The 112,096-nt window shown below is 73.1% G+C and carries 100 protein-coding genes (1 of these 100 running past the window's edge); 50 read left to right on the top strand and 50 right to left on the bottom strand.

All coding sequences use genetic code 11. The features are described from left to right. On the bottom strand, positions 1-256 hold the 5' end (the start) of the coding sequence (locus ACFYXV_RS11890; RefSeq protein ID WP_385469483.1) for a PadR family transcriptional regulator. The gene continues 299 nt to the left of window position 1, outside the view; 256 of the gene's 555 nt are visible here — the first part of the coding sequence; the start codon lies at positions 254-256; its stop codon lies off the left edge, out of view. Between the two features lie 254 nt (positions 257-510). Between ACFYXV_RS11890 and ACFYXV_RS11885 the strand changes: the two genes are divergently transcribed. The 3 genes from ACFYXV_RS11885 to ACFYXV_RS11875 all read left to right on the top strand — a co-directional run bounded on the left by ACFYXV_RS11885 (position 511) and on the right by ACFYXV_RS11875 (position 6,983). Beyond that, positions 511-2,517 carry an NAD-binding lipoprotein gene (locus tag ACFYXV_RS11885; protein WP_389382770.1) on the top strand — a complete coding sequence of 669 codons (2,007 nt, stop codon included), beginning with the start codon at positions 511-513 and terminating at the stop codon, positions 2,515-2,517. 136 nt (positions 2,518-2,653) lie between these two features. Next, entirely contained in the window at positions 2,654-4,516 is a 1,863-nt protein-coding gene (locus ACFYXV_RS11880; RefSeq protein WP_385469480.1) for a M1 family aminopeptidase, read from the top strand. Between the two features lie 181 nt (positions 4,517-4,697). Continuing rightward, positions 4,698-6,983: an immune inhibitor A domain-containing protein gene (locus ACFYXV_RS11875; protein WP_389382769.1), complete on the top strand. Its 2,286-nt coding sequence runs from the start codon at positions 4,698-4,700 to the stop codon at positions 6,981-6,983. Positions 6,984-7,037: 54 nt separating this feature from the next. On the opposite strand, the gene ACFYXV_RS11870 is transcribed toward ACFYXV_RS11875, so the two are convergent. From ACFYXV_RS11870 to ACFYXV_RS11845, 6 genes are all read right to left on the bottom strand, one after another. Then, on the bottom strand, positions 7,038-8,246 hold the full coding sequence (locus ACFYXV_RS11870; protein ID WP_389382768.1) for a GDSL-type esterase/lipase family protein: 1,209 nt from the start codon (positions 8,244-8,246) through the stop codon (positions 7,038-7,040). Between the two features lie 12 nt (positions 8,247-8,258). Beyond that, a complete protein-coding gene (locus ACFYXV_RS11865) occupies positions 8,259-8,903 on the bottom strand; it encodes a phosphatase PAP2 family protein (RefSeq protein ID WP_385469475.1) in 645 nt (214 codons plus the stop codon). Beyond that, on the bottom strand, positions 8,900-9,589 hold the full coding sequence (locus tag ACFYXV_RS11860) for a DedA family protein (RefSeq protein ID WP_389382767.1): 690 nt from the start codon (positions 9,587-9,589) through the stop codon (positions 8,900-8,902). The genes ACFYXV_RS11865 and ACFYXV_RS11860 overlap by 4 nt, the downstream gene beginning before the upstream one ends. A 204-nt stretch (positions 9,590-9,793) precedes the next feature. Beyond that, positions 9,794-11,023 (bottom strand): VWA-like domain-containing protein, encoded by a 1,230-nt coding sequence (locus tag ACFYXV_RS11855; RefSeq protein ID WP_389382766.1) that lies wholly within the window; start codon positions 11,021-11,023, stop codon positions 9,794-9,796. Then, the gene (locus tag ACFYXV_RS11850; RefSeq protein WP_389382765.1) at positions 11,020-12,282 is read right to left on the bottom strand and encodes an AAA family ATPase; all 1,263 of its coding nucleotides are present in this window, start codon (positions 12,280-12,282) and stop codon (positions 11,020-11,022) included. Before ACFYXV_RS11850 ends, ACFYXV_RS11855 begins: the two co-directional genes overlap by 4 nt. Positions 12,283-12,318: 36 nt before the next feature. After that, positions 12,319-13,701, bottom strand: coding sequence for a hypothetical protein (locus tag ACFYXV_RS11845; RefSeq protein ID WP_389382764.1), 1,383 nt, complete (start codon positions 13,699-13,701; stop codon positions 12,319-12,321). A gap of 205 nt (positions 13,702-13,906) precedes the next feature. Here ACFYXV_RS11845 and ACFYXV_RS11840 point away from each other — a divergent pair, with 205 nt between their 5' ends. From ACFYXV_RS11840 to ACFYXV_RS11795, 10 genes are all read left to right on the top strand, one after another. Continuing rightward, complete coding sequence (locus tag ACFYXV_RS11840; protein ID WP_389382843.1) at positions 13,907-15,334, top strand: alpha/beta hydrolase family protein; 1,428 nt, start codon at positions 13,907-13,909, stop codon at positions 15,332-15,334. Positions 15,335-15,444: 110 nt separating this feature from the next. Beyond that, entirely contained in the window at positions 15,445-16,056 is a 612-nt protein-coding gene (locus tag ACFYXV_RS11835; protein ID WP_383344987.1) for an acyltransferase, read from the top strand. A gap of 432 nt (positions 16,057-16,488) precedes the next feature. After that, the gene (locus ACFYXV_RS11830; RefSeq protein WP_385469465.1) at positions 16,489-17,667 is read left to right on the top strand and encodes a hypothetical protein; all 1,179 of its coding nucleotides are present in this window, start codon (positions 16,489-16,491) and stop codon (positions 17,665-17,667) included. Then, complete coding sequence (locus tag ACFYXV_RS11825) at positions 17,664-18,485, top strand: WecB/TagA/CpsF family glycosyltransferase (protein ID WP_389382763.1); 822 nt, start codon at positions 17,664-17,666, stop codon at positions 18,483-18,485. The genes ACFYXV_RS11830 and ACFYXV_RS11825 overlap by 4 nt, the downstream gene beginning before the upstream one ends. Beyond that, complete coding sequence (locus tag ACFYXV_RS11820) at positions 18,485-19,741, top strand: nucleotide sugar dehydrogenase (RefSeq protein ID WP_385469461.1); 1,257 nt, start codon at positions 18,485-18,487, stop codon at positions 19,739-19,741. The genes ACFYXV_RS11825 and ACFYXV_RS11820 overlap by 1 nt, the downstream gene beginning before the upstream one ends. Positions 19,742-19,745: 4 nt before the next feature. Next, entirely contained in the window at positions 19,746-20,855 is a 1,110-nt protein-coding gene (gene wecB / locus ACFYXV_RS11815) for a non-hydrolyzing UDP-N-acetylglucosamine 2-epimerase (protein ID WP_385469459.1), read from the top strand. Between the two features lie 120 nt (positions 20,856-20,975). Continuing rightward, the gene (locus ACFYXV_RS11810) at positions 20,976-21,707 is read left to right on the top strand and encodes a chain length determinant protein (protein ID WP_383345002.1); all 732 of its coding nucleotides are present in this window, start codon (positions 20,976-20,978) and stop codon (positions 21,705-21,707) included. After that, a complete protein-coding gene (locus ACFYXV_RS11805) occupies positions 21,704-23,191 on the top strand; it encodes an oligosaccharide flippase family protein (protein WP_389382762.1) in 1,488 nt (495 codons plus the stop codon). The genes ACFYXV_RS11810 and ACFYXV_RS11805 overlap by 4 nt, the downstream gene beginning before the upstream one ends. Before the next feature lie 5 nt (positions 23,192-23,196). Continuing rightward, positions 23,197-24,315, top strand: a complete 1,119-nt coding sequence (locus ACFYXV_RS11800; protein ID WP_385469453.1) for a hypothetical protein — start codon at positions 23,197-23,199, stop codon at positions 24,313-24,315. A 21-nt stretch (positions 24,316-24,336) separates the two neighbouring features. Next, entirely contained in the window at positions 24,337-25,143 is an 807-nt protein-coding gene (locus ACFYXV_RS11795; protein ID WP_385469451.1) for a glycosyltransferase family 2 protein, read from the top strand. Between the two features lie 49 nt (positions 25,144-25,192). On the opposite strand, the gene ACFYXV_RS11790 is transcribed toward ACFYXV_RS11795, so the two are convergent. Continuing rightward, a complete protein-coding gene (locus tag ACFYXV_RS11790) occupies positions 25,193-26,155 on the bottom strand; it encodes a glycosyltransferase (RefSeq protein WP_389382761.1) in 963 nt (320 codons plus the stop codon). After that, complete coding sequence (locus ACFYXV_RS11785; protein ID WP_385469447.1) at positions 26,107-28,125, bottom strand: O-antigen ligase family protein; 2,019 nt, start codon at positions 28,123-28,125, stop codon at positions 26,107-26,109. The genes ACFYXV_RS11790 and ACFYXV_RS11785 overlap by 49 nt, the downstream gene beginning before the upstream one ends. 95 nt (positions 28,126-28,220) lie before the next feature. Here ACFYXV_RS11785 and ACFYXV_RS11780 point away from each other — a divergent pair, with 95 nt between their 5' ends. Then, positions 28,221-28,901 carry a hypothetical protein gene (locus ACFYXV_RS11780; RefSeq protein ID WP_385469445.1) on the top strand — a complete coding sequence of 227 codons (681 nt, stop codon included), beginning with the start codon at positions 28,221-28,223 and terminating at the stop codon, positions 28,899-28,901. Between the two features lie 77 nt (positions 28,902-28,978). Here the strand turns inward: ACFYXV_RS11780 and ACFYXV_RS11775 are convergent, their stop codons facing one another. The 7 genes from ACFYXV_RS11775 to ACFYXV_RS11745 all read right to left on the bottom strand — a co-directional run bounded on the left by ACFYXV_RS11775 (position 28,979) and on the right by ACFYXV_RS11745 (position 38,716). Continuing rightward, positions 28,979-30,025: a glycosyltransferase gene (locus ACFYXV_RS11775; RefSeq protein WP_385469443.1), complete on the bottom strand. Its 1,047-nt coding sequence runs from the start codon at positions 30,023-30,025 to the stop codon at positions 28,979-28,981. Continuing rightward, entirely contained in the window at positions 30,022-33,321 is a 3,300-nt protein-coding gene (locus tag ACFYXV_RS11770; protein ID WP_389382760.1) for a DUF4082 domain-containing protein, read from the bottom strand. The genes ACFYXV_RS11775 and ACFYXV_RS11770 overlap by 4 nt, the downstream gene beginning before the upstream one ends. A 38-nt stretch (positions 33,322-33,359) precedes the next feature. Then, positions 33,360-34,475 carry a DegT/DnrJ/EryC1/StrS family aminotransferase gene (locus ACFYXV_RS11765; protein WP_389382759.1) on the bottom strand — a complete coding sequence of 372 codons (1,116 nt, stop codon included), beginning with the start codon at positions 34,473-34,475 and terminating at the stop codon, positions 33,360-33,362. After that, positions 34,472-35,299: a NeuD/PglB/VioB family sugar acetyltransferase gene (locus ACFYXV_RS11760; RefSeq protein ID WP_385469437.1), complete on the bottom strand. Its 828-nt coding sequence runs from the start codon at positions 35,297-35,299 to the stop codon at positions 34,472-34,474. The genes ACFYXV_RS11765 and ACFYXV_RS11760 overlap by 4 nt, the downstream gene beginning before the upstream one ends. After that, entirely contained in the window at positions 35,296-36,471 is a 1,176-nt protein-coding gene (locus ACFYXV_RS11755; RefSeq protein ID WP_389382758.1) for a DegT/DnrJ/EryC1/StrS family aminotransferase, read from the bottom strand. The genes ACFYXV_RS11760 and ACFYXV_RS11755 overlap by 4 nt, the downstream gene beginning before the upstream one ends. Further along, complete coding sequence (locus tag ACFYXV_RS11750; RefSeq protein WP_385469433.1) at positions 36,468-37,478, bottom strand: SDR family NAD(P)-dependent oxidoreductase; 1,011 nt, start codon at positions 37,476-37,478, stop codon at positions 36,468-36,470. The genes ACFYXV_RS11755 and ACFYXV_RS11750 overlap by 4 nt, the downstream gene beginning before the upstream one ends. Positions 37,479-37,591: 113 nt before the next feature. After that, positions 37,592-38,716: a Gfo/Idh/MocA family protein gene (locus ACFYXV_RS11745; protein ID WP_389382757.1), complete on the bottom strand. Its 1,125-nt coding sequence runs from the start codon at positions 38,714-38,716 to the stop codon at positions 37,592-37,594. A gap of 415 nt (positions 38,717-39,131) precedes the next feature. Here ACFYXV_RS11745 and ACFYXV_RS11740 point away from each other — a divergent pair, with 415 nt between their 5' ends. The 4 genes from ACFYXV_RS11740 (at position 39,132) to ACFYXV_RS11725 (ending at position 43,452) form a co-directional block, all read left to right on the top strand. After that, positions 39,132-40,004 (top strand): glycosyltransferase, encoded by an 873-nt coding sequence (locus tag ACFYXV_RS11740; RefSeq protein WP_383502362.1) that lies wholly within the window; start codon positions 39,132-39,134, stop codon positions 40,002-40,004. Positions 40,005-40,121: 117 nt separating this feature from the next. Continuing rightward, positions 40,122-41,579, top strand: a complete 1,458-nt coding sequence (locus ACFYXV_RS11735; protein ID WP_389382756.1) for an MFS transporter — start codon at positions 40,122-40,124, stop codon at positions 41,577-41,579. Then, positions 41,576-42,589 carry a TolB-like translocation protein gene (locus ACFYXV_RS11730; RefSeq protein WP_385469427.1) on the top strand — a complete coding sequence of 338 codons (1,014 nt, stop codon included), beginning with the start codon at positions 41,576-41,578 and terminating at the stop codon, positions 42,587-42,589. The genes ACFYXV_RS11735 and ACFYXV_RS11730 overlap by 4 nt, the downstream gene beginning before the upstream one ends. A 74-nt stretch (positions 42,590-42,663) precedes the next feature. Next, positions 42,664-43,452 (top strand): SDR family NAD(P)-dependent oxidoreductase, encoded by a 789-nt coding sequence (locus tag ACFYXV_RS11725; protein ID WP_385469425.1) that lies wholly within the window; start codon positions 42,664-42,666, stop codon positions 43,450-43,452. Between the two features lie 412 nt (positions 43,453-43,864). Here the strand turns inward: ACFYXV_RS11725 and ACFYXV_RS11720 are convergent, their stop codons facing one another. After that, positions 43,865-44,263, bottom strand: coding sequence for an SHOCT domain-containing protein (locus ACFYXV_RS11720; protein WP_383346544.1), 399 nt, complete (start codon positions 44,261-44,263; stop codon positions 43,865-43,867). Positions 44,264-44,422: 159 nt separating this feature from the next. Here ACFYXV_RS11720 and ACFYXV_RS11715 point away from each other — a divergent pair, with 159 nt between their 5' ends. Continuing rightward, positions 44,423-45,745: a hypothetical protein gene (locus ACFYXV_RS11715; protein ID WP_385473434.1), complete on the top strand. Its 1,323-nt coding sequence runs from the start codon at positions 44,423-44,425 to the stop codon at positions 45,743-45,745. 73 nt (positions 45,746-45,818) lie between these two features. Here ACFYXV_RS11715 and ACFYXV_RS11710 read toward each other — a convergent pair whose 3' ends face one another. Beyond that, complete coding sequence (locus ACFYXV_RS11710; protein WP_385473437.1) at positions 45,819-47,240, bottom strand: DUF2252 domain-containing protein; 1,422 nt, start codon at positions 47,238-47,240, stop codon at positions 45,819-45,821. A 130-nt stretch (positions 47,241-47,370) separates the two neighbouring features. Then, on the bottom strand, positions 47,371-48,285 hold the full coding sequence (locus tag ACFYXV_RS11705; RefSeq protein ID WP_389382842.1) for a YhjD/YihY/BrkB family envelope integrity protein: 915 nt from the start codon (positions 48,283-48,285) through the stop codon (positions 47,371-47,373). 284 nt (positions 48,286-48,569) lie between these two features. On the opposite strand from ACFYXV_RS11705, the gene ACFYXV_RS11700 reads away from it, so the two are divergent. The 5 genes from ACFYXV_RS11700 to ACFYXV_RS11680 all read left to right on the top strand — a co-directional run bounded on the left by ACFYXV_RS11700 (position 48,570) and on the right by ACFYXV_RS11680 (position 52,626). Continuing rightward, positions 48,570-49,256, top strand: coding sequence for a GAP family protein (locus ACFYXV_RS11700; RefSeq protein ID WP_389382755.1), 687 nt, complete (start codon positions 48,570-48,572; stop codon positions 49,254-49,256). Positions 49,257-49,436: 180 nt separating this feature from the next. Next, positions 49,437-49,919: a DUF6325 family protein gene (locus ACFYXV_RS11695; protein WP_383346559.1), complete on the top strand. Its 483-nt coding sequence runs from the start codon at positions 49,437-49,439 to the stop codon at positions 49,917-49,919. 47 nt (positions 49,920-49,966) lie between these two features. Then, on the top strand, positions 49,967-50,254 hold the full coding sequence (locus ACFYXV_RS11690) for an SHOCT domain-containing protein (protein ID WP_385473446.1): 288 nt from the start codon (positions 49,967-49,969) through the stop codon (positions 50,252-50,254). 63 nt (positions 50,255-50,317) lie between these two features. Then, complete coding sequence (locus ACFYXV_RS11685; protein ID WP_389382754.1) at positions 50,318-51,721, top strand: chloride channel protein; 1,404 nt, start codon at positions 50,318-50,320, stop codon at positions 51,719-51,721. Positions 51,722-51,831: 110 nt separating this feature from the next. Then, entirely contained in the window at positions 51,832-52,626 is a 795-nt protein-coding gene (locus tag ACFYXV_RS11680; RefSeq protein WP_389382753.1) for an aminotransferase class IV, read from the top strand. Between the two features lie 51 nt (positions 52,627-52,677). Here ACFYXV_RS11680 and ACFYXV_RS11675 read toward each other — a convergent pair whose 3' ends face one another. The 6 genes from ACFYXV_RS11675 to ACFYXV_RS11650 all read right to left on the bottom strand — a co-directional run bounded on the left by ACFYXV_RS11675 (position 52,678) and on the right by ACFYXV_RS11650 (position 56,730). Beyond that, positions 52,678-53,028 carry a VOC family protein gene (locus tag ACFYXV_RS11675; RefSeq protein ID WP_389382752.1) on the bottom strand — a complete coding sequence of 117 codons (351 nt, stop codon included), beginning with the start codon at positions 53,026-53,028 and terminating at the stop codon, positions 52,678-52,680. Between the two features lie 9 nt (positions 53,029-53,037). Further along, on the bottom strand, positions 53,038-54,249 hold the full coding sequence (locus ACFYXV_RS11670) for a PP2C family protein-serine/threonine phosphatase (RefSeq protein WP_389382751.1): 1,212 nt from the start codon (positions 54,247-54,249) through the stop codon (positions 53,038-53,040). 165 nt (positions 54,250-54,414) lie between these two features. Further along, entirely contained in the window at positions 54,415-54,681 is a 267-nt protein-coding gene (locus tag ACFYXV_RS11665; protein WP_385473460.1) for a hypothetical protein, read from the bottom strand. 10 nt (positions 54,682-54,691) lie between these two features. Next, complete coding sequence (locus ACFYXV_RS11660; protein ID WP_389382750.1) at positions 54,692-55,126, bottom strand: ArsR/SmtB family transcription factor; 435 nt, start codon at positions 55,124-55,126, stop codon at positions 54,692-54,694. A gap of 159 nt (positions 55,127-55,285) precedes the next feature. Then, positions 55,286-55,660, bottom strand: coding sequence for a hypothetical protein (locus ACFYXV_RS11655; protein WP_383346583.1), 375 nt, complete (start codon positions 55,658-55,660; stop codon positions 55,286-55,288). 143 nt (positions 55,661-55,803) lie between these two features. Further along, complete coding sequence (locus ACFYXV_RS11650) at positions 55,804-56,730, bottom strand: virginiamycin B lyase (RefSeq protein WP_385473467.1); 927 nt, start codon at positions 56,728-56,730, stop codon at positions 55,804-55,806. A 198-nt stretch (positions 56,731-56,928) separates the two neighbouring features. On the opposite strand from ACFYXV_RS11650, the gene ACFYXV_RS11645 reads away from it, so the two are divergent. Beyond that, entirely contained in the window at positions 56,929-57,570 is a 642-nt protein-coding gene (locus tag ACFYXV_RS11645) for a TetR/AcrR family transcriptional regulator (RefSeq protein ID WP_389382749.1), read from the top strand. 48 nt (positions 57,571-57,618) lie between these two features. Here the strand turns inward: ACFYXV_RS11645 and ACFYXV_RS11640 are convergent, their stop codons facing one another. From ACFYXV_RS11640 to ACFYXV_RS11620, 5 genes are read right to left on the bottom strand one after another with little or no spacing between them, the layout of a single operon-like run. Beyond that, positions 57,619-60,147 (bottom strand): acyl-CoA reductase, encoded by a 2,529-nt coding sequence (locus ACFYXV_RS11640; RefSeq protein ID WP_389382748.1) that lies wholly within the window; start codon positions 60,145-60,147, stop codon positions 57,619-57,621. Further along, positions 60,144-61,376: an acyl-protein synthase gene (locus tag ACFYXV_RS11635; protein ID WP_389382747.1), complete on the bottom strand. Its 1,233-nt coding sequence runs from the start codon at positions 61,374-61,376 to the stop codon at positions 60,144-60,146. The genes ACFYXV_RS11640 and ACFYXV_RS11635 overlap by 4 nt, the downstream gene beginning before the upstream one ends. Continuing rightward, positions 61,373-62,509 (bottom strand): GNAT family N-acetyltransferase, encoded by a 1,137-nt coding sequence (locus ACFYXV_RS11630; protein ID WP_385473479.1) that lies wholly within the window; start codon positions 62,507-62,509, stop codon positions 61,373-61,375. The genes ACFYXV_RS11635 and ACFYXV_RS11630 overlap by 4 nt, the downstream gene beginning before the upstream one ends. Next, positions 62,506-63,957 carry an MFS transporter gene (locus ACFYXV_RS11625; RefSeq protein WP_389382746.1) on the bottom strand — a complete coding sequence of 484 codons (1,452 nt, stop codon included), beginning with the start codon at positions 63,955-63,957 and terminating at the stop codon, positions 62,506-62,508. The genes ACFYXV_RS11630 and ACFYXV_RS11625 overlap by 4 nt, the downstream gene beginning before the upstream one ends. Next, complete coding sequence (locus ACFYXV_RS11620) at positions 63,954-65,228, bottom strand: phenylacetate--CoA ligase family protein (RefSeq protein ID WP_385473489.1); 1,275 nt, start codon at positions 65,226-65,228, stop codon at positions 63,954-63,956. Before ACFYXV_RS11620 ends, ACFYXV_RS11625 begins: the two co-directional genes overlap by 4 nt. Positions 65,229-65,634: 406 nt before the next feature. Between ACFYXV_RS11620 and ACFYXV_RS11615 the strand changes: the two genes are divergently transcribed. Together ACFYXV_RS11615 and ACFYXV_RS11610 are read left to right on the top strand one after the other, a co-directional pair. Next, positions 65,635-66,213 (top strand): molybdopterin-dependent oxidoreductase, encoded by a 579-nt coding sequence (locus ACFYXV_RS11615; RefSeq protein ID WP_385473492.1) that lies wholly within the window; start codon positions 65,635-65,637, stop codon positions 66,211-66,213. A 112-nt stretch (positions 66,214-66,325) separates the two neighbouring features. Then, on the top strand, positions 66,326-66,676 hold the full coding sequence (locus ACFYXV_RS11610) for a hypothetical protein (RefSeq protein WP_389382745.1): 351 nt from the start codon (positions 66,326-66,328) through the stop codon (positions 66,674-66,676). A 23-nt stretch (positions 66,677-66,699) separates the two neighbouring features. Here the strand turns inward: ACFYXV_RS11610 and ACFYXV_RS11605 are convergent, their stop codons facing one another. Together ACFYXV_RS11605 and ACFYXV_RS11600 are read right to left on the bottom strand one after the other, a co-directional pair. Continuing rightward, on the bottom strand, positions 66,700-67,680 hold the full coding sequence (locus ACFYXV_RS11605) for an alpha/beta fold hydrolase (protein WP_389382744.1): 981 nt from the start codon (positions 67,678-67,680) through the stop codon (positions 66,700-66,702). Between the two features lie 200 nt (positions 67,681-67,880). Beyond that, positions 67,881-69,323: an MFS transporter gene (locus tag ACFYXV_RS11600; protein WP_389382743.1), complete on the bottom strand. Its 1,443-nt coding sequence runs from the start codon at positions 69,321-69,323 to the stop codon at positions 67,881-67,883. 139 nt (positions 69,324-69,462) lie between these two features. Between ACFYXV_RS11600 and ACFYXV_RS11595 the strand changes: the two genes are divergently transcribed. Continuing rightward, on the top strand, positions 69,463-70,284 hold the full coding sequence (locus ACFYXV_RS11595; protein WP_385473565.1) for a helix-turn-helix transcriptional regulator: 822 nt from the start codon (positions 69,463-69,465) through the stop codon (positions 70,282-70,284). A 77-nt stretch (positions 70,285-70,361) separates the two neighbouring features. Here ACFYXV_RS11595 and ACFYXV_RS11590 read toward each other — a convergent pair whose 3' ends face one another. Continuing rightward, positions 70,362-70,751: a hypothetical protein gene (locus ACFYXV_RS11590; RefSeq protein WP_389382742.1), complete on the bottom strand. Its 390-nt coding sequence runs from the start codon at positions 70,749-70,751 to the stop codon at positions 70,362-70,364. A 345-nt stretch (positions 70,752-71,096) separates the two neighbouring features. Here ACFYXV_RS11590 and ACFYXV_RS11585 point away from each other — a divergent pair, with 345 nt between their 5' ends. Together ACFYXV_RS11585 and ACFYXV_RS11580 are read left to right on the top strand one after the other, a co-directional pair. Continuing rightward, on the top strand, positions 71,097-72,542 hold the full coding sequence (locus tag ACFYXV_RS11585) for a glyceraldehyde-3-phosphate dehydrogenase (protein WP_030159005.1): 1,446 nt from the start codon (positions 71,097-71,099) through the stop codon (positions 72,540-72,542). 170 nt (positions 72,543-72,712) lie between these two features. Further along, positions 72,713-73,444, top strand: a complete 732-nt coding sequence (locus tag ACFYXV_RS11580) for a hypothetical protein (protein ID WP_385473504.1) — start codon at positions 72,713-72,715, stop codon at positions 73,442-73,444. 451 nt (positions 73,445-73,895) lie between these two features. Here the strand turns inward: ACFYXV_RS11580 and ACFYXV_RS11575 are convergent, their stop codons facing one another. Beyond that, on the bottom strand, positions 73,896-74,780 hold the full coding sequence (locus ACFYXV_RS11575) for a 5,10-methylenetetrahydrofolate reductase (RefSeq protein WP_389382741.1): 885 nt from the start codon (positions 74,778-74,780) through the stop codon (positions 73,896-73,898). Positions 74,781-75,018: 238 nt separating this feature from the next. Here ACFYXV_RS11575 and ACFYXV_RS11570 point away from each other — a divergent pair, with 238 nt between their 5' ends. From ACFYXV_RS11570 to ACFYXV_RS11555, 4 genes are all read left to right on the top strand, one after another. Beyond that, complete coding sequence (locus tag ACFYXV_RS11570) at positions 75,019-75,756, top strand: response regulator transcription factor (protein WP_389382740.1); 738 nt, start codon at positions 75,019-75,021, stop codon at positions 75,754-75,756. After that, positions 75,753-77,201: a sensor histidine kinase gene (locus ACFYXV_RS11565; RefSeq protein ID WP_389382739.1), complete on the top strand. Its 1,449-nt coding sequence runs from the start codon at positions 75,753-75,755 to the stop codon at positions 77,199-77,201. Before ACFYXV_RS11570 ends, ACFYXV_RS11565 begins: the two co-directional genes overlap by 4 nt. 118 nt (positions 77,202-77,319) lie before the next feature. Further along, entirely contained in the window at positions 77,320-77,736 is a 417-nt protein-coding gene (locus ACFYXV_RS11560) for a hypothetical protein (protein WP_385473516.1), read from the top strand. A gap of 59 nt (positions 77,737-77,795) precedes the next feature. Continuing rightward, positions 77,796-77,999 (top strand): hypothetical protein, encoded by a 204-nt coding sequence (locus tag ACFYXV_RS11555; RefSeq protein ID WP_389382738.1) that lies wholly within the window; start codon positions 77,796-77,798, stop codon positions 77,997-77,999. Positions 78,000-78,066: 67 nt separating this feature from the next. Here ACFYXV_RS11555 and ACFYXV_RS11550 read toward each other — a convergent pair whose 3' ends face one another. After that, complete coding sequence (locus ACFYXV_RS11550; RefSeq protein ID WP_389382737.1) at positions 78,067-78,771, bottom strand: TetR/AcrR family transcriptional regulator; 705 nt, start codon at positions 78,769-78,771, stop codon at positions 78,067-78,069. A gap of 75 nt (positions 78,772-78,846) precedes the next feature. Here ACFYXV_RS11550 and ACFYXV_RS11545 point away from each other — a divergent pair, with 75 nt between their 5' ends. Then, entirely contained in the window at positions 78,847-80,376 is a 1,530-nt protein-coding gene (locus tag ACFYXV_RS11545) for a monooxygenase (protein WP_389382736.1), read from the top strand. Between the two features lie 16 nt (positions 80,377-80,392). Here ACFYXV_RS11545 and polX read toward each other — a convergent pair whose 3' ends face one another. Continuing rightward, positions 80,393-82,117, bottom strand: coding sequence for a DNA polymerase/3'-5' exonuclease PolX (gene polX, locus ACFYXV_RS11540; protein WP_389382735.1), 1,725 nt, complete (start codon positions 82,115-82,117; stop codon positions 80,393-80,395). 171 nt (positions 82,118-82,288) lie between these two features. Between polX and ACFYXV_RS11535 the strand changes: the two genes are divergently transcribed. Further along, positions 82,289-83,662, top strand: a complete 1,374-nt coding sequence (locus ACFYXV_RS11535; RefSeq protein ID WP_385473531.1) for a GH1 family beta-glucosidase — start codon at positions 82,289-82,291, stop codon at positions 83,660-83,662. Then, positions 83,659-84,915 carry an MFS transporter gene (locus ACFYXV_RS11530; protein ID WP_389382734.1) on the top strand — a complete coding sequence of 419 codons (1,257 nt, stop codon included), beginning with the start codon at positions 83,659-83,661 and terminating at the stop codon, positions 84,913-84,915. Before ACFYXV_RS11535 ends, ACFYXV_RS11530 begins: the two co-directional genes overlap by 4 nt. Before the next feature lie 89 nt (positions 84,916-85,004). Here ACFYXV_RS11530 and ACFYXV_RS11525 read toward each other — a convergent pair whose 3' ends face one another. Further along, complete coding sequence (locus tag ACFYXV_RS11525) at positions 85,005-85,241, bottom strand: chaplin (protein WP_385473538.1); 237 nt, start codon at positions 85,239-85,241, stop codon at positions 85,005-85,007. 244 nt (positions 85,242-85,485) lie between these two features. On the opposite strand from ACFYXV_RS11525, the gene ACFYXV_RS11520 reads away from it, so the two are divergent. The 7 genes from ACFYXV_RS11520 to ACFYXV_RS11490 all read left to right on the top strand — a co-directional run bounded on the left by ACFYXV_RS11520 (position 85,486) and on the right by ACFYXV_RS11490 (position 91,338). Next, a complete protein-coding gene (locus ACFYXV_RS11520; protein ID WP_389382733.1) occupies positions 85,486-85,644 on the top strand; it encodes a hypothetical protein in 159 nt (52 codons plus the stop codon). Positions 85,645-85,649: 5 nt separating this feature from the next. Continuing rightward, positions 85,650-87,512 (top strand): ABC transporter ATP-binding protein, encoded by a 1,863-nt coding sequence (locus ACFYXV_RS11515; RefSeq protein ID WP_389382732.1) that lies wholly within the window; start codon positions 85,650-85,652, stop codon positions 87,510-87,512. After that, the gene (locus tag ACFYXV_RS11510) at positions 87,509-88,396 is read left to right on the top strand and encodes a serine/threonine-protein kinase (protein ID WP_389382731.1); all 888 of its coding nucleotides are present in this window, start codon (positions 87,509-87,511) and stop codon (positions 88,394-88,396) included. The genes ACFYXV_RS11515 and ACFYXV_RS11510 overlap by 4 nt, the downstream gene beginning before the upstream one ends. A 69-nt stretch (positions 88,397-88,465) precedes the next feature. Then, positions 88,466-89,743, top strand: coding sequence for a pyroglutamyl peptidase (locus ACFYXV_RS11505; protein WP_389382730.1), 1,278 nt, complete (start codon positions 88,466-88,468; stop codon positions 89,741-89,743). A gap of 135 nt (positions 89,744-89,878) precedes the next feature. Further along, a complete protein-coding gene (locus tag ACFYXV_RS11500) occupies positions 89,879-90,313 on the top strand; it encodes a hypothetical protein (RefSeq protein ID WP_389382729.1) in 435 nt (144 codons plus the stop codon). 94 nt (positions 90,314-90,407) lie between these two features. Next, complete coding sequence (locus ACFYXV_RS11495) at positions 90,408-91,058, top strand: hypothetical protein (RefSeq protein ID WP_389382728.1); 651 nt, start codon at positions 90,408-90,410, stop codon at positions 91,056-91,058. A gap of 73 nt (positions 91,059-91,131) precedes the next feature. Then, a complete protein-coding gene (locus tag ACFYXV_RS11490) occupies positions 91,132-91,338 on the top strand; it encodes a hypothetical protein (protein ID WP_385473559.1) in 207 nt (68 codons plus the stop codon). A 66-nt stretch (positions 91,339-91,404) separates the two neighbouring features. Here the strand turns inward: ACFYXV_RS11490 and ACFYXV_RS11485 are convergent, their stop codons facing one another. From ACFYXV_RS11485 to ACFYXV_RS11465, 5 genes are all read right to left on the bottom strand, one after another. Beyond that, positions 91,405-91,824 carry a hypothetical protein gene (locus ACFYXV_RS11485; protein WP_389382727.1) on the bottom strand — a complete coding sequence of 140 codons (420 nt, stop codon included), beginning with the start codon at positions 91,822-91,824 and terminating at the stop codon, positions 91,405-91,407. 91 nt (positions 91,825-91,915) lie between these two features. Then, complete coding sequence (locus tag ACFYXV_RS11480; RefSeq protein WP_389382726.1) at positions 91,916-93,256, bottom strand: MFS transporter; 1,341 nt, start codon at positions 93,254-93,256, stop codon at positions 91,916-91,918. Positions 93,257-93,332: 76 nt separating this feature from the next. After that, a complete protein-coding gene (locus ACFYXV_RS11475) occupies positions 93,333-95,357 on the bottom strand; it encodes a prolyl oligopeptidase family protein (RefSeq protein WP_385473325.1) in 2,025 nt (674 codons plus the stop codon). 85 nt (positions 95,358-95,442) lie between these two features. Continuing rightward, positions 95,443-97,056, bottom strand: a complete 1,614-nt coding sequence (locus ACFYXV_RS11470) for a glutamate synthase subunit beta (protein WP_389382725.1) — start codon at positions 97,054-97,056, stop codon at positions 95,443-95,445. A 172-nt stretch (positions 97,057-97,228) separates the two neighbouring features. Then, positions 97,229-97,657, bottom strand: a complete 429-nt coding sequence (locus tag ACFYXV_RS11465) for a MarR family winged helix-turn-helix transcriptional regulator (RefSeq protein WP_383346757.1) — start codon at positions 97,655-97,657, stop codon at positions 97,229-97,231. 84 nt (positions 97,658-97,741) lie between these two features. On the opposite strand from ACFYXV_RS11465, the gene ACFYXV_RS11460 reads away from it, so the two are divergent. Next, positions 97,742-98,674 carry an alpha/beta fold hydrolase gene (locus ACFYXV_RS11460; RefSeq protein WP_389382724.1) on the top strand — a complete coding sequence of 311 codons (933 nt, stop codon included), beginning with the start codon at positions 97,742-97,744 and terminating at the stop codon, positions 98,672-98,674. Here ACFYXV_RS11460 and ACFYXV_RS11455 read toward each other — a convergent pair. Both ACFYXV_RS11455 and ACFYXV_RS11450 read right to left on the bottom strand, forming a co-directional pair. After that, on the bottom strand, positions 98,653-98,934 hold the full coding sequence (locus ACFYXV_RS11455) for a DUF6225 family protein (protein WP_383346692.1): 282 nt from the start codon (positions 98,932-98,934) through the stop codon (positions 98,653-98,655). The genes ACFYXV_RS11460 and ACFYXV_RS11455 overlap by 22 nt on opposite strands. 294 nt (positions 98,935-99,228) lie before the next feature. Beyond that, on the bottom strand, positions 99,229-100,212 hold the full coding sequence (locus ACFYXV_RS11450; RefSeq protein WP_389382723.1) for an aldo/keto reductase: 984 nt from the start codon (positions 100,210-100,212) through the stop codon (positions 99,229-99,231). A 102-nt stretch (positions 100,213-100,314) separates the two neighbouring features. On the opposite strand from ACFYXV_RS11450, the gene ACFYXV_RS11445 reads away from it, so the two are divergent. Further along, positions 100,315-100,920 (top strand): TetR family transcriptional regulator, encoded by a 606-nt coding sequence (locus tag ACFYXV_RS11445; RefSeq protein WP_385473314.1) that lies wholly within the window; start codon positions 100,315-100,317, stop codon positions 100,918-100,920. A gap of 26 nt (positions 100,921-100,946) precedes the next feature. Here the strand turns inward: ACFYXV_RS11445 and ACFYXV_RS11440 are convergent, their stop codons facing one another. Next, positions 100,947-101,537, bottom strand: coding sequence for a TetR/AcrR family transcriptional regulator (locus ACFYXV_RS11440; protein ID WP_389382722.1), 591 nt, complete (start codon positions 101,535-101,537; stop codon positions 100,947-100,949). Between the two features lie 65 nt (positions 101,538-101,602). Here ACFYXV_RS11440 and ACFYXV_RS11435 point away from each other — a divergent pair, with 65 nt between their 5' ends. Next, positions 101,603-102,112 carry a DUF3995 domain-containing protein gene (locus ACFYXV_RS11435; protein WP_389382721.1) on the top strand — a complete coding sequence of 170 codons (510 nt, stop codon included), beginning with the start codon at positions 101,603-101,605 and terminating at the stop codon, positions 102,110-102,112. Between the two features lie 34 nt (positions 102,113-102,146). Here the strand turns inward: ACFYXV_RS11435 and ACFYXV_RS11430 are convergent, their stop codons facing one another. The 4 genes from ACFYXV_RS11430 to ACFYXV_RS11415 form a co-directional block, all read right to left on the bottom strand. Continuing rightward, positions 102,147-103,784 (bottom strand): isovaleryl-CoA dehydrogenase, encoded by a 1,638-nt coding sequence (locus tag ACFYXV_RS11430; protein ID WP_389382720.1) that lies wholly within the window; start codon positions 103,782-103,784, stop codon positions 102,147-102,149. Then, complete coding sequence (locus ACFYXV_RS11425; protein ID WP_385473302.1) at positions 103,768-104,382, bottom strand: TetR/AcrR family transcriptional regulator; 615 nt, start codon at positions 104,380-104,382, stop codon at positions 103,768-103,770. Before ACFYXV_RS11425 ends, ACFYXV_RS11430 begins: the two co-directional genes overlap by 17 nt. Before the next feature lie 67 nt (positions 104,383-104,449). Continuing rightward, positions 104,450-105,769 carry a cytochrome P450 gene (locus ACFYXV_RS11420; protein ID WP_389382719.1) on the bottom strand — a complete coding sequence of 440 codons (1,320 nt, stop codon included), beginning with the start codon at positions 105,767-105,769 and terminating at the stop codon, positions 104,450-104,452. Positions 105,770-105,855: 86 nt separating this feature from the next. After that, positions 105,856-107,277 carry an MFS transporter gene (locus ACFYXV_RS11415; RefSeq protein WP_389382841.1) on the bottom strand — a complete coding sequence of 474 codons (1,422 nt, stop codon included), beginning with the start codon at positions 107,275-107,277 and terminating at the stop codon, positions 105,856-105,858. 182 nt (positions 107,278-107,459) lie between these two features. Between ACFYXV_RS11415 and ACFYXV_RS11410 the strand changes: the two genes are divergently transcribed. Next, positions 107,460-108,377 (top strand): helix-turn-helix domain-containing protein, encoded by a 918-nt coding sequence (locus ACFYXV_RS11410; protein WP_389382718.1) that lies wholly within the window; start codon positions 107,460-107,462, stop codon positions 108,375-108,377. A gap of 51 nt (positions 108,378-108,428) precedes the next feature. Here ACFYXV_RS11410 and ACFYXV_RS11405 read toward each other — a convergent pair whose 3' ends face one another. Further along, positions 108,429-110,768: a HelD family protein gene (locus tag ACFYXV_RS11405; RefSeq protein WP_389382840.1), complete on the bottom strand. Its 2,340-nt coding sequence runs from the start codon at positions 110,766-110,768 to the stop codon at positions 108,429-108,431. 212 nt (positions 110,769-110,980) lie between these two features. Here ACFYXV_RS11405 and ACFYXV_RS11400 point away from each other — a divergent pair, with 212 nt between their 5' ends. Both ACFYXV_RS11400 and ACFYXV_RS11395 read left to right on the top strand, forming a co-directional pair. After that, the gene (locus tag ACFYXV_RS11400; RefSeq protein ID WP_383346715.1) at positions 110,981-111,172 is read left to right on the top strand and encodes a hypothetical protein; all 192 of its coding nucleotides are present in this window, start codon (positions 110,981-110,983) and stop codon (positions 111,170-111,172) included. A 186-nt stretch (positions 111,173-111,358) separates the two neighbouring features. Further along, positions 111,359-112,066, top strand: a complete 708-nt coding sequence (locus tag ACFYXV_RS11395; RefSeq protein WP_389382717.1) for an aspartate/glutamate racemase family protein — start codon at positions 111,359-111,361, stop codon at positions 112,064-112,066. Positions 112,067-112,096 lie beyond the last annotated feature (30 nt).

The raw sequence follows: 112,096 nt of genomic DNA, 5'->3' as shown, positions 1-112,096 counted from the left end.
GCTCGTGCAGCCACTGCGAGAGCGCGGCGCGGCCCGGGTCGGCGACGGAGTACTCCTTCTTGTCCGGCCGCCCCTGCTGCGCCACTTCGCGGACGGCGAGCAGTCCGTCGGTCTCCATGCGCTTGAGGACGCGGTAGATCTGCTGATGGGTGGCGGTCCAGAAATAGCCGATGGACCGGTCGAAGCGCCGGGCGAGCTCATAGCCTGAGCCCGGCTGCTCCAGCAGCGAGACGAGGATCGCGTGTTCGAGCGCCATGCCCCCGATCCTTCTATGCAATTCGTTGCATAGACAAGCCGCGGCGCCCGGTTGAGACGCGGCTCACCCCGGTGCCGCGGGGAACCGGACATCCGAAAGCGGGTCCGAGTTGTCACGCGATGAGCGGACTCGGGAGGTTCTGCCACCCTCCGCCCGGTCCCCGGCCCTAGCGTGGCCCGTACACCGACCCGCCGGTGCCGGGCGGGCACCGCCGCCCCCGCCGACGGGCCCGACAGCTTCCCGAGGAACCACGGTTGACAGGACGCAGGACGACGGACGGGCCGCCCGGACCCGCCCTGCCGCGCACGCGGTACTGGTTCGACAGCGTCATCGCCCGCGGGACCCCGGTGCTGATCGGATGGCTCACCCTGGTCTGTCTGGCCGTGGTCGTGCCGGCGAGCATGGCGCTGGTGTGGGCCGACCGGCGGGTGCCCCGGACCTGGTCGGGGCAGCTCGTGGCCGTCTGGGTCAGCGTCGGGCAGACCCTGAAGATCGGTGGTGCGGTCGGCAGCCCGCTGTACGTGCTGATATCCGTGGTCCTGGCCCTCGTGGCGCTGCTGTTCGTCTCCACCCTCGTCGGCCTGATCACCAACGGGCTCAACGACAGGGTCCTGGACCTGCGGCGCGGCCGGTCCACCGTGCTGGAGGAGCGGCACACCGTACTGCTGGGCTGGTCCGAGCAGGTCTTCCCGATCGTGTCCGAGCTGGTCGTCGCCAACTCCAACCGGCGCCGGGCGGTCATCGCCGTCCTCGGCCCGAAGGACAAGGCGGAGATGGAGGACGAGATCGCCCTCGCCGTCGGCCGGATGGGCCGCACCCGGCTGATCTGCCGCAGCGGAGTGACGACGGACCCGGCGGTGGTCGCGCTCGTCGGTCCCCAGACGGCGCGCGCCGTGCTGGTCCTCACCCACGGGGGCGAGGAGGGTGATGCCCACGTGGTGAAGACCCTGCTCGCCCTGGAGGCCGCGGTACGGGGACGGGGGCGGCAGCGCCCCGAGGTCGTCGCCGCGGTCCGCGACGGGCGCCACCACCGGGCGGCGCAGCTCGCGGCCGGGCCGCGGGGCCGGGTGCTGAACATCGAGGACGTCACCGCCCGCCTCGTCGCCCAGACCTCGCGCGAGCCGGGCCTCTCCCTCGTCCACCAGGAACTGCTGGACTTCGCGGGGGACGAGTTCTACACGGTCCGCGAGCCCGCCCTGACCGGGCGCGCCTTCGGCCGGCTGCTCCTCGCGTACGCCACGTCGTCCGTCGTCGGCATCGTGCCCGCGGGTGGTGGCGTCGAGCTCAACCCTGCGCAGGACCGGGTCCTGCGGGCCGACGACCGGATCCTCCTGGTGACCGAGGACGACGACACCGCCGTACTCGCGGACGGGCCGCTGCCGGTGGACGAGGAGGCCATCACGGAGCCGGGCACGTCCGCTCCGGCCGCCGAGCGCTACCTCGTACTCGGCTGGAACCGCCGCGCTCCGCTGATCATCGACCAGTTGGAGCCGTGCGTCCCGGAAGGTACGGAGCTCGTGGTCATGGCGGCCGGCGAGGAGGCGCTGCGGGACGCCGGCCGGTGCGCGCGCTCGCGCGCGGGCCGGATGCGGATCACGGTGCACGACGGGGACATCACCGATCCGCGGGACCTCGACGCCCTGGACGTGCCGTCCTTCGACCGGGCCGTCGTCCTCGGCTACGACGATGCCGACGGCGCGGACCGCGCCGCCCCCGGCGCGCTGACCGGTGACGACCGGACCCTGGTGACCCTGCTCCACCTGCGCGCGCTGGAGGAGGCAACGGGCCGGGAACTCGCCGTGGTCACCGAAATGGCGGACGACCGCAACCGGTTGCTCGCACCGGCCCGGGAGGGCAGCGATTTCGTCGTCGGCGGCCGGCTCATCAGCCTGCTGATGACGCAGATCGCGGAGAACCGGCACCTCGCCGACGTCTTCGACGCCCTGTTCTCGGCCGAGGGCGACTCGCTCCACCTCAAGCCCGCGCCCCACTACGTCCTGCCGGGACGGGAGGTCACCTTCGCCACGGTCGTGGAGTCCGGCCGCCGCCAGGGGCACTGCGTCCTCGGATACCGGCTGTACGGGGAGGCCCGCGAAGGCCCCGCGTACGGGGTGCGGATCAACCCGGACAAGCGCGTACGGGTGCGGTTCGGACCGCGGGACTCGGTGATCGTACTGACCCGGGAACCGGTGCCGCTTCCGGGCGGCCGCAAGGCGGGGCGGCAGGTGCCGAGGGAGTACGAACACTTTACCCGCCCCTGATGGCATGCCCAGGTCAAATCTGCCAGGCTCTTCCGGCACACCACACGCACAGCCCGCGGCTGCCCTCCGGCGCACCCGAGCCGGCCGGGCGGCCTCCGAGCAGGCCGGAATCCCGGCCGCCTCAAAGGAGTTCCGCGTGAGATCCACCCCCCACAAGGCCCTCGCCGCGAGCATGTCCGCCTTCGCCGCGCTGGCCGCCGCAGCACTCGCCATCACCCCGGCGGCGGCCGCGCCGCAGCAGACGCCGACCGCGGCCGCCGCCTGCACCCCGGGCCAGGTCGTCACCAACGGCGGCTTCGAGAGCGGCACTTCGCCCTGGAGCCAGTCGCAGAGCAGCATCATCACCAATCGCGCCGGCCAGGCCGCCCACGGCGGCAGCTCCTTCGCCTGGCTGAACGGCGTCGGCCGCACCCACACCGACACGCTCTCCCAGAGCGTCACGATCCCCGCCGGATGCAGCACCGCCACCCTCACGTTCTGGCTGCACATCGACACCGCCGAGACCACCACGTCGACGAAGTACGACAAGCTGACGGCGAAGATCGGCAGTACGACGCTGGCGACGTACTCGAACCTCGACAAGAACACCGGCTACGCGCAGAAGTCGTTCGACGTATCGGCCTTCGCCGGCCAGACCGTCAGCGTCGCGTTCACCGGCACCGAGGACTCCAGCCTCCAGACCAGCTTCGTCGTCGACGACGTCGCGCTCGACACCTCCGGCGGCACCACGCCGCCCGGGGACTCCACGCGCACGCCCGCGGCGCCCTCCTACACCGTCGACCTCAGCAGCAACGCGAGCGGCACGGTCTGGACCGGCCACGAGAGCGCGAGCTTCACCAACGCCTCCCCCACCCCGCTCAGCGAGGTGTACCTGAGGCTGTGGGACAACTACCACGGCACCTGCTCCGCCATGCCGATCACGGTCGGCAACGTCACCGGCGGCACGGCGGGCGCCCTCTCGGTCGCCTGCACCGCCCTCAAGATCGACCTGGCGACACCGCTGACCCAGGGCCAGACCGCCACGATCGGCTTCGACCTGGGCATCACCGTGCCCAGCGGCGCCGACCGCTTCGGCTACGACGGCGCGTTCAGCATGCTCGGCAACGCCCTGCCCGTCCTCGCGGTCAGGGACGGAGCGGGCTGGCACCTGGACCCGTACACCAACAACGGGGAGTCCTTCTACTCGCTGGCCTCCGACTTCCGCGTGGCCCTCGACCACCCCAGCAGCCTGCTCGTCCCGGCCACCGGCGCCTCGGTGGACACCCCCGGCGGCAGCGGCCGTACGGTCACCACGGCGACCGCCACCAAGGTCCGCGACTTCGCCTGGGCGGCCGGCCCGTTCAGCAAGATCTCCGGCACCTCGGCCGCGGGCACCCCGATCAACATCTACTCGGTGTCCGGCATCGGTTCGGCCGATTCGCAGTCGATGCTGACCACCGCCAAGTCGGCCGTGGACGCGCACTCGGCGCGGTTCGGCGCCTACCCGTACGGCGAGCTGGACGCCGTCATCGACAACAACTACTGGTTCGGCGGGATGGAGTACCCCGGATTCGTCCTCGACCTGGTCAGCACCACGGCGCTCACCCATGAGATCGGCCACCAGTGGTGGTACGGCATCGTCGGCGACGACGAGTACACGAGCCCGTGGCTCGACGAGGCGTTCACCGACTACGCCACCGACCTGGCCCTGAACAAGACGGGGGCGAACTGCTGGAGCAGCGTCTCGTGGGCCTCGTCCGCCGAGAAGATCACCAACTCGATGGGCTACTGGGACGCCCACTCCTCCCGCTACTCCACCGTCGTCTACGGCTACGGCAAGTGCGCGCTGCACGATCTGCGGCGCGTCCTCGGTGACACGGTGATGGCCAAGCTGCTGAAGGACTACGCCGCTTCGCACTGGTACGGGGTTTCCACGACCGCCGAGTTCAAGGCCGCGGCCCAGGCCGCCACGACCACGGACCTGACCTCCTTCTGGACCCAGCACCGCATCGACGGCTGACCCGACACCCGGGCCGGACTCCGGCCCGGCCACGCACCGCCGCGGTGGGCGCCTTCCGGTGCCTGCCGCGGCGGTTTTTCATGCGCACAACAGTCTATCCGTCACCTGTGACATGTGAAATATTACCTGCGCTCCGACCCAACTCCCCGAAAGGTCCCTCACGTTGCGCAGTTTCCCAGCGGTGGTAGCGGCGATATCCCTCGCCCTCCTCGCCACCCCCGCGCTCGCCGCACCCGCCGCCCCGCCCCCGGCGGCGGCGCAGCAGGCTCCCGAACTCTCCCCCGCCCCGCCCTCCGCGCCGCTGGAAGTCCAGCGCCAGAGCCTTCGCCGCCAGGCCCTCGAAGGCGTGGCCGCCGGCACGACCGCCGCCGAGGCGGACGGCACGCTCCCCCGCAAGGCCGCGGTCGGAAAGCGGTACGTCGAACTCGCGCAGGAACGCAAGGACAAGGTCTTCGTGATCCTGGCCGAGTTCGGCGACCAGGTGGACGACACCACCGAGTTCGAGGGCAAGCCGCGCTTCGGCGGCACGCCCGGCCCCCGTCACAACACCATCGGCAAGCCCGCGAAGACCGACAACCACACCGTGTGGCGCAAGGACTTCGACCGGGCCTACTACCAGCAGCAGTTCTTCGGCGCCGATCCCGGCGCCGTCTCCCTTCGCAACTACTACCGGCTCCAGTCCTCCGGCCGCTACGACATGGACGGCCAGGTCAGCGACTGGGTGCGGCTGCCGTGGAACGAGGCCCGGTACGGGACGGACAACTGCTCCGAACCCGGCCAGTGCCGCACCAACTGGGACCTCGTACGCGATGCCACCAACGCCTGGTACCACACCGAGCGCGCCAAGGGCCGTACGACGGAGGAGATCAAGGCCCAGCTGGCCGAGTACGACGTGTGGGACCGCTACGACGCCGACCACGACGGCAACTTCGACGAGCCGGACGGCTACCTGGACCACCTCGTCGTCGTCCACGCGGGCAAGGACCAGACCTGGGGCGGCGGTGACCAGGGCAAGGACGCCGTCTGGGCGCACCGCTGGTTCGCGTACTGGGACCAGGCCGGCAGCGCGGGGCCCGCGGGCAACAAGGCGGGCGGCGCCCCGGTCGGGGACTCCGGCATCTGGGCCGGGGACTACCTGACGGGCGGCGAGAACAGCGGAGTCGGCCTGTTCGCCCACGAGTTCGGGCACGACCTCGGACTGCCCGACCTCTACAGCTCCGACGGGGACAACAGCGTCAACTTCTGGTCGCTGATGTCCACGGCCTCCTACCTCGGCAAGGGGAAGAACACCACCGGGGACTACCCCGGCGACCTCGACCCCTGGAGCAAGCTGCAACTGGGGTGGCTGGAGTACACGGAGGCCGACGCGGGCCGCAAGACGCGCGCCGTCCTCGGGGTCTCGGGCTACAACACCGAGGATCCACAGGCGCTGCTGGTGCATCTGCCGCCGTCGGTGACGCGCACCGATCTGACCGATCCGTACGAGGGCGCCAGCCAGTGGTGGAGCGGCACCGGCGACCTCATGGACAACACCCTGACCCGAACGGTCGACCTGACCGGCGCGGCGGGGCAGGCCGCCCGGCTCGACGCCCGGGTCTGGTACGACATCGAGCAGGACTTCGACTTCCTGACGGTGGAGGCCTCGACGGACGGCGGCAGCGCCTGGTCCCCGCTGCCGGGCACGGTCGGCGGCGCGGCGATCCCGGCCAAGGGGATCTCCGGGACGTCGGGCGGCTGGACCGAACTCAGCGTGCCGCTCGACCGGTTCGCGGGCCGCTCGGTCCAGCTGCGGATGCGGGCGACCTCGGACGGCAACACCCACGGCAAGGGCGTCGCCCTCGACGACATCCGGATCACGGCGGGCGAGCGGGAGCTGCTGCGCGACGGCGCGGAGGCGGGCGCGAACGGCTGGGCCGCGCTGAAGTGGTCGCGTACGGAGGGCCGTACGGGAAGTGCCGAGCACCCGCGCGCGTACCTGGTCGAGAACCGGCGCTACACCGGCTACGGGTCCTACCTCAAGACCGGGCCGTACAACTTCGGCGCGGGGAACGACTCGGTGGAGTTCTACCCGTACCAGCAGGGCGTGCTCATCTGGCTCTGGGACACGGCGTACAGCGACAACACCACGAAGGCGCATCCGGGGGCGGGTCTGCTGCTTCCCGTCGACGCGCGGCCGGAGCCGCTGCGGAACGCCGACGGCACGCTGCTGAACGCGCGGGCGCAGACCTTCGACGCGACGTTCTCCACGCGCCCGAGCGACGAGATCGTCCTGCACAAGGGGGGCGTACCGGTGCTGATCCCGTCCCGGCCCGGAGTTCCCGTCTTCGACGACCGCCGCGGCACGTACTGGAACGCCGACCTGCCCCAGGTGGGCGTGAAGGTCCCGGACACCGGCACCCGCATCACCGTGGTCAAGGAGGCCTCGTCCGGCGCCCTGACCACCGTCCAGGTCAGCCCGTCCCCCTGACGCCGGACCGCGGGCAGTCGTCCGGGCCGGACGGCTGCCCGCGCGGGGACCGGCCTACGCGGTGAAGGGGCCGGCCGGGGCGAAGGCCCGGTCCGCGAAGCGGGCGCCCATGCGGCGGTGGGTGGCGGCGTCCGGGTGGAGCCGGTCGGGGAGCGGCAGTTCGGCGAAGTCCTGCTCCCCGTAGAGCTCGCGGCCGTCCAGGTAGTGGAGGTTCGGGTCCTGCGCCGACCGCTGCTTCACGATGCGCGCCAGCTCCTCGCGGATGACGCCCAGCGTCAGCTTTCCGGCGGCACGCTCCGCCGGATCGCCCGCGGCGCGGAACTGCAGCCTGCCCTCGGCGAGCGTGCTGAAGTCCGGGGCCGTGGGGCCGGGGGTGTCCTCGTGGATGGGGCAGAGGACGGAGGAGACGACCAGCAGGGGCGCGCTGGGATGCCCTTCGCGGATCGTGTCGAGGAAGCCGTGCACGGCCGGGGTGAAGGCGCGCAGCCGCATCAGGTCGAGGTTGACGAGGTTGATGCCGAACTTGACGCTGATCAGGTCCGCCGGGGTGTCCCGCATGGCCCGGGCGACGAACGGGTCGAGCAGGGCGCTGCCGCCGAAGCCCAGGTTGACCAGGTCCACACCGCCGAGGGAGGCGGCCAGCGCCGGCCAGGTCGTGGACGGGCTCGCCGCGTCGGAGCCGTGGCTGACCGAGCTGCCGTGGTGCAGCCACACCCGCCGACCTCCGTGCGGTACGGGCTCGACGGGGGCGTCGGTGCGCAGGGCGACGAGCTCGGTGAGCTCGTTGTACGGCAGCCAGAGCTCGACCTCCTTCGGCCGGTCGGGCAGGCCGGCGAACCGGACGGTGCCGACCGGGCCGGGCCGCGTCTCCACGGAACCGGTGGTCATGTCGACCGTACGGACGTTGCCGCCGCTCACCCCGGACTGCCCGGCGAGGCGGCCGTCGACGAGCAGGTCGTACACGCCGTCGGGGCGGGGCGGGGCGCCCGCGTAGGCCGTCTTGGTGCGCAGCGCGTCGAGCTCGACGACGGTGGCCCGGGTGCGGAACACCAGCCGTACGCCCGAGGGCTGGGCCTCCGCCATCGCCAGCTGCCCGTCGGCGTGCTGCGCGCGGGCCCACGCCGGGAGGCGGTGCGGGAGCAGGCCGTGCGCGGTGCGCTCCAGGTCGAGCGCACCGCGCAGGAGGTCCGCCGTGAGGGGCGTGGTCAGGTGTGCCGTGGTCCCGTCGGCGGGACCGGATACGGACGGGTGTTCGTCGTTCATGGCCCCAGCCTGTCAAACCGTGTGCCGGTCGCGCACGGCGGTTTCGGCGGCCGCGGCCACGAGCCCGGCCGCGGCCAGCCAGGTCAGCGCGTAGAGCCAGCCGCCGAGGACGTCCGTGGGCCAGTGCACGCCGAGGTAGATCCGGGTCAGGCCGACGGCGACGGCCCAGCAGGCCGCGAGGGCCCCGTAGAACCGGGCCGCGATCGGGGGCGCCGTGCGCCACGCGGCCCAGGCCAGCAGTCCGGCGACCAGGGCCGAGGTGGCGGCGTGGCCGGAGGGGTAGGCGAAACCCGTTGCGAGCGCGGCCCAGTCGGCCACGGGCGGACGCGGCCGGGCCACTTCGTACATGAGGAGGTAGCGCACCCCCTGGGCGAGGAGCAGGAAGGCCAGCGCGCCCGCGGCCGCCCGCAGCCGGCCGTTCCTCCCCCGTCCTGCGACGAGCCCGGCGGCGATGGCGCACCCGTACGGGACGGGCCCGCTGCCGGTCGCCGTGATGCCCCGCGCGAGGGCCACCGCCACGCAGGGGCGGTGCTGCACGGACCAGCGGTGCCAGGCCTCGTCGAAACCGAAGGGGGCGCCGTGCCGGGCCGCGACCAGGGCGGTGAGCAGACCGAACAGGGCGGCGAACAGCCCTGCGGCCAGCGCCCAACGGATCAACGCGAGCCTTCGTTCGGGGCTCGGCTGCCCCTCCTGCGGATCATTTCCACGGCCAGCGGGGTGAGGGAGACCAGGACGACGAGGGCGACGATCGGCAGCAGGTAGCGGTCGACGTCGGGTACCGAGGAGCCGAGCGCGTATCCGGCGAGGACGAGGCCCACGGTCCACACGAGGCCGCCGATGACCTGCCACAGGGCGAAGACGCGGGCGGGTACGTCGAGGGCTCCGGCGAGCGGGTTCAGTACGGTGCGCACGATGGGGACGAAGCGGGCGAGCACGATGGCCTTGGCGTGCCCGTAGCGGTCGAGGAGTTCCTCGGCCCGTTCGGCGCCCTCGTGGAGTTTGCGGCTGCGGCTGCGCGCCAGCAGGGCCCGTCCGCCGCGCCGGCCGATGAGGTAGCCGACCTGCGCCCCGAGCAGGGCTCCGGCCGACGCCGAGCCCAGGACGAGGGGCAGGGAGAGGTGTACGGGGCCGTGCGCTCCCGGTACGCAGAACAGACCGGCGGTGAACAGGAGCGAGTCGCCGGGGAGGAAGAAGCCGATGAGGAGGCCGGTCTCGGCGAACAGGACGACGGCGATGCCCAGCGTCCCGAAGGCGGCGAGGAGGGAACCGGCGTCCAGCAGGTTGACGGCCTGGGGGCCGGGCCCCTGCGCCGCCGCCGCGAGCGGGAGAGTGAAGGGGGCCATGCGGAACAACTCCCGTACGGTGAAAGGACGGGAGCCGAGGAGGACACCCGACCGGCGACCGGCCACAGGTCCGTGGACGGTGCCCGGCACTGTAGACGATCGGAGTGCCCCGTACGTTCCCCCCGGCCGCCCGGTCCACCGCCCGGTCCACCGGTCGGCCCATTGGCGGCCGCGCAGGGGTGGCACCGTACGCGGCGGCCGGGTTCAGCCGATGTCGACGACGCGGGCCCAGTCCGGCGGGGTGTCGGGGACGTAGTCGGGGTCGTCCTCGTCGTACGAGCCCTGCCGGGCGAACAGGCCGATCACGGTGCGGCACGGGGGGCGGGTGGCCGGCCAGGCCGTCTGTCCGTCGGTCAGCACCACGATGACGTCCGGCGGGGTCCCCGACCGCAGGGCCTTGGCGAAGCCCGTGCGCAGGTCCGTACCGCCGCCGCCCACCAGGGGGATGCCCTCGGCGCGGCACAGCGGGTGCGCGATCCGGGCCGCGGCGTCGCAGGGCACCACCGTGACCAGGTCCCGGCGGCCGCCCACCGCGCGGGAGACCGCGGCGACCTCCAGCAGCGCGCTGCCCAGTTCGGCGTCGCTGACCGACGCCGAGGTGTCGATGACCACGCAGACCCGGGGCGGCCTGCGGCGCAGGCTCGGCAGCACGGCGCCCGGCACCCCGGCCGATCGCCGGGACGGGCGGCCGTACGTGTAGTCCTCGCCCGCGCCGGTGCCGGTGGCCGCCGAGCGGACCGCGGTGCCCAGCAACTGCCGCCACGGCTGCGGGGGATGGAAAGCCTCCTCCGCCCACCGCTTCCACCCGTTCGGGGTGCTGCCCGGACGGCCGCGGATGCCCTGGGCCACCCTGAACCGCACCGCGTCCCGTTCCTGCTCGCTGAGCCCGTGCGCGCCGTCCTCGCCGAGGTCCCACTCCCGTTCCAGCCCGTCGGCCCCGCTGCCGCAGTCCAGCCAGGCCATGTGCCGCGTCGCCGGTCCGAGCCCGAACTGCCGCAGGTAGTCCTCCATGAGCTGCCCCTCGGGCAGTCCCGCGGAGGCCGGCTGCGCGAGGCCCTCGGGCCGGACCAGCCCGTCGCCGTACGCGTCGTCGTTGATCTCGAAGTCGGCCGCGATGTTGATGCGCAGCCGTTCCCCGGGACCGTGCAGCCCGCGCTCCCGGGCGACCCGGTCTCCGCGGCCGTGGTGATCGCGCAGCAGGTGCGAGACCTCGTGCACCCATACGGCGGCCAGTTCCTCCTCCGGCGTGCGGTCGACGAAGGACGGCGAGACGTAGCACCGCCAGTGCCGGTCGACGGCCATCGTCGGCACCCTGCGGGACTCCACCGCGTGCAGGGCGAACAGCGCCGTCGCCAGGTAGGGCCGGACCCGGGCCGCGTGCAGGCGGGCGGCGAACAGCTTGTCGCGGTCCAGGGTTCCCGCGTGCGCGCTCATCGGACGCCCTCCGTGGCCAGCGCGGCCCGCGCCGTCACGCGGTCCGCCCGCCGGGACAGGGACACCGCACCGGCGAGCCGCTCGATCGCCTCCGGTACGTCCCACTCCTCGCGGCGCAGCGCGGCCAGCCCGGTCGCCGGTACGACCACCAGGTCCGGGGCGCCCGTCTCCAGCGCCCGGACCATGAGCGTCCAGGCCGCGTCCCAGCGCGCCTTCCCGGGGCGGTTGCGGACCGCCTCCACCACGCCGTCGAGCGCGGCCTGGCGCAGATCGCCCCGTTCGGGCAGGGCGGCGGCGGCCGGATCGGCGAGCAGTTCCTCGGGGTCGGGCAGGTCCATCCGGTCCAGGCTCGCCAGCAGCTCCAGCCCGGGGCCGTCCCCCACCGTGCCCCGGACCAGGAGGGAGAGCACGTCCCGGGAGGAGCCGGCCGCGGTCGCGAAGGCGATCAGGTGCAGGGTCATCTCCCAGCTGCGCGGCGACGGCCAGGGGCCGCCCCTGCGTGCCTCCCCGCCGGGCAGGCGGTGTACGAGCGTGGGGCGGGCGGCGAGCAGTCCGCAGACGGCGCGGCGGGCGTGGTCCACGGCCCGCGGGAGCTTGGCGGGGTCGAGCCGCGGCAGCGTGGCCCGGGGCCAGGTCCCGCCGAGGCCGCGTACGACGACCTCGTGGTCGTGGGTCCACTGGAGGTGGACGAACCGGTTGGCCAGCGGCGGGCTCAGCTCCCACCCGCCGGCGGCCGAGGACCCCGGGTTCGCGGCGGCCACGATGCGTACCCCCGGCGGCAGTTGGAGGGCTCCGATGCGCCGTTCCAGGACGAGGCGGAGCAGGGCGGCCTGTACGGCCGGCGGTGCGGTGGACAGTTCGTCCAGGAACAGCAGCCCGCGGCCGGCGCGTACCAGGCGTACGGCCCAGTCGGGCGGGGCCATCGGAACCCCCTGGTGCTCGGGGTCGTCCCCGATGACGGGCAGGCCCGAGAAGTCGGAGGGCTCGTGCACGCTGGCGATCACGGTGGTCAGCGGCAGGTCGAGCGAGGCCGCGAGCTGGGTCAGCGCCGCGGTCTTGCCGATGCCGGGTTCACCCCACAGGAGTACGGGGAGGTCGGCGGCGACGGCGAGGGTGAGCGCCTCCAGTTGGGTGTCGGGGCGCGGTTCGGTGGTGGTTTCGCGCAGCAGGGACAACAGGGTTCCGGCTACGGCGAGTTGGTTGGCGGCCGCCGGGGCGGCGGGGGTTTCGGTGGCTGCGGACGGGCTGTATGAGGACATGTTCGATCACCTTGTGGGTTCGTGGTGTGCGCCGGGTCAGCGGCGGGGGTGCGAGGGGCGCCGGCGCGGCGGGCGGATGCCCGGGAGCAGATCGCCGGTGCGGGGCTTGGCGCGGGGGCCGGTCAGGTCCGCCCGGAACAGCCCGTACGCGATCCGGCGCCGCGCGGCTTCCGCCAGTTCGTCCCGCAGGGCGCCGTCGCGCAGCAGTGCGCCGGGTCCCAGGAGGCCTTCGACGACGGCCAGCGCACCGGCGGTGTCGCCGTGGAGGAGGCGTTCGCGCACACCGGCCAGGCAGTCGGGCCGGCGGTGTGCCAGGCCGATCGCCTGGAGACAGGGCAGCGGGGTCCCGGTGAGGGCGGCCAGCAGCTCCTCCCGCCGGATCTCGGCCGGGTCGTGGTCGAGCGGGGACAGGACCCCGTCCACCAGGCCGATCCGGTGCCGGGAGCCCCGGCACTCGACGAAGTGCGGCTGCCCCGCCCGGTCCGGGGTCCGGGACGGCCGGTCCGGCACGTGGCCGGGTACGAGCGCCGAGGCGACGAGCGGGTGCAGTCGCCCGGGATCGATGGACCCGGTGCGCAGCAGGTCCAGGTCCGGCAGGACCCAGGTCGCCGCGTCGGGCAGGACCGGCGGCGCGGGGACGCCGGAGGCGGCTTCCGCGATCCGCACGGCGGGGGGCCCGGTGCCGTCGCCCGCCTCCGCGAGGTGCAGCTCCAGCCGGCGCCGGGATCCGAGCCGTACGGTGACGGTGCGCGTGGTGCGCCCTTCGGCTTCGAGCAGCAACGCGGCCTCGGCCGCCCAGCGGTCGGTGGCGCAGCGATACCCCTGTGGTACGAACCCCTCCGATCCCTGCGGGTCCAGGTCGCTCGGCGGGCGGTCGGCCCCGGACCGGACGCGGAGCTCGTCGGACCGGCGGGCGTCCCAGAGGTGGCGGTGCAGGTCGAGGCGGAACCGCGGGTCGGGGCGGGGGTGCGGATGCCGGCGGGCGCCGGGCTCGTCCCGGGATCCGTCCCACAGCCCGAGGCTGATCCGCTGGCCCGCGTCCGCCCACGCCGGCGGGGTGCGGGCCACGAGGTGCAGCGGACCGGCTCCCTCGGCCGGGCCGTACCGGGCCAGGGTGAGGGTCAGGCCGGGGCGCAGCAGCCCGTCGGGGGCGATCCTCGGCATGTGCCAGCGCAGCAGCTCGGGAGCCAGGTGGCGCAGGTCCGCGCGCAGCCGGTCGGCGAGTTCGCGTCCGTGGGTGCGGACGACGGAGCGCGGTGGGAAATCGACGTCGACGCCCGCGGCGGCGCACGCCCCGGCCCAGTCCCCGGCGAGGCGGCGGGTGGTGGCGGTCTCGATCGCGGAGGGCGGCACGGCGAACTCGCGCACGCGCAGCCAGAGGGAAAGGCGGGTGGTTCCGTCTGCGGTGTGAGGGTGCATCAGCACTCACCTTGCGCGGACGGGACCCCCGATCTGTGAATGGATTGAGTGGTCATCGCGATGACCATAGTGTCTGCCGATCCGGTCTGCCAGGTGTTTTGCCCGCCGCCGCGCTCGACGGGTGCGACTCAGGTCGCAGGGTCCACCCGACCCGAGGGGGACGCCGGCCCCCCGGGCCGGCGCCGACCATGACGACGTGGATGCGATGAACGCGCACGTGTGGTTGTCCCTGTGGGAAGTCCTTCTGGTGCTGGGCGCCGTCGTCCTGGTCCTGGCGCGGTGGCTTCCGCCCCGCCCCCGGCGCCCGGTCACCCTCACCGCAGCGGCGATGGCCCTGTCGTCCGGGGCGGTGCTCGGCGTGCTCGGGCTGCGCTGGCAGATGGCGCCGGTGCTGGCGGGCGCGGCCCTCGCGCTGCCGTTCGCCGTATCGCCGCTCCTGCGGCGCGGGGCGCGCAGGGCTCCGTGGTGGCTGGCGCTGCCCGGGGCGGCGGTGTGCCTCGCGCTGGTCGCCGCCGGTCCGGCGACGGCCTGGGCCCTGCCCGTGCCGGTGTTCCCCGAGCCGTCCGGCCGCTTCGCGGTCGGGACCGGCGTGCTGGAGCTGACCGACCGGGAACGCCCCGAGACCGCCACCGCCGCGCCCGAGGACCGGCGTACGGTGGTCGTCCAGCTCTGGTACCCCGCACGGAAGTCCTCCGCGGGCGGCCGTCCCGCCCCGTACCTCGGCCGCACGGAGCACGAGGGGCGCGTGGTCTCGGACGCGCTCGCGGCCTACTCCGGGCTTCCCGGCTTCCTGCTGGACGGCCTTCCGCGTGCCCGCACCCGGGCGCTGTACGACGTTCCCGCCGCCGACGGGGGTGACCGGTTCCCCGTCGTGCTGTTCTCCCCCGGGCTGGGCGGGGTACGCGGCCAGAACACCGCCTGGGCCGAGGAGTTGGCCAGCCACGGCTACGTCGTCGCCGGTCTCGACCACCCCTACGACTCGGCCGCGGTCGTTCTCGCCGACGGCCGCACGGTCCGTACGAAGGTCTCGGCGACGGGCGACGACGCCGAGGACGAGAGGCGGGCGGCCGGGTGGACGGCGGTCCGGGCCGCCGATCTGAGCTTCGTCCGGGCCCAGTTGGGCCGCATCCACAGCGGCGCGATCGCCGGTCCGCTCACCGGGCGCCTCGACACCGCCCGGGTCGTGGCGGCCGGCCACTCCCTCGGCGGCGGCGCCGCTCTGCAAGCCGCCCGTCAGGACCCCGAGTTCGCCGCCGTCATCGACCTGGACGGGTTCCCCCACGACCCGGCACCCCAGCCCTACCGCCAGCCGGTGCTCGCGCTCACCCAGGCCATCGGTCCGGACACCGACCCGGACTACCTCCCGCAGCTCACCCGGGTCCTCGCGCTCGGCAGCGCCACGAGCTACCGCCTCACGGTCCCCGGAGCCGGCCACCTCACCTTCACCGACGCCCCGCTGTACCTGCCGCCCCTCCCCTCGCTCGTCGGCTCCCTCGGCCGGACGGAGGGCCCTCGCGTCACGGCCGCCGCGAGCCTCGCCTTCCTCGACTCGGCCCTGCGCCCCGGCGCCGGGGATCCGGCCGCCGCCCTGGCCTCGTACGGCTCCCTCGCGGTCCACCGCCCGGGCTCCTGAAGGCGACCCAAGTCCACTGCGTGAACAGTCGGTTGAACTTCGGGGCGAGCCGGCCGAGCGGTGCATATGCTCCCTCCGTACGCACCTCGAACCGTAAGGGGAACCGCTTCGTGAGCGTCCGCATCCAACCTTCCTCCCAGGTCGACGAAAGCGCCGAACTGGGGGACGGGACCACGATCTGGGATCTGGCACAGGTACGGGAGGAAGCCCGGCTCGGGCGTGACTGCATCGTCGGACGGGGGGCCTACGTCGGGCCCGGCGTACGCATCGGCGACAGTGTGAAGCTCCAGAACTACGCCCTCGTGTACGAGCCCGCCGTACTGGGCGACGGGGTGTTCATCGGCCCGGCCGCCGTGCTGACCAACGATTTCTACCCACGCGCCGTCGACCCCGACGGCAAACAGAAGCGTGGTGGGGACTGGGAGGCCGCCGGTGTCGTCGTGGCCGAAGGGGCTTCGCTGGGGGCCCGGTCGGTGTGCGTGGCCGGGGTGCGGATCGGGCGGTGGGCGCTGGTCGCGGCCGGGGCCGTCGTGTCCCGGGACGTACCGGACTTCGCACTGGTCGCAGGGGTACCGGCCCGCCGCATCGGCTGGGTGGGCCGGGCCGGGGTCCGCCTGGTGGAACGCGAGGGCGAGCCGGGCGTCTGGGAGTGCCCGCGCACCGGCGCGCTGCACGAGGAGCGGGACGGATCGCTGGTCGAAACGCCGCACAAGCGGAACTGACGGCACGTCGGCAATTTAGGTCAGTGGCATTTCCTCAAAACCGCAATCAACGAACATCCTTGGGCATACCTTGTCCCTGTACACGGGATCTGAGCAGGCAACAGGCTTTGTTCAGTGGGGGGTTGTACACGACGAGGGCATCGCGGACCAAGTGACGACGGACGGCGCGCAAAGCGCCCGCCCGGCGCTGCCGTTCGCGCCTGCTCCGGTCCGGGGCATCGCTGGGGGGATCCAGTGGGCGGCCCCGGACGGTTCGTGCCATCGGGGGGAAACACACCGCCGGCACGTGCGCCGTCATGCGCGAACCCCTCCGCCGAACGACGACCGCCGGGTCTGTTCGAGGAGCGAATCAGAGGGGGTAGGTGTGTTGGAGCCGTACAGCTCGGACATACGGAGTGCACGCAGCACACGGGGAGCCGGGGTGGGGACCCGGTGACCGAGACACGAGCAGCTCGATTAGGAGCACTGGCCCACGAGGACCCATCGCTGCACGCGCTCGCCGAGCGGCTGCTCGCGCTGGCCGAGGCGGGACTGCCCAAGATGTACCTGCCGGAGGCCGACACCTTCGTGTTCACCCGGGTCGGCACGGTCACCTCCGAAGGCGTCCGCCGCATGGAGGCGCGCGGGACCAGCACCCGGTACGCGGCCATCACCGCACTGGGGGCGCGGTTCCTGCCCGAGGACCGCCAGCGCGCCCTGTTCGGCGGCCACTGCGTCGAGGAGTACGCGGGGCTGCTGGTGGAGCGGCTGCCCGAGGTCGGCAACCTCGGCGACGCGGCGCTCATCGCGTGGCTGGCCGCCGAGACCGGCCATCCGAAGCTGGCGGACGCCCTCGCACGGGTGGCCGCACTGGACGTACCCGGACGTCCGCAGTACACGGTCGAGGCCGCGTGGGTGCTCTCCGCCCTTGCCGCGGCCCGTACCGCGGCGGACGTGGAGGAGCGGATCGCGGCCGCCCGCGACCGGCTGCTGGCGGCCAAGGCCCCCGGCAGTCCGCTGTTCCCGCACGCCACCGGTCCGGGGCTGGTCCCCGGATTCCGCTCGCACGTGGCCTGCTTCGCCGACCAGACGTATCCGCTCCAGGCGCTGGCCCGGCTGCACGCGAGCGGCCCGGACGCGGAGGCCCTCGCGGCCGCCGACGCCTGCGCCGCGCGGATCTGCGAGCTCCAGGGCGACGGCGGACAGTGGTGGTGGCACTACGACGCCCGCACGGGCGGCGTGGTGGAGGGCTACCCCGTCTACAGCGTGCACCAGCACGCCATGGCGCCGACCGCCCTGTTCGACCTCGCCGAGGCGGGCGGCACCGACTTCGGCGCGGCCATCCGCCGCGGGCTGCGCTGGATGACGGACGTGCCCGAGATCAGCGGACCCGACGGCACCCCGCGCGAGCCCATGATCCTGGAGAAGTACGGGGTCACCTGGCGCAAGGTCTACCGCGGCGACCCGGCGAAGGCCGTCCGCGCCGCCCGCGGACTCACGACCAAGGTCTCCCCGCACGCCCGGCTGGCACCGCTGGACCGGGTCTTCCGCCCCGACGTGATCGACCGCGAGTGCCGGCCGTACGAGTTCGGCTGGCTGCTCCACGCGTGGCTCGGGGGGCTGGAGAGATGACCCGACGGCAGAACCGCCACGGCCGCCCGTCCCGCCACACCCTCTTCGGAGTCACGCTCGATGCCCTGACCATGGACGAGACCGTGCAGCGCTGCCTCGACGCGGTCAAGCGCGGCGAGCAGATCGAGATCGGCATGGTCAACGCCGCCAAGCTGGTCAACATGCGCCGCGACCCCCGCCTCGCCGCGGCGGTCTCCGGCTGCGACCTCGTCCTGGCCGACGGCCAGGCCGTGGTCTGGGCCAGCCGGGTCCTCGGCGTCCGGCTGCCCGAACGGGTCGCGGGAATCGACCTGTTCATGCGGCTGCTGGCCGCGGCCGAGAGCGCGGACGTACCCGTCTACCTGCTCGGCGCCCGCCAGGACGTACTGGACCTGATGCTCGGCCGGATCACGGAGCGCTTCCCGGCGCTGCGCGTGGCCGGCAGCCGCAACGGCTACTTCGACGACGCCGAACAGCCGGAGATCGCCGACGCCGTCGCGGCCAGCGGGGCCCACCTGCTGTTCCTGGGCATGACCTCGCCCAAGAAGGAGATCTTCACCGCCGGCTACGGCAAGCGCACCGGCGCCCACGTCGTGCACGGCGTCGGCGGCTCCTTCGACATCCTGGCCGGCATCACCAAGCGGGCCCCCGTCGTCTGGCAGCGCATGGGCCTCGAATGGTTCTACCGGGCGCTCCAGGAGCCGCGCCGCCTCGGCAAGCGCTACCTCACCACCAATACCGCCTTCCTCCTCATGACGGTGCGCGAGCTCATCCGCCGTACGCCGTCCGCACTGCCGCCCGCCACATCGTCTGCCGGTTCCGCGAACAGGAGTCACTGATGCGCGTCGTCGTCGTGGGACAGGGATACGTCGGTCTCCCGCTGGCCATCAGGGCCGCCGAGGTCGGACACCAAGTGATCGGGTACGACGTGGACGCGCGGCGGGTCAAGAGCCTCGCCGCCGGCGAGTCGTACGTGGAGGACGTCTCCTCCGAACGGCTGACGCGCGCACTGGAACGGGGCTCGTACCAGGCCACCGAACTCGCGCGCGACTGCGGCGGCTTCGACGTCGCCGTCGTCACCGTCCCGACCCCGTTACAGGACGGTGCCCCCGACCTGCGCTACATCGAGGAGTCGGCGCACACGCTGGCCCGCTTCCTGCGGCCCGGAGCGACCGTGATCCTCGAATCCACCACCTACCCGGGCACCACCGAGGAGCTGTTCGGGCCGATCCTGGAGGACGGTTCGGGCCTCACCGCCGGCGCCGACTTCCACCTCGGCTACAGCCCCGAGCGCATCGACCCCGGCAACACCGTCTGGGGCTTCCAGCAGACGCCCAAGGTCGTCTCCGGCGTGGACGCCCGCTCGCTGAAGGCCGTCGAGGCCTTCTACGCGGACCTCGTCGACAAGACGGTGCCGGTGAGCTCGCCCAAGGAGGCCGAGCTCGCCAAGCTGCTGGAGAACACCTTCCGGCACGTGAACATCGCCCTGGTCAACGAGATAGCCATGTTCGCCCGCCACCTCGACATCGACGTGTGGCAGGCCATCGAGGCCGCGTCCAGCAAGCCGTTCGGCTTCATGAAGTTCACCCCGGGACCCGGGGTCGGCGGCCACTGCCTGCCGATCGACCCCTCGTACCTGTCCTGGCGGGTCCAGCGCGAGCTGGGCCAGAGCTTCCGCTTCGTCGAACTCGCCAACGACATCAACAGCCACATGCCCGAGTACGTGGCGCGGCGCGTCATGGACGCGCTCAACACCAAGCGCCGCTCCGTCAACGGCTCGAAGATCCTGCTGCTCGGGCTCGCGTACAAGAAGAACACCGGCGACGCGCGCGAGTCGCCCGCGGTGCGCGTCTCCCAGCTGCTCATCGACATGGGCGCCAGGGTGCGCGCGGCCGACCCCCACGTGGTGGAGGGACTCAAGGTCGACTCCCGGCTCGTACGGGTGGAGCCGACGCGCAAGGAGCTGGCCGCGGCCGACGTGGTCGTCCTGCTCACCGACCACGACGCCTTCGACTACGCGATGGTCACCGAGCACGCCTCGTTCGTGCTCGACTGCCGCAACCGGCTCTCCGGACCCACCGTGGAGGTGCTCTGACACCATGCCCAGGATCATCTGCGTGGCCGGAGCACGGCCCAACTACATGAAGATCAAACCGGTGATGGACGCACTGGAGCGCCTCGGCGCCGAAGTGGTCCTCGTCCACACCGGTCAGCACTACGACGAGTCCATGAACGACGTCTTCTTCCGCGACCTGGGCATCCGTCCCCCCGACCGGTACCTCGGTGCCGGATCGGGCACGCACGCCGAGCAGACGGGCCGGGTGATGGCGGCCTTCGAGCCGCTGGTCGACGAACTGGCCCCGGACGCCGTGGTGGTGGTCGGGGACATCAACTCGACGCTGGCCTGCGCCCTGGTCACCGCGAAGGCCGGCCCGCTCCTGGCCCATGTGGAGGCGGGCCTGCGCAGCCGGGACTGGAGCATGCCCGAGGAGGTCAACCGGGTCGCCACCGACCGCGTCAGCGACTATCTGCTGGCCCCCTCCCCCGACGCCGCCGCGAACCTGCGGGCGGAGGGGTACCGGGAGGACCAGATCCACGTCGTCGGCAACGTCATGATCGACACCCTGCTCGCCAACCTGGACCGTGCCAGGGCCTCGGACGTCCTGGACCGGTACGGGCTCACCCGGGGCGGGTACGGTCTCGTCACCCTGCACCGGCCGGCCAACGTGGACGACCCGGCGGCCCTGCGCGGCCTGCTGAAGGCGCTGGGCGAGATCGCGGAGCGCTGCCCGCTGCTGCTTCCCGTCCACCCGCGGGCGGCACGGCGGCTGGAGGAGGTCGGGGTTCCGGGAGGGATCCGGATGGTCCCGGCCGCCGGGTACCTGGACTTCATCGCGCTCCAGGACGCCGCGCGCGTGGTGCTGACCGACTCCGGCGGAGTCCAGGAGGAGACCACCGCCCTCGGCGTGCCCTGTGTGACGCTGCGGGAGAACACCGAGCGGCCGATCACCGTCGAGGAGGGCACCAACGTCCTGGCGGGGACCGACCCGGAGCGCATCACGGCCGTGGTGAACCGGGTGCTCGACGATCCGCCCGCCCCGCGCTGCCCCGCACTGTGGGACGGCCGGGCGAGCGAACGCATCGCGCGGGTCCTGCTGGAGGGCACGGCGACGGGGACGCGGCCGAGGCCCACCGATCTCGCCGGCTGACGCCGGGGACTCGGCACGGGCGCACCACCGCAAGAACCGAAGAAGAGCAAGAACCGTAATCCGCACATGAAGACGGCGGCGGCGCGTGGACGACGCGGCGCCGCCGCGAGGGGGAAGACCATGGATCTCGCGGAGATCTGGCGGGTCATGCGCAGGCGCTGGTACGTGCTGCTGCCCGGACTGCTGCTCACGGCCGCGCTCGTCGCGGGCGTGTACGTACTGGTCCCGGTGGAGTACCGGTCGCAGAGCACGGTGACGCTGCTGAACTCGAAGAAGGCCACGGTGGCCTTCGACGGCAACCCCTTCCTGAGCACCCAGGCCTCGCTCACCGGCATGGCCGACGGCCTGGCCCGCAACCTCAACTCCGACGACTCCCGGACCGACCTCAAGTCCCAGGGCGTCACCGGGGAGTACGAGGCGAAGATCGCCGACAACGCGCAGGGGCCCTTCATGTGGCTGAGCGTCACCGGCACCGATCCGGCGGCCGTCCTGAAGTCGGACGAGATCTTCACCAAGTACGCCGAGAAGCGGCTCCAGGAGTTCCAGGCCCAGCAGTCGGTGACGGCCGAGGCCATGATCCGCATGGCGACGATCGTCCCGCCGCAGAAACCGGAGGCGCAGACCAAGACCCGCCTCCAGTACCTGATCATGGCGGGGGCCCTGGGCTTCGTACTGAGCCTGGTGGCCACGTTCTTCGTGGAGGCCCGGCGCCGCCGGTCGGACAAGCCGGGCCGGCACCGGCCCGCGCCGGCCGAGAAGGCCGAACCGCCGGCCGCGGAGAACGGCTCCGGAGCCGGCTCCGGGACGGGTGACTCCCGTACCGCCCGGGCATCCGCCGGAGCCTCGCCGTGACGGGGACCGGGGCGGGGACCGGGACCGGGACCGGTGTGCGGGCCGCCGCCTCCGAGGCGCCGTCGCTGGGACGCAAGGTCGGCTCCGCCGCCCGGTGGAGCCTGGTCAACACCGTGGTCATGCGCCTCGGCAACTTCGTCACCGGCATCATCCTCGCCCGCTTCTTCCTCGGCCCCGAGGCCTGGGGCGTGTACGGGATCGCCCAGACGGTGCTGCTGGTGCTGCTCTCCGCGAACGAGCTCGGCGTCTCCCTGGCCATCGTGCGCTGGGAGGGCGATCCGCGCCGCTTCGCCCCGACCGTGCTCACCCTGAGCGCCGCCTCCAGCTGCCTGCTGTACGCCGTCCTGTTCGCGGCGGCTCCCGCCGTGGCCCGGGTGCTCGGCTCCCCCGAGGCCTCCGGGATCCTGCGGGTGATGTGCGTGTGCGTGGTGCTCGACGGGCTCGCCCAGGTGCCCGCCGGGTTCCTCACCCGGGAGTTCGCGCAGGGCAGGAGGATGGCCATCGACGCCGTCAACTTCGTGCTGAGCACCGCTGTGACCCTGCTGCTGGCCGTCCAGGGGTGGGGCGCGATGAGCTTCGCCTGGGGCTCCGTGGCCGGCAACGCGGCCGCCCTGCTCGGCTGCTGCCTCGCCGCGCCCGGCACCCTGAGGTTCGGCTGGGACCGGGAGCAGGCGAAGGCGCTGCTGCGCTTCGGGCTGCCGCTCGCCGGGGCCAGCATGCTCGCCCTCGGTGTCGTCAACGTGGACACCATGGTGGTGGGTTCCGCCCTGGACCAGCTGGCCCTCGGCTTCTACGTGCTCGCCTTCAACATCTCCGGCTGGCCGGTGCGGATCATCTCCGAGGCGGCCCGCCGCGTCTCCTTCGCCGGGTTCTCCCGGCTGGCGGACTCGCCGGGGGCGCTGGCCGCGGGCTTCGGCCGCGCCCTGGGCGTGGTGATGACCGGCACCGTTCCGCTGTGCGTGCTGCTGGCGGCCCTGGCGGCGCCGATCGTCGGGCTCGTCTACGGGGACCGCTGGCTGCCCGCGGCCGCCGCGCTGCCCTGGCTGATGGCGCTCGGTCTCGTACGGATCGGCTGCGAGCTGGCGTACGACTGCCTGGTGGCCATCGGCAGGCGCCGCTCGCTCATCGGCGTCCAGGGGCTCTGGCTGGTCGTCCTGATCCCGGCCCTGGTGATCGGAGCGGGCGCGGGCGGGATCGTGGGCGTGGCCCAGGGGCACGTGCTGGTCGCCTGCGTCATGGTGGTGCCCGTGTTCCTCTACGCCCTGCACCGCGGCGGGGTGGGCCTGGGCACCGTGGCCCGGGCCTGCGCCTGGCCGTTCCTCGGCGGGGCCGTGATGGCCGCCGTGGTCCTCGGCCTGGAGCGGCTCCTCGGCGGCGGCGTCCTCGCCCTCCTCGTGACGGGGGCCGCGGGCACCCTCGTGTACGTCGTGTGCGTCCTGCCGAGCCGGGACTTCCTGCGCGGCTCCGAACGGGCCGCGGGGTAGCCGCGGTGGCACGCGACCGCAGGCGCCTCGTGGCCTGGCTGCTGACCGGGCTCGTCCTGGCCGTCGTACTGGCGCTGTACGACGCCGACCGGACCGGGGTGAGCGAGCCCTCGGCCGGGCCGACGGCCGGGCCGTGCCCGGACAGCGCCCTCCGGTGCCCGGGCGGCAGCCCCGTGCCCGGGCCGATGCCCTCGCCTTCCGCGGATCCGTCCGCATCGGGCGGTCCGGACCCGTCCGCCGCTACGGCGCCCCCCTCCGCCACGCCCTCGCCGGGCACCGGCACGAGCCCGGGACCCGGCGGCCCCTGCTCCTCGCCCGGCGCGTGCGGGTTCCCCGACGCCCGGACCACCGGCCCGCGGATCGCACTGGAGCGGCACGACACGGGCGACCTGTCCGTGAAGACCGACGGCATGGTCATCAAGGGCTGGGACATCCGCGGTTCGCTGGACGTGTACGCCAACGACGTCACCGTCATCGACAGCCGGATCACCTCCGCCAACTGGTGGGGGATCAACCTGCGCCCCGGCTTCAAGGGGCTTCGCGTCCTGCACACCACCATCACCGCCGTGCCGGGCAAGGGCCCCGACAACGGCGGCGTCGACTACGCGGTCTCCAACATGGGCGGCAGCTCGATCGAGGTCGGCTGGTGTGACATCTCCGTGTTCGGCAACGCCCTCTCGATGGGCCAGGGCGAGATCCACGACAACTACGTGCACGACATCGTCCCCTTCCGCAACCAGGGCGGCGAATGGCAGCACACCGATGCCGTCATCAGCGGCGGCGGCAACAAGGGCCGCCTGACCATCCGCCACAACACCCTCCTGAACCCCGTTCCCGTGCACCAGGGCGCCAGTGCCGCCGTCGGGCTCTTCGCGGACACCGGGAACGTGTCCTCCGTGGTGGTGGACGGCAACTGGCTCGCGGGCGGGGCGTACGCGCTGTACGGCGGCGGGCCGGGAGCCACCGGCATCCAGGTCACGGACAACGTGTTCTCCGCCGAGTACCACCCGAACGCCGGCGCCTACGGGCTGGTCGCCGCCTGGAACGCGGGCGGCGCCGGGAACGTGTGGCGCGGCAACCGCACGGCCGACGGCCGGCCCGTCGTGCCCGAGCCATCCCCCTGACGATCGAACCGAGAGGACGTCATGCGCCGCATCGCGCGGGCCCCCTGGGAGCTGCTGAAGCGGACCTTCGGCTGGCTGGTGCTCTTCGAGGCCAGGAACAAGGTCCTGCTCGCCCCCTCCGCCGTACGGTTGCGGCGTTTCGAGGATGCCGAGACCGCCCGGCTCGCGGCCGTCCTGGGCAGCCCGCCGAGCGCCCTGGTCGCCACGGTGATCGCCACCCACCGGCGGCCCGAGGCGCTGCGCGCGGCGGTCCGCTCGGCCCTGGCGCAGAGCGTCGCCGACCAGGTGGTCATCGTGGTCGACGACGGTGCGGGTCTTTCCGAACTACCGCAGGATCCAAGGCTGTTCGCGGTGTCCCTGGCCCGCAACACGGCCACGGCCGGCGTCGTGCGCAACGTGGGGATACGGCTGACCCGCTCCCGGTATGTGGCTTTCCTGGACGACGACAACCTGTGGGAGCCCGACCACCTGGAGCAGGCCATCGCGGTGCTGGAGCCGCCCGGCGGGCCGGAGGCGGTGTACACCGCACTGCGCCGGGTGCTGCCCGACGGCTCCGAACGGGACGTGCTGTCCGTGCCGTTCGACCGCCGTCGGGCCGCCCACGAGGCTTTCCTCGACACCAACGCCTTCGTGGCGCGCCGCACCCGGTCCCTGTACTTCAGCCGGCTGCGGCGCACTCCCGAGGTGCTGCCGCGCGAGGACTGGGAGCTCGTACGGCGCTACGCGCGCCGCCACGAGGTCCGCCACGTGCCCCGGGCCACGGTCCGCTACCTGGTCAACCCGGAGAGCTTCTACACCGCCTGGGACGGGCCCACGCCCGGCGGGTGAACCGGCGGCCGGTCCGGCGGCCGGTCCGGCGGCCGGTTCAGGGGCCGGTTCAGGGGCCGGGTACGGCGCGCAGCGCGGAGGGGCTGGCCAGGGCCCGCGCCGCCGCGAGGCTGGCGGGCCGGCCCAGCGCCGCCCGGGAGGTCTCGCGCAGCAGCACCGCCCCGCGGAAGGCCGCGGTCGCCGCCGGTCCGTTCCTGCGTCCGTACAGCCGCACGCGGTTGAGGGTCAGCAGGGTCCACAGCCGGGGCGAGACCTGTGAGTCCCCTCCGAGGTGGACGGCCGAGGCGGCCGGTTCGAGGCGGGTGACGAAGCCGCGGTCCCCGGCGCGCAGGCAGTACTCGGTCTCCTCGGAGTACAGGAAGAAGTATTCGTCCCAGTCCCCGCAGGCGTCCAGGCAGTCCCGGGAGAGGGCCATGAGGGCGCCCGTAGCCCAGTCGGCGACGGTCGCCCGCTCGTAGGCCGACGGGTCGGTGACCAGTTCGCTCCAGCGCGGGAAGCGCCCGGCCCGGCGGTTGCCGATCACCGCCTCGCCCAGGGCCCGGGTCACGCGCGATTCGCGGCGCAGCGAGTCCTGGCGCGTGCCGTCCTCCTCGTACAGCAGCGGGACGCTGATCCCGACCCGGCGGCCGCCGGACAGGGGTGCGTCGAGCGCGTCGACGAGGAGTGCGGCGCAGCCCCGCCGCATCCGGATGTCCGGATTGCACACGAGGGCGGCGCCGAAGCCCCCCTCCCACGCGGCTGCGGCTGCCAGGGCGGCGTTCACCCCGGCCGCGTACCCGGCGTTGCGGCCGGTCTGGACGACCGTTGCGCCGGGGGCCAGCCTGCGGACGACGTCGACGGTGTCGTCGGCGGAGTCGTTGTCGGCGACGACCAGGCGCCAGTCGAGCCCGGCCATGCCCTCGGGCAGGGAGGCGAGGAACTCGGGCAGCACACGGGCGCTGTTCCAGGTGACGACGAGGACGGCTACGGGACCGGCTGCGCGAGCTCGGTCCGGGTCGTTGCGGGAGGGCATGGGGACTCCACGGTTCGGGGCTCGGCCGGCGTGCCGCGCCGGATGAAGCCGAGATAGCTGCCTCCCGCTGCGATCGTCAGGAAGAACATCCCTGCGAACATCGGGAAGCTGAGGGCGTCGAAGGTGGCGCTGCTGACGAGGGCGACGAGGGCGGAGGCGAAGAACGCCTGGCCCAGCTCCCGTTCGGACTCGTCGGCGGCGAGGCGGCGGATGGCGCCGCCCTGGTGGATCCCGGTGAGGAACAGCGCCAGGAGGGCGAGCAGGCCGAGCAGGCCCATCTCCGCCAGGGTGAGCATGTACTGGTTGTCGGTGAAGAAGTAGAGGTCCGGCGTGAAGGTCCCGAGGCCGCGCCCGAACAGCGGGTTCTCCTCCAGGTAGGGGACGATCGCGCTGTACTTGACGGTACGGGCCTGGGTGCTGCTGTCGGAGTTCGACAGGAAGGAACTGAAGAGCGTGGTGATGGTGCCGATCAGCCCGGGCACGGCCACCTTGAAGCAGGCCACCGAGCCCATCAGCAGGCCGATCGCGGTCCAGCGGCGCTGCGGCTTCCAGCGCGGCACCATGACCAGGACCACGATGAGCGCGCCGATGATGGAGGTCCGCGACACGGTCAGCGGCAGCGCTCCGCCCATCAGGGCCACCGGTCCCCAGCGGCGCCAGCGGCTGAGGTGGCCGCGGACCGGGTCGAAGGCCTGCTGGACGGCGAAGGGCAGCATCAGGGCGAGCATGCCGCCGAACTCCAGCGGCTGGGCGGTGGTGGAGCGCGGCCGGGTGAACGCCCCGCGGTCGAGCGTGGTGATCTGCGCGACGCTGGACTGGAGTCCGGGGATGCTGATGTGTTCGGCGATGTTGGTCGCGGTGAAGAAGTCGTAGTAGCCGATGGCGGCCACCACCGAACCCATCACCACGGCTCGTCGCAGCAGTACGTCGAGGCGGGCCCGGTCCTGGACGCCGGCGGAGACCAGCACCACGATCGACACCCAGACGAGCAGCCCGATCAGCCCGCGGTCCGCGCCGAGCACCTCCTTGTGGGTGCTGCCCCGGGTGGCGTCCGCGAGGTACGAGGCCAGCACGGAGACGGCGAGCAGCCACATCGCGACCCGGGGCAGCCGGGTGCCCGGGGCCGGCCGGATCCGGCCGGTCAGCCAGGTCGCCAGGTACCAGAACAGGCAGAGCAGGGCGAACACGTTGGCCGGGGTGCCCACGCCGCCCATGCCCGGCAGGGTCAGGTTCGAGGGGATGAAGAAGGCCAGCCCGAGGTAGCCGCTGAGCAGCGCGGTGGCGTCCGGCGTCCGGCCCGGCAGCCTCCTGCGGGCGCGCGCCCTGGGTGCGCCGGCCGCGGCGGCGGCCTCGCGCCTGCGACGGCGGGCCACCAGCAGGGTCTCGGTCACGAAGGAGAGGGTGAAGCCGGCGGCCACGCCCGCGATGACCACGGCCAGCACCTGCTGGTAGCGGCTCTTGAGCTGGGGCACCGGGGTCTGCGGCAGCACCACGGGGGCCGTCTGGACGAAGTACGCGGGCTGCACCTTGGCCGCCGCCTGGAGCGCGTTGAGCTGCTCGCCGGCGAAGGTGGTGAGCGTGCTGGTCTCCTTCAGCACCTTCGCCCGGTCGGTGCCCGTGACCGTCAGCGTGAGCATCGGGCCCGAGGTATTCGCGGCGAAGCCGACCGTGTACGGGTCGCTCACGCCGAGGCCTTGGAGGTCGCGCGCCGCGTCGGCCCCGGACAGGGTCCTGATCAGCACGTCGGCGGTCACCACCAGCGAACCGCCCGCGTTCGAGATGGGGTTGCCGAAGGCGGGGGCCAGTTCGGCCACCGCCGTGGAGTCGAGCAGCGCCACCGAGCTCTGCGACTGGTACGCCACGGGCACCGAGCGGTACAGGTGCAGGCCCGCGAGGAGTCCGATGACCGTGAGGGGCACCATCACGTACCAGCGGCGCCGCAGCACGGCGGCCATTTCACCGATGCTCACGAATGCCCCCTCGCGCCTGCCGGAACCGATGGCGGGCCGCCCGGCGTCCTGGAAAGATCGAACGCGACGGAAGGAATCCTGTGTCGCCTGGTGAGTTGTTCCGCGCGCTTCGCCGCCGCTGGTACGTCCTGGTCCTGGTGGCGGCGCTCGCGGCCGCCGGGGCCTTGCAGGTGCTCCGGCCCGGTCAGACCTATGTGAGCTCGGCGATCGTCGTGCTCAAGCCCCCGGTGACGGGCAGTCAGCCCAATCAGCTCGCCAATCTCCAGCCCCCGCTGGCCGCCGTGTCGTACGCGGCGGTGCAGCAGCTGGAATCGCCCGCCGGGGCGGCCGAGTTGCGCGACGCCGGGGTGGACGGCACCTACCGGCTGATGCCGCGCAACAGCGGCACCAGCGTCACCCCCCGCTATCTGATCCCCTCGCTCCAGGTGCAGGCGGAGCACGCGGATCCGGCCGCCGCCAACCTGGCCGTGCTCAAGGTCGTCGAGGCGTACACGAAGCGCATCACGGCCATGCAGGCCGAACAGCAGATCCCGGAGAAGGCGCGGATGAGCGTGACCCTGCTGGTGCCGCCGACGGCGGTGGCGCAGACGGGGACCAAGAGCCGCGGGCTGGCCGGGACGGCACTGCTGGCCGGGGTCTGCGCGGTGGCCGCGGCGCTGTGGACCGATCGGCTCGTGACGCGCCGGAACCGGCGCCGGCGCGAGGGCGCCGACACCGGTCCGGTGGACGAACACGGGGCACAGAGCCGGGTCCCCGTGGCCGCGGGGGCCCGCTGAGGCAGCGGGCCCCCGCGCCGCCCGGCCCCCGTGAGGGGGCCGGTGGTGCAGTTGGTGCTTGTGGTGCTGCTGGTTCATCAAATCCCTCGGCGTTTCCAGGACTGCCACCAGAGCCACTCGCGTCCCCGGTCGGCGACGGCCGAGAGCACCAGCGGCTGGAGGTACGGCATCGCACGGGCCCCGATCCGCCGCCGCCTGCGCAGCGCCCGGTACTCGGGGAGCCCGGTGTACCGCGGCAGGCATTCGGCGGCGAAGGCCTCCAGCTCCTCGACCGGGACCGCGCCGGTGCGCCCCCGGTCGTACGCCCGGTAGGCGCGCCGCAGCGCGTACCGGGCGAGCCGGGTCCGCGCCAGCGTCGAGAGCCGGCCGGCTTCGGGGAGCAGACCGGCGCACTTCTCCAGGACCGAGTCGAAGGCGACGAGGCGCTGGCGCAGGTCGTCCAGCTGCCCGCCGAAGTCCGTGGTGGACATGTTGTTGCCGTGGACCCGGTAGAAGGCCTGGTCGGCCCCGCGTACGTAGCCCACGTCGGCGTGCGCCGCGAGCCGCATCCACATCTCGATGTCTCCGGCGTGCGGGAGCTCGGGGTCGTAGCCGCCGACCTTGCGCTGGAGACTGGTACGGACGACCACCTCGGGCGAGGTGATGCACCCGGTGCCCTCCCGGAACCGCCGCTCCAGCCACCACCGTCCGGGGTAGACCACCGAACCGGTGCTCCGGGTGCGGGCCGCGGGCAGCGGCCCACCGTGCCGGAACCGGAGCGGCCGGCCGTAGGCGAAGCCGGCTTCGGGGTGGGCGTCGAGCAGGGCCGCGGCGCGCACCAGGGCTCCGGGGACCAGCCGGTCGTCGGCCGACAGCAGGGCGACGTAGTCCCCGTCGGCCCACTCCAGCAGACCCTCGTTGTAGGTGGCGATGTGGCCCCGGTTCTGCTCGTGGACCCGTACCTCGATGCGCGGGTCGGCAGCCGCCAGTGCCCGGGCGACGTCCGCGGAGTCGTCGGGCGAGGCGTCGTCGATGATCAGCACGCGGACGTCGACGCCCGGCTGCTCGTCCAGGACGCTCTTGACGCAGTCGGCCAGGAAGTGGCCGTACTTGTAGCAGGGGATGACCACGCTGACGGTGCTCACTGGCCGGTCACCTCCGTCGAGCCCTCGGCCGCGAGGCCGTTCGGCGCGGTGGTGGTGAAGACCGGCCCGACCCAGTAGTTCACGGAGCCGAAGGTGTTGGTGGGGAAGGTGCTCGAAGCACCGTACTTGTAGAGGCCGTTGGAGCCGCCGCTGCCGTCGGCCGGGGCGACCAGCGGGTAGGAGCGGTGCGCGGCCGTGAAGTAGCCGCCGTCCACGGAGTACTTGCCGTTCGGCGCATGGTAGGAGGCCACGTAGCTGGTGCCCGCGGTGACGGGTACCGGTGTGGCGAAGTGGAGCTGCTGCCAGCCGGACAGGGTCTCGCTGCCGAAGGTGCCGGTGGCGAGGAGGGTGCCGGTGGCCGACCACAGGCTGCCGGTGTGCGTTCCGGTGTTCCCGGGGCCCTTGTAGAAGGTGATGCCGGTGACGTATCCGCTGACCGCGGACTGGAAGCGGGTGCCCAGTTCGACGGAGTTGGTGTCGTCGTTGACGTTGGCGGTGCTGGGCTCCGCGGTGGGTCCCCACAGGGTGCAGGGACAGTTCACGTTGGGCGGGCTCGCGCTGGTGGTGAAGGTCCAGCTGACCGGTGCGGCCATGGTGTTGCCCCACAGGTCCGCGGCCTGCACCGAAGCCGTGTACGTGGTGTTCAGCCCGAGCTCGGTGGACGGGGTGAAGGTGGCGCTGTTGGCGGCCGTGAGGACCTTGCTGCCCGGGACGGTGGCGCCGCCCGGGTCCTTCAGGGAGAAGGCGAGGGTGTCGGAGTCGATGCCCTCGCTGAACGTGGCCTTGACCGCGGCGGTGATCGCGGTGCCCGTCGCCGCGGACTGCGGGGTGATCGAGGTGACGGTGGGCGGGACGGTGCTCGCGGTGGAGGTGTCCAGGACCGCGTCGACCCAGTAATTGCTGCCGGACGCGGCCGTGGACGGGAACCCGCCCGTGCCGCTGTACCGGTAGACGCCGTTGCCCCCGTCGGTACCGGTGCGCAGCGCGGTCAGCGGGGCGAGGCCCGCGTCGGCGGAGGCGAAGGTGTTGTCGAAGGAGTACCCGCCGTTCGGGGCGAAGTAGGAGGCGATGTAGGTGGTGTTGGCCTTGACCGGGACCGGCGAGGCGAAGTTCAGCTGCTGCCAGCCGGAAGCGGTCTCGTTGGTGAAGGTGCCGGTGGCCAGGCGCTGGCCCGAGCTGCTCCACAGGCTGCCGGTGTGGGTGCCGGTGTTGGCCGGGGACTTGTAGAAGCGGACGCCCGTGATCGAGCCGGGCGCCGAGGAACGGATCTTCACGCCGAGTTCGACGGCACTGCCGTCACCGGCGTTGACGGTGCCCGGTACGGCCGCGGCCGGCCAGACGGTGCAGGGGCACTGCTGGGGTCCCACGGTCAGCGGCACGGTGGTGGTGGCGCCGATGTTGACGCTGTCGTCCACCGCACGGACCTTGATCTGTACGGATCCGGGGGCGGTCGGGGTCCACTTGTAGTTCCAGGACCCGACGCCGGTGGCCGCCTTCCAGGTGGTGCCGCCGTCGGTGGAGACCTCCACCCGGGCGACCACGCCGCCACCGCTGTCGGTCGCGGTGCCGGTGACGGTCACCGGGCGCAGTGCGGGCACGGTGGCGCCCGACGCCGGGCTGGTCACCGTGATGGCCGGTCCCGTGGTGTCGGTGGAGGCGGTCGCCGCGACCAGGTTGGTCTGCAGGGACTTGGGCTGGACGCCCATGTCGGCGAACACGTTCACCGTGGCCTGCTGCATCCGCTTGTCCTCGGTGACCACGGTGTCGTCGGGGTTGCCCGTCGGCATGTTGGTCAGGCCCCAGGACCACTGCACGGTGCCCGCGCCGAAGACCAGGGCGCGCGAGGACGGGTCGCGGAAGGCCACCAGGCTGTGCGTCGCGGTGCCGTTCCCGTACGTGTTGCCGTAGTCGAGGCGGAGCTTGCCGTCGTTGATGTCGACCGTGGTGGAGGACATCGCGATCTGCCCGGGCGGGCGCGCCGCGTCCTCCACGTCGCTGTCCCACTCGTAGCCGAGCGTGCCGGCCGGGAAGGTGGCGGTCTGGGAGGCGGTCAGGTTCGCGACGGTGGTGTTCCGCCACAGCCGCATCTTGGCGTACGCGCCGGGCACGGTGATGGCGTCGCTGCGGTAGCCGTTCACGCTGAACAGCGAACCGGTCAGCTGGTTCTGCGGCTGGTACGGCCGCCCGTTCGTGGAGCTGGCCGGGTCCATGAAGGTGCCCGTCCAGATGCCGCTCGGGTCCGGGATGCCGTTGGGCTGGGGGAAGGAGAGTTTGGTCTCCTTGTAGCAGACCAGGGTCCGGTTAGCCGTGTTGGCGCCGTCGATGCTGGGCGCGAGCCGGGTCTTCCAGAAGACCTCGTTGCCGCTGAAGTACGTCTGGTGGACCCCGGCGCGGCGCGCGTTCAGCGCGTTCGTGAACTGGTCCTGGGTCCAGTACTCGTCGTGGCCCGAGGACATGAAGACCTTGTGGTTCCCGAGCTGCGCCGCACCGCGGGTCGACATGTCGATCCCGGACATGTAGCTCACGTCGTACCCGTTGCGCTCCAGCCAGGAGATCATCTGGTACTCGGACCCGTAGATCCCGTTCTCCCCGCCGATGTCCATCGGCCGGTTGTAGCTGACCTCGTACGCCCGGCCGTCCGGCGCGGGTCCCCCGCCGTCGTACAGGTCCTGGCCGCCGTAGTTGTTGTACGCCTGCCAGGTCTGGTCGCTGGTCTGCACGACGATGTCGGAGTGGCTGGAGTCGTTGCGGACGACGAACGGGTAGGGCATCACCCCGTTGCCGTCCGCCTGGTCGAGGTTGGCGATGTACAGACCGGACACGGCATCGGCCGGGACGGTCCACGTCGCCGTGACGGGCCAGTTTCCGCAGTCCACCAGGCCGGTGGCGGCCTTGGTGGTGCAGCTGCGGGGGTTCCCGCCCGGCGCGAAGTTCGCCGGGTAGGTCTGGGCCGCCTGCGCCGCGGTCGACATCAGCCGGGCCCCGTCACCCCCGTAGTGGCCCAGCCGGTAGACCGACACCCTGTACGCGGTCGGCGACTGGACCTTGAACTGCACGGTCTCGCCCGCCTGGACGCTCGTCTGGGCGCTGAAGCCCTTGATGTCGCCGTAGGCGCTGGGCGAGAACCAGTCGGACATCGGCGTGCCCGGTTTGGAGTTCTCGCACACGATCGCGTTCGTGCCGGGACCGCAGGGGTCCGCCGCGCCCGCCACCGAGGACGGCGGTAAGACCGTGGCCATCAAGGCGGCGACCACGGTGAAGAGGCCGTACCGGAGCAACCTTGTCCGTCTGTTCATCTGTACCTCTTTTTTGTGCGTCGGCGCGGCGCTGGGCGTCAGCGCAGCGCGTCGGTGAGCGCGTCCACGACCCGCTGCTGTTGGGCGGCGGTGATCTGCGGGAAGAGCGGGAGCGAGAGCATCCGATCGGCTGCCTGCTCGGCGTGCGGGAAGTCCCCGCGGCCGTGCCCGAGGTGGGCGAAGGCCGGGGTGAGGTGGACGGGGGCCGGGTAGTGCACTCCCGCGCCGATGCCCTCCGCGTTGAGCTTGCCGACGACCGCGTCACGGTCGGCGCCGCTGACCCGCACGACGTACAGGTGCCACACGTGGAGGTTGCCCTCCGCCGTGACCGGCAGGGTCAGGCGCCCGGCGGCGGCCAGATCGGCGAGCAGTGCGTCGTAGCGGGCGGCCGCGGCGCGGCGGGCCGCGTTGCCGTCGGCGAGGCGGGCCAGTTTGGCCCGCAGGACCACGGCCTGGAGGCCGTCGAGGCGGCTGTTGAACCCGGCGACGTCGTGCCGGTACTTGGCGATGCCGCCGTGGTTGGCCAGGGCCCGTACGAGGTCGGCCTTCTCCTCGTCGTCGGTCACGACCGCGCCCGCGTCCCCGTACGCGCCGAGGTTCTTGCCCGGGTAGAAGCTCGTGGCGGCGATCCCGCCACTGCCCGGGGTACGGCCCTGCCGGTCGGCGCCCTGGCTCTGCGCGGCGTCCTCGACGACCGCGGCGTGCGGGGGCAGTTGCGCGGCCAGTTCCGCCGCGGGGGCGCACTGTCCGTACAGGTGCACCGGGACCACGGCGCGCGTGGCCCGGCCGACCGCTTCCAGGGCGGCCTGCGGGTCCATCAGCAGGGTGTCGGGGACGCAGTCGACGAGGACCGGGCGGGCGCCGATCCGGGCGACGGCTCCGGCGGTGGCGATGAAGGTGTTGGCGGGCAGCACCACCTCGTCGCCGACGCCCACGCCGCTGGCGCGCAGGGCGAGTTCGAGGGCGTCCGTGCCGTTGGCCACGCCGACGCAGTGGCCGACGCCGGCGAAGGCGGCGTACTCGCGCTCGAAGGCGCGGACCTCCTCACCGCCGATGAAGGCGGTGTCGGCCAGTACCCGGTCGAATCCTGCGCGTAATTCCTGCGCGACCTCCGCGTGCGCCGCCTTCAGGTCCACGAGCGGTATCTGGTTCATCCGACTGTGCTCCCCATCCGTGTTTCCGTACTCATGGCTGTCGCGGGACCCGTGTCCGTGCCGGGCCCCGTCCGTGTCCCCGGCCCCGGGCCGGTCTCCTCGCCGTCGGCCCGCAGCTCGTCGAGCGCCGGGCCCCCGGCCGCGCGCAGGCGGCGGGCCGGGCTGCCGGCCCACACCTCTCCGGGCGGCACATCGGCCAGGACGGTGCTTCCCATGCCGGTCAGCGACCAGGCGCCGACCGTGGTGTTCTCCCGTACGAGGGCGCCGGCGCCCACGTACGCCCCGCGCCCCAGCCGGACCCCGCCGCCGAGGCGGACGCCCGAGGCGATCGTCGCGAAGTCCCCGACCGTGTCGTCGTGGGTGAGGACCGCGTGCGGCATCACCGCCACGTGCGCCCCCACCCGTACGGCCGCGGTCAGCACGCAGTGCGCGAGCAGCACCGAGCCCGGGCCGAGTTCCGAGGACTCCGAGACGGCGGCCGTGGGGTGGACCACGGTCGCGTACCGGCTCTCGGGCAGGGCCAGCCGCCGCACGAGGCGGGCCCTGACGGCGTAGTCGCGCGGACTGCCCACGCAGACCACGATCCGGGCGTCCGTTCGCCGGTGCACCAGCTCGCTGCCGCCCAGCACCGGCACCCCGTCGACGTCCCGGCCGTGCAGGGCCGGGTCGTCGTCGAGGTGGCCGGCCAGCCGCCAGCGCGGGGCGCGGCCGCGCGCCCGGTCGGCGGCGGCCGCGTCCCGTAGGGCCTGGGCGGTCTCGCGGGCGAAGCCGCCCGCCCCGACGATCACCAGGTCCCGGGTGGCCGGGATCTCGGACGCGGTCATCCGCCCGCCCGTGCGCGCAGTACCGCGACCACCCGGTCCTGCTGGTCCTGCTCCATGGTGTGGAAGAGGGGCAGGATGAGGGAGTCGCGGCTGATCCGCTCGGTCACCGGCAGCGGGGCCGCCCCGTGCCCGGCGTAGGCCGGTTCCAGGTGCGAGGCCATGATCCCGCGCCGGGCCGAGATCCCCGCCTCGGCCAGCACGGCGAGGAGTTCGTCCCGGCCGACGGGGTAGTCCTCGGTGAGCAGCACCCAGTACGACTGGAAGTTGGCCTCGCCGTGACCGGGGTCGCGGACGGGGCGCAGACCCGGGACGCCGGCGAGCAACCGCTCGTACCGGGCGGCCAGTTCGCGGCGGCGGGCCACGATCGCGTCCAGTTTGCCGAGCTGCACCAGGCCGACCGCGGCCTGGATGTCGGTCATCCGGTAGTTGTAGCCGACCTCCAGGTAGGCCTCGGCGATGGGCTTGCTGCTGGCGTGCCGCTGCGCCGCGGACACGTTCATGCCGTGCTCGCGCAGCCGGCGCAGCCGCTCGGCCCACTCGGCGTCGTCGGTGGTCACCATGCCGCCCTCGCCGGTGGTGATCACCTTGCGGGGGTGGAAGGACCAGGCGGCGAGCAGCGCCCCGTGGCCGACCGACTTGCCGCCGACGGTCGCGCCGATCCCGCAGGCCGCGTCCTCCACCAGCGGGACGCCCCAGTCGGCGCAGGCCTCGCGCAGGGCGTGCACGTCCGCCGGCACCCCGCCCTGGTGGACGGCGAGGACTGCCTTGGTGCGCGCGGTCCGTACGCGGTCCACGGTCTCGGGGGTCAGGTTCCCGGTGGCCTCCTCGACGTCGGCGAACACCGGGTGGGCGCCGACGTAGCGCACCGCGTTGGCGGTGGCGATGAAGGACAGCGAGGGGACGATCACCTCGTCGCCCGGGCCGAGGTCCAGCGCGATCAGCGCCAGGTGCAGGGCGGTGGTGCACGAGCTGACGGCGATGCCGTGCTCGGCGCCCACCCGCTCGGCGAAGGCCCGCTCGAACGCGGCGACGCGGGGGCCCTGCGCGACCCAGCCGGAGAGCACGGCGTCGGCGGCGGCCCGCGCCTCCTCCTCGCCGAGCCAAGGGATCATGACGGGGATCCGGGCGGGGGCGGCGGCCGGGGCGGGCGCGGGGGACGTTCCGGCGCTCATCGGCCTGCCTTCCCGGCCACGGCGGCCCGCGCGGCCGCGTCGGCCGCGCGCTCGGCCCGCCACCACTCCACGAGGTCCCGCAGCCCGCGGCGCATGTCGATCTCGGCGGTGAAGCCGAGGCGCCCGGAGGCCTGCGAGGTGTCCGCGAGGCGCCGGGTGACCCCGTTCACGGCACGGGCCGGTCCGTGCTCGGGTGCCATCGCCTCCGCGCCCATGGCCTCCAGCAGTCCGACGGCCAGGTCGCGCAGGCTGGTCTCGGTCCCGCTCGCGACGTTGAACACCTCGTCGGTCAGGTCCGATTCGGCGGCGAGCAGGTTGGCGCGCGCGATGTCGCGCACGTCGGCGAAGTCCATGGTCTGGGTGCCGTCGCCGAGGATCAGCGGCGGCTCGCCCGCGGTGATCCGCTCCATCCAGCGGATCAGCACCTCGGTGTAGAGCCCGTGGATGTCCATCCGGGGCCCGTAGACGTTGAAGTAGCGCAGCGCGACGTAGTCCAGCCCGTACATGGTGTGGAAGCTGCGCAGCATTCCCTCGTTGAAGGCCTTCGCGGCCCCGTAGAAGGTGTCGTTGTTGTACGGGTGGTGGCGCTCGGTGGTCGGGAAGGTCTCGGCGAGCCCGTAGACCGAGGCCGAGGACGAGGCGATCACCTTGCCCACCCCGGCGGCGACCGCCGCCTCCAGCACGTTGAACGTGCCGTCCACCAGCACCTCGTTGGCCAGGCGCGGCTCCTCCGCGCACTGGGTGATCCGGATGGCGGCGAGGTGGAAGACCAGGTCGGCGCCCTCGGTCGCCTTGCGCACGGTCTCCCGGTCGCGGATGTCGCCCTCGACGACGTTGACCGCGCCGCTCTTCAGGGCGCGGGCCAGGTTCCCGAGCCGCCCCCGGACGAAGTTGTCGAGCACGACGACCTCGTGCGCCCCGTTGTCCACCAGCTGGTCGACGACGTGCGAGCCGATCGTGCCCGCCCCGCCGGTGACCAGAATCCTCTTGCCTCGTACGCTGCTCAACGCCCTGCCCCTACTGAGTCGGTCGTGGTGTTTCGTGCTGGTGCGCCCGGCGCGGTGTGCACGCCGGGCGGGGTGGTGCGGGTGGCGCCTTCCGTTGCGGTCGGCGCCCGGTGTCAGCGGCCGGTGCGCAGTCCGACGACGGCGCCGCGGAACTCCAGGCTGCGGGAGGCGGCTTCGAGGATGTCGAGGACCTGGAGGCCCGCCCAGCCGTCGGTCAGCGCCGGCCGCCGCGTCCTGATCGCGGCGGCGAACTCCTCGACCATGCTGCGCAGGGCCTCCTTCTCGCCGATCGCGGGCGCCACCATGTCGCCGGACCGGTAGGACACGAGCATGTCGCGGCGCTCGTCCGCGCCGATCTCCTGCGGGGCCGTCATGTCCACCCCGCGGTCGTAGACCGCCACGCGCTGGGTGGGGTTGAGGTCGTCCCAGACCAGGGTGCGCTTGGAGCCGCCCACCATCGTCGTGCGGACCTTCACCGGGGACAGCCAGTTGACGTGGACGTGGGCGATGGCGCCGGTGTTGAGCGTGAGCGTCAGATAGGCCACGCAGGACTGTCCGGCGCCGATCGGGTCGGCACCGTGGGCGGCGACGGCGACGGGGTGGACGTTGTCCGGGAGGATGAAGTCGAGGACGGAGAGGTCGTGGGGGGCGAGGTCCCACAGGACGTCGATGTCCTTCTGGACGAGCCCCAGGTTGATCCGCACGGAGTCGAAGAACTGGATGTCGCCGAGTTCGCCGGAGCGGACCATGTCGCGGATGCGGGCCACGGCCGGGGTGTAGCAGTAGGTGTGGTCGCACATGAGGGTGAGGCCGCGTTCCTCGGCCTCGGTCACCAGCTTCAGGCCGTCCTCGTACGTGGCGGCGAGGGGCTTCTCCACGAGGACGTGCTTGCCGGCCCGCAGCGCGGCCAGTGCGACGTCGAGGTGGGTGCCGGCCGGGGTGGCCACGGCGACGGCGTCGACGGCCGGGTCCGCCAGGACGGCCGCGTAGTCGGAGGTCGCCTGGACCGTGGAGTAGGGGCCGAGCACCTGCCGCGCCCGGTCGACGTTCAGATCACAGAGCCAGCGGAGCCGGAACCCCGGGCTGGACTGGAAGTTGCGGACGAGATTGGGGCCCCAGTAGCCCGCTCCGACGACGGCGACGCCTAACGGCTTGGTCGGCCACACGCCCGGGGCCGTGACCTCGCGCGCCGCACCCTTCACGGCGTCCTTCTCGGTGTCCTTCTCGGATTCCTTCACAGCGTTCCACTTTCCTTCCGCGCACGCCCGCGGGCGCAATCGACAACCCATGGCCGGGACGCGTGCGAAGGAAGGGGGTGCCGCCGACGGCCGGCGCCGGGGCGCATGCGCGACCCGTGCGTGACCTGCCCAACGGTGATGGCCCCCCACGACCGATGCCCTACGTGTTGCGACGTACTTCCGCCCCCCGGCCGCCCGGCGCGCCCCTCGCACCGGTCCGGCCACGGGCAGGTGGCCTGTTCCCCCAAGCCGCCGTGCCCGCAAGTTCCCCAACTGCCTTGCTCCCACCGGATTTCAGCGTCGTCGAAGCACGTCGAATCCGGTCGGCTGCGTTCAATCTAGACCACCGGAACCAGCCCCGGGGAGAGTTGCAGGAAACGGTCGGCGCGGGTGTTCGAGCGTGCATACTTCCGGGGTGACCAGCATCGTGATCCCGGCCCACAACGAGGGCCGGGTCATCGGCCGGCTCCTCGACGCTCTCCTGGCCGACGCCCCGGCGTCCGGGCCCGACATCGTCGTGGTGTGCAACGGCTGTACGGACGACACCGCGGCGGTGGCGGGCGCGCGGGGACCCCGCGTACGGGTGGTGGAGATTCCGACTCCGTCCAAACACACGGCACTCCGGGTCGGGGACGAGCACGCCCAGGGCTTTCCACGCCTGTACGTGGACGCCGACGTGGAGGTCGGGGCGGCCGACGTACGGGCGCTGACCGGCGCCCTCGCCGCCCGTCCGGACCTGCTCGCGGCGGCCCCCGGCCGGGACATCCCCCTTTCCGGGTGCGCCTGGCCGGTCCGCGCGTACTACCGGGTCTGGCAGCGGCTGCCGGCCGTCCGCGAGGGGCTGTTCGGGCGCGGTGTCATCGCCGTGACCGAGCCGGGGCACGCGCGGATCGCCGCGCTGCCGCCGCTGATGGCCGACGACCTGGCCGCGTCGCTGGCGTTCGCTCCGCAGGAGCGCCGGGTGGTCGAGACGGCCCGGGTGGTGGTGCATCCGCCGCGCACCTGGGGGGACTTGATCAGGAGGCGGGTCAGGGCGGCGACCTCCTCAGCCGAGCTGGAGCGCTTCCAGGCTTCGCAGGCGCCCGGAAGCGCGGAGGGGGCGCACGCGCCGTCCGCGCGCACCGGTACGGATGATCTGCGCGCCCTGCTGAGGGCCCAGCCGAGCCTGCTTCCGGGGGTGGTGGTGTTCGTGGTGGCGGCGCTGGCCGCCCGACGCCGCGCCCGCAAGGCCATCCGCTCCGGGGACTTCTCGACGTGGCTGCGCGACGAGAGCAGCCGGCAGGGCTGAGCTGAGCGGCGGTGTTCCGCCGAATCGGGGCGTACGCCGCCCAGTTGGCCCGTACAAGCACTAGGGTCTCACTCGTACGTACGAGTGACCTGACCTCGGCACCGGGAGCTCCAGAGCATGTACCTCGCGGACCGCTCCGCGCCCGCCGGCGCGAAGACCGCACCGGACGGCGCCTCCGTCCGGGCCCCCGCGGTCGCCTCGACCGTCCTCGCACTGGGCACGGTCAGCCTGATCACGGACGTCTCCTCGGAGATGGTCACCGCGGTGCTGCCGCTGTACCTGGTCGCCGGGCTCGGGCTGAGCCCGCTCGGCTTCGGCGCGCTCGACGGGGTCTACAACGGGGTCAGCGCGCTGGTCCAGCTGACCGGCGGCCACCTCGCCGACCGGGTCCGCAACCACAAGCTGATCGCGGGCATCGGCTACGGCCTGTCCGCCCTGTGCAAACCGCTGCTCCTGCTCGCGCACAGCCTGGGCCCGGTGGGCGTGGTCCTCGCGCTGGAGCGCACCGGCAAGGGCCTGCGCACCGCTCCGCGCGACGCCCTCATCTCCCTCTCCACACCGGCGGAGTTACAGGGGCGGGCGTTCGGCGTGCACCGCGCCATGGACACCACCGGGGCGCTGATCGGCCCCCTCGCCGCCTTCTTCATCCTGAACATGGCGGTGGGCGGGTACGACGCCGTCTTCGGGGTGAGCGCGTGCGTCGCCGTGCTGGGTGTGGTCGTGCTGATGCTGTTCGTCCCCTCGGGGGCGGGGCTGGGCCCGGAGCCGGTGGTGGCGGCGGGACGGGGCGGCGCGACAACGGACGGAACCAAGGCGGACGGAACCAAGGCGGACGGAGCGAAAGCGGACGGCGCTGTTCAGGCCGGGACGAAGCCCGGCCGGGTGAACCTCCGCGAGGCGGCCGCCCTGCTGCGTCTGCCCCGGCTCCGCGCCCTCGCGCTCTGCGCCGCCCTGCTGGGCCTCACCACCGTCAGCGACGCGTTCCTCTACCTCCTGCTCCAGGACCGCACCGGCATCCGCGAGCAGTGGTTCCCGCTGCTCCCGCTCGGCACAGCCGCCGTGTTCCTGCTGCTGGCCGTGCCGGCCGGCGCGCTGGCCGACCGGATCGGGCGCCGTACCGTCTTCCTCGCCGGGCACGCCCTCCTGCTGGCCGGGTACGGGCTGCTGCTGTGGGCCCCGCACTGGCCTGCGCTCCCGTACCTGGTCCTCGTCCTGCACGGCCTGTTCTACGCGGCCACCGACGGGGTCCTGCCCGCCGCCGTCGGCGCGACCGTCCCGGCGAGGCTGCGGGCCACCGGCCTCGCCGTCGTCGGGACCGGCCAGGCGCTGGCCCGCTTCGGCTGCTCGCTCGCCTTCGGGGCCGCCTGGACGATGTGGGGCGCGGGCACCGCGCTCGCCGCAGCGGCGGCCGGCCTGTGCTGTTGCGCGGCCGTCGCCGGCTTCGTGCTCCGCCCGGCGGCACCGGACACCGATCCGCACTCCGGCACCGGCCCGGACTCCGCCACCGGCCCGGACTCCATCACCGATCCGGACTCCGTCACCGATCCAGCCCGACTCCACCGAGGAAACCGATGACCCGCTCCCGCCGGCTGCTCGTACTCGCGGCGGCCGTGCTGCTCCTCGGGGGCCTCGCCGCCGCGCTCGTACTGCGCTCCGCCGCCCGCGCGGAGCAGACGCACGAGGGGGACCCGACCGTCGCCCAGGGCCGGGTCGCGCTCGGGCAGCAAGACCGGCTGGCCTTCCTCAACGGCGCCAAGGGACCGCACCGCGGGGCGCTCGTCTCGGTCCCCGGGCAGGCACCGCAGGCGGAGCGCACCGCCTCGGGCCTCACCTGCCAGCGCTTCCACGCCGCCGCCGGCACCGGGGTCTGCCTGAACTCCTCGCCGGGCGCCCTGGCCCAGGACAACAAGGCCGTGATCGTCGACTCCGAGCTGCGCCCGCTGCACAGCTTCCCGCTGGCGGGCACCCCGTCGCGGGCGCGGGTCGCGCCGAGCGGCCATTTCGCCGCCTGGACGGTGTTCGTCGCCGGCGAGTCCTACGGCGCCGCGTTCTTCTCCACCCGTACGACGATCGTGGACACCCGCACCTGGGCGGTCGAACCGGACCTGGAGAAGTTCTCCATCGTGCTGGACGGCCGCCCCTACTCCTCGGGGGACGTGAACTTCTGGGGCGTCACCTTCTCGAAGGACGACGACACCTTCTACGCCACGCTCGGCACCGCCGGCCAGACGTACCTGGTGAAGGGCTCGGTCTCGCGGCGCAGCGTCACCACCCTCGCCCAGAACGTCGAATGCCCCTCGCTCTCTCCGGACGAGACCCGGGTGGTGTACAAGAAGCGCGTCATGCGCGGGGCGTCGCTGTGGCGCGAGCACGTACTGGACCTGCGGACGCTGCGGGAGCAGCCGCTCGCGGAGAAGCGCAGCGTGGACGACCAGGCGCTCTGGCTCGACGACCGCACCGTGGCCTACGCCCTGCCCGCCGAGGGCGCGCCGGACACCACCGACCTGTGGACGGTCCCGGCGGACGGCACGGGCGCCCCGCGCCTGCTCACCCCGGCGGCCTCGTCCCCGACCCGCCTGGGCTGAACAGGGGCCACCCGCCTGACAGCACGGCCATGTCAGGACCCCGGCGGCCCGGGGCTCACCCAGACTCACTCCTCGTGGACCTGCATCTCAAGGACAAGGTGGCGCTGGTCACCGGAGCGAGCAAGGGCATCGGCCTGGCGGTGACCCGCGCCCTGGCCGGTGAGGGCGCGCGCGTGGTGGCCGCCGCCCGCACGGTGGGCGGCCCCCTGACGGAGCTGGCCGCCGGGGGGCGGGTCCGGCCCGTGGCCGTCGACCTGGCCACCGCGGACGGGCCCGCGCACGCGGTGCGGGAGGCCGTCGCCGCCTTCGGGGGGCTCGACGTCCTCGTCAACAACGTCGGCGCCGTCAGGCCGCGGCTGGGCGGATTCCTGTCGCTGACCGACGAGGACTGGGCCTGGGCCCTGGAGATCAACTTCCTGACCGCCGTACGCACCACCCGGGCCGCCCTCCCGCACCTCCTCGAACGCGGCGCCGGGTCGATCGTCACCGTCAGCTCGGTCAACGCCTTCCTGCCCGACCCGGGCGTGATCGACTACGGCGCTGCGAAGGCGGCGCTCGCCAACTTCTGCAAGGCGCTGTCCAAGGAGGTCGGCCCGCGCGGCGTACGCGTCAACACCGTCAGCCCCGGCCCGGTCGAGACGGCGCTCTGGCTCGGGGACCAGGGCGTCGCCGCCACGGTGGCGGGCGGTACGGGGAGTTCGCCGGACGACGTCGTCGCGGGCGTCGCCGCCCGGTCCGTCACCGGCCGTTTCACCCGGCCGGAGGAGGTCGCCGATCTCGTCCTCCTCCTGGCCTCCGACCGCGCCGGCAACACCACGGGCTCCGACCACACCATCGACGGGGGACTCATCACCACGCTCTGATCCCCGGGGGGGGAGTCCGACCACGCTGCGAGTGTGATCACTCCGCTCGCGAAAACACCCCCCGGGCCCCCCGGAAAAGCGTCCGAGGCGCCCTTCCGGCAGTGCACGGCCGGTCCGGCGCGACGGCTTCCGCTGGACGCAGCAGCACGAGAGGGTCTCCCCCCGCCGAAGCCAGGGGGAAAGGCGACGCTCGCGTCGTCGACCGACGACAGCGCCGCGTGCGCGCGTGCCAGACCCCGCCGACCGGAAGGGACTTCGACGACACCCCCCAGGGCCGGGAGGACGAGGACGGCGGCGGCGGCCGGACCGGGCACGGTCCGGCCGCCGGCCGGGCAGGAATCCCGGTCTGCCCCCTGCAGACCGGAAGCCGAGACTGCCCCGGGTACACGCGCCGCCCCGCGCACGGGCCGGCTCAGGTGAGCAGCTTCGCTTTGGCCTGCTGGAACTCGGCCTCCGACAGCGCGCCCTTGTCCTTCAGCGCGACGAGCTTGGTGAGTTCGTCGGCGTGCGATCCGCCGGCCGAGGACGACCCGGCCGTCTCGCGGATGTAGTTCTGGAAGGCGGCCTCGCTCTCCTTGGCCTGCTTGACGTCCCGCTGGGTCATGCCCTTGCCGCGGGCGATGACGTAAACGAGCACTCCCAGGAAGGGCAGGATGATCACGAAGATCAGCCAGCCCGCCTTGCCCCAGCCGCTCATCTCATGGTCACGGAAGATGTCCGTGATGATCTTGAACAGCAGGAACAGCCACATGATCCACAGAAAGAACCAGAGCATGGACCAGAACACGGAGAGCGCGGGGTAGTCGTCCATGATTACCTCCTTGCGGCGAGCCGAATGCCCGCGATCAGCAGTATTGGTCCGCATACCGCCCTCCGCACGTCGAGCGGTTCGGCTCACCCGGTCAGCCCGCCTCCGCTTGCCCGGCCCAGCCCGCCGGGTTTGCCTGGGTGCGACCTGTAGGAGGGCCGTATGCCGGACGATGACAACCAGGGAGAACTCGCCGCGCTACGCGCTCGGGTCGCCACGCTGGAGGCGGAGGCTGCGCACCGCCTGCCGCGCTGGCACCGGCTCCGCGCGTTCCTGTCGGCGCTGCTGATCATCATCGGCTGCGTTCTGGCGCCGCTGGGCATCGTCGCCGCGTGGACGTCGAGCATCGTGGGCGACACCGACCGCTACGTGACCACCGTGGCCCCGCTGGCCTCCAACCCCGACGTACAGGCGGCCGCCGCGAACCGGGTCACCGGCGCGGTGATGGAACACATCGACCTTCCCAACCTCCTTGAGGACGTGGCGCCGGACCAGCGGCCGCTGCTGCAGAAGGCGCTGGGGAAGCTGGGCAACGGGCTGGAGGGCGCGGTCCGCAGCTTCGTGCACGAGAAGGCGCTGGACGTCGTCCAGTCGAACGCCTTCGAGACCATCTGGACCAACGCGAACCGCACGGTCCACACCTCGCTCGTGCGCGCCCTGACCGGCAGCGACGAGGGGGCCGTTCAGATCAAGAACGACTCGGTGACCGTCGACCTCGCTCCCGTGATCGACCAGGTGAAGAACAAGCTGGTGGATTCCGGGATGAGCGTGGCCGCCAAGATCCCCGAGGTCCACACCGACTTCACGGTCCTCAAATCGGACGACATCGGCCGGGTCAAGACCGGTTTCCGGCTGCTGGAGATCATGGGCTTCTGGCTGCCGGTCATCGCCGTGGTGCTCGCGGCCGTCGGCGTGCTGCTCTCCGTCCACCGGCGGCGGACCCTGGTGACGGCGGCCCTCGGCTTCGCCGTCGCGGCGCTCGTCCTGGGCATCGCACTGACGGTCTTCCGTACGGTCTACCTCAACGCGCTCCCCGACACCGTGTCCCAGCCGGCCGCCGGCGCCGTCTACGACGCGATGATCAAGCTCCTGCGCACCACGGTCCGCATGGTCGTGGCCCTCGGCGTGCTGCTCGCGCTCGCCGCCTGGCTCTCGGGTCCGGGTCGCCGCGCCACCGTGGTGCGCCAGATGTGGCACTCGGGCATCGCGGCCACCCGGGCCTCCGCCGACCGTGCGGGCCTGCGTACGGGACCGGTCGGCGCCTTCGTGGGCCGCCACCGCACGTGGATCACCTGGATCCTGGTGGCTGCGGCCGTCCTCGCCTTCGTCCTGTGGCCGTATCCGACCGGCTGGGTCATCCTCGGTCTCGCCCTCGCGCTCCTCTTCGCCCTGGCCGTGATGGACTTCATCGCCGAGGACGACGCGCAGGACGCCGGGGACGCGGGCGCGGTGCCGCCCGGTGGAAACCCGCCGCGTCCCGTGTAGGGACCGGCTCAGGGCCGCGCCGCCCCGGGCCGGGTCTCGCGGGCGCGGGCGCACGCGGGGCGCCCGGCGGCGGTCACGCCGTCCGCGCCGCCAGCCGGCCCGCGGCCACCGCGTCCACCAGGGCCCGGTGGTCGCGCTCGTTCAGGTCGGCATAGGTCTCCGCGAACCGCACCAGCGCCCGGTCGAACACGTCGCCGCCGCCCAGATAGGCGGCGATGCCGATCCGGTCGCCGGACCGGGCGTGCGCCCGGGCCAGGGTGGCGGCGCACACGTCGCCGAAGGCCTGCATGCCCCGCGGTGCCATGAGCTCCGGTTCGATGCTCCCCTTCCAGTCCCGCAACTGCCGTACGTAGAAGTCCCGCTCGCGGCCGTCGATGCCCTCCGTCCGGTGCCAGCCCAGGAAGATGTCGCTGGCCGCCTGCATCAGGCGCTGCCCCGCCACCACCCGCTCGCCCTGCATGGAGTGCTCGCCTGCGCCGACGTACGGGGCGAGGACGGACTCTCCGGCCTCCTTGGCCTGGAGGATCAACGGGTCCTCGTCGTCCCTGCCCAGGAGCAGGATGATCCAGCACCGGGTGCCCACACTGCCGACGCCCACCACTTTGCGGGCCATGTCGACGACGGTGAACTGCCGCAGCAGGTGGCGCCGGTCCGAGGGAAGGGTCTCGCCGTACCGGTCGACCATGTCGCGGATCTGCTCCTCCAGCGAGCCGCGCCGGTTGTCCGGCATGAGCTCCGTGAGCGGCGTGACCAAGGGCGGCACCGAGCGGAACCGCCGCTCCCCGGCCACGACCTCGGTGAGTTTCCCGGCGGCCTGGAGGCTGTCCCGTCCCCGTGCTTTGGCCAGTTCCTCGGCGAGCCGCTTGCGGCCGCGCGAGCGCAGTTCGGTCGCCCCCAGCGTCTGGAGCTGCTCCGCGTCGACGCGCGCGTACCAGACGTCGAGGTGGGGCATGACGGCGTAGTCGCGCATCCTCTCGCGGTACGACCTGCCCGCGGACCGGACGACCGCGGCGCGCTCGCGGTCGCTGAAGCCGTTCTCCCGCCCGGCGATGGCCAGGCTCACGGCCAGCCGCTTGACGTCCCACTCCCACGGTCCCGGCAGTGTCTCGTCGAAATCGTTGACGTCGAACAGCAGGTTCCGCTCCGGGGTGCCGAGCAGCCCGTAGTTCAACATGTGCGCATCGCCGCACACTTGGACCCGCAGACCCGAGTCCTGCGTGTGGGCGAGGTCGGCCGCCATGACGGCTGCGGCGCCCCGGTAGAAGCGGAACGGTGACTCTGACATCCGCCCGTAGCGGATCGGCACCAGCTCCGGCACCCGGCCGGCCGACTGCCCTTCGAGGATGTCCACCGGATCCTGCCGCTGCGCGGACGGCTCGAAGTCCCCCTGTCCGGAGCGGGGCGCCCTGCGCCGGGCGGCGCGCCCGCGGGCGACCCGCTCCGCGACGGACAGCCGGTGCACGCCGTTCTCCGTCTTCGCTGCACGCTTTGCCATCGCTGTGGACCTCCAGGCCGCTCGGGCCCCTGCTGCCCAGCATGGCACCGCCCGCCCCGCGCTGCCGTACGGCGCCACGCGCCGCGCGCCGCGGGAGCGCGGGAGCGCCGGAGCGCGGGAGCACCGGAGCTCAGTCCTGCTCCATCCGCTCCCGGCTGGGCGGCGGACTTCCCAGCCGCCGGGCGAAGTACGGCTCCTGCGCAAGGACGGCGCCCATGGTGACACCGCCCGCGATGGCCACGCACAGCACGATCAGCCATGACAGAAGGACGAAGACCGAGCCGGCCGAACCGTACTCGCCCAGCGCCCGGTTGAGCGCGCGCGGCATGTAGAAACCTGCGGTGACCGACAGGGCGGTCATCGCGCCGGCGGTGATCAGGGCACCCGGCAGCAGCGGCATCCAGCCGACGAGGCGGCCCAGCAGGATGTGCTGGGTCCACCACCACACCAGCGCCTGGAAGACGAACGTGACGGGGACGCCCAGCCAGAGCCCGACGCCGAACCCGCTGCGCACCGGTTCCTGCACGAGCAGCAGACCGATCCAGGCGGCGATCCACGCGAGCCAGCGCCAGACCGCGATCCGCGCCCCGGTGCGCGGGATCTCCCACGCGCGCTTGCACAGCCGCTGCATGGCGCGGCTCACGGCGGTCGCGGACAACAGCACCATCAGGGAGCCCACCACGCCCACCGCGTTCTGGAGCTCCCCGTCGGAGCTGCGGAAAATGGCGGACAGCTGGTCGCTCGCCTCGCCGTTGAGCCCGAACACCGCACGGATCGATGAGGCCATCTGCTCCCGTACGCCCTGCGGGGCGACCGACGCGACGACGAAGACCAGGGGGACGGCGGTCAGGAAGCACTGCGCGGCGAGGCGGGTCGCGGAGTCGAAGATGTTCACCGACACCATGCGCTCGGCGACGTGGGTGATCACCGGAAACCGGGTCTCGGCCCGGCGCTGGAGCCGCCGGGCCTTGGCTGCCGTCCGCTGCGAGCGGGATCGCCACCACTCGGACCGCAGGACGGCACGCCTGCCCTTGCCGGAGGCCATCAGCACACCGGCACGGGAGCGGGCACGGGAGCGGGCACGGGGGCGGGCACGGGAGGAAACGGACGGCTCGACGCCGGGGCCGGGACAGGGCCCGGGGCCGGTCGGCAAGTCGTCGTCATCGCGGTCTCCTTCGTGTGCGTCCAGGTTGAAGGACACGGCCGGGGGCGGCATCTCGAACGCCCTCGGCCGTCCGGAGGCGTTGGCCCACCCACCAACGGACGCGAAAAGGTGTAGGGGCCCGGACCCGTGCGTAGTGTCGTACCTCGTCACTCGATTGGGGCGCCATGGTCCTCGACCTCTTGCTCATCGCGCTGGCCATCACCGTCGACCCGCTGCCCATCATGGCCTTCGCGCTCGTGGTGTCCTCCGCCAGGGGAGTGTGGAAGGGCCTCGTCTTCATCCTGGCCTGGCTCGCCTGCCTCGTCGTGGTGATCGCGGTCGTACTCACCGTGACGGACGGCCAGCCGCCGCCACCGCGCTCCCCGCCCGGCATCGCGGGGCTGGCGGCCAAGATGGTCATCGGACTGGGGCTGGTGTGCTACGGGCTCCACCGCCGCCGCCTCATGAAGGCGGGCACGGCCCCGCGCGGCTCCGCCACCCCGCTCGGCCCCGAACCACGGGGCGGCCCCTCGGACGGCGCGGCCTCCCGCTCGGGCTCGCTCTGGGCGGCCGCGGGACTGGCCGTGCTCGTCCAGCCGTGGGGGCTGGTCGCGGCGGGCGTGACGACCGTGCTCGAAGCGAACACCTCGCACACGTCCACCTACGCGGCCCTGTTCGGCTTCTGTCTCCTCGCGACCGCCAGCCTGCTGGCCGCCGAGCTGTACATCGTGTTCGCACCCGAGGTCGCGCACGACCGGCTGATGCGCCTGCGCGGCTGGCTGGAGGGTCACCAGCAGCAGGCGATCGTCGTCATCTGCCTGGTGATCGGCCTGTGGCTGACCGGCAAGAGCATCTACCAGCTGACCGGCTGACCACCCGGCCGCCGGCGGACCGGCCGGCTCGCAGGTGACCTTCCGGATGTGCGGAGGTGCGTGCGCGGTGCTGGAATGGGCTTAGGCGACGTCCCTCCTGCCCATCGCGTGCCCGAGCCGGCGCCCGCGGACCGGCGGCGGGCGCGACGTCTTCCCTCCCCCAGCACGACAGGAGCAGCCATGAGCAGCGAGGTCGAGGAATCAGGCGGGCTCGGCGACATCGGCGACATCGACGACATGGGTCCGGTGGACTACGTCGTGATCGAGTTCCCGGGCAACCGGATGACCGGCAACGGACTCCCCATGCTCGTCGATCTCGTCGATCGCGGCATCATCCGCATCTTCGACCTGGTCTTCGTCCGCAAGGACCTGGACGGCTCGGTGACGGCGGTGGAGCTGACCGACTTCGGTGACGAGGTCGACCTTTCGGTCTTCGAAGGAGCCTCGTCCGGCCTGCTGGACCAGAGCGACATCGACGACGCCGGCGTCGCGCTGGAACCGGGGAACTCGGCGGGGATCATCGTGTACGAGAACACGTGGGCGGCGCCGTTCGCCCGCGAACTGCGCCGCGGCGGCGCACAGCTCGTGGCCGCCGGCCGGATTCCCGTGCAGGCGCTGCTCGCCTCGCTGGAGGCCATGGAGGTACGGCCCGACGACGCATGAGGACGTGGCCGCAGCCCTGCTTCACCGCACCCCTGGAGATGAGCACCATGCCCGGACTTCTTCGCGGAGTCGCCCGTACGGCCGTCATCGCCGGCACCGCAACCGCCGTGTCCAACCGGGTGTCCAGGCGGCAGGCGGGCCGCTGGGCGCAGCAGGAGGCACCGCAGGCCGAGGCCGCGCCGCCCCCTCCGCCGCCCCCTCCCCCTGCCGCGGCACCTGCCGCCGACGACATGACCGCCAAGATCGACCAGCTCAAGCAGCTCAGCACCCTGAAGGAACAGGGTGTCCTGACCGAGGAGGAATTCGCCGAGCAGAAGCGCCGGCTCCTCGGCTGATGGTACGGAACACCCCGTACCGGACTCTCCGGTGAGGGACGGGGGACGGGAGGGAACGGCCCCATGACGCAGCCGACTCAGCCGAGTCCGGATCCGGGAACGGGTGCGGGTGCGGGTACGGGGCCGCAGGAGCCCCCGCGGCCCGCGGAAGCCCAGAGGCTCGGCGAGCTGATCCGCACTCCCGGATACCGCAAGACGCTGGTGTTCTGCGGTCTCATCGGCATCCCCGTCTCGCTGGCCGCGTTCTGGTTCCTCGCCGGGATCCAGAAACTGGAGAGTCTGGTCTGGGTGGACCTCCCGCACGCCCTCGGCCACGACGGTCCGCCCTGGTGGTGGCCGCTGCCGCTGCTGCTCGTATCGGGTGTCTGCGTCGGTCAGATCGTCACCCGGTTCCCGGGGGCCGGCGGGCACATCCCCGCCACCGGCCTGCACGCGGGCGGTCCCGGAGCCGCGGCCCTGCCCGGAGTGATCCTCGCGGCCGTGTTCAGCCTGCCGCTCGGCGCCACGCTCGGTCCCGAGGCCCCGCTCATCGCGCTCGGCGGCGGACTCGCGATCGCGCTGCGGCACCTCACCGGAACACCGGAGACGCCGATGAGCACCGCGCTGCTGGGCGCGGCCGGTTCCGCCGCGGCGATCGCCACCATCTTCGGCAATCCGCTGATCGGCGGGGTGCTGCTCATGGAGGTCGTGGGCGTGGGCGGGCCCCAGCTGTTCGCCGTCATGCTGCCCGCGCTGCTCTCCAGCGGCATCGGCTCGCTCGTGTTCACCGGGTTCGGCCACTGGACCGGGCTGAAGACCGGCGGCCTGTCGCTGAAGTCCCCGGGCACGCACTTCCCCCGCTTGGACGTCGGTGACGTGGTCTGGTCGATCCTCATCGCCGCGGCCCTCGCGGGCGGCATCCACCTGATCCAGTTCGGCGGACGGCTGACCGCCGTCCGGGTCGCCAAACGGCCGCTGATCGTCACCGCGGTCTGCGCGCTCGCGGCGGGCGTCTGTGCCGCCGCCTATTCCCTGGGCACCGGCCGCTCCCCCGCTGACGTGGCCTCCTCCGGCCAGGCCACGATGGCCCAGCTGGCCGGTGACCCGCACGCGTGGGCCGTGGGCACGCTGATCGCCGTGCTCCTCTGCAAGGGCGCCGCCTTCTCCTTGTGCCTGGGCAGTCTGCGCGGTGGCCCCATCTTCCCGTCGCTGTTCCTCGGCGCCGCGGCAGGCGTCCTCTGCTCGCCGCTGCCCGGGTTCGGTGTCGGCGCCGGACTGGCGGCCGGCATGGCCGCCGCCACCGTGAGCGCGCTGCGGCTGCCGGTCAGCAGCGTGGTGCTCGTGGTGCTCGTGCTGGGCAGCACCGAGATGATCCCGGTGGCGATCCTCTCCGCCGTCGTGGCACTGGTGACCATCGAACTCCTGCCGCCCGGCCCCGCGATCCCTCCCGTCGGCCGCATGGCGGTCTCCGCGCCGCCGGCCCCGTAGGGCAACCGCCGTCCACGCGCCGGCCGCCACCCCGCTCTTCACGCGGTCCTGACTCTCTTCACGCGGTCCTGACGACGGCGGACCCCTCCGGCGGCGGGCAGACTGCGGGTATGGCTTCCCTGAACGGCTCCCCCGCCTCCGCCGCTGCCCTGCAGGCCCTCGCACTGACCAACTACGGGCATTTCACCACCATGAGGGTGGAGGACGGCGGGGTACGGGGGCTGGGTCTGCACCTCGCCCGGCTGGTGGCGGACTGCCGTGCGGTGTTCGGGGCGGAGCTGGACCCCGAGTGGGTGCGGGAGTGCGTACGCCGGGAGGCCGGGAGCGGGCGGGCCGGGGCGTTCATGGTGCGCGTCACGGTCTTCGACCCCGAGCTGGATCTGACGGCCCCCGACCGGCCGGGGCGGCCGGGCGTGCTGGTGACGACCCGGCCGGCGGCCGGCTCCGCGGACCGGCCGCTGCCGGGGCTGCGCGTACAGCGGCGCGCCTTCCACCGCGACGCGCCGGCGGTGAAGCACGTGGCGCTGTTCGGGCAGCTCCGACTGCGGCGGGCGGCGCGGCTCGCCGGGTTCGACGACGTGCTGTTCACCGGCGCGGACGGGTTGGTCTCCGAGGGCTGCACGTGGAATGCCGGCTTCGTCGACGAGGCCGGGACCGTCGTCTGGCCGGAGGCCGAGGTCCTGCCGGGGACGACGATGCGGCTGCTGCGGGCCGCCGGCGGCGGGCAGGTCACGGCTGCGGTGACGGACGTCCGGCTGCGCTCGATGCGGGCGGCGTTCGCGACGAGCACGGGGTTCGGCGTACGGGCCCTGTCCGCGGTCGACGACGTCGCGTTCCGCTCCGACGACCCGGTGATCGGCGCACTGCGGGAGTCCTACGCGGCCGTCCCGCTGGACCGCCTGTAGCCGAGCGGGCCTTCTCGGGGCGGGCCCGCCGCCCCGCCGCGGCCCCCGCCCTCAGGGGGAGGAGAGGACGCAGAACTCGTTGCCCTCCGGATCGGCCAGGACGACCCAGGTGACGTCCTCGCCCTGGCCGATGTCGGCCCGGCGGGCGCCGTGTTCGAGGAGACGGGCGACCTCCGCCGCCTGGTCGTCCGGGCGGAAGTCCAGGTGCAGGGGGCTCTTGGCCCGTTTCGGCTCCGCCGCCCGTACGAAGAGCAGCCCGGGCATCCGGTCGGCCGCGGGGCGGATCTCGTACTCCTCCGGCGAGTCGTCCACGACCACCCAACCGAGCGCCTGCGCCCACCAGCGGCCCAGCGCGGCCGGGTCCGCGGCCTCCACGATCGTCTGTTCCCACTCCAGCGCCATGCGGGAACCCTACGGCCTGCGGGGGCGGATGCGGGCGGCGAGTACGGCGACGTCGTCCTCGGCGTGCCGGGCGTCCAGGGCCGCCACCACCGCGTCCACCATCTCCTCCACCGTCTCCCCCACCGGCAGCCGCAGCCCGGCCAGCCGGGCCAGCGAGACGTCGATGTCCTCGCCGCGCCGCTCCACCAGCCCGTCGGTGAACATCACCAGGGTCTCCTCGGTGGTGATCCGCCGCGTCACGCCCTCGTAGCCGCCCACGCCGGTGCCCAGCGGCGGCCCCACCGGGACGTCGACCAGGACCGCCGTGCTGTCCTCCCCGAAGATCGCCGGCGGCAGGTGTCCGGCGCTGGCGAAGTCCGCGACCCCGCGCGCGGGGTCGACCCGTACGAGCAGACAGGTGGCCGGCCGCCGGGCCGGGTCCTCGGCCACGAGCGCGTCCAGCTGGCGCAGGACGCGGTGCGGGGCGAGGTCCGTGGAGGCCACGTCGCGCAGCGTGGAGCGGTAGGCGTTCATGTCGACGGCGGCGTCGAGCCCGTGGCCCATGACGTCCCCGACCACCAGCAGCGTGCGGCCGAAGTGGAGGCGGACCGTCTCGAACCAGTCCCCGCCCACCAGCGCCCGGGTGCCGACCGGCAGGTAGCGGCTGGCCATCTCCAGATTGGGGTGCGGCCGTCCCGGCTCCGACACCAGCGCCCGTTGCAGGTTCAGGGCCGTGTCCTGGGTGGCGGCCAGTTCCCGGGCGTGGCCGAGGTGCACCGCCGCCAGCCGGGCCGTGAAGTGGACCGTCGCCGCCTCGTGGTCGCTGAAGCCGCCGTCGGCCCGTACCGCGAGTACCGCGCCGTAGACCCGGTCGCGGGCCAGCAGCGGAACCGATACGAGGTGCGCCCGGGTGCCGCCGGAGACCACCGCCCATTCGGAGAGGGGGTGCCCGCCGTCGATGGCGCGCACGGACGGCGACTCGTCGGCCTGCGCGGTCAGCAATCCGATCGATCCGGCCACGGCGACCCGGTTCAGCCCGCCGTCCTCGGACCGCAGGTCCACCGCGACGGCGTCGCACAGGTTGCGGAACAGGAAGCCGGCGAGCTCCTCGCAGGTGGCGTTCTCGTCGAGCCTCGTCCCGATCTGCTCGGCCGCGGCCTCCATCGCGCGCAGCCGCGCGCGCAGCGCCTCGTACTCGTTCTCCCCCGGTGGCCCGGCGGACCTCCGGTCGTGCTCGGACAAGACACCTCCCCGGCCCGTGGCAGCCGAAGAAGCCATTCCACCAGCACCACGGGCCGCCCGCACGTGCGCCGCTCGGCGCAACACCCCCGAACATGGGTGGAAGCCATCACAACGCCGTGATCCGAAGGACGGTGACCGGTACCCGGCTGGTCCTCGGCTGCTCCTCTACTCCTCGGCGAGCTGGGCCACCCAGCCGTAGGGGAGCTCCTCGCCGTCGACCGTCACCGCCTCGACGGTGCGCGTCTCGGGGTCGATGTCGGCTTGTACTCCCTCGCCCGCGTACCGCGGATAGCCGGAGGCCCCGAATTCACCGGTGGTCTCCACCAGGGCGGTGCGCAGCACGCCCCGCCGGGCGGAATCACCCGGCTCGGCGAGGCCCGGGCGCAGGAGGACGGTGTAGTGGGCGGGGCGGGACGCGGGGGAGGAATCCATGCGTCCCAGGCTAGCCACCGACCGGGCGCCGACCCGGTATCCCGGCCTCGTGGCCCGTCCGCGCCCCCGGTTCTCCCGGCGCCCCGGCCCCGGCCCCGGCCCCGGACTGGGGACGCGGGTCCACTTGGCGCAGTTCGGCCAGGAGTTCGCTCTGACCCGCCAGGAGTTCGGTCAGGATGCGGCGGGCCGCGCGCAGGAGCTCGGCCACGTCGCCCCCGGCGAGGGCGTAGGTGACGGTCGCGCCGTCCCGCGTGGAAACGACGATGCCGGAGCGGCGCAGGACCGCCAGTTGCTGGGACAGGTTGGACGGCTCGATGTCGATCTCGGCGAGGAGATCGCGTACGGGCATCGGGCCGTCCTGGAGGAGCTCCAGAACGCGGATCCGGACGGGGTGTCCCAGCATGCGGAAGAACTCGGCTTTCGCCTGGTACAGGGGTACCTGCATGCCCACGAACGCTCCCGCCGTCACTCGGACCCGCACTTTCGGCTCCATCATTCCGCCCGATGGGCCCACGCACGCCCCTGGTTGACCAATTTCGGATGTGCCGGATTGAAGAGTTCTTCAATTCATCGGCATGCGTGGGCCCGGGCCGGCGGACGCTCCCTAGAGCTCCAGCGCGGATTCGATGCGCTTGAGCTGGTGCCGGGCCATGGCCAGGTTGGAGTTCGCCTTGTTCAGCACCACGTACAGGAACAGCCCGTCGGTTCCCCTCCCCCGCAGCAGCCGAATCAGGTGGTATTGATTCCCGAGCGTGATCAGCAGGTCCTCGATGTCGTCGTTCAGACCCAGCATTTCCATGGTGCGGACCTTGGCCCGGATCACGTCCGTGTTTCCCGCCGCGGCGACCGCGAGGTCGAGGTCCTTGCCGCCGCCGAGCGTTCCCAGCGCCATTCCACTGCCGTAGTCGACGAGGGCGACCCCCAGGGTCCCCTCGATCGAGGTCATCGTCTCCTTCAACGAGACTTCCACATTCGCCATCGGCGCCCACTCCCTCATCTACGCGTTCACGGCCGGAGTCCGCTCGCGCGGCACACCGGACCACTTGTGAGGCCGACGCTACTGAGCGTGCGCGCAAAGATGAGGGGAACGGGAGATCTGACGGAAAACCTCCCGTCCTCCGTCTAAGATCCGCCCGGTACACGCGTGATCGCGCCGTGCTCCAGCGCCACGTACAGGGCGCCGTCCGGGCCGAAGGCCAGGCCGTGGGGCTCGCTCCCGGGCGGGTCGAGCGGGTACGAACGGACCAGGCCCGCCGGGGTGATGCGGCCGATCCGGCCCGAGCCCCACTCGGTGAACCAGAGGCATCCGTCCGGGCCGGCCGTGATCGCGTGGGGGCGGCAGGCCGCGTCGGCGAGCGGGAACTCCGTGATCTCACCGAGCGGGGTGATCCGGCCGATGCGCCCGGCCCCGATCTCGGTGAACCACAGCGCCCCGTCGCCGCCCGCGCAGATCCCCACGGGGGCGGCCCGCTCGGTGGGCAGCGGATGCACGGTGACCTTTCCCGCCGTGGTGATCCGCCCCACCGCGTTCGCCTGGTTGAGGGTGAACCACAGCGCGCCGTCCGGCCCCGCCGCGATCATGCCGGGGAACGCCCCGGCCACGGGCAGCGGGAACTCCCGGATCTCGCCGTCCGTGGCGATCCGGCCGATCCGGTCGGCGTGCAGCTGTGTGAACCAGAGGGCGCCGTCCGGGCCCGCGGCGATTCCGTACGGACCGGGGCCGTCGCCGGGAAGGGCGTACGAGCGGGCCTCGCCGCCGGTCGTGATGCGGCCGATGCGGTGGTCCCGGGTGCGGGTGAACCAGAGCGCGCCGTCCGGTCCGGCGGTGATGAGCGAGGGGCCGCAGGAGGGCGAGTCCAGGGCGTACGCGGCGAGTCGCCCGTCGGGAGTCAGGCGGGCGACGGCGCCCGCGTGGACGAGGGTGCACCACAGCGCGCCGTCGGGGCCCGCGGTGAGCGCGTACGGACCCGAGGCCGGATCCGGGACGGGGAACACGGCGGGCGCGTCCGGCGCGGGTGACTGCGCGGGCGTCGGAGAAGGTACGGACACGGGTGCCTCTTTCAGCGGAGCGACGGGACGTGGACGCGGGGGTGTCATGCGGCCGCCGGGGCTCCCCGTACGTCCGGGCAGGCCCGGTCGAACAGGCCCAGGCCCAGCAGTCGTTCGGCGTGCTCTTCGGCGCTCCCCGCCCGCCACCGCCACCGGAACCACTCCTTAACGCGACATCGGTTGCGTTAAGATCCTGGCATGGACTCTCCTTCCTCCGCAAGCGATCTTCCCGAACCGGCCGTCCGCAGGCGCACCGGCGGCCGCGGCGCCCGGGTCCGCGGGCAGGTTCTCGCGGCCGTCGGCGAGCTGCTGGTCGAGGACGGCTTCGACCGCCTCACCGTGGACGCGGTCGCGGCCCGCGCGGGGGTACACCGCACGAGCGTCTACCGCAGGTGGCGGGACGTGGGCGGGCTGCTCGCCGATCTGCTCGACTCCGCGGCGGACGACTCCTGGGGCCCGCCGGACACGGGCTCGCTGGAGGAGGATCTCTCCGCGCTGAACCAGGAGGTGTTCGACGCCCTCGCCGACGGGCCGACCCTGACGACGGTCCTGATCGCGGCGTCCTTCCGGTTCGACGACGCCGCCCGGGCCCTGAGCCGCTTCTGGGACGACCGCCACGCCCGCTCGGCACCGGTCGTCACGCGGGCGGTGGCCCGGGGTGAGGTCCCCGGGGCCACCGACCCGCGCGCCGTGCTCGTCACCGCGACGGCCCCGCTCTACCACGAGCTCCTGTTGCTGCGGACCGCACCGGACCGCGGCCTTCCGCGCCGCGCCGCCCGCGCCGCGGCCGCGGCGGCGCGGGCGGGGGCCTTCGTCTCCCCCGCTCCGGCCGGCGGGTAGGGGTGTCTTGCGGACCCCTTGTGGATCTCTTGCGGACCAGGTCCGGGACTAGCGCCTGCCGTCCACCACGGCCAGCAGCTTGCCGCTGGTCGCCGTACGGTCCAGATCGGCCCCGTCCACCACCTCGACCGTGAAGTCGAGCAGCCTCTCCGCCACCGCCGACCGCACCTCCGGGTACCCGTCCAGGAAGGCCTCCCGCGCACGTTCCGGATCCGGAGCGTGCGCGCTCTCCAGCCGTACGGTGAGGCCTTCGCGGGCCGCACCGGCCGTCAGCACGGCCTGGAGCTCGCCCCCGTAGCCGAGCCGCTCCCCGGCGATGGCCACGAAGCGGCGGTAGTTGAGGAAGTACGTCGCCACCCGCATCACCTCGCCCAGCCGGCCCAGCAGTTCGAAGCGCGGGGCGTGGCTGCCGCAGGGGCAGCGGCCGGGCAGCGCGCGCCCGAGGTCGCCGATCACGTACCGGTCGAGGTGCTGGCCGCGCCGGGCCCGGGTGGTGAAGACGAGGCGGCCGGTCTCCCCCGGGGCCACGGGCCGGTCCTCGCCGACGTCGACGATCTCCAGCGCGTGCAGGTCGGCGTGGAGGTGGTGGACGCTCCCGCCGCTCTCCGTGCACTGGTAGCCGAGCGGGCCGAGGTCCGTGCTGCCGTAGGTGATCGAGTGGATGACCTCGATGCCGAACGTCTCGGCCAGCGTCCTGCGCTGCTCCTCGGTGAAGTGCTCGCCGCCGTAGTAGATCTTGCGCAGGCCCCCGTACGAGCGCAGCAGGTCCGCCTCCTCGTGCAGGAGCTGCCAGAGGTAGGAGGGCATGCCGAACAGCGTGTCCACCTCGTACGCGGCGATCATCTCCGCCGTGGCCCGGTGGTCGGCACCGGCGGCCATCGGCATCTGGACGCCGCCGAGGCGCTCCAGGATGGAGAAGAAGCTGATGAATCCGCCGTACATGCCGCCGCAGTAGAAGAGGTTGGCCGTACGGTCGCGGGCCGGGTCGTAGCCGGCGGCGAGCAGGCCGCGGGCGGCGGCGTGCATCTGCGTGTCGTAGTCCTCGTACGTGAACAGCGACAGGGCGGGCGTACCGGTACTGCCCCCGCTGCGGAAGTACAGCTCGGCGTCGCTCCGGTCCACCCCGCGGTTGAGGTCCTGGACGGCGGCCTTGTCCAGCAGCGGCCCGGTGGGCGGCGGGAAGTGCGCCGGGCGGGCGAGGTCGTCGAGGCAGGCGGTGGCGGCGAAGCGCGCGTCGGCCTGGACGGCCACACGGCGGCTGTAGCGCTGGAGGGCGTAGACCCCGTCGTGCGGCTCACCGGCGTAGCCCGCGGTCATGGCCCCGACGGGGGTGACGCGGGTGGCACCCGCGGCCAGCACGAGGGCGGAGAGCTCGGCGATGTCGGTGCGGCTGCCCGCGATCCCGGCCGTCTGGAGGTAGCGGCGCATCGGGCGCAGCGTGGTGATGAGGTCCTTGCGCGGCAGCGGCTTGACCCAGACGCTGCGGTGCAGCGGCGAGGCGGTGAGTGCCGGACGGCTGTCGGCCATCACCCGCCAGGTCCCGTCGGGGGCGGCCAGGACGCGGGTCAGGCCGAGGTGCTCCTCCAGGCGGGCGAGGTGCTCGGTGGTGGTCAGTTCGGCGTACTCGGCCGGGTCGAGGTCGCGGTCCGACGCGGCGGGCGCGGGCTGCGCGGCCAGGGCCGCGGCGAGGCGCCCGGCGAAGGCGTGGAGCGCCTCGGTGTTCCCGGGATCGGTGTCGAGGTAGACGACCTGGGGGCTGGAGCAGGCCTGCTGCTCGAAGAGGCAGACGTCACCGGCCAGGGCGCTCAGCGTCGCCTCGTCGGCCCAGGCCTCCTCGGTGACGTACGCGAAGGAGATCTTGTGCCCCCACTCCACCAGGCGGCACCCGGCCGGGACATGGGCGGCGACGCCCTCGACGGCACTCTCGCCGCCCCAGACCGCGACCGCGTCGGCGGGCGCGCACATCAGGCGCAGCCACTCCTGCCGGGAGGAGGGGAAGCGGAGCACGATGATGCGCTCGGCGAGGGCACCGGTCGGGTCCTGCGCGGCGAGTTCGGCGAGGAGGTGCTGGGCGAGGAAGGTGTCGGCGCTGCTGGTCTTGAGGACGTTGACGTTCCCTGCGAGGAGTCCCTCGATCAGGCTGAGCGGGGCGACGGTGGCGGCGTTGCCGGGGGCTATGTGGGCCACCAGGCCGACGGGCGCCCAGGCCTCGTAGACCGTCTCCTTGGCATCGGGGCGGTTCAGCCGCTGCGGCGCGGCGCCGCCCAGCTCCCGGCGGAGTTTTCGGGTGAGGGAGGGGCGGCCGAGGAACTCGGCGAGTTCGGCGAGGAGTTCCTCCCTGTCCGCGTCCGTGCCCTCGGGCAGGTGCGGGCCGAGCCGCTCCCGTACCCGGTGGCCCGGGTTGCGCAGGGCGCGGGAGAGCGCGTCGCAGGCGGCCAGGACGGTCTCGGTGTCCAGCGGCGCGGCGAGCGCGGCCTCGACGGCAGCGGGCAGGGTGGCCAGCCGGCGGGCGGCCTCCTCGTCCCCGATGAAGGTGCCCTGCCAGTAGTGGTGGTTGAGGTTGATGGTGTCGGTCACGACATTCCCTTCATCAGTTCGGCGGCGGCCACGGCACAGCTGCGGTTGCGGCTGACGCCGGCGCGGCCGTGGATCGTGAACCAGGGGGTGGTCAGCTCGCAGCCGCACTCCTCGCCCGGGTGGAGCGAGGCGAGGTCGCCCATGAGCACGCTCTGCGCCGGCACGGAGGTGATGTACGGGGACACCAGGTGCAGGTAGCCGCGTTCGCCGTACGGGAGGGGTTCGAGGGTGCGGGTCGAACGGATGAAGACGCGGGACCAGACGGGTGCGTGGAGGTTGTGGTGCGCGCACTCGATGTACGGGATGCAGTGCTCGACCGAGCCGAAGGTGTCCCGGATCCGCTCCGAGGGGATGCCCAGCTGCTCGGTGACGCGGGCGTACAGCTCGTGCTTGCCGATCTGCCGGTCGGTGTGGCCTTTCCAGCCGCCGCCGAGAATGACCAGCGAGCCTTCGGGCAGCTCCAGCGGCGGGAGGCCCATGGCCCGCATCCGCTCCAGCGTGAACCAGAGGAAGGCCGGGAAGCCGAGGATGCGTACGGGTACGTCGTCCTCTGCGAAGCGGCGCAGCGCGGCGACGCAGCCGAAGGGGTCGAACTCGTGGCCGTTGCCGGTGCCCCGCAGGGCGTACTCGACCTGCCGGGCCGGGGCGAAGTCGCACAGGTAGTTGTCGGTGAACGAGGTGCCCAGGTTGAGGTCGCGGGCGGGCTCGTAGCTGTAGAGCAGGTAGTTGACCGGCTGTTCGGGGGTGATCCAGCCGTTGTGGTCGAAGATGCGGGCGACCATGCGCTGGGCGGAGCGGATGGTCCACTCGTCGAAGAACATCTGCGACTTCTGCCCGGTGGTGCCGGAGGAGGTCAGGTGGAGGTGCACCCGGTCCTCGGGTATGGACAGGACCTCGTGGCGCTTGAAGAAGTTCGCGTGCACCAGCGGCGCCCGGTAGGGGGTGTCCGGCCGCGCGCCGTCGTCGTACAGGCTGCGGAAGAACGGGGAGCGCTCGCGGTGCCAGGCGTTGGTCTCCGCCATGGCGGCGGCGAACAGCTCCTCCTCGGCGGGGCCGCTGGTGTAGGGGTCGGTCAGGTCGCAGAGCTGCTGCACCCGGCCGAGGGCGTCGGCGTCGGGGACGTCGACGGGGCCGAGATGGGGTTTCGAGGGGGACGTGGACGGAGCGGCGGAGGGCGCCGTGGACGGGGCGGCGGAAGGGGCCGTGGAGTCGGCCGTGGAAGGGGTCATGAAGCAACCTCACGTACGGGCAGATGCGTCGACGCCCAGGCCGACACATAGGAATCGAGGAAGGGCCGGAGCGGCGGGTCGACGACGAGCCCGCGGAAATCGATGTGTTCGGCGGTCCGGGACATCACCACGTAGTCGTGGAAGCCGTCCCCGTCCCGGCGCATGGCCGGATACAGGGCCCCGGCGATGAAGCCCTGGGCGGCGAAGGCGGAGAGCGCGGCGTGGTGTTCCAGCGGTACGAGCGCCTCCACGTAGCCCGCTCCGGCGCGGGTCAGGGTCCGGGTGACCGGTTCCAGCCAGCCGGCGGCGGCCGCCGGGTCCGGGTGGGCGGTGACCAGGGCGCAGTAGCCGCCGGTGCGGTTGAGGTAGGCGTACACCTCGAAGGCGCCGTCGTCGGGGGTGAGCAGGATGTTGGGGGTGTGCAGCGGGTAGAACCAGCGGCCGGTGTCGGGGAAGTGCTCCTTGAAGCGGCGGCGGACGAAGGCCGGCGCCTCGATCATCTCCAGCCGGCACGGGGCGGGCCCGGGGGGCACCGGCAGGGGCGGGGTCGGCCGGGCGTCCGCGTAGCTGATGCCGAGGCCGGCCTCGGCGGTGCGCAGGAGCGGCAGCAGGGAGGCGGGGACCTCGGCGACGGGTACCCGGCGGTCCAGCACCCCGGGCGAGTGACGCGCGTAGAGTGCCAGGCTCTCGCGGCTGCTGAGGTCCACGGCGTTGGGCAGGATGCCGAGCGGGCGGAAGCCGTTGCGGGCCACGACGCGCTGGGGGCCGGCGCTGACGGTGCGGACGGTGGCGTACACCGAGTCCAGCTTCCCGGCGTCGAGCGTGCCGGCGCAGACGGCCTCGGTGAGCTGCCCGGCGAGCCCGGAGCCGCGCTGGTCGGGGTGGACGGCGAGGCCTTCGAGGCGGCCGACGCGGCTGCCGGGTTCGCTGTGGACCGCGGCCGATCCGGCGAGGGCGCCGGTGCGGGGGCAGCGGGCCACGAGCCAGAGGGTGTGCGGGTCCTGGATCAGCCGGGACATCTCGGCGGGGTCGGTGCCGAGGGCGGTGGGGTAGTGCGGTCCGTAGACGGCGTAGTAGAGCTGGCGGAGATCGGCGATGTCGGCCGGGGTGGCCTGCTGGATCGCGGCGGTCATCGCACGCCTCCTGCGGGAGTGGGTTCCGGGGTGGCGGCGGGACCGTGCGTGCCGACCGGGTCCGGGGCGCCGGCCCGTTCCGGTGCACCGGCCCGTTCCGGTGCACCGGCCCGTTCCGGTGCGCCGTCCGGTTCCGGTGCGCCCGCCGGGCGGGAGTGGCCGGGCAGGAGGGCCAGGGCGAGGGCGGCGGGCACGAGTCCGGCCGCCTGGATCAGGCACAGCGTCTGGGCGGAGAGGTGGTCGCCGAGGAAGCCGAAGAGCAGCGAGGCGAGCGGGAAGGTCGCGCCGAGGACGGCCTGCATGACGGCGAAGAACGCGGGCTTGTCGGCGGCCGGGACCAGCCGCTGGAACAGGGCCACGAAGCGGACCCCGATCACGCCGACGCACCAGCCGGTCAGCAGCAGGGAGCCGGCGATGGCGGGCCGTGCGGCGATCAGGCCGGGAACCGCGAGCGCAGCGGCCATCACACCCAGGCACGCGGTACCGACCACGGCGGGCCGGCCGGGCACCCGGGCGCCGGTGAAGGAGCCGACGAGCGTGCCCGCGCCGAGCGAGGCCTCCAGCAGGGCGACGGTGGCGCCGTCGGCGTGCAGGACGGAGGCGGTGTACAGCGGCATGACCACGAAGACGGCCGTGGTGAAGAGGTTGGCCGCGGTGAAGCAGAGCAGGATGCCGCGGACGTACGGCATGGAGCCGAGCAGCCGGCGCAGTGTCCGGCGCGGCGCGTCCTGCGCGTCCTCCCCTCCGGAGTCCTCCCCTCCGGCGACTTCGGCATCGGCCTCGGCGGCGGGCTGGGCGGCGGGCTTGGCGGCGGTGCCGAACCGTACGGCCGCGATGAGCAGGGCTGCCGTGCCGTAGGCGGCGGCGCAGCCCACGGCGAGGCCGGCCACCCCGGCCGCGTCCACGACCAGGGCGCCGAGCAGGGCTCCGCCGAGGCTCGCCAGGGACTGGGTGGACAGCTCGAAGCCGGTGGCGGCCTCGATGTCCGCGTCGTCGACGAGCTCGGGTACGGAGGTGGTCAGGCAGGGGTCGAAGAAGGCCTGGCAGGTCGCCAGGGCGAGGGCGGCGCCGTAGGCGGCGGCGACCGGGAGTTCGCTCGCGCCGGCCCACACGGCGAGGGCGGCGGACGCGGCTCCCGCGCCGGCGGCGGCGGTGCGCAGCAGCGAGCCGTGGGCGAAGCGGGCGATGGCGCGGGCCACGAGCGGGGCCAAGGCCACGGAGGGCAGTGTGCTGACGGCCATGAACAGCCCGGCCGCGAAGCCTCCGTCGCCGGATACGGCCTCGCTGATGAGCCACCAGGAGACGCCCACCTGGAACATGCGCACACCGGCCTGGGTCAGCACTTGGCCGAGCCATACGGTGCCGAAGGCGCGGTTGCGCAGGACGAGGGGCAGCCGGCGGCCGGGGGCCGGTGCGGGGGTCGGTGTCGGTGTCGGTGTCGTCGTCACGAGGTCGGCCTCTCGTCGAGGACGCGGACCAGCTTGCCGGTGCGGGGGTTGACCACCAGGTCCCGGTGGCGGGCCCATTCGACGCGGAGCGGGTGCACGAACCCGGCCTCGACGCTGTCGGGGTAGAGCGGCCGGGCGGTGTTCAGCCCGGTGACGACCGCCTTGGCGAGGAGCTCCAGGCCGGCCGGGTCCTGGCCGGGGGCGGTCGCCAGGCGCAGTACGAGGCCGTCGCGGCCCTCCCAGCGGCGTACGACGAGCTGAGTCCCGGTGACCGCGCCGCGGGTGTCGGCCTCGGCCACCGCGTTCGTGGCGTCCTGCCCGTACAGCGACACGGGACCGACGCGGACGCCTTCCTCGGCGCGGCCGAGGATGCGGAAGGCCCCGCCCTCGGTGTCGGTCCACTCCGCGCGGTCTCCGGCGGGATAGCGGATGACGGGCATGAGGCGGCGGTAGAGCTGGGTGACGACGACCCGGCCCGGGCGGCCGGGCTCGCGGATCGGCTCGCCGGTCGTGTCGTCGAGGATCTCGACTAGGGTGTGCGGGGCGAACGGGCGGTGCGTGCGCGTGTCTTCGTCCGTGCCGGGCACCGGCCGGCCCAACAGGCCGCCGTCGACGCTGGCGTAACCGAGCGAACGGGGCGTGGCCTGCGGGAAGGCGGCCGCGAGGAGGCGGCGCTGGTCCTCGAAGAGGGCCTCGCCGCCGAAGAACAGGAACTCCACGCCGGGCAGTCGGCGGCCGGCGGAGGTCAGGTGCTCGGCGAGGCGGCACAGCGTGGTCGGTGTTCCGGCGAGCACGTCGGCGGCGAAGTCCTCGATCGTGGTGAGCGTCGATTCGATCGGTGCGCCGCCGCCTATGGGCAGGCGGACGTTGGCGACGGGTGCGTGCGCGAGCGAGTCCAGGATGAACAGGAAACTGGCGTAGAGCTCACCGGCGTAGAAGAGGTCGGCGACCCGGTGGCCGGGCCGCAGGCCGGCGTCGACCATGCCGGAGCCGAAGGCGGTGACGAACTCGCTCCATTCCTCACGGGTGTAGCAGGAGAAGCGCGGCGTCCCGGTCGTACCGCCGGTCTTGAACGCGACGGCTTCCCCGAGGGGAGCGGTCAGGACGCGGTTGTCCCGCAGGGTGTTCGCGGCCCAGAACGCGTCCTGGTCCACGACGGGAACGTCGGTGATCCGGCTCACGTGCGGTGGCAGGTCCGCGTAGAGCTCGGCATAGAAAGGGGAACGGTCGCGGGCGAAACGCACGAGGTCTGAAAACTGCTGGACGGGCATGCTGCCTTTACCTCGAAAGATGAAAGATGAAAGTTGAAATGGGTGGGGTACGGACGGCGCGCGCGTCGGGGAGTGGTGGAACTCACACCACTCTCATCCGTTGATCAGTCAACAATGCCTATGCTGCGCACAGTTGGCGAGCGCGGGCTCAACCTGATGTCTGTTCACATCATGAGACAAGTGGAACGCACCGCCAAATCGATCGATGGCCGCACCACGGACTTCCGGCCCCCGGGGCCGAAAACGCACAGCCGCCGCCCCGACTATCCATTCACCGGGATTCGGCGGGCCGGCGGCCCCGGTAATGCGGAGTCCGATTCGGAATCGGCGGCGGGGCTGGCAAGCTCTTCCCGTGGCGGTGCGCTCACCGCCGATTTCCGCCGGCCGGCGAACGGGAGACGACCTCGTGGGAACCGCACCCCTGCCTCCGGGCCAGCGCCTCGCCAAGGGCTGGCCCGTCTCCCACTACGGGCCGGTCCCGAGGTTCCGTCCCGAGCGCTGGTCCCTCCAGGTCTTCGGCGCCACCGCCACGGGGGCCAAGTACGCCTGGTCGTTCGACGAGTTCTCGGCGCTGCCCGGCATCACCGTCGAGACCGACCTGCACTGCGCCTCGGGTACGACCTCCACGGACCACGAGTTCTTCGGGGTCGCCGCCCGGACGGTCCTGGAGCTCGCTCCCCCGGACCCTCGGGTCACGCACGTCATGGCCTGGGCCGAGTACGGGTACAGCGCCAACCTCCGCCTCGGAGACTTCACCTCCGAGCGGACCCTGCTGGCCACCCACCACGACGGCGAGCCGCTCACCGTCGAGCACGGGTTCCCCCTGCGCCTGGTCGTCCCGCACCTCTACGGGTACAAGGGGCCGAAGTGGCTGCGCGCGATCGAGTACATGACGGCCGACCGGCGCGGCTTCTGGGAAGAGCGCGGCTACCACAACATCGCCGACCCCTGGACGGAGCAGCGCCACTCCTACCAGGAGGAGTAGCGGGTAACGGGCAGCGGGTCCGGCCGGCAGGGGCATCCGGTCCGAACAGGCACTACGGCCCCGGCGCACGGCCGTCCGTGTCCCCGCCGCCGGGGAAATCGTTTGCCCGGGCATGACGACGACGCGCTCCACGCTCACCACCACGGCGCGGCACCGGGCGGCCGCCGACGACGGCGGTCGCCCCCCGTACGTCCCCGCGCCCCGGCCGCCGGCCCACGCGGCCGCGGCCGCCCCGCTGTTCGAGCAGCTCGCCCGGGAGTGGGCGGCCCGCGGGGCCACGGTGCCGGGGCGGCCGGATCCGACCTGGCGGCAGCTGATCTCCTGGGAGCACTTCGAACGGGAGACCGCGGCCACGGTCCGCGACCTGCATCTGCGCGGCCCGGAACCGGTGCCGGTGCCGGTACCCGTACCGGTGCCCGTGCCCGCCGCCCCGGTGAACCCGCCCCGGTGGACCCGGGCCTGAGGCCGTGGCGGCCGGCCCGGCCGTCATCGGCCGAAACGGATCCGGCCCGCGATCAGGCGGATGGCACTGATCGTCAGGTCCGGGTCGTGCAGCTGTACGTAGTGGTCGCTTCCGGCGGCCAGGAGGTGCGGGGTCTGCTCCCCCAGCTCCACCAGGGTCTGCTGGACCACGGGCCAGGCTCGCTCCAGCGGTGCCAGGAGGTCCTTCGTGCTCCCGGCCGGGGCCGCGAAGGGCTCCGTCTTGCTGAGGACCGCCATCGGTACCCTCGGCAGCGGTTTCGCCGCCCGAACCGCGCCGATCGCGCCGTCGACGTCGGCCTTCTCGAACGCCGGGTCGGCGTCGAAGGGCGTGCCGGGGTTGTTGAGCAGCTTCACGTAAGCGGGCCACCGCGCGCCGAAGTACGGCTCGATGCCGGTGCCGAACGCGTCGACGAAGACGAGGCCGGCCGTCTTCTCCGGATGCCGCTGCGCGTACAGCCTCGTGATCATCCCGCCATACGAGTGGCCGACGAGCAGGTACGGACCGGGCACGTGCGCCGCCGTCAGCACGCGGTCGAGGTCCTCGGCCATCGCGCCGAGGGAGCGCGTCCCGGTCTGCGGCGTACTGCGGGTGGTGAGCGCCGGCGGGTTCGAGTAGCGGATGGTGCCGGGCCGGTCGTACGTGCACACCCGTGCGAAGGCCGCGACGCCCGGGAACACCGCCGGCGCCTTCGGGACGGGCGGCCGGGTGTCGGTGAGGGTCCAGGTGTCGGAGGAGTCGTGCAGCCCGGACTCCAGGACGACCGTCGGGCCGCCGCTCCCCTTGCAGCTCAGCCAGAGCCTTCGGCCGTCGCCCACGTCGACCTGCCGGGAGAAGTCCCCCGGGTCCCGGCTCGGCCCGGTGCCTGCCGCGGCCGGGGTGCCCCGGAGCGCCGACGGGCTGCCACAGCCGGGAAGCACGGCCAGTGCGGTCGCGGTCGCGGTCGCGGTCAGCACGGCGGTCAGGAGCGGGATCCGCTGTCTCATCGGCACTCGCTTCCACGCGTCCTCGTACGCCTGCCCGGCCCGATCATCCGGTACGGGCGGCCGGCGCCGCGCGATCGCCGCGCAGGAGCCGCGCGGCCGGACGCGGACGGGGACCGGTCCGCGGAGGCTGCCCTCCGCTCCCGGTCCCCGGTCCCGAACGCAGGTGCCGGCGCAGGTGCCGGCGCCGATGCCGATGCCGGTCAGACCTTGCGCGTACGGCCGCCGCCCAGTCCGAATCCCACCAGGACCGCGGCCGCGACCACGATCGCCGCGTCGATCGCCAGGACCGTACGGACCCCGTCGAAGAGCGAGGCCTGCGTGGTGGCGAGGACGCCGAGCAGCGGGATCCCGATCGTCAGGCCGACCTGCTGCGTCGTGGTGACCAGGCCGGTCGCCAGCCCCTGCTCCTCGTCGGGCACGCCGCTGGTCACGGTCAGCCCGTAGGAGATGATCGCGCCGAGGTGGAACATGCTGGCCACCGAGACGGCGACGGTCGCCAGCAGCGCGCCCGACTCGGCACCCACGGCGAGCAGGACGGCGATGAACAGGCCCTGGCCGAGCAGCGATCCGGTCAGCGTGCGCCGGGCGCCGAAGCGGCCGATGACCTTGGGCGCGTAGGAGCCGGCGACCGCGGAGGCGACGCCCTGGACCCCGAAGACCAGACCGGTCCGGAAGGGGGACAGCTCCAGCGTCTCCTGGAGGTAGAGCGTCAGGACGAAGATGACCGTCGACATCATCGAGAAGGTCACCAGACCGGCGACGTTGCCCCAGGCGACGGTGCGCCGCTTCAGCATCGGCAGCGAGACCAGCGGGGCCGGGCTCTTCGACTCCACGACGGCGAAGGCGACGAGCAGGGCCAGTCCGGCGAGCAGCGTGCCCCATACGTCCGCTCCGCCGAAGCCGCGCTGGGCCGCCGAGGACAGGGAGTAGATCACCGCGAGCAGGCCGCCGGTGACGGTGATGGCGCCGGGTACGTCCAGGCGCGGCCGGTCGGGGGTGCGCGACTCGGGCAGCAGCCCCGGGGCGAGGGCCAGCACGATCACGGCGGTCACCCCGAGCAGCCCCATGGTGGAGCGCCAGCCGAGGGTGTCGGTCATGACACCGCCGAGGACCATGCCGATGGTGAAGCCGAGGGAGAGCAGGGTGCCCGAGATGCCGAGGGCCTTGTCGCGCAGCGGGCCCTCGGGGAACGTCGTGGTCAGCAGGGACATGCCGGTCGGCACGATGACCGCCGCACCCAGGCCCTGGAGGGCGCGCCCGGCCAGGAAGGACGCCGGGTCCCAGGCCAGGGTGGCCAGCAGTGAGGCGGCGCCGAAGAGGGCGAGGCCGGCGAGGAACAGCTTCTTCCTGCCGTACAGGTCGGCGATCCGGCCGAAGAGGAGGAGGAAGCCGCCGGAGGGCAGGGCGAAGGCGGTGACCGCCCACTGGAGGGCCGACCGGCTCAGGCCCAGGTCCTTGCCGAGCACCGGCAGGGCCACGTTCAGTACGGAGAAGTCGAGCGCCACCATGAACTGGGCGGCGCAGAGCACGAAGAGGACCAGCTTGGCGCGGCCGGTGAGCCGCTCGCTCACGGGGGCTGCCGCCGTGGTCGTTGCCTTCGTCGTTGCCGACGTTGTCGTCGTTGTCTGAGAATCGATCGCCATGGCCACACCCTCGCGGCACGGGAATGCCCGTGGAGAGTGGGAACTTATCCTGTTGGTGGCACCACCAGGCAGCCGACAGGGGGAGTGAGTGGCTACACCGATCGACAAACACCGCCGTTCCGAGCTGCGCGAGTTCCTGATGAGCAGACGGGCACGGGTCACCCCCACGGAAGCGGGACTGCCCGACGGCGGGGCCCGCCGCCGCACCCCGGGCCTGCGCCGGGAGGAGGTCGCCGTGCTCGCGGGAGTCGGGGTGTCCTGGTACCAGTGGCTGGAACAGGGACGCGACATCACGGTCTCCCCGCACGTGCTCGACGCGGTGGGCCGGGTGCTCAAACTGTCCAGTGCCGAGCGCCGGCACCTGTACGTACTGGCGGGACTCAACCCGCCCGCACTCGAAGTGGCCCCGGCCGACCGGGACATGTGCCAGGGCCTGAAGCGGCTGATCGACGCCTGGATGCCGTTCCCCGCGCACATCATGGACGCGTACTGGAACACGGTCCTCTACAACGACTCGGCCGCGCTCGTGCTCGGCATGCGCCCGGAGATCGTGCAGAACTGCCTGATCGCGTTCTTCACCGACCCCATCTACAAGGCCCGTTCGCCGCGCTGGGAGGAGATCGCCTGCCTCGTGGTCGCCCAGTACCGGGCGGCGAGCTCGGAATGGCCCGAGGACGAGGGCTTCCAGGCCGTCATCGAGGAGGCGCGGGAACTCAGCCCCGAGTTCGCCGCGCTGTGGGACCAGCGGGACGTCCGGCCCGGCGGCCAGATCCGCAAGGAGATCGAGCACCCGGTCGTCGGCACGCTGTACGTGGAGTCGACGCAGCTGCGCGTACCGGCCCGGCCCGACCTGTCGATCGTGCTGCACACCCCGCTGCCGTCCACGGACACGGCGGAGAAGCTGGAGTGGCTGACCTCCGCGGAGGGGCGCCGGGGGACCATGTACCCGATCGCGGGCTGACGCCGTACGCGCGTGCCCGGCCGGCCGTGCGGCCGGCCGGGGCACCGCGGCGGCCGACCGGGCACGGCAGCGGCCGGCTACCGCTCGCCGGACGCCACGCGCGTGAGCTCTTCCTCCACCGCGCGCAGCTCTTCTTCCCGCCGGTCCATGAGGATCAGCAGCTCCCGGTGGTGGGTGAGCGCGGTGACGAGGAGATCGCTCCAGCCGGGTTCCAGCGCGCACATGCGCCGCGCCGCGGCCACGGACTCGGCGCGCAGGGCCAGTGCGATCTCCGGCTGGTGTGCGAACTCGTAACGGCTGTACTTCCACAGTGCGGCGGACAGCAGGGGCAGGTAGGCCAGGGGGCTGACCTGGACCAGGACGCGGTAGGCCGCGACCCGCTCGCGGACGGACGGCTTCCCCGATCCGAGGAGGGCGACCCGGGCTCGGAGGACTGCGTCGTGATTGATGTTCGCCGAGTGATTCATGACGCCGATTCTCAAAGCCGCACAGGGGCCCGAACAAGGGCAAACGACTGTGCCCTCGGTCCTACGAAAACCGCCTCTGACCTGTCATGATTGGTACGTCTTCACCCCTGCGCCCCCCGGACGGCCCGTCGGCCTCCGCGACGGGATGCCGCCCCCTCGCTCCTCCCCCGCCCTCTCGTTCCGCCGTCTTGCGCGGGCCGACGAGCCACCGCGCGGACACTCAGAGGATCACCCAAGAGCAAATCCGACAGATCGCCTCAAAAGGTCGCTCCAGCGGTACCCCTTGAGTGCCCAAAGTGGCGTGGGGTTAGCATGTGAGCGCCGCCTAGCTCGAAAGATAAACCTGTGACTGTCAATGACGACTCGTTCACCAACTGGAAAAACCGCGAGGAGATCGCGGAGTCGATGATCCCGATCATCGGGAAGCTGCACCGTGAGCAGGACGTGACGATCCTGCTGCACAGCCGCTCCTTGGTGAACAAGTCGGTGGTCAGCATCCTGAAGACCCACCGATTCGCCCGTCAGATAGCCGGCGAGGAGCTCTCCGTCACGGAGACCCTGCCGTTCCTGCAGGCGCTCACCACGCTGGACCTGGGCCCCTCCCAGATCGACATCGGCATGCTCGCCGCCACCTACAAGGCCGACGACCGCGGCCTGTCCGTGGAGCGCTTCACCGCCGAGGCCGTCGCCGGCGCCACCGGTGCCAACAAGATCGAGCGCGGCGAGGGCCGCGACGTCGTCCTGTACGGCTTCGGCCGCATCGGCCGCCTCGTCGCCCGCCTCCTCATCGAGAAGGCCGGCTCCGGCAACGGGCTCCGCCTGCGCGCCGTCGTCGTCCGCGGAGGCGGCGAGGCCGACCTCGTCAAGCGCGCCTCCCTGCTGCGCCGGGACTCCATCCACGGCCAGTTCCAGGGCACGATCACGGTCGACGAGGCGAGCAGCACGATCATCGCCAACGGCAACGCGATCAAGGTGATCTACGCCAACGACCCGAGCGAGGTCGACTACACGGCGTACGGCATCAAGGACGCCATCCTCATCGACAACACCGGCAAGTGGCGCGACCGCGAGGGCCTCTCCAAGCACCTGCGCCCCGGTATCGACAAGGTCGTCCTGACCGCTCCGGGCAAGGGCGACGTCCCGAACATCGTCCACGGCGTCAACCACGACACGATCAAGCCGGACGAGCAGATCCTGTCCTGCGCCTCCTGCACCACCAACGCGATCGTCCCGCCGCTCAAGGCCATGGACGACGAGTACGGCGTGCTGCGCGGCCACGTGGAGACCGTCCACTCGTTCACCAATGACCAGAACCTGCTGGACAACTACCACAAGGCCGACCGCCGCGGCCGCTCCGCGCCGCTGAACATGGTGATCACCGAGACCGGTGCCGCCTCGGCCGTGGCCAAGGCGCTGCCGGACCTGAAGGCGCCGATCACCGGCAGCTCGATCCGCGTCCCCGTCCCGGACGTCTCGATCGCGATCCTGAGCCTGCGCCTGGGCCGCGAGACCACCCGCGAGGAGGTCCTCGACTACCTCCGCGACGTCTCGCTGAACTCCCCGCTGAAGCGCCAGATCGACTTCACCACCGCGCCCGACGCCGTGTCGATGGACTTCGTGGGCTCGCGCCACTCGTCGATCGTCGACGCCGGCGCCACCAAGGTCGACGGCGACAACGCGATCCTCTACCTCTGGTACGACAACGAGTTCGGCTACTCGTGCCAGGTCATCCGGGTCGTCCAGCACGTCTCCGGCGTCGAGTACCCGACGTACCCGTCCCCGGCGGTCTGATCCCGTAACACCGGTCCGATCCCGGGACACCCTCGTACCGCGCACGGCCCGTTCCACCGCCCACCCCGGCGGCGGAGCGGGCCGTGCGCGTTGCCGGGTGGCTCCCCGGGTAGCGCCGGAGCGCCGAAACCCAGGTGTGCGGTGGACTGTTGTGCTGTTACGTTCCTCGTGTGCCGAAGTTGAATCAGATCATCGCAGTGGAGAAGGGCGTCAAGTCCAAGTCTCTCCAGGAACTCACCCAAGCCCATCAGGACGTCCAGAAGCCCGCGTTGCTCGCCGGCATCTCGCGGACGTACCAGCCCAAGGACGAGGAGGGCGAGCAGCTGCCGCCCGAGTCCACGCGGGTGCAGGTCAAGGCGGAGGACGTGCTGCGCGCGACGGCGGGGACGCTGACGCGGCTGTTCGACGTGACGGCGACGAAGGACTGGGCGAACCGCACGGCGGCCGCGGACATCGTCGTCGACGGTACGGTCCTGCTGCCCCAAGTGCCCGTTCCGTACCTGCTGTTCCTTGAGAAGCAGCTCACCGACCTGCACACGTTCGTACGCAAGCTGCCGGTGCTGGACGCGTCGGAGGCCTGGAACCTCGACCCGTCCACGGACGCGTGGAAGACCGATCCGGTCCGTACCATCCGCACCAAGAAGGTGCCGCGCAACCACGTGAAGGCCGAGGCGACCGAGAAGCACCCGGCCCAGGTCGAGGTGTACTACGAGGACGTGCCGGTCGGTTACTGGACGACGGTGAAGTTCTCCGGCGCGCTGCCCGCCCGCCGGGTCAACGAGCTCCTCGACCGGGTCGAAAAGCTCCAGCAGGCCGTCAAGTTCGCCCGCGAGGAGGCCAACGGCACCGACGTCACCGACCAGCGCGTCGGGGACGCGGTGTTCGGCTACCTGTTCCGGTAGCCTCAAGATCGCCCCTTGTGCGAGCGAGGGGGTGCGCGCGCGAGCGCGCAAAGCTGAAACTGATGTTGAAGCTGACCGAGGGGTGTCAGTTGGGGGTTCGAATCCCTCCCCCGGCACACGTGCCGGGGTGGCCCAAGCCGGAAGAGGCGGCCCCGTGAAACTCAGATTCTCGCTCCAGTCTCAGCATTCGCCGCCGAACGCCGGATCGACCGAGCGCGGACGATCATCGATGGATGGGGGTTCAAGTCCCCTCTGCGCCTCTCTCGTGGCGCGGTAGTTCAAAGGCAGAACACGTCGATCTCAGAATGATCCGCGACTCTTAAACGCCGTCGGTGTGCCAATTGGGTGGCAAGCTGGAGCCCGGGAGCTGGATATGCTCCCGGGCTCCGTCACGTTCCCGCCCGGCCCGCCCCGGTAGCCCGCGTGCAGGACGGCGCACCGGCCACCCCCGTCAGCCGCCGAGGCGCTCCAGCATCGCGCGGCGCCAGCGCTCCGTCTCGGCGATCTGGTTGAACGTGAACAGGTGCAGACCGGCCACCGCGGACTCGGGCGCACCCAGCGCCGGGGCGCTGCGGCGCAGCAGCCGATCCGGTGAGTACCCGCCCGGGGCGGCGAAGCGCAGGAACCACGAGGGGTGCCGGGTCAGGAACTTGGCCGACTCCCCCACGCCGATCTTCGTGGCCATGGACAGCAGCTTCGTGCGTTCGACGGGACCGGCGATCCCGACGTGTACGGGCAGTACGATCTGCCGGCTCCGTACCCGCCCGAGCCACTGCCGCAGGGTCGCCGGGTCGAAGCACAGGTTGCTGACGATGTACGTCGCGTGCGGCTGCTTGTCCGCCATCGCCCGTACGGCGACCTGGTCGTCGATGAGGGGGTGGCTCTCCGGGTAGCCGGTGATGCCGACGTGCGCGAACGGGCTGCCCAGCTCGCCGAGCCGGCGCAGCACGGGCAGGGCGGCGTCGTACGCCCCCGCCGGCGGGTCGGCGTCGCCGGCCGGCACGAAGACGTCCTCGACGCCGGCGGCGACCAGCCGGTCCACGATGTCCGAGAGGTGGGCGGCATCGGTGATCTGCCGGGCCGGGACGTGCGGGACGACGCGGTAGCCGTGCCCGGCCAGACGCACGGCGAGGTCCAGGGTGGGACCGATGCCCTTGGCCGGGGAGGCGGTGACGGTGACCGGCACGTCGGCCGGGACGTGCGCCAGGACCTTGTCCTCGGTGGCCTTCGCCGGCAGGACCTCGTAGCGGACCCTGCGCAGGAGCTCCGCGAGGCCTCCCCCGGTGACCGGGGCCTGCGCGGGGCGTTCGGGATACGGCGTGGGCCGGGCGGACATGCCGCTCCTCCTGGGGGTGGGGGTGGTGCCGCGTCGGCGGCTTTTCGGCCTCCATCATGCCGGGTGCGCACATGTCGTCGTCCGCCGCCCACCGGAGGCCGCGGGCTCGGACCGTGGAACACACGGCCGCACCGACCGCGGAGCTCACCCCGCCTTCCGGGGGATCCGGCGGCCGTGAGAGGGTCGGCCCGGCCCCGCGGCGGAGCCGCGCGCGAGGAGCGCGCGAGGAGGAGGCACTGTGACCGGCACCGGCCGTACATCCGGCGGTACGTCCACCGGGCGGGTACTGGTGGCGGACGACGACGCCGCCATCCGCCGCTCCCTGGAGCGCGGGCTGCGGCTGAGCGGCTTCACCGTACTGCTCGCCGAGGACGGGCCCGGCGCACTCTCCGTGCTCGCCGGCCAGAGCCCGGACGTCCTCGTACTGGACGTCTCGATGCCCGGCCTGACCGGTACCGAGGTCTGCCGCGGACTGCGCGCCCGCGGCGACGAGACCCCCGTCCTGATGCTGTCGGCCCTCGACGAGGTGGCGGACCGGATCGCGGGGCTCCAGGCCGGGGCCGACGACTACCTGGTCAAACCGTTCGCCCTGGAGGAGCTGGTCCTGCGCCTGCACGCCCTCCTGCGGCGCCGCCCGGCCCCCGAGCCCGCCCCCGGCGCATTGCGCGCCGGCCCGCTCGTGATCGACGAGGCCCGCCGCCAGGTCCATCACGAGGGGGACGAACTCCATCTCACCCGGCGCGAGTTCGAGCTCCTGCTCCAGCTGGTGCGCAACGCTGGCATCGTCCTCACCCGCGACCAGCTGCTGGACCGGGTCTGGGGCTACGACTTCGAGGTCCGCAGCGACGCCGTCGACACCTTCGTCAGCTATCTGCGCCGCAAGCTGGAGGAGGGCGGGCGCCCGCGCCTGATCCACACCGTGCGCGGAGTCGGCTTCGTCCTGCGCGTCCCCGGGGCCCGGGAGGGCGGGAAGTGAAGCTCGCCACCCGCGTCGCCCTCTCGGTGACGGTCGTGGTGCCCCTGCTGGTGCTCGCCGCGGGGCTGCTGGTCCTCGGGCTGGTCAGCCGCGATCTGCACCAGCAGCAGGACACCCGGCTGCGGGACCGGGCCTCCGCCGTCCTCCCCGACGTCAAGACCCTGCTCACGGCCGACCGCAACGGGAAGCCGAAGGTGGAGCAGAACCAGCACCGCAAGGTGCTGGGCGATGTCCTCGACGCCGGCATCCGCGTCCGGACGGCGGACGGAGCCGTCGTCCTGGAGGGCGGACCGCAGCCCGCCGACCCGGTGCGGCTGCCCGAGGGGACGGCGGACGGGCCGGTCACCGTCCGGGCCAAGGGGCGTGCCTGGCGGGTGCTGACCGTCCCGGTGGCAGGCCCCGCGCCGGGCACGCTCTGGCTGTTCACCCCGGCCTCGGCCGCCGACCCGCAGGTCGTGGCCGTACGCCGCCGGGTCCTGCTGGTGGCCCTGCTGGCGGCGCCGGTCTCGGGGCTGCTCGCGTACGGGCTGGCCGGCCGCGCCACCGCCTCCGTGCGAAGGCTGAGCCGCCGCGCCGCCGAACTCGACCCGGGCGCGGGCCCCGCGGCCTTCGCCAGCACGCCGGTGAACATCGCCGAGGTGGACGAACTGTCGGCCGCCATCGGCCAGTTGCTCTCCCGGTACGAGGAACAGGCCGCCCGCACGGCCCAGGCGCTGGACACGGCCCGCTCGTTCTCCTCCGCCGCTTCGCACGAGCTGCGCACCCCGCTGATGAGCATGCGGACCGACCTGGACGTCCTGGCCGCCCACCCCGACCTCTCCCCCACCGAACGGGCCGAGATCGTAAGGGACTTGCAGCGGGACCACGCCCGGCTGCTGGACCTGCTCACGGCCCTGCGGATGCTGGCGCGGGGCGATCTGGTGGAGGTGTCCGCCTTCACCTCGCTCGATCTGCCCGAGCTGGTGGACACCGCGGCCGGGGAGAGCGCCCGCCGCCACCCCGGAGTGCGGCTGGACGTGGAACTCCCGTCGGAGCTGAGGGTGTTCGGGTGGGAGGCCGGGCTGACCATCCTGCTCGCCAATCTGCTGGGCAACGCGGTGGTGCACGGTCACCTGCCGGGCGAGCCCGCCCGGATCGCCGTACGGGTGCACGCGGAGGGCGGGTACGCGGTGCTCACCGTGGACGATGCGGGGCCCGGCATCGCGCCCGGTGAGCGGGAAGCCGTGTTCCGGCGGTTCCACCACCGCCCCGGCAGCCCCGGCTCGGGGCTCGGCCTGACGCTCGTCGCCCAGCAGGTCGCGCTGCACCGGGGCTCCGTCGTGATCGGCACGCCGCCCGGCGGCACCGGCACCCGCTTCGAGGTGCGCCTGCCCCTGTCGGCGGCGGACGCCCCGACCCTGAGGCTGCCGAAGCGGCGCGACTGGATCTCCTCGCGGGGCGAGTGAGGGCGCCCGGCCCGGAGGGCTCCCCCGGACTCACAAAGTTTCCACAAAGACACCCCCTACCGTCCTGACCGGTCGGCCGCCCGTGAGCCGGCCCGTTCGCACCGAAGGGGATACAGCCATGCTCCCGAACCGTAGGACCGCCGCCGCCGCGATCGGCGCCCTCGCCCTGTCCGGCGCCCTGATCTGCGCCGCCCCCGCGCAGGCCGAGTCGGCGAGCCCCGCCCCGGCCGCGTCCAAGGCGGCCAAGTCCGCGCCGAAGGGCGACGGCGCCAAGGCGATCTGCAGGCGCCTGCCCAAGACGCAGACCCGCGTCAACACGGCCGTGGACCGGCTCAAGGGCGATCCCACCGTGCTGGGTTCCGTCGCGCGGCTGGAGCAGCGCGTCGCCAACGCGCAGACCGCCGGCCACACCCAGGTCCACGACTACCTGAACGACCGCCTGACCTTCCGCAAGAGCCTGCTGCCCACCCTCCAGAAGCGGCAGGACGACCTGAAGGCCGTCAGCGCATGGTGCTCCGCGCAGGATTCCAAGTGACCCGAACGACCCGAGCGACCCGAGCGAGCCGGGTGAGCCGGGTGAGCCGGGTGAGCCGGGTGACCGGTCCCCGCCGCGCGGCCGCGGCGCTCGCCGCGCTGACCGCGGTGACGGCACTCCTGATCACCGGCTGCACGCCGGGCGCGACCGCCAAACCGAACAGCACGGCCGACGACGCCACGGTCAAGGACATGCAGCAGAAACTGGACGACGCCGAGAGCGCGGCGGCCCGGGCGGAGACCGACGCCACGCAGAACAACTGACCGACGGACCCGCCCCGCACACGCCCAGGCCCGCCCCCGAATCCGGTGGCGGGCCTGATCCGTTCCCTCAGGCGGCCGACTCCGGCCCGGGCCGGCTCAGCGCGCGCAGCCCCTGGAGCAGCAGGTCCAGGCCGAACTCGAACTGAGCCGTGAAATCGGTGTCGGTGAACACGGGAAGGGCCTCGGCGAGGTGCGGGTGGCGGGCTTCCGCCACCGCCTCCCGGAGCCGGTCGGGGTCTGCGGGCCCCTGGTCTCCGGGCTGGAGGGCGGCCTGTTCCTCCAGGGTGTGGCCGACGGTGTAGTGAATCACCGCCAGCGCGGTGCGCGCCGCCTGCGCGGGACCGAACCCGGCCTCGCGCAGGACCCCGAGGAGGGTCTCGGCGAAGCCGAGGGTGTTCGCGCCGGTCGAGTGGGTTCCGGCGTAGACCCGCGCCCCGTCGCGGTGGGCGAGGAGCGCCGTGCGCATGCCCCGGGCCAGGGTCGTCAGGCGTGCGCTCCAGGCGGAGTCCGGCGGCCGGGTGGAGCAGCCCGCCAGCATCCGTTCGGCCATCGCGGTGAGCAGGTCCTGTTTGGTGGCGAAGTGCCGGTAGAGCGCCCCGGCCTGTACGCCGACGGCATCGGCCAGCCGCCGCATGGTCAGCGCGTCCAGTCCGGCCTCGTCGAGCAGCGCCAGGGCCGCCTCGACGGTACGGGCCTGATCCAGCCGAGGGGGCCTGCCCCGGGCCGGGGGGCGCGGGGCGTCGGAGGGAGGCGGGGTTGACGGTGCGCTCATGGGCCCCACTATAGTGAACATCGTTCACGTGAACACTGTTCACTAAATAGGGCAGAGCCCGGGAAGAGGTTTCCGATGGACACCGATGTGATCGTCGTGGGCGCCGGTCCGACCGGCCTGATGCTCGCCTGCGAGCTCGCACTGGCCGGCGTACGGACCCGGATCGTGGAGCGGCGGGACGCTCCGCAGCCCGACTCGCGGGCCCTGACCCTGCACCCGCGCAGCGTCGAGCTGATGGACCAGCGCGGGCTGGCCGACCGCTTCCTCGCCCTCGGCCGGACCGTTCCCGGCTGGCACTTCGCCGGCCTCGGCACCCGCCTGGACTTCAGCGCCCTGGACAGCCGCCACGCTTACACCCTCTTCCTCGCCCAGGCACGTACGGAGGCCCTGCTGGAGGAGCGGGCGCGCGAGCTCGGCGTGGAGGTCCACCGCGGCCGCGAGAGCACCGGGGTGCGCCAGGACGCGGACGGCGTGGAGGTCGACGTGCGCGGTCCCGGCGGCCGGGTCGAGACCGTACGCGCCTCGTACGCGGTCGGCTGCGACGGCGGGCGCAGCATCGTGCGCCGGGAGGCGGGCATCGGCTTCCCCGGCACGGACGAGACGCTGACCGGCGTCCTCGGCGACTTCGCGGCGGCCGACCCGGAGCGCCTCGCGCGGGCTCGCGCCGAGGGCGTACTGGCCGTCCCGCTGGAGGGCGGCCTGACCCGTATCGTGCTCATCGACCCGGAGCGGATGCGGACGCCGGCCGCCGAGCCGGTCACCGCGGAGGAGTTCCGCCGGTCCCTGATCCGGATCTGCGGGAGCGACTGCGGGACAGGCCGGCCCCGGTGGCTGTCCCGGTTCGGCAACGCCACCCGTCTCGCCGAGCGCTACCGGTCCGGTCGCCTCCTGCTGGCGGGCGACGCCGCGCACATCCACTTCCCGGCGGCCGGCCAGGGGCTCAACACCGGGCTCCAGGACGCGATGAACCTGGGCTGGAAGCTGGCGGCCGAGGTCAACGGGTGGGCGCCCGCGGGGCTGCTCGACACCTACCACGCGGAGCGGCATCCGGTGGGCCTGGCGGTCACCGGGAACACCGAGGTCCAGACCCTGCTCGCCGAGCTGCCGCTGGTCCCCGCGTACCAGAGGCCCGCGGCGGCCCTGCGCGGGCTGCTCGACGAGCTGCTCGGCATCGAGGAGGTCAACCGGCGGCTCGCCGGGCTGGTTTCGGGGCTCGGCGTCGGCTACCCGGCCACGGGCCCCGGCGCCGACCCGCTGGTGGGCGCGCGGATGCCGGACATCCCGCTCGGCATCCCCGGTTCCGCCGCCACCCGGGTGTACGAGCTGCTCCACGAGGGCCGCTTCGTGCTGCTGAACCTCGCGCGGGAGCAGGGCTTCGGCACCGACGGGGGCTGGGCCGGCCGGGTCACGGCGGTCACCCCGGCCGGCGCCGGCCAGGACACGGCCCTCACCCCGGCCGGCGCCGGCCACGCCCGCCTCGACGGGGTGGCCGAAGTCCTCGTGCGCCCCGACGGGCACATCGCCTGGGCCACCCGTACCGCCGGCACCGCGGCCCGCCGCGCCGAGCGGTACGAGGCGCTCGCCGCCTGGGCCGGCACGCCCTGAAGGGCGCCGGGACGGTTCAGGCCCGCTTGGCCTTCAGGAACCGGTGCAGGCGGCTCCAGGGCCAGGTGTTGATGACGTCGTCCTTCGTCAGCCAGCCGCGCTGCGCCGTGCCCACCCCGTAGCGCAGGTACGGCAGGTGCGTGGTGGCGTGCGCGTCCGAGTTCACCGCGAACTTCACCCCGTACCGCTTCGCCCGCAGGATGTCCTCGTCGCCGAGGTCGAGCCGCTCCGGGTGCGCGTTGATCTCCAGGGCGGTTCCCGTGCGCGCGCAGGCCTCGAACACGGCGTCGAAGTCGGCGTCCACGCCGGGGCGGCGGCCGATCCGCCGGGTGGTGGGGTGGCCGATCACGGCGACGTTCGGGTTCTCGCAGGCCCGGATGAAACGCCGGGTCATGGCGGCCCGGCTCTGGCCGAAATGGGAGTGCACGGAGGCCACGCACAGGTCGAAGCCGGCGAGGAACTCGTCGGGCCAGTCCAGGCCGCCGTCCGGGCCGATGTTGAGTTCCGTGCCGTGCAGCAGCCGCATCCCGCGCACCGTGCGGTCCAGCGCCCGCAGCTGCCCGCGCTGCGCCAGGATCTTCTCCCGGGTCATGCGCTGCATGGCGAGGTCCGGCGCGTGGTCGGTGACCGCGTAGTACGCGTACCCGCGCGCGGCGGCCGCGGCCACCATGTCCTCCAGCGGGGCGAGCCCGTCGGTGAGGTCCGTGTGGGTGTGCAGGTCGCCCCGAATGTCGTCCTCCGCCACGAGCGCGGGGAGTTCGCCCTTCAGCCCGGCCGCGACCTCTCCGCGGTCCTCGCGCAGGGTCGGCGCGATCCAGGGCAGGCCGAGCCGGCCGTAGACCTCCTCCTCCGTCTCCGAGGCGAGGCTCTTGCCGCTCTCCGCGTCGAAGAGACCGTACTCGGAGAGCTTGAGCCCCTGGCGCACCGCGAGGGCACGGGTGCGGATGTTGTGTGCCTTGGACCCGGTGAAGTACTGGAGCCCCGCTCCCCAGGAGGCGGGCGGCAGCACGCGCAGGTCGACCTGGAGGCCGGCCGTCGTGCGGACGGAGGTCTTCTTCGCGCCGTGCGCGATGACGTCGGCCACCAGCGGGAGCTCGGTGAGGGCCGTCATGAACGGCGCGGACGTCCCGGCCGCGACCAGGATGTCGACATCGCCGATGGTCTCGCGCATGCGGCGCAGCGAGCCCGCGTACGTGCACCGTACGCACCCCGGGATCCGCTCCATCTCCGCGACGATCTGCTCGGCGACGTCCGTCGCGGCGCCGAGGAGGATCCGCCCGTCGGCGTTGCGCAGCACGGAGATGCCGTCGAGGATGTTCCGCTCGGTCTGCTCGCCGAAGCCCTTCAGGTCGCGCAGCCGCTCCTCGCGGACGGCGTCCTCCAGCTGCTCGACGGAGGAGACGCCCAGCTCCTCGTACAGGAGGAAGGCCTTGCGCGGCCCGAGGCCGGGGATCGCGGTCAGGGCGCGCACCCCGGCCGGGACGGCGGCCCTGCGCGCCTCGATGTCCGGGACCTGGCCGGTGCTCAGGTACTCGACGACCTTCTCGGCGATCGACTTGCCCACGTTCGGGATCTCCCGCAGGCCCTTGACGTCGAGCCCGGCGACATCGGCCGGGTGGCCGCCGATGGCGCGGGCGGCCTTCTCGTACGCGCGCGCCTTGAAGGCGTCGCCGCCGCTGATCGCGATGAGGTCGGCGTACTCCCGGAGCAGCGCCTCCACCTTTTCGTTGGCCCTGGCCATGCCTCCAGGGTGCCCCCTGCACCGGGGCCCGGCGCGGTGCACCGGCCCCGGCGCGGGCACGGCCCGCGAAACAGAAGTTGAGGATTGTTCACTTTCCATTGACAGGGCGGGCGCCGCGGGCCAACAGTGTGCCGTCAGCGCCCTCGCACGCCTCGACCGAAGTGAGCCCGTATGACTGCGTCCGTTCCCGCGTTCCCCGCCGATTTCCTCTGGGGCGTGTCCGCCTCCGCGTTCCAGATCGAGGGCTCGCCCACCGCCGACGGCCGGGGTCCCTCCTCATGGGACGCGTTCACGAAGGAGCCCGGACGCATCAAGGACGGCTCGCACGCGGACGTGGCCACCGACCACTACCGCCGCTACCGCGAGGACGTGGCCCTGATGGCCGGACTCGGCGTCGGCGCCTACCGGTTCTCGGTGTCCTGGTCCCGGGTCCTGCCGGACGGCCGCGGGCGGGTCAACCGCGCGGGGCTGGACTTCTACGACCGTCTGGTCGACGCGCTGTGCACGGCCGGCATCGCCCCGGTGCCGACCCTGTTCCACTGGGACACCCCGCTCGCTCTGGAGGAGGAGGGAGGCTGGCTCAGCCGCGACACCGCCGAGCGGTTCGCGGCGTACGCCTCGGTGGTCGCGGAGCGGCTCGCCGACCGCGTCCCGATGTGGATCACCATCAACGAGCCCGCCGAGGTCACCCTCCTGGGCTACGGCATCGGGGAGCACGCCCCCGGCAAGGGCCTCGTCTTCGACGCCCTGCCCGCCGCGCACCACCAGCTCCTGGCCCACGGCCTGGGCGTGCAGGCGCTGCGGGCCGCGGGCGCCCGGCAGATCGGCATCGCCGCCTCGCACAGCCCGGTCCGGGCGGCGAGCGACAGCGCGGAGGACCGGGGCGCCGCCGAGTTGTACGACCTGCTCACGAACCGGCTCTTCGCCGATCCCATCCTGACCGGCGCCTATCCGGACGAGGGCCTCGCCTCGATGCTTCCCGGCCCGGTGGCCGAGGACCTCAAGGCGATCTCCGCACCCCTGGACTGGTACGGGATCAACTACTACAACCCGATGGTGGTCGAAGCCCCCCAACCGAGCGCGACCGCGAGCGAGTTCGGCGGCATCGAGCTGCCGGCCGGCCTCCCCTTCGCCTTCCGGCCGTTCGAGGGGTGCGAACACACCGACTTCGGCTGGCCGGTGGTCCCGGAGGGCTTGCGCGAACTGCTCGTCTCCCTGCGCGAGCGCTACGGCGACCGGCTGCCGCCGCTGTACATCACCGAGAACGGCTGCTCGTACGGGGACGGGCCCGATCCCGTCACCGGACGGATCTCCGACGCGCGCCGGATCGCGTACCACGCGGGCCATCTGGACGCCCTGCACCGGGCGATGGCGCAGGGGGTCGACGTCCGCGGCTACTTCATCTGGTCGATCCTCGACAACTTCGAGTGGGCGGAGGGGTACCGACAGCGGTTCGGCCTCGTACACGTCGACTACGAGACGCTGGAGCGGACTCCGAAGGAGTCGTACGCCTGGTACCGCGACGTGATCAAGGGCGGCAGATGACCGTCGGGGGGACGGCGGCGAAGGCCGCCGGTCCGGCCGATCCGGCGGGCCCGGTCGGGGGACGGTGGGTGAGCGCGCTGTCCCTCGCCAACCTGGGGGTCTGGGTCGGCTGGTTCGGCCCGCTCCAACTGCTCCTGGCCCGCCAGGCGGAGCAGCTCACCCCGGACCACAAGGCGGCCACGCTCGCGCTGGTGACGGGGGTGGGAGCGGCCGTCTCGATGGTCGCCAACCCGGTCTTCGGGGCGCTGTCGGACCGTACGACGGCCGCGGTCGGCCGGCGGATCCCCTGGGTGGTGGCGGGGACCCTGGGCGGGGCGGCCGGGCTGCTCGTCCTCGCGCGGGCTTCGAGCGTCGCGGTGGTCATCGCGGGCTGGTGCCTGGTCCAACTGGCCCTCAACGCGGCCTTCGCCGCACTCACCGCGGCCGTGCCCGACCAGGTCCCGCCGCGCCGTCGCGGGCTGGTCGGCGGCTGGCTGGGGGTCTCCCAGGTCGGCGGGATCCTGGCCGGCACGGTGCTGGCCACGGCCGCGGGCGGCATCGCGGCCGGGTACCTCGCGTGCGCGGCCTTCTCGGTGCTGGCGGCCGTCCCGTACGTGGTGATGCGGCGCGACTCGCGCTTGTGGCCCGCCGACCGGCCCGCGTTCCGCCGGCGGGCCTTCCTCACCGGATTCTGGATCGACCCACGCCGCCATCCCGACTTCGGCTGGGCCTGGTTGACCCGCTTCCTGATGAACCTGTCGTACTCGGTCAGCACGATGTACCTGCTGTACTACCTGACCGACGCGGTGCGCTACGAGGGCGACGCGGACACCGGCGTCCTGATCCTGACGGCGCTCAACGCGCTCACCCTGCTCGCCACAGTGGTGGTCGGCGGGGTCCGTTCGGACCGTACGGGCCGCCGGAAGGTCTACGTCATCGGGGCGGGTCTGGTCATCACGGTGGCCACCCTGTTGCTCGCCGTCTGGCAGACCTGGACCGGGGCGGTCGTCGCCTCGCTGGTCCTCGGGTTCGGCTTCGGCGTGTACACGTCGGTGGACTTCGCCCTGCTGACGGACGTGCTGCCGACGGCGCAGGACCGCGGCCGCGACCTCGGCGTCATCAACATCGCCAACGCGCTGCCCCAGGTGCTGGCGCCGGTGATCGCCGCGCCGGTGGTCACGCACTTCGGCGGGTACACCGCGCTGTACGCGCTCGCGGGCGCCTTGGCGCTGGCGGGATCGGTGCTGGTCCGCCGCATCCGCGGGGTCGCGTGATCCCTGGAGGGGGCAGCGGGCCGTGCCGTGGAACCGGGCGCGCCCGCGGTGCCTGCCGGACGGGCCGGGGACACCGCGGGCGCGGCGGATCAGGAGTTGAAGCAGATGTTGCCGGCGGCCGGGTTCAGCAGACCGATGAGGTTGATGCTGTTGCCGCAGGCGTTGAGCTGGAGGTGGATCGGGATCTGGACCACGTTGCCCGAAAGGATGCCCGGCGAGCCGATGGCGTAGCCCTCGGCCCCGGCGTCGGCGGAGGCGCTGCCGATGCCGCCCAGCGTCGCACCGACGACCAGAGCGGCTCCGGCGACCAGGGTACGGATCTTCATGTGGGTCTCCCATCGCAATGAGTGATGTGCGTGGGCCATCCCATACCAGTCCGGCCCGAACCCGGCTGATTCACCCGGTCGTGGGCCCCGTCCGCACGGCGGCGCGGCCGTTCGGAAGACCTCCCCGGCGATGTGCGGAGTCTTCCGGAAAGTGAATTTTTCGGGAAAGGGCAATCTCCCGGGCCGCCTGGAGCGTATGCCCCTGTGGAAGCTCTCCAGTGAGACAGCTCATGGAGGAAAACTCATGGCCATCTTCACTCACCTGATTCCCGCGAAGCACCGCCGTCGTGGCAAGAGGGACATGACCTCGGGACGTAACGACAGCACCGGCAGGCGCCGTCACCGTCGCCGCCACTGCGACAACGACAACGGCCACCACGGCAACCACGGCAACAACTGGTAAGCACCATGGGACGGGTCGCGCGGCATGCACTGCGGCGGCTGCTGTCGGTGGCAGAAGACCCCGACGCGGTCGTCGCCGCCGCGCCGCCCGTCACTCCGCGCGAGGCGTTCCGCCGGTTCTGGCCCTATACCCGGGGCGGCCGGCGCTGGCTCGTCCCGATCCTGCTCTTCAGCATGATCGGCCCGTTGATCGACGCGGCCGAGATCTGGCTCTTCAAGGTCGTGGTGGACGAGGTCCTCGTTCCGCGCGACCTGAGCCCGTTCCTGTGGATCGCGTTGGCCTACCTGGGCCTCGTCCTCGCTTCCGGCATCCTTGAGTTCGCCGACGACGTGCTCTCCACGTGGGTCGGCGAACGCTTTCTGCTGACCCTGCGGTCGGACGTCTACCGGCACGTCCAGGGGCTCTCGCTGGGGTTCTTCGAGCGGCGGCGCCTGGGTGACGTACTGTCACGCATCACCGGCGACGTCGACGCGATCGAGACGTTCCTCCTCTCCGGCGTGGCCAACGCCCTGTACTACGTCATCCAGTTGGGCGTCTTCCTCGGTCTGCTCTTCTACCTGAGCTGGGACCTGACCCTCCTCGCACTGGTCATCGTGCCCCTCTTCTGGGGCGCTGCCCGACGCTTCTCCCGGCTCATCAAGGCCGCCTCGCGCGAGCGGCGCCGGCGCAGCGGCTCGATCAGCGCGATAGCCGAGGAGTCGCTCGGCAACATCGCGCTGGTGCAGGCGTACAACCGGCAGGACACGGAGGAGAGCCGGTTCACCCGCGAGAGCGTGGGCCGCTTCCGGGCGGCGATGGTCTCGGCGCGCATCCGCTCCGTCTACGGCCCGCTCGTCGAGGTCATCGAACTGACGGGCGCGCTGGCCGTGATGGGCCTGGGCACGTGGAAGCTGGCGCAGGGCCAGCTCACCCTGGGCGGGCTGCTGGTCTTCGTCGCCCTGCTGGGCCGGCTCTACAGTCCCATCCGCGACCTGTCGCAGCTCACCAACACCTTCTACGCGGCGTCCGCGTCGGCCGAGCGCATCATCGAACTGCTCGACCAGCACCCGCAGGTCGTCGAGGTCGAAGCCGCCCGTGCCCGGAGGATCGGACGTGCCCGGGGCAATGTCGAGTTCCGCGGCGTCTCGTTCCGCTATCCGGGCACGGCGCGATGGGCCCTGCGCGAGGTGTCCTTCCGCGTACGGCCCGGTACGACCCTGGCGCTGGTCGGGACGAGCGGCGCCGGCAAGTCCACGGTCGGCAAGCTCCAACTGCGCTTCTACGACCCGGACGAGGGGGCCGTCCTCCTCGACGGCACCGACCTGCGGGAGCTGCGGCTGTCCGAACTGCGCGAGAACGTCGCGGTGGTGCTCCAGGAGACGCTCGTCTTCCACGGCACCGTAAGGGAGAACATCGCCTACGGGCGGCCCGGCGCGAGCGAGGCCGAGATCGTCGCGGCGGCGCGCGCGGCCGACGCCGACGGGTTCATCCGGCTCCTCCCCGAGGGCTACGACACCGTCGTGGGCCAGCGGGGCCGGACGCTGTCCGGCGGGCAGGCCCAGCGCCTGGCGATCGCGCGCGCGATGGTCCGGGACGCGCCCGTCCTGCTCCTGGACGAACCGACCACCGGCCTGGACGCCGAGTCGGCCCGCCGGATCATGGAACCGCTGCGCCGGCTGATGGCCGGACGGACGACCGTCGTGATCTCCCACAACCTGCTGACCGTCCGCGACGCCACGGCCACGGTGGTGCTGGAGCGGGGCCGGGTCGTCGAGTGCGGCACCCACGAGGAGCTGCTCGTGCGGGACGGCGCCTACGCCCGCCTCCACCGGGTGAACGGCGGCGCACCCGGTCCCGGACCCGCCTCCTCGCTGAAGGTCCTGTCATGAGCCTCGCGACCGCCACCCGCCCCGTGTCCCCGCCCCTCGCTCCCGGCGCGCTCCCCGTACCCGGATACGAGGTCCTGGCCCACCTGGACCGCACCGGCTGGCTCGACCTGTACGACGTCTGGAGCGAGGATCGGGACTGCCGTTGCGTGGTGAAGGTGCTGCGGCCCGACCTCCGCGGCGAACCGCGGCTGGCCGGGCGGCTGGTCCGCGAGGGCCGCTGGCTCCAGCGCTTCACGCATCCGCACCTGGTCCGCGCGTACGAGACCTTCGAGCAGCCCGAGCCGGTCGTCGTACTCGAAACGCTGACGGGCGAGACGCTGTCCCACCTCATCGACCGCCTGCCCCGGCGGGCGTCCGCCGGGGACGTGGCCGTCCTGGGCGTGCAGTTGTGCTCCGCGCTGCACTACCTGCACGGCCAGGGCCTGCTGCACCTGGACCTGAAGCCGGCCAACGTCGTGGTGGAGCGCGGCCACGCGAAGGTCCTCGACCTCAGCGTCGCCCACCCGCCCGGCACCGCCCCGGCCGGCGCCGGCACCTTCGGCCACATGGCCCCCGAACAGGCGCGCGGCGGCGTCCTGTCGGCCGCGGCCGATGTCTGGGGCATCGGCATCACCCTGTACGAACTCGCCACCGGGGAGCTCCCGTTCGACCTGGGCGACACGGTGGACGGGACCACCGACGGCGCGGCCCCGACCTGGTATCCGCAGCTCGAAGAACCCGCTGCGCCGGTCTCCGCGCACCGGCGCCTGCCCGCTGCCCTGGCGGCGGCCGTCGACGGCTGCCTGCGCCCCGATCCGGCGGACAGGCCCTCGCTCTCCGAGCTGTCCGCCGCCCTGGACGCGACCCTGCTCCGGCGGCGGCGCGACACCCCCGGGACGGCCTGACGGGAACCGGCCAGACCCGGCCGAAGACGTCTGGTGGGGCACTGCCCAGGCTATGTAATGTCACATCGCATGATGCTCTTACGGCGTACCGCCTCGCTCGCGGTCCTTCTCGCCACCGTCCTCCCCCCGGCCGTCACCGCACCCGCACAGGCGGCCGCGGCCGACACCGCCTCCTGCCGTACGACTCCCTCCGCGCCCCTCGACGCCGAGCAGGCGCGGCTCTCGGACGTCCGGACCACCGCGCTCGTCGAGCGCGCCGGGTTCGGTGACTTCGTACGGCGCTTCCCCGCCGCGCTGTGCTCGGTCCGCACCCCCGCCGAGGCCGGGCCGCTGCTCGACAGCTGGGGCGAGGCGCTCTGGCAGGCCGCGGTACGCCGCGCCCAGGGACAGCGCCCCGGCGGCGATCTCCCGGCCGGCGACGACCGCCCCCTCTACTGGGCACGGCTCGCCATGACCGCGGCGCTCGCCCGCTGGGAGCCGGGATTCCCCGTCGACCGCCCCGCACTGCGCACCCGCTTCGAGGACGCCTCCCGCGGCCTCGCCGACAACGCCTTCCGGACACCGGCGGGCGTACGGCGCGTCTTCATCAGCGGCTTCGACCCGTTCGGGCTCGACGCCGAGCTGCGCCGCGCCAACCCCTCCGGTTCCGCGGCCCTCCGGCTCAACGGGCGCCGCATCACCCTGGCCGACGGCAGCCGCGCCGAGATCCGGGCCGTCGTCCTGCCCGTGCGCTACGCCGACTTCGACGCCGGCATCGTGGAACGGGCCTTCGCCCCGCGCCTGGCCGGCGGCCCCGGCGCGGCGGACGTCATCACCACCATCAGCCAGGGCTACCCCGGCATCTTCACCCTGGAGGCCTGGGCGGGCCGGGCCCGGTCGGCGGATCCGTACCCCGACAACACCGGCTCCCTCTCCGGCGGTACCCGCGAGCACCCGGTAACCGCCCCCGGCCTGGGCCCGGGCGCGGAGTTCATCAGGACCACGCTCCCGACCGAGGCGGCCACCGGCTCCGTCCAGAGCCCGTACCCGGTGCTGCTCAACACCGCCGTCACCGAGATCCCCGCGGGTGCCACCGGGCCGGTGGACCGCGAGGACGGGCCGACGGCGGGTTCGCGGGCGGTGGAGGGCGGCGGGGGCGGCTACCTGTCCAACGAGGTGGCGTACCGCTCCAACCGCCTGCGCGGCGAACTCGCCCCGCGGCTGCCCGGCGGCCATCTGCACACCCCCGTCCTCACCGGCCTGCCGGCGGACCCGGGCCTGCTGACGGGCCCCGAGTTCGAGCGCAACGAGACCGCGATCACCGCCGAGGTCCGCGCCGTCCTGGAACACACCGCCGCCCGCCCCTGAACCCCGCTTGCTCACGCTCTGCGACCAGCGCGAATACGCCCCGACGTGCGCCGCGCGCCACCGGTCCGCACGATGGAGGGCGGGACCCAAGTGTCAGGAAGACCCGGGTCCCGCCCCCGAGAGAGAGGCGGCGCGATGAGCAGCACGCCGAGTGGAATGACCGGAAGCGGCACGCCGACCGGCACCGGCAGCGCCTGGGCCGCGGGCGGAACGGTGTTCGCGGGCGTCTTGATGATCGTCAGCGGCATCTTCGGCATCATCGAGGGCATCGTCGCCCTCGCCAACGACGAGGTGTACACGCACCTCGGCAACTACACCTTCAAGTTCGACCTCACGGCCTGGGGCTGGATCCATCTCGTCGTCGGCATCCTGGTCCTCGGCGCGGGCGCGGCGATCCTCAAGGGCTCGGAAGCCGGCCGGATCGCCGGCATCGCCCTGACCTGCCTGTACGTGATCGTGCACTTCATGTGGCTGCCGTACCAGCCGCTCTGGTCGATCGTCGCCATCCTCGTCGGCGTGTTCGTCATCTGGGCCCTGTGCACCGACAGGTCCCGGCCGGCGCCGCACTGACCGTACGTCGGCGGCCACGGCAACGGCAGCCGGACACCGCCGGATACCCTCGTGCCGGTACGCGTACGCCACCGGCACGAGGAGCAGGGACCGCATGACCATTCACCGGCCGGGACGGCCCACGGACCTGCCCGCGGCGGAACTGCTCTGGGCCCGTTGGGCGTTCGTCGCCGTACTGGAGGCGACCACCGCGGCGGAGAGCCGCGGAGTCCACCGCACCGGCCACTGGATCGACGGAGGCGGACTCCATCTCGACGACTCCGGCTGTACGTGGTGGACCCTGGCCCGGATGGGCCAGGGCCGCTTCGTGCTCTACGGCGAGGACGAGTCGAGCGGCGTCAAGTGGCACGAGCCCGCGATCGACATGCTGGCCCAGGCCCCGGACTGGCTCCCCTACGAGAAGCTGCGCGACCTGCTCGAAGGCTGGGAGCTGGGCTGCGTCTACTGGTACGAGAACGGCGCCTGGGCGCGTGCCCCCTACCCGGAGGGCCTCGGGGACGACGGCCTGGACTGCGGGATGGACCGCTTCGCGGAGCGCCGCGAGGTCCTCGACCTGCTGGCCGGCCACGGTCCGGCCGCACCGGAGCTCCTGGAGGACGCCGAGGCGTACCGGCTGCGGCCCGGGTCCCTCGACGCGCTGGTCGCGGACGACGGCGACGAGGACCGGGACGAGGAATGGGACCTGCCCGCGATGCACCGCGCGCTGGGCCTGGCCGGCCTGACGGGCGAGCCCGTCACCACGTAGTGCATGCGTTCCCGAAGTGTTCTAGCGTCGTATGAGATGCCCGCACGGAGGTGAGGACGTGGAGGTGAGCAGGGTGGCCAGTCCGACTCCGGCCCAGTTCCGGGCCGTCCACGGCGACATGGACCGGTGGCAGGCCGTCGACTTCGAGGTGTACGAGCACCTCGTCGAGAACGAGTACGTCGTGGCCCCGCGGCCCCGGCCCGGAGCCGGCGACCGCCTGCCCCGCCGTGCTCCGGACCCGGCCGCCGGACCAGGATCGCCGGACCAGGGCGCGTCCTAGGGAGCGTTGCCGAAGCGTCGCCGACCCCGCCCGTGAGGGCGGGGTCGGCGACATTGACGACACCCCCTAGACCGAGGCCCGCCCGGGACGCGGGGCGGCGAGCCACCGGGCTCCGCGGACCAGGCCGTACGTGCCCAGTGCCGCCACCGGGACGGCCGTGACGGCGACGGCGGCCCACTCCCGCGCGTAGTGCACGGCCTGGGTGGGCGTCCGCTCGAAGGTGATCATCGGGCCGAAGGTGTAGTAGCCCCAGATCATGAGCAGCTGGGAGAGCACGGCCCGCAGGACGGCGTGCACCGCCGTCGGCGCCGTGGCCGAGACCAGCAGCACGACGGCCGCGTACGGCACGTAGCCGGAGGCGAGGCGGCTCGCCGCGGTCACGTTCAGCCCGTCGCCGTCGCCCGCGACGGCGATCCACGCGGACAGGGCCCCGGCGGCCAGGGACACCACCATGGTGACAGCCGCTCGCTGCGCACCCCTCTTCATCTCGTTCTCCTCACGTGCCGCGTGCGTATCCGGTCTCCTCCAGCCTCCGTCGCGGGTTTGCGCGGACAATGACAGGAATATGAGCGTTCCGTCACGAGGCGGGCGTGGGGAGCGGCTCCGGCTCCTTCTCGGCGCGGTCCTTCTCGGCGTCGTCCCTCGCGGCGCGGTCCTTCTCGGCGCGGCGCCGCAGCGCGTCCTCGTCCGTGTCCGCGTCGTACGTCAGCAGCTTGGGCAGCGTCACGGACAGGGCCGCCACCGCCGCCACGCACATCAGGCCGCCGCTCCAGAACGCCGACCGCGTGCCCGTCCAGCCGGCGACCGTACCCGCGCGCACCTGGCCCAGCTGCGGACCGACGCTGTACGAGAGCACCTCGATGCCCGCCAGCCGCCCGCGCAGCTCCTCGGGGATGGTCTGGTTCCAGATGGTCGCCCGGCCCAGGCCGCTCAGCATGTCACCGGCGCCGGCGACGGCCAGGCACGCCAGCACCACCCAGATGTTCGTGAACCAGCCGGTCGCGGCGATCGCCATGCCCCACACCGCGGCCCCGAACACCACGAACAGGCCGTGCCGGCGCACCCGCGAGGTCCAGCCGCTCGTCATCCCGAGGACCAGGGAGCCCACCGCGCCCGCCGAATACATCAGACCCAGCGCCCACACGGCGTCGAGCTCGTCCGCGAGGAAGGGGAAGATCGTGTTCGGGAAGGCGAAGAACATGGCCGCCAGGTCCACCGCGTACGTGCCGAGCAGCACCGGCCGGCTCCACGCGTACCGCGCGCCCTCGGCGATCCCTCGCAGCGAGGGCCGTTCCGCGTCGGGCGAGGGCGGGGCCGGGGCCAGCCGCGTGCACAGGCAGACGGACAGCAGGAAGCCGGCGAGGGTGATGCCGTAGGCGGCCGGATAACCGGCGTAGGCGACGACCAGGCCGGCGATCGCCGGTCCGCTGATCGCGCCGATCTGGTAGCGCAGCGCGTTGAGCGCGGCGGCCGCGGTCATCTGCTCGTGCGGCACGATGCGCGCCATCATCGAGTCCAGGGCCGGGCGCTGCAGACCGGCCAGCGCCGAGACGCCGGCGGCGACCACGTACAGGGGCCACAGCAGCGGGTTCGGCAGCAGGGAGTTCACGAGCAGGACCAGGGCCAGCACCCCGAGCCCGGCCTCGCTCAGCAGGATCATCCGCCGCCGGTCGATCGCATCGGCCAGGGCTCCGCCGTAGAGGCCGAAGACGACGAGCGGGACGAGTTCCACCGCGCCCATCGCGCCGACCGCGAGCGGGGAGTCCGTGAGGTGCTTGATCTGGAGCGGGAGGGCGATCATCGCCATGAAGGACGTGAAGAACGTGACGGCGCCCTGGAAGAAGAGCAGCCGGAAATCGCGGCTGGACCGCCACGGGGAGAGGTCGGGCAGCAAACTGGACAAACGGGTGGTACTCACGACGGATCATCGTGGGGGAACGGCCCGTGCCCGGGCAACGCATTTTCCGGTGCCCGGGCACGCGCGGCCGGACCGTTCAGCCCGCTTCGCCGCCCAGGTGCCGCCACAGGAACGTGTACGCGAGGGCGTGGTTGACGGCGGCCTGTTCGTTGTCGCTGGCCCCGCCGTGGCCGCCGCCGGTGTTCTCGTGGAAGAGGACCCGGTGTCCCAGTTCCCGCAGCCGGGCGGCCGCCTTGCGGGCGTGGCCGGGGTGGACGCGGTCGTCGCGGGTGGAGGTCATCAGGAGCAGCGGCGGGTACGGCCGGTCCGCGCGGAGGTTGTGGTACGGGGAGAGGTCTTCGAGGTGGGGCCGGTCGGCCTCGCTGTCGGGGTCCCCGTACTCGGCGATCCATGAGGCCCCGGCGAGCAGGCGGTGGTAGCGGAGCATGTCCAGCAGCGGCACCTTGGCCACGACCGCCCCGAACAGCTCCGGGTGGCGGACGAGCATGGCGCCCATGAGCAGGCCGCCGTTGCTGGCCCCGGTGATGCCGAGCCGGCCGGGGGTCGTGATGCCCCGGGCGGTGAGGTCGGCGGCGACCGCCGCGAAGTCCTCGAAGGCCCGTACCCGGTTCGCGCCGAGGGCCGCCTGGTGCCAGGCCGGGCCGTATTCGGAGCCGCCGCGGATGTTGGCGACGGCGTACGTACCGCCGCGAGCGAGCCAGGCGCGGCCGGTGAGCGGGCTGTAGCCGGGGGTCTGCTGGTCGCGGAAGCCCCCGTACCCGTAGAGGAGCGCGGGACCGGGGCCTTCCTGGCCGGCGGGGCCGACGACGAAGTACGGCACCCGCGTACCGTCGGCGGAGGTCGCGAAGAACTGCCGGACCGACAGACCGCGGGCGTCGAAGCGGGCGGGGGCCTGCTTGATCGGCTCGGAGTCGGCGCCGATGTGCCCGTACGCGAGCGTGGAGGGCTGGAGGAAGCCGTCGACGTTCAGGAAGTACTCGTCGCTGACGTCCGGGTCGGTGTCGGTGACGGTCACCGAGGACAGCGGCGGCACGTCCGCGAGCGGCCGGCGGCTCCAGCCCTCCGGGCCCGGGGTGAGGACCTCGATGCGGGTGGCGACGTCGGCCAGCGTCTCCAGGACCAGGTGGTGGCGGGTCCAGCTGTGCCCGGCCAGCGCGGTGCGCTCGTCGGGCGCGAACAGCACCTGCGCGGTGCGGTCCCCGGCGAGGAAGGCGTCGAAGTCGAAGGCGAGGAGCGAGCCGGCCGGGTGTCCCAGCCACGGGGACTTCGGGGTGACGATCAGCCACTGCCGGTACGCGTACTTCCCGGCGTCGTCCGGGGCCTCGATCTTCACGAGCCGGTCGCCCCCGGCGAGGAGGTGGAGCTCGTCGTGGAAGAAGTCGGTGTGGCGGGAGACGAAATCGCGCTCGTGGCCGGGGGTCGGGTCGTGCCAGCCGGAGGCCGACACGTCGCCGGTCTCCGCCTCGTAGACGACCTCGGCGTCCGTCATGGGGGTGCCCCGGCGCCAGCGCCGGACCGTACGGGGATAGCCGGAGTCGGTCAGCGAGCCCGGGCCGGAGTCGGTGCCGAGGAAGACGGTGTCCTCGTCGATCCAGCCGATGCGGGTCTTGGCCTCCGCGACCTCGAAACCGCCGGCGTCGCCGGGCACGAAGGCCAGGGCACCGAGGTCGAACTCGCGGACCACGACGGCGTCGGAGCCGTCCCGGGACAGCAGGACCAGGGCGCGCCCGTGGTCCGGGTACCGCACCCGGGCGCCCGCCCACACCCACTCCTCGCCCTCGCGCGCCGCCAGCTCGTCGATGTCGAGGAGCGCTTCCCAGGCCGGGTCGTCCTTGCGGTACTGCTCCAGGGTGGTACGACGCCACACGCCCTTCGGGCGGTCCGCGTCCCGCCAGAAATTGTAGAGGTGCGCCCCGCGGCGGGTGGTGTACGGGATTCGTTCGGCGTCGTCGAGGACCTCGCGCAGTTCGTCGCGCAGCGCCTCGAATCCCGGGTCGGCGGCGAGCGCGGCGGCGGTCTCCGCGTTCCGCTCCCCCACCCAGGCCAGCGCGGCCTCGCCCTCGACGTCTTCCAGCCACAGGAAACGATCTTCAGCAGTCACCCCATGATTGTGCAGCCCCGCAGGACGTGCCGGAGCCGCGTCGGGAGGAGCGGGGCCCGGGCCGTGTCCCTCGGCTCAGGGCGGATCAGGCCGAGAGCGGCCGGTCGTGGGCGTCGACGGGGGCGGGCAGGGCGGTCGAGCCGGTGAGGTAGCGGTCCACGGCGGCGGCCGCCGCCCGGCCTTCGGCGATGGCCCACACCACGAGGGACTGGCCGCGGCCCGCGTCCCCCGCCACGAAGACCCCGTCGGGGCGGGGGCGGGCAGGCCGGTTCCCCGGAGGGCCCCAAGACGGCGGCACGCCCGCGGTCCGTGCCGCGGCCCAGGGCGGAGGCTCGGGCGCGGCGGACGCGGCGGGCTCGCCGGACGCGGCGGGCGCGGCGGACGCGCCCAGGGCCGCGTACTGCCCGTCCCGGGCGAAGTTGCCCCGGTCGTCCCGGGTGAGGCCGAGCTGTTCGCCGAGCCGGGAAGCCCGCTCGGGGCCGGAGAAGCCGAGCGCCAGCAGGACCAGCTCCGCCTCGATGACGCGCTCGGTGCCCGGCATGGCCCTGCGTCCCACGGCCTCGACCGCCGTCAGGTGCAGGGCCCGTACCCGACCGTCCGCACCCCCCTCGAAGTGCATCGTGGCGCTGGAGAAGAGGCGGGGATCGCTGCCGTGGCGTCCGCGCGCCTCCTCGTGCGCGTGGGAGATCCGGTACACCTGCGGGTGTACCAGCGGCCACGGCTCCCCCTCGGGCCGTCCGGGTCCCGGCTCGGGGCGTATGTCGAGCTGGACCACCGACAGCGCTCCCTGCCGCAGGGCGGTGCCCAGGCAGTCCGAGCCGGTGTCCCCGCCGCCGACGATCACCACGTGCCGGCCTTCGGCGGTGAGCGCGGGAGCGGCACAATCGCCCTCGCCGACCCTGTTTGCGCAGGTCAGGTACTCCATGGCCTGGTGGATTCCGGACAGCTCGCGGCCTGGCGCGGCCAGGTCCCGGCGCTCCTCGGCCCCTACGGCGACGACCACCGCGTCGTGCCGCCGGCGCAGTTCGGCGGCGTCCACGCGGCCGCCGACGTCGGCGTCCGTACGGAAGACCGTGCCCTCGGCCCGCATCTGGGCGATCCGCCGCTCCAGGTGGACCTTCTCCATCTTGAAGGCGGGAATGCCGTAGCGGAGCAGACCACCGATGCGGTCGGAGCGCTCGTAGACGACGACGGTGTGCCCGGCGCGCGTCAGCTGCTGGGCCGTGGCGAGCCCGGCCGGGCCGGAACCGATGACGGCGACGGTCTGCCCGCTGAGCCGGCCGGGCGGGGCCGGCGCGACGTACCCGAGCTCCCAGGCCTGGTCGGCGATGGTCTGCTCGACGTTCTTGATGGTCACGGGATCGGCGTTGATCGCGAGGACGCAGGAGTCCTCGCAGGGCGCCGGACAGAGTCGGCCGGTGAACTCCGGGAAGTTGTTCGTGGCGTGCAGCCGCTCGGCCGCGGCGCGCCAGTCGCCGTGCGCGGCGTACGCGTTCCACTCGGGGATGAGGTTGCCGAGCGGGCAGCCGCCGTGGCAGAAGGGGACGCCGCAGTCCATGCAGCGGTTCGCCTGCGCGGACACGAGGGGCAGCAGCGCCTGCCCGGCGTGCACCTCGCGCCAGTCGCCGAGCCGCTGGTCCGCGGGGCGTGACGGGACGGGGTTCCGGGGGGTCCGGAGGAACCCGTACGGGTCGGTCATACGCCGCCTCCCTGGTCACAGGCGGATACAACGGTCAGACCAGGCTACGCCGGGTTCCGGACCTGCGCGGCGCCCGGGAATTCCATGGCTGCGGCGATGAACCGCTCCGGGCCGGCGGACGAGCGCCGATCCGCCCCCGCCGGGCACCCGGGCAACCGGGTTTCGAGGCTCCTCACGCCCCCCTGCCGGACACGTCCAGAGCCGCACCCAAGTAACGCCGCACGACGTCCAGTTCGGCGGGCGTGAACTCCCCCGCCACGTCGACCAGCCCGCCGATCAGGGGGCCGAAGAAGGACCGGCCCAGCTCGACGGCCTTCGGCTCCACCACCAGCAGGACCCGGCGCCGGTCGTGCGGGTCACGGCTGCGCCGGACCAGGCCCGGCCGCTCCAGCCGGTCGAGGAGCGCCGTGGTACCCGCCGAGTTGAGCCGCAGGGCCTCACCGAGCCGCCCCGGGGTGACGGCCTCGCCCGCGCGCTCCGCGTCCAGCAGCCGGATCAGGGCCCGCAGATCGGTCGGGTGCAGGCCGTTGCGTGCCGCGAACTCGGCTCCGCGCAGGTGGAGTTCCACGGTGACCGCGCGCAGGAGGTGGACCAGCCGCATGGCGGGGGTGTCGTCATCGTTCACTCGACTATTCTCTCGTCAAGCGAGATAATCGGTCAACGAGACGATATCCGGGGGCATGCCGTGACCGAGTCCGCTTCCACATCAGCATCCGCAGCCACATCCGCAGCCGCAGCCGCTTCGGAAGACTTCTTCGCCGCCTATGACGCGCTGCTCGCGCGCTGGCCGGCCGGCACGGCCGAGATCGACGTACCGACCCCCTACGGAACGACCCGGGTCCACGCGTACGGGCCCGCCGGGGCTCCTCCGGTGCTGCTCCTGCACGGCGGCGGCTCCACCGGCGCCGTCTGGTTCGCCAACGCCGCGGCCCTCGGCACGCACCACCGGGTGCTCGCCGTCGACATCCTCGGCGACGCCGGCCGCAGCGTGCGCGCGGGCCGCCCGCTGCGCGCGAGCGCCGACCTGATGGGCTGGCTGGACGCGCTGCTCGACGGGCTCGATGTCCGCCGCGCCGCGCTGCTGGGGCATTCGTACGGTGCCTGGATCGCCCTGACGTACGCACTGCACGCGCCGGATCGGGTCGACCGGCTGGTGCTCCTCGACCCGACCCAGTGCTTCGCGGGATTCCGCCCCGGATTCCTGCTCCGCTCACTGCCCGTGCTGGTGCGCCCGAGGACGGCCCGGGTGCTCGCCTACCTCGACCGCGAGACGGCGGGCACGGACACCGACCCGGACTGGAAGCGGCTCTTCGCGCTGGCGGCCTCGGACTTCGCGGACCGCAAGCCGGTCATCGGCCGCCGCCCGGACGCGAGGGCCCTGCGGGCCCCGCTCCTGGTCCTGCTCGCGGGCCGCAGCGGCGCCCACGATCCGCGGAGGGTCGCTGCACGCGCCCGCCGGGCCGTACCGCACGCCCGGATCGAGACGCTCCCGCGGCTCACCCACTACGCGCTGCCCACGGCGGCGCCCGCGGAGACGAACCGGCTGGTCCGCGGGTTCCTCAGGGCCGACCGGGCCGACCGGGCCGACCGCGAAGGTCAGTCCAGGTCGAGGTGGTAGGCGCCGGCGGCGGCGTCGGCGAACAGCGTGAACTGGACGCGGTGGCCCGGCTCGCCGTCGTGGTCGCCCTCGCCCTCGCAGTCGACGTCCACCTCGACGGGCTCGGCGTCCACGAGGACGTACTCCCCGTAGCCCTCGAAGTCCCCGGGGCCGTCCGCGACGCCGATGTGGATCGGGGTCTCGTCGGGCAGCGCTGCCAGCACCTCGCGGAGCCGGCCAGCGGTCCACACCTGCGGATTGTGATCGAACATGTCAGCCATGCGGCGACATTAGAGTGCGAAAGGTGCACGACGGCCACGGCGCGCCGGACGGTTTCCCGCATCCGCGACGACCGTCACCCGGACTGCGTCCCGAGGCGGCCCGGGTGCGCGCGGAGGAACTGCCGCGCCCCGCACGGAGCGGAACATCCGCCGCTCACGGGCCGAATTCTCTGACGGATGCCCTCTGTTGCCGGGCTCCACGACCGGCTTCGCGGGCCTACCGGCCCGTCCCCCGCGGGTGAGGCCCGGGCGGGCGAGGCCGGGGCCGGGGCCGGTGGGCGAGGCCGCGCACGGTCACCCGTTCAGGGACTCCATCAGCTCCGCGGCGTAGCGGTCGCCCGAGGCGACCCCGTGCGGGGCGACCTCGTCGATGGCGGCCAGGTCCGCGTCCGTGATCGTCACCGCGGTGGCGGCGATGTTCTCCTCCAGGTAGCGGCGGCGCTTCGTACCCGGGATCGGCACCGCGCCCTGGCGCAGGGTCCAGGCCAGGGCCAGCTGGGAAGGGGTCACCCCCCTCTCCGCCGCGAGGCGGCGGACCCGGTCGACCACGGCCAGGTTGCGGTCGAAGTTCTCGCCGAGGAAGCGGGGGTCGGTGCGGCGGAAGTCGTCGGCCGCGAAATCGTCCGGGGTGGTGATCGCACCCGACAGGAAGCCCCGGCCGAGCGGCGAGTACGCGACGAGCCCGATGCCGAGATCGCGCAGGGTGTCGAGGACGCCGTCGTACTCGATGCCGCGCTCGAAGAGGCTGTACTCGGTCTGCACGGCGGCCAGCGGGTGCACGGCGTGGGCACGGGCGATGGTGGCGGGCGCGGCCTCGCAGAGGCCGATGTGGCGGACCTTGCCGGCGGCGACCAGCTCGGCCATGGCGCCGACGCTCTCCTCGATCGGGACGTTCGGGTCGACGCGGTGCAGGTAGTAGAGGTCGATGTGATCCGTACCGAGGTGGCGCAGGGAGCGGTCGGCCGAGCGGCGGATGTACTCGGGGGTGCCGTTGTGGCCGCGGAAGCCGCCCTCGTCGGTGAACTCGACGCCCGTCTTGGTGGCGACGACGGCGGCGTCGCGGCGGCCGGCCAGCGCCTTGCCGAGGAGCTGTTCGTTCAGGAAGGGGCCGTAGCCCTCGGCGGTGTCGAGCAGGGTGACGCCGAGCTCCAGCGCGCGGTCGATGGTGGCCAGGGACTCGGCCTCGTCGGTGGCTCCGTAGTGGGCGCTCATGCCCATCAGGCCGAGTCCTTCGGCACCGACCTCAAGGCCCTGACCGCCCAGTGCGCGAATCTCCATGGTGCTGCACTCCTCCGTAAGTAACTAACTGGATAGTTCGACTATGCACCGGGCTCGCGCCGCATGTCAATAACCAGATAGTTACTTGCTAGGCTTCGCCCCATGGCACGGGATTCCAGCGCGACCAAGGCACGTCTGCTCGACGCGGCCTTCTCCGAGTTCGCCGCGTACGGCATCGCCGGCGCGCGGGTCGACCGCATCGCCGAGGCCGCGCAGGCGAACAAGCGGCTCATCTACGTCTACTACGGCAACAAGGAGCAGCTCTTCGACGCCGTGCTCCAGCGGGCGCTGGAGACGGGCTCGGAGTCCGTCCCGTTCAGCGCCGACGACCTGCCGGGGTACGCGGGGGCCGTCTTCGACCACCTCGTCGCACAGCCGTCCCTGATGCGGCTCGTGGTGTGGAAGCAGCTGGAGCGGCCCGGCGCCACGGACGCGGAGCAGGAGTCCTACCGCGGCAAAATCGCGGTGGTGGAGGAGGCCCAGCGGGCGGGGCGCGTCGACGCCGCGCTGGACCCCGCCGATGTGCTCACGCTCGTACTCGGCCTGTCCCAGGCCTGGTTCGGCGCGGTGGGCGGTCCGGCCGCGGGCGGCGCGGGCACCGGCTGGACTCCCGAGCGGCTGGCCCGGCACCGCACGGCGGTGGTCGAGGCCGTACGCCGCATCACGGCGCCGCCGCAGGCCGCCCCCCGGGAGGCGGCTGCGACGTAGCACCGCCGTCGGGACGGGGCCTGGCTCTACGGGGCCGGCGGGGACGGGGGCGTCAGGATCATGCCGATGAGGTGGTCCAGCGCCGGCTGCGCGTCCGGGTCCTCCGCCAGCACCTCGGGGGCCGTGGCGGGGGCGGTCCTGCGCAGTTCCAGCCAGCCCAGGTAGGCGGCGTACCCGGCCAGGGCGCGATGGCGGGACTCCTGCGGCCCGAAGCCCAGACCGCCGAAGATCTCCGCGAGGAAGTCCAGCCGGGTCCGGGTGACGCGGGCGACGACCTCGGCGACCGCGGGGTGGGCGGCGTGCGCGACGAGCGCCGGTTCCAGCCCGGCGATCTCCTCGGAACCCAGCGCGACGGAGAACAGCATCCGCGCCCGCGTCCACGGATCGTCCTCCTCCCGGACGGCGGCGACGACCTCCGCGGTGGCGCGCCGCTCCCACGTCTCCAGGGCGGCCACGAGCAGGGCCTCCCGGTTCTCGAAGTGCCAGTAGAAACTGCCGCGGGAGACCGCGAGTTCGCGGGCGAGCACGTCCACCGCCACCGCGGCGAGACCGCCCCGGGCCAGCGCGCGGAGCGCCGCCGCCGTCCACTCCTCCTTGGTCACTCTCCCCTTGGCCATGTTCCGTACAGTACTGTACGGAAGATCCATACAGAGGTGTATGGAACTGGGGAGAGGGGTCCGGCATGAACGGCGCGAGCGGCACGAGCGGCACGTCCAGGCGGATCGGTGCGGAGCGCACGGGAGCCGGAGTGCGGGGTGCGGCGGTGGCGGCGGCCGGAGGACTGCTCGCCGCGGGCGCCCTGCACGTGGTGTGGGTGTTCTCCCCGTGGCCGCTGGACTCGCGGGCCGAGTTCGCCGCCGTGGTGGTCGGAGTGGAGGAGGACCGGCTGCCGTCCGGACCGCTGACGCTCGCGGTGGCGGGCGCACTGGGCGCCGCAGCCGGGCTGGTGGCGACCGGGGCCCGGCCGGCGAGCCGGTTCGGGCGGTCCCGGCCGGTACGGGCCGGGCTGTGGGCGGTGACCGCAGCGATGGCGGCACGCGGGCTCGGCGGACTGGCGGGCTCCGGGCTCGGACTGTGGTCCAAGCCGGCCGGGTTCCGCCACTGGGACCTGCGGCTCTATTCGCCGCTGTGCGTCGCGCTGGGCGGGCTCACCGGGTACGTGGCCCTGCGCACCCGGCGCCGCGACGCCTGACCGGCGGGCGGCGGCGCCCGTCCGCGCGTGCGCGTCAGGCGGGCGTCGTGGTGCGCGCCCGGGTCAGGATGGCTTCCGTGTCCACGCCCGTCGGGAGCGTGCCGTACGCGCCGCCGTGCTCGCCGCCCAGCCGGGAAGCGCAGAAGGCCTCCGCCACCGCGCCCGGGGCGTGGCGCAGCAGCAGCGACGCCTGCAGGACCAGGGCCATCGTCTCGGTGAGCTGCCGGGCCCGGTACTCGGCGCCGGCCGGATCGGCCAGCTGCTTGTGGAGACCGGCCACCGCCCCGTCCAGGTGCCGGTCGGCGCCCGCGGCCCGGCCCACCTCCTCGAAGAAGGCCTCGACGGTCTCCGGCTGGCGGGCCATGGCCCGCAGCGAGTCCAGGGCGGCCACGTTCCCGGAGCCCTCCCAGATCGACGACAGCGGGGCCTCGCGGTAGAGGCGCGGCATACCGGAGTCCTCGATGTAGCCGTTGCCGCCCAGGCATTCGAGGGCTTCGGCGGCGTGTCCGGGGGCGCGCTTGCACACCCAGTACTTGGTCACGGCCAGGCCCAGCCGCCGCAGCAGCGCCTCGTCCCGGTCGCCCCGGGCCACCCGGTCCGTGGCGCCCGCGAGGCGCAGCGCGACGGCGGTGGCCGCCTCCGATTCGAGGGCGAGGTCGGCGAGGACGTTGCGCATCAGGGGCTGGTCGATGAGCGCCTTGCCGAACGCCCGCCGGTGCGTGGCGTGGTGGACGGCGCGGATGGTGCCGAGCCGCAGGCCGGACGCACCGCCGAGCACGCAGTCGAGGCGGGTCGTGTTGACCATCTCGATGATGGTCGTGACGCCGCGCCCCTCCTCCCCCACCAGCCAGCCGAAGGCCTCGTCGTACTCGATCTCGGCGGAGGCGTTGGACCGGTTGCCCAGCTTGTCCTTGAGCCGCTGGAGCAGCAGCCGGTTGCGGCTGCCGTCCGGCAGCACCCGCGGCAGCAGGAAGCAGGACAGTCCGCCCGGGGCCTGGGCCAGCGTCAGGAACACGTCGGACATGGGTGCCGAGGTGAACCACTTGTGCCCGGTCAGCCGGTAGGTGCCGTCCGCGGCCGGCACGGCGGTCGTGGTGTTGGCCCGTACGTCGGAGCCGCCCTGCTTCTCGGTCATCGACATGCCCGCGATCAGACCCTGCTTGGTGTCCGGCCGGCGCAGTCCGTAGTCGTACGTGCGGGAGGCGAGCAGCGGCTCCAGCCATCCTGCGAGTTCCGGATTGGCGCGCAGCGCGGGTACCGCCGCGTACGTCATGGACACCGGGCAGGAGTGCCCCGCCTCGACCTGGCCCCAGACGAGGAACTTCGCGGCGCGCGCCACGTGTGCCCCGGCCCGGTCCTGTACCCAGGGCGCGGCGTGCAGCCCGTGGGAGACGGCGGTGCCCATCAGTTCGTGCCAGTACGGATGGAACTCCACCTCGTCGATCCGGTGGCCGTAGCGGTCGTGCGTGCGCAGCACCGGCGGGTTCTCGTTGACCACGCGGCCCCACTCCGCCGCCTGTTCGCCGCCTGCGAGGGTGCCGAGCCGGTGGAGCTCGGGTATCGCCCACACGGCGCCCTCGCGGGCGACGGCCTCCAGCAGCGCCGGGTCGGCCGCCGCGTCGTAACCGTGGTGCGGAGGGACCTGGTTGGTGACCTCATGCGTCTGCGGCATCGTGTCCTCCAAGGGCACGCAGGGTGAAGGTGATCAGGCCGGGGATGACCTCGCCCGGGGCCGCGTCCCCGTCGGCCAGCGGTCCCACGAGCGCTTCGGCGATCGCGCCGACCAGTGCGGCAGCCGTCAATTCGGGTGACTGCGCAGGGAGTTCCCCGGAGGCCACGCCCGCAGCGATCTGTTCGGCGTAGACGTCGCGAAACGCCCGCCGGAAGACCAGGCGTTCGGTGTCCACGGCGGGGTCGGCGGGCTCCGCCAGCAGGGCGAAGGCCCGGCGCGGCGCCTGGAGCGCCCGGTACGCGAAGGTCTCGACGGCGGCCGCCACCCGCTGTGACGCTCCGCCTGGCCGCCGCGTCGCGGCGGCCACCGCGTCCAGCTCCCGGGCCACCAGGGTCCGGAAGAGCGCGGCGGCCAACTCGGACTTTCCGGAGAACGACTGGTACACGCTGCCGGTGGAGATGCCCGCTTCGGCGGCGATGGCGGCGACCGAGCAGCCGCCGTAACCCTCCCGGGAGAGCAGGCGGACGGCGGCTTCGAGCACCTGCTCCCGACGGGCGTCGAGGCGGGCCTGCACGGAGGGCGGGCGGCGGTAGGGCATGGAAGGATTGAAGCACCGATTCACTGCTTCACGCCAGACCCCCGAGGGGGTCTCACGGCAGTGCCGGTCAGCCAAGGCTCGCCGGAGTCGGGCCGTCGGGGCGGACGGTGATGCTGTACGCCGCCTTGGCCGGGACGGAGTGGAAGGCCGGGACGTGGGCCGGCAGCAGGTGTTCGAGGAGGACGGTCGACTCGCGCAGGGCGAACCGCAGGCCGAGGCAGGCGCGCGGGCCGATGCCGAAGGGGAGGTAGGCACCGGGGTGGGTGGGGCGGCCGTCCGGGGTGGTGAAGCGGCGCGGGTCGAACCACTCGGGATCCGGCCACAGTTCGGGGTCGCGGTGGGTGAGGTACGGACAGACCACCACGTCGGAGCCCGCTTCGACGGCGTGGCCGGTCAGTACGTCCGCCTCGGCGGCGTGCCGGGGCAGGATCCACGCCGACGGGTAGAGCCGCAGCGTCTCGTGGACCAGGGCCTGGATGGCGCGACCGCGTTCCGCGGAGCCGGGGGCGCCTGCGGCCAAGGCCTCCTCTCGGGCCCCGGGGTGCCGGTCGAGCAGGAGGTAGAGCCAGGTCAGGGTGGTGGCGGTGGTCTCGTGCCCGGCGACGAGCAGCGTGATCAGCTCGTCGCGGATCAGCCGGTCGGTGTATTCGGGGCGTTCGGCGGCCGCACCGAGCAGGAGGTGCAGCAGGCCCGGGCCGTCGGGCCCGGCCGCCCCGCCCCGCGCGGCCTCGATGGCGCGGTGCGCCACGGCGTCGATCCTGGCGAGGTCGGCGGCGACGGCCTCGCGGGCGTCGGCGGCGTCGGCCGGCAGGGTCGGCATCGCGGCCACCACGGAGGCGACGGCGTTCAGTTCGTGCTCGGTTCCGTCGTCGAGGGGGTGCCCGGTGAGGGAGCGCCAGATGGTGTCCAGGGCGAAGCGGCGCATCTCCCGGCCGACGTCGAACCGCTGCCCGGAGCGGGCGTACGCGGCCCAGCGCGCGGCGGTGACCCGGGCGGCCGCCGCGATGCGCTGCTCGTAGCGGCGCATCCCCGTTCCGGTGAACTGGGATTGCAGCAGCCGCCGTTGGCCCTTCCAGGCCTCGCCGGTGGCGGCGAGCACGCCGTCGCCGATCAACAGCCGGGCGCGGTGGGAGCGTTTGACGTACCGGTCGGGGTGCAGGGCGAGGACGTGCCGGACCGCCCGGGGGTCCGTGACCAGGACCGTGGGGGCAGGCCCGAGGCGGAACGCCGCCACCCCGCCGAGCCGTTCACGCACCTGGGCCAGCAGGTCGACCAGTTCGCCCCCGTCGGAACGCCACCGCTCCACGAGGGCCGGGTCCGCCTCCGGGATCGGCCGTCCCGTACGGGCGGCGGGCGGGCGGGGGTCGAAGCCGGCTTCGGTGGCCACGGATCTTCTCCTGTTCGGCCGCTGGTCCTGATACCCGGGGCGCGGGCATCACGGACTGTACGCGAGCGGACGCCTCCCGTGACAGGTCACCGTACGACCCGCGGCAGGCGCAGGCTCAGGAGCGCCGTCAGGGCGATCATGCCCAGCTGGACGAGCAGGGTGACGACGAGCGCGTCGCGCATGCCGGCCGACGGGGCCAGTGCCAGGAACAGGCTGCCCAGGGTCGCCACGCCGAGGGCGAGGGCGGACTGCTGGGTGGTGATCATGACCCCGCCGCCCACGCCCGCCCGGTCGGACGGTACGTCGGACAGCATCAGCCGCATCAGGACCGGAAGTTGGAGCCCCTGACCGAGGCCGGCGACGGCCACGCCCGGGGCGAGCGGGGCCAGTCCGATGTCGGGCCAGCCGCGCAGGACCGCGAGGACGAGCAGTGTGACGCCGACGGCCTGGAGGACTCCGCCCGCGGTCACGACACGGCTGCCGAACCGGCCGACCAGCCGCGGCCCGGCGAGCGAGGCCCCGAAGAAGGCCACCGCCATCGGCACGAGTGCCAGGCCCGCCTCCACCGGGCCCATCCGCAGGCCCTGTTGGAGGACGACCGCGATGACGAACATGAAGCCGCTGAAACCGATCGAGAACGGCACCAGCAGGACCAGGCCCCGACGCAGCGATTGCAGGCGCAGCAGGCTCGGCGGCACCAGCGGGGTGCGCCCGAGCCGGTCGGCGCGGCGCTCGGTCCGGTAGAACGCCACGGCGGCTACGGGGAAGACCGCGAGCGAGACCCACGTCCACAGCGGCCAGCCGGCGGCCCGGCCCTCGGTCAGCGGAAGCAGCAGGGAGACCAGGGACAGGGCCAGCAGCAGCGTCCCCGGTACGTCGACCGAGGCCGGCCGGTCCGAGCGGGTCTCCGGAACGGCGCGGGCGGCGAGCACCAGTCCGACGACCACCACCGGGACGTTCACCAGGAAGACCGAGCGCCAGCCGGAGCCGGCCACGTCGGCGGCGACGAGGACGCCGCCAAGGATCTGCCCGGCGACCATGGACAGCCCGGCCGTGGCCCCGTACAGGCTCATCGCCCGGGCGCGGCGCGGCCCCTGGGTGGTCGCCTGGATGGTGGCGAGCACCTGGGGCAGCATCAGCGCGGCCGCGGCGCCCTGCGCCACTCGCGCCCCGACGAGGGTCCAGGCGGTGGGCGCCAGCCCGCACAGGAGCGAGGTGACCCCGAAGGCGGTCATCCCGATCAGGAAGAGCCGGCGGCGTCCCGCCGTGTCGCCGAGGCGGCCGCCGAGGACGAGGAGCACGGCGTAGGCGACGCCGTAGCCCCCGACGATCAGCTCCAGCGTGGCGGGGCCGGCCCCGAGGTCGGCGTCGATGGCGGGCAGGGCCACGTTGACGATGAAGAAGTCGATCAGGGGCAGGGCCGCGCCGAGCAGCACGGTGAACAGCCCGAGGGGGCCGATCGCCGCCGCCGGGCGCCCCGCCGGGGTGGCCGGCGTGGCGGCCGGCACGCTCGGCGTCGGCGTCGGCGTCGGCGTCGGCGTCGGCGTCGGCGGGGAGGGACGGGTGGTACGTACGGTTGCTTCGCTCACAACGGCAACGATCGTCGCGCCCTCAGCCTGGTACCAGAGTCTTCTTATCCTGGTACGAGGAATACCTGGCAACGGGATGGGCGGTGCGGCACCCTGGTTCCATGACCACTGTGGCCCCCGACAGCGACGTACGCCGGCACGAGCTGGCCGATTTCCTGCGCAGCCGCCGGGAGCGGATCACGCCCGAGCAGGTGGGGCTGGTGCGCGGCCGCCGCCGGCGCACGCCCGGGCTGCGCCGCGAGGAGGTCGCCCAGCTGTCCGCCGTGGGCGTCACCTGGTACACGTGGCTGGAGCAGGCCCGCGAGATCCAGGTGTCCCCGCAGGTCCTGGACGCGCTCGCGCGAGCCCTGCTGCTGGACGCCAGCGAGCGCGCGCACCTGTTCGCCCTGGCCGGCGCCCCCGATCCCGCCCCGCACGCGCCGTGCCCGAGCGTGACCCCGGCGCTGCGGGCGATGCTCGACCAGCTCGGGCCGATCCCGGCCTGCGTCCAGAACAGCCGGTACGACATCCTCGCCTACAACTCCGCCTACGGACGGCTGCTGTGCGATTTGGACGCGGTGGCGCCCGAGGACCGCAACTGCCTGTGGCTGGCGTTCACCAACGCCGAGTGGCGGGCCTCGATGGCCGACGTCGCCGAGGTGAACCGCACCATCGTGGCCAAGTTCCGGGCGGCCATGGCGGAGCACCTCGCCGAGCCGGCCTGGAAGGCCCTGCTGGCCCGGCTGGAGGCGCGGTCGCCGGAGTTCCGGGAGCTGTGGGCACGGCACGAGGTGCTCGGCCTGGGCGCCAAGACGAAGTACGTCCGCAACGCGCACGTCGGTCTGCTGCACCTGGAGCACACCAACCTGTGGCTCGGTCCGGCGGCGGGCCCGCGCCTGGTGACGATGGTGCCGGTCGACGGCGAGAGCCGGGCGGGCCTGGAGCGGCTGGCGGGGATGGAGCTGCCGGGGCGCCGGGTGCTGCCGGGGCGCCGGGTGCTGCCGGAGCCGCAGCCGCTCCTCGCCCCGGCCGCGCTCTGACGCGTCCCGCCCGCCCGCGGTCCGACGCACCGCCCGGCCGCGGGACCCCGCCTACGGCTGCTCCGCAAGTCCCTCCGGCAGCCGGCCCGTGTGCACCACCCCGAGGGTCTGCGTCGCACGGGTCAGTGCGACGTACAGGTCGCTCGGCTCGTGGTCCGCGGGCTCCACGACGATCACCGAGTCGAATTCCAGCCCCTTGGCCTGGCGCGGGTCCAGCAGGACGACCGCTCGGGTGAGGTCCGGTTCCTCCCCCGCCCGTACGCCGGGCAGTGCGGCCGCCAACGCCTCGTGCAGCGGTCGCGGCGCGATCACCGCCAGCCGCCCGCCCCGCTCCCGGGCCCGCGCCGGGGCGCCTTCGCGCACGGCCTCCGCGACCGCACCGGCGAGATTGTCCGTCTCCCGCACCCAGGGCCGCCGCCCCGTGGACCGCACCGAGCTCGGCGGCTCGAATCCGGGGTGCCGGGCCCGGAGCACCGCGGCCGCCAGGTCCATGATCTCGGCGGGCGTACGGTAGTTGACGCCGAGGCGGACCAGCTCGAAGCGGTCCCCGACGTACGGGTCCAGGATCCGCTTCCAGGATCCGCAGCCCGCCTCGTCGCCGGTCTGGGCCGGATCGCCCACCAGCGTCATCGACCGGGTGGGGCAGCGCCGCATCAGCAACCGCCAGGCCATCTCGGACAGTTCCTGTGCCTCGTCGACGATGACGTGCCCGAAGGCCCACGTCCGGTCGGCGGCCGCCCGCTCGGCCGCGCTGCGGTGGTCGGCCTCCTCCTGCCGCTCCGCCATCCGCTCGGCGTCGATGATGTCGTGCGCGGCGAGGAACTCGTTCTCCATGTCCTCGAACTCGTACGAATCAGAGCCCTGGGACAGGTCCAGGACGCCCTGCGCGTACGCGATGCGCTCCTGCCGTTCGCGCTCCTCGGCGGCGCGCTGCGCGCTGTCGTCGAAGCCGAGGAGCTCGGCGGCCTCGTCGAGCAGCGGGATGTCGGCGGGTGTCCAGTCCTGCCTGGTCCGCCGGATCAACTCGGCCTCATGGTCGGGGAGATGGGTTGGGTCGGCGAGGAAGTCGGAGACGAGTTGCAGGGGGGTGAGGGCCGGCCAGAGGCTGTCGATCGCGGCGTGCACCTCGGCACTGGTCGCGATCTCCTTGCCGAGCTGCGCGATGTCGTCGGCTCCCAGCAGGTTGGGGCCGCCGTACGGGTCGGCGCCGAGGCGGTCGGCGAGCTGGTGCGTCAGGGAGTCGATGACGCGGAACGCGAAGTACGGGCGGGCCAGGTTGTGCGGCAGCCCGGTGGCGCGGGCCCGGTCGCGGGCCTCGTACGCCATGGTCCGGTCGAGCAGCAGCGTGCCGTAGTCGTCGTGGTCGATCTCCAGGGCCGGTTCGGGGAGCACGGCGCTGTCCTCGCCGCTGCCGGCGGGGACGGTCTCCGGGAGCGCCTGGCGGTCGCGTACGACCTGCCCGAGGACGTCGGCCATCTCCGCACGGCCCTTCACGGCGGCGGCGCCGGGCCGGTCGGTGCCGGTCGCCCGGATGCCGGGGAACAGCTCGCCGAGGGTGGACAGCAGGACGCCGGTCTCGCCGAGGGAGGGGAGCACCTCGCCGATGTAGCCGAGGAACGCCGGGTTGGGGCCCACGATCAGCACGCCGCGCTTGGCGAGCAGCTCGCGGTGGGCGTAGAGGAGGTAGGCGGCGCGGTGCAGGGCGACGGCCGTCTTCCCGGTGCCCGGACCGCCTTCCACCACCAGTACGCCGCGGTGCGGCGAGCGGATGATGCGGTCCTGCTCGGCCTGGATGGTCCGCACGATGTCGTGCATGCGGCCGGTACGGGCGGCGTCGAGGGCCGCGAGCAGTACGGCGTCGGCGTCCGCCCCCTCGTGGCCGGTGCGTTCGGTGTCGGCGAGATCGAGGATCTCGTCGTGCAGGGCGGTGACCTCACGGCCGCGGGTGGTGATGTGGCGGCGCCTGCGCAGGCCCATGGGGAAATGCCCCGTGGCGAGGTAGAACGGGCGCGCCACTTCCGCGCGCCAGTCGAGGACGAGGGGGGTGCGGTCTGCGTCGTCCTGCCGGATTCCGATACGGCCGATGTGGTGGTCCTGTCCGTCGGAGAACTCCAGCCGGCCGAAACACAGGCCGTTCTCTCCCGCGGTCAGCGCGGAAAGCAGACCGGACTGCTCGGCGACGACCACGTCGCGCTCCAGTCGCGCCTGAAAACCGGACCCCGCGCCGGACAGGGCCTGGTGCACGGCGCGTTCGGCCTGGTCGCGCAGGTCGTCCAGGCGCGCATAGAGCTCGTCGATGAATTGCTGCTCATTACGGAATTCCACGCTTGACAATTCCACTCCCGACCCGATACGATGTGTTCGTGAAGCCTCATCACGCCCTGCTGTCATCATGGCGTGAAACATTAAATATACGCAGACGAATACCCCGACCGTCAATTGGTTCGGGGTTTTTTTATATCCCGAAGGCTCGCACTCCGCGCATCGCACAGGTGAACGAGACGGGTGGGCGGGCGTCACCCGGACGGCTCACCCGTCAGGCTTTCGGCGCCATGCACTGCTTTGGTGGACCTACGGAGCTGTCCACCACATGGAGCACTCTCATGTATGAAATGCAGGTCGGTGAGGCGGCCACAGGGCCTGGCCTCGTATGGCACGTCGTCGCCCGGGACCGCCGGGCCACCCTGTGCGGCCGCCCCCTCCATCCGGGAGGCAACGCAGAAACGGACCACCACTGCATGCCGTGCATGACGGCCTTCCAGGACGTCATGCGCGAGGGCTCCGCGGAGTCCTGACCGAGGGGGTGACCAGACAACGAACGACCCCGAACCACGAACCACGAACCACGAACCACGAGCCGCCGCCGGCGCCGGGACCTCCCGCACCGGCGGCGGCCGGCCTTTCGCCCGAGCCGGCAGCCAGCAGCCAGCACAAAGTCAAAGTAATCCTTATGAGTAAGCGGACTGATACCGTATCTGCTTATGAAAATGATCGGACTGCTCGGAGGAATGAGCTGGGAATCGACCGCCGAGTACTACCGGCTGTTGAACGAGCTCACCCGTGACCGCCTCGGGGGGCTGCATTCGGCCCGCTGCGTCCTGTACTCCGTGGACTTCGCGGAGATCGAGCGGCTCCAGGCCGAGGCGCGGTGGACAGAGGTCGGCGAGGTGCTGGCGGAGGCGGCCCGGCGGCTGGAAGCCGCCGGAGCCGACCTCGTCCTCATCTGCACCAACACCATGCACAAGGTCGCCGACCGGGTCCAGGCCGGCCTCTCGGTGCCGCTGCTGCACCTCGCCGACGCCACCGCCGACGCCGTGAAGGCGGCCGGACTGACGCGCGTCGGCCTGCTGGGCACGGCCTTCACCATGGCGCAGGAGTTCTACCGCGGCCGACTCGCCGCGAGCGGGCTGGAGGTGTGCGTCCCGGACGCCGCGGGGCGGGGGCTCGTGCACCGGGTCATCTACGAGGAGCTGTGCCGGGGCACCGTCCGCGAGGAGTCGCGCGCGGCCTACCAGGACGTCATCGCGGAGCTCGTGGCCGACGGCGCCCAGGGGATCATCCTCGGCTGCACCGAGATCGAGCTGCTCATCGGCGCCGGGGACAGCCCCGTACCCGTCTTCCCCACCGCACGGATCCACGCCGAGGCCGCCGTCGAGGCGGCGCTGTCGACCGCTCCGCGCTTGGCTTGAATCCATCGGTGCTCGGAATCGAGCGGTCCG

Origin of the sequence: Streptomyces sp. NPDC002181 (assembly GCF_042890485.1) — a bacterium.
Lineage (GTDB): Bacteria > Actinomycetota > Actinomycetes > Streptomycetales > Streptomycetaceae > Streptomyces.
The sequence above is the reverse complement of the archived record's forward strand: the minus strand, read 5'-3'. Positions and strand labels throughout refer to the sequence as shown.

What these genes read in the sequence shown, in the direction of transcription:
- ACFYXV_RS11870 (WP_389382768.1), bottom strand. Translation starts at nt 8,246, where the DNA reads ATGAACGACGAACACCCGTCCGTATCCGGTCCCGCCGACGGGACCACG.
- ACFYXV_RS11860 (WP_389382767.1), bottom strand. Translation starts at nt 9,589, where the DNA reads ATGGCCCCCTTCACTCTCCCGCTCGCGGCGGCGGCGCAGGGGCCCGGC.
- ACFYXV_RS11855 (WP_389382766.1), bottom strand. Translation starts at nt 11,023, where the DNA reads ATGAGCGCGCACGCGGGAACCCTGGACCGCGACAAGCTGTTCGCCGCC.
- ACFYXV_RS11850 (WP_389382765.1), bottom strand. Translation starts at nt 12,282, where the DNA reads ATGTCCTCATACAGCCCGTCCGCAGCCACCGAAACCCCCGCCGCCCCG.
- ACFYXV_RS11845 (WP_389382764.1), bottom strand. Translation starts at nt 13,701, where the DNA reads ATGCACCCTCACACCGCAGACGGAACCACCCGCCTTTCCCTCTGGCTG.
- ACFYXV_RS11840 (WP_389382843.1), top strand. Translation starts at nt 13,907, where the DNA reads ATGAACGCGCACGTGTGGTTGTCCCTGTGGGAAGTCCTTCTGGTGCTG.
- ACFYXV_RS11825 (WP_389382763.1), top strand. Translation starts at nt 17,664, where the DNA reads ATGACCCGACGGCAGAACCGCCACGGCCGCCCGTCCCGCCACACCCTC.
- ACFYXV_RS11820 (WP_385469461.1), top strand. Translation starts at nt 18,485, where the DNA reads ATGCGCGTCGTCGTCGTGGGACAGGGATACGTCGGTCTCCCGCTGGCC.
- wecB (WP_385469459.1), top strand. Translation starts at nt 19,746, where the DNA reads ATGCCCAGGATCATCTGCGTGGCCGGAGCACGGCCCAACTACATGAAG.
- ACFYXV_RS11810 (WP_383345002.1), top strand. Translation starts at nt 20,976, where the DNA reads ATGGATCTCGCGGAGATCTGGCGGGTCATGCGCAGGCGCTGGTACGTG.
- ACFYXV_RS11795 (WP_385469451.1), top strand. Translation starts at nt 24,337, where the DNA reads ATGCGCCGCATCGCGCGGGCCCCCTGGGAGCTGCTGAAGCGGACCTTC.
- ACFYXV_RS11790 (WP_389382761.1), bottom strand. Translation starts at nt 26,155, where the DNA reads ATGCCCTCCCGCAACGACCCGGACCGAGCTCGCGCAGCCGGTCCCGTA.
- ACFYXV_RS11770 (WP_389382760.1), bottom strand. Translation starts at nt 33,321, where the DNA reads ATGAACAGACGGACAAGGTTGCTCCGGTACGGCCTCTTCACCGTGGTC.
- ACFYXV_RS11765 (WP_389382759.1), bottom strand. Translation starts at nt 34,475, where the DNA reads ATGAACCAGATACCGCTCGTGGACCTGAAGGCGGCGCACGCGGAGGTC.
- ACFYXV_RS11760 (WP_385469437.1), bottom strand. Translation starts at nt 35,299, where the DNA reads ATGACCGCGTCCGAGATCCCGGCCACCCGGGACCTGGTGATCGTCGGG.
- ACFYXV_RS11755 (WP_389382758.1), bottom strand. Translation starts at nt 36,471, where the DNA reads ATGAGCGCCGGAACGTCCCCCGCGCCCGCCCCGGCCGCCGCCCCCGCC.
- ACFYXV_RS11735 (WP_389382756.1), top strand. Translation starts at nt 40,122, where the DNA reads ATGTACCTCGCGGACCGCTCCGCGCCCGCCGGCGCGAAGACCGCACCG.
- ACFYXV_RS11730 (WP_385469427.1), top strand. Translation starts at nt 41,576, where the DNA reads ATGACCCGCTCCCGCCGGCTGCTCGTACTCGCGGCGGCCGTGCTGCTC.
- ACFYXV_RS11720 (WP_383346544.1), bottom strand. Translation starts at nt 44,263, where the DNA reads ATGGACGACTACCCCGCGCTCTCCGTGTTCTGGTCCATGCTCTGGTTC.
- ACFYXV_RS11715 (WP_385473434.1), top strand. Translation starts at nt 44,423, where the DNA reads ATGCCGGACGATGACAACCAGGGAGAACTCGCCGCGCTACGCGCTCGG.
- ACFYXV_RS11710 (WP_385473437.1), bottom strand. Translation starts at nt 47,240, where the DNA reads ATGGCAAAGCGTGCAGCGAAGACGGAGAACGGCGTGCACCGGCTGTCC.
- ACFYXV_RS11705 (WP_389382842.1), bottom strand. Translation starts at nt 48,285, where the DNA reads ATGGCCTCCGGCAAGGGCAGGCGTGCCGTCCTGCGGTCCGAGTGGTGG.
- ACFYXV_RS11700 (WP_389382755.1), top strand. Translation starts at nt 48,570, where the DNA reads ATGGTCCTCGACCTCTTGCTCATCGCGCTGGCCATCACCGTCGACCCG.
- ACFYXV_RS11695 (WP_383346559.1), top strand. Translation starts at nt 49,437, where the DNA reads ATGAGCAGCGAGGTCGAGGAATCAGGCGGGCTCGGCGACATCGGCGAC.
- ACFYXV_RS11690 (WP_385473446.1), top strand. Translation starts at nt 49,967, where the DNA reads ATGCCCGGACTTCTTCGCGGAGTCGCCCGTACGGCCGTCATCGCCGGC.
- ACFYXV_RS11685 (WP_389382754.1), top strand. Translation starts at nt 50,318, where the DNA reads ATGACGCAGCCGACTCAGCCGAGTCCGGATCCGGGAACGGGTGCGGGT.
- ACFYXV_RS11680 (WP_389382753.1), top strand. Translation starts at nt 51,832, where the DNA reads ATGGCTTCCCTGAACGGCTCCCCCGCCTCCGCCGCTGCCCTGCAGGCC.
- ACFYXV_RS11675 (WP_389382752.1), bottom strand. Translation starts at nt 53,028, where the DNA reads ATGGCGCTGGAGTGGGAACAGACGATCGTGGAGGCCGCGGACCCGGCC.
- ACFYXV_RS11665 (WP_385473460.1), bottom strand. Translation starts at nt 54,681, where the DNA reads ATGGATTCCTCCCCCGCGTCCCGCCCCGCCCACTACACCGTCCTCCTG.
- ACFYXV_RS11660 (WP_389382750.1), bottom strand. Translation starts at nt 55,126, where the DNA reads ATGCAGGTACCCCTGTACCAGGCGAAAGCCGAGTTCTTCCGCATGCTG.
- ACFYXV_RS11655 (WP_383346583.1), bottom strand. Translation starts at nt 55,660, where the DNA reads ATGGCGAATGTGGAAGTCTCGTTGAAGGAGACGATGACCTCGATCGAG.
- ACFYXV_RS11645 (WP_389382749.1), top strand. Translation starts at nt 56,929, where the DNA reads ATGGACTCTCCTTCCTCCGCAAGCGATCTTCCCGAACCGGCCGTCCGC.
- ACFYXV_RS11635 (WP_389382747.1), bottom strand. Translation starts at nt 61,376, where the DNA reads ATGACCCCTTCCACGGCCGACTCCACGGCCCCTTCCGCCGCCCCGTCC.
- ACFYXV_RS11630 (WP_385473479.1), bottom strand. Translation starts at nt 62,509, where the DNA reads ATGACCGCCGCGATCCAGCAGGCCACCCCGGCCGACATCGCCGATCTC.
- ACFYXV_RS11620 (WP_385473489.1), bottom strand. Translation starts at nt 65,228, where the DNA reads ATGCCCGTCCAGCAGTTTTCAGACCTCGTGCGTTTCGCCCGCGACCGT.
- ACFYXV_RS11610 (WP_389382745.1), top strand. Translation starts at nt 66,326, where the DNA reads ATGACGACGACGCGCTCCACGCTCACCACCACGGCGCGGCACCGGGCG.
- ACFYXV_RS11605 (WP_389382744.1), bottom strand. Translation starts at nt 67,680, where the DNA reads ATGAGACAGCGGATCCCGCTCCTGACCGCCGTGCTGACCGCGACCGCG.
- ACFYXV_RS11600 (WP_389382743.1), bottom strand. Translation starts at nt 69,323, where the DNA reads ATGGCGATCGATTCTCAGACAACGACGACAACGTCGGCAACGACGAAG.
- ACFYXV_RS11595 (WP_385473565.1), top strand. Translation starts at nt 69,463, where the DNA reads ATGAGCAGACGGGCACGGGTCACCCCCACGGAAGCGGGACTGCCCGAC.
- ACFYXV_RS11590 (WP_389382742.1), bottom strand. Translation starts at nt 70,751, where the DNA reads ATGAATCACTCGGCGAACATCAATCACGACGCAGTCCTCCGAGCCCGG.
- ACFYXV_RS11575 (WP_389382741.1), bottom strand. Translation starts at nt 74,780, where the DNA reads ATGTCCGCCCGGCCCACGCCGTATCCCGAACGCCCCGCGCAGGCCCCG.
- ACFYXV_RS11560 (WP_385473516.1), top strand. Translation starts at nt 77,320, where the DNA reads ATGCTCCCGAACCGTAGGACCGCCGCCGCCGCGATCGGCGCCCTCGCC.
- ACFYXV_RS11550 (WP_389382737.1), bottom strand. Translation starts at nt 78,771, where the DNA reads ATGAGCGCACCGTCAACCCCGCCTCCCTCCGACGCCCCGCGCCCCCCG.
- ACFYXV_RS11545 (WP_389382736.1), top strand. Translation starts at nt 78,847, where the DNA reads ATGGACACCGATGTGATCGTCGTGGGCGCCGGTCCGACCGGCCTGATG.
- polX (WP_389382735.1), bottom strand. Translation starts at nt 82,117, where the DNA reads ATGGCCAGGGCCAACGAAAAGGTGGAGGCGCTGCTCCGGGAGTACGCC.
- ACFYXV_RS11535 (WP_385473531.1), top strand. Translation starts at nt 82,289, where the DNA reads ATGACTGCGTCCGTTCCCGCGTTCCCCGCCGATTTCCTCTGGGGCGTG.
- ACFYXV_RS11530 (WP_389382734.1), top strand. Translation starts at nt 83,659, where the DNA reads ATGACCGTCGGGGGGACGGCGGCGAAGGCCGCCGGTCCGGCCGATCCG.
- ACFYXV_RS11525 (WP_385473538.1), bottom strand. Translation starts at nt 85,241, where the DNA reads ATGAAGATCCGTACCCTGGTCGCCGGAGCCGCTCTGGTCGTCGGTGCG.
- ACFYXV_RS11520 (WP_389382733.1), top strand. Translation starts at nt 85,486, where the DNA reads ATGGCCATCTTCACTCACCTGATTCCCGCGAAGCACCGCCGTCGTGGC.
- ACFYXV_RS11515 (WP_389382732.1), top strand. Translation starts at nt 85,650, where the DNA reads ATGGGACGGGTCGCGCGGCATGCACTGCGGCGGCTGCTGTCGGTGGCA.
- ACFYXV_RS11510 (WP_389382731.1), top strand. Translation starts at nt 87,509, where the DNA reads ATGAGCCTCGCGACCGCCACCCGCCCCGTGTCCCCGCCCCTCGCTCCC.
- ACFYXV_RS11505 (WP_389382730.1), top strand. Translation starts at nt 88,466, where the DNA reads ATGATGCTCTTACGGCGTACCGCCTCGCTCGCGGTCCTTCTCGCCACC.
- ACFYXV_RS11500 (WP_389382729.1), top strand. Translation starts at nt 89,879, where the DNA reads ATGAGCAGCACGCCGAGTGGAATGACCGGAAGCGGCACGCCGACCGGC.
- ACFYXV_RS11495 (WP_389382728.1), top strand. Translation starts at nt 90,408, where the DNA reads ATGACCATTCACCGGCCGGGACGGCCCACGGACCTGCCCGCGGCGGAA.
- ACFYXV_RS11485 (WP_389382727.1), bottom strand. Translation starts at nt 91,824, where the DNA reads ATGAAGAGGGGTGCGCAGCGAGCGGCTGTCACCATGGTGGTGTCCCTG.
- ACFYXV_RS11470 (WP_389382725.1), bottom strand. Translation starts at nt 97,056, where the DNA reads ATGACCGACCCGTACGGGTTCCTCCGGACCCCCCGGAACCCCGTCCCG.
- ACFYXV_RS11465 (WP_383346757.1), bottom strand. Translation starts at nt 97,657, where the DNA reads ATGCGGCTGGTCCACCTCCTGCGCGCGGTCACCGTGGAACTCCACCTG.
- ACFYXV_RS11455 (WP_383346692.1), bottom strand. Translation starts at nt 98,934, where the DNA reads ATGGCTGACATGTTCGATCACAATCCGCAGGTGTGGACCGCTGGCCGG.
- ACFYXV_RS11450 (WP_389382723.1), bottom strand. Translation starts at nt 100,212, where the DNA reads ATGGAGATTCGCGCACTGGGCGGTCAGGGCCTTGAGGTCGGTGCCGAA.
- ACFYXV_RS11445 (WP_385473314.1), top strand. Translation starts at nt 100,315, where the DNA reads ATGGCACGGGATTCCAGCGCGACCAAGGCACGTCTGCTCGACGCGGCC.
- ACFYXV_RS11440 (WP_389382722.1), bottom strand. Translation starts at nt 101,537, where the DNA reads ATGGCCAAGGGGAGAGTGACCAAGGAGGAGTGGACGGCGGCGGCGCTC.
- ACFYXV_RS11435 (WP_389382721.1), top strand. Translation starts at nt 101,603, where the DNA reads ATGAACGGCGCGAGCGGCACGAGCGGCACGTCCAGGCGGATCGGTGCG.
- ACFYXV_RS11430 (WP_389382720.1), bottom strand. Translation starts at nt 103,784, where the DNA reads ATGCCGCAGACGCATGAGGTCACCAACCAGGTCCCTCCGCACCACGGT.
- ACFYXV_RS11425 (WP_385473302.1), bottom strand. Translation starts at nt 104,382, where the DNA reads ATGCCCTACCGCCGCCCGCCCTCCGTGCAGGCCCGCCTCGACGCCCGT.
- ACFYXV_RS11410 (WP_389382718.1), top strand. Translation starts at nt 107,460, where the DNA reads ATGACCACTGTGGCCCCCGACAGCGACGTACGCCGGCACGAGCTGGCC.
- ACFYXV_RS11405 (WP_389382840.1), bottom strand. Translation starts at nt 110,768, where the DNA reads ATGACAGCAGGGCGTGATGAGGCTTCACGAACACATCGTATCGGGTCG.
- ACFYXV_RS11400 (WP_383346715.1), top strand. Translation starts at nt 110,981, where the DNA reads ATGTATGAAATGCAGGTCGGTGAGGCGGCCACAGGGCCTGGCCTCGTA.
- ACFYXV_RS11395 (WP_389382717.1), top strand. Translation starts at nt 111,359, where the DNA reads ATGAAAATGATCGGACTGCTCGGAGGAATGAGCTGGGAATCGACCGCC.